Origin of the sequence: Mycobacterium hackensackense, assembly GCF_025822555.1 — a bacterium.
Taxonomy (GTDB): Bacteria; Actinomycetota; Actinomycetes; order Mycobacteriales; family Mycobacteriaceae; genus Mycobacterium; species Mycobacterium fluoranthenivorans.
The window spans coordinates 1,028,052-1,141,342 of record NZ_JACKUC010000029.1; the positions used below are offsets into that span (position 1 = coordinate 1,028,052).

Annotated in this window: 108 protein-coding genes and 2 pseudogenes (1 of these 110 only partly in view); 56 read left to right on the forward strand and 54 right to left on the reverse strand. The window is 67.8% G+C overall.

The window, feature by feature from the left end; genetic code table 11:
* Positions 1-125: 125 nt before the first annotated feature.
* The 6 genes from H7J86_RS08010 to H7J86_RS08035 are packed head-to-tail and all read right to left on the reverse strand — an operon-like array spanning position 126 to position 7,442.
* Positions 126-1,358 carry a lipase family protein gene (locus H7J86_RS08010; protein WP_235683581.1) on the reverse strand — a complete coding sequence of 411 codons (1,233 nt, stop codon included), beginning with the start codon at positions 1,356-1,358 and terminating at the stop codon, positions 126-128.
* Positions 1,355-2,656 carry an acyltransferase family protein gene (locus tag H7J86_RS08015; protein WP_267290290.1) on the reverse strand — a complete coding sequence of 434 codons (1,302 nt, stop codon included), beginning with the start codon at positions 2,654-2,656 and terminating at the stop codon, positions 1,355-1,357. The genes H7J86_RS08010 and H7J86_RS08015 overlap by 4 nt, the downstream gene beginning before the upstream one ends.
* A 13-nt stretch (positions 2,657-2,669) precedes the next feature.
* Positions 2,670-3,950 (reverse strand): lipase family protein, encoded by a 1,281-nt coding sequence (locus tag H7J86_RS08020; RefSeq protein ID WP_235683580.1) that lies wholly within the window; start codon positions 3,948-3,950, stop codon positions 2,670-2,672.
* A 7-nt stretch (positions 3,951-3,957) separates the two neighbouring features.
* The gene (locus tag H7J86_RS08025; protein WP_090355874.1) at positions 3,958-4,686 is read right to left on the reverse strand and encodes a YveK family protein; all 729 of its coding nucleotides are present in this window, start codon (positions 4,684-4,686) and stop codon (positions 3,958-3,960) included.
* Positions 4,683-5,978 (reverse strand): lipase family protein, encoded by a 1,296-nt coding sequence (locus H7J86_RS08030; RefSeq protein WP_090355877.1) that lies wholly within the window; start codon positions 5,976-5,978, stop codon positions 4,683-4,685. Before H7J86_RS08030 ends, H7J86_RS08025 begins: the two co-directional genes overlap by 4 nt.
* 3 nt (positions 5,979-5,981) lie before the next feature.
* On the reverse strand, positions 5,982-7,442 hold the full coding sequence (locus H7J86_RS08035) for a tyrosine-protein kinase domain-containing protein (protein WP_267290292.1): 1,461 nt from the start codon (positions 7,440-7,442) through the stop codon (positions 5,982-5,984).
* Between the two features lie 249 nt (positions 7,443-7,691).
* Between H7J86_RS08035 and H7J86_RS08040 the strand changes: the two genes are divergently transcribed.
* Positions 7,692-9,119, forward strand: coding sequence for an O-antigen ligase family protein (locus tag H7J86_RS08040; protein WP_267290295.1), 1,428 nt, complete (start codon positions 7,692-7,694; stop codon positions 9,117-9,119).
* Here H7J86_RS08040 and H7J86_RS08045 read toward each other — a convergent pair.
* The 5 genes from H7J86_RS08045 to H7J86_RS08065 all read right to left on the reverse strand — a co-directional run bounded on the left by H7J86_RS08045 (position 9,096) and on the right by H7J86_RS08065 (position 14,551).
* Positions 9,096-10,277, reverse strand: coding sequence for a glycosyltransferase (locus H7J86_RS08045; protein WP_267290297.1), 1,182 nt, complete (start codon positions 10,275-10,277; stop codon positions 9,096-9,098). The genes H7J86_RS08040 and H7J86_RS08045 overlap by 24 nt on opposite strands.
* Positions 10,274-11,443 carry a polysaccharide biosynthesis protein gene (locus tag H7J86_RS08050; RefSeq protein WP_187098590.1) on the reverse strand — a complete coding sequence of 390 codons (1,170 nt, stop codon included), beginning with the start codon at positions 11,441-11,443 and terminating at the stop codon, positions 10,274-10,276. Before H7J86_RS08050 ends, H7J86_RS08045 begins: the two co-directional genes overlap by 4 nt.
* Positions 11,436-12,560 carry a glycosyltransferase family 4 protein gene (locus H7J86_RS08055; protein WP_267290299.1) on the reverse strand — a complete coding sequence of 375 codons (1,125 nt, stop codon included), beginning with the start codon at positions 12,558-12,560 and terminating at the stop codon, positions 11,436-11,438. The genes H7J86_RS08050 and H7J86_RS08055 overlap by 8 nt, the downstream gene beginning before the upstream one ends.
* Positions 12,560-13,240, reverse strand: coding sequence for an acyltransferase (locus H7J86_RS08060; protein ID WP_090355889.1), 681 nt, complete (start codon positions 13,238-13,240; stop codon positions 12,560-12,562). The genes H7J86_RS08055 and H7J86_RS08060 overlap by 1 nt, the downstream gene beginning before the upstream one ends.
* A 126-nt stretch (positions 13,241-13,366) precedes the next feature.
* Positions 13,367-14,551, reverse strand: coding sequence for a glycosyltransferase (locus H7J86_RS08065; protein WP_267290301.1), 1,185 nt, complete (start codon positions 14,549-14,551; stop codon positions 13,367-13,369).
* 102 nt (positions 14,552-14,653) lie between these two features.
* Between H7J86_RS08065 and H7J86_RS08070 the strand changes: the two genes are divergently transcribed.
* Genes H7J86_RS08070 through H7J86_RS08080 form a run of 3 tightly spaced genes read left to right on the forward strand, consistent with a single transcriptional unit; the run spans position 14,654 to position 17,196 of the window.
* On the forward strand, positions 14,654-16,291 hold the full coding sequence (locus tag H7J86_RS08070) for an acyl-CoA carboxylase subunit beta (protein ID WP_090355893.1): 1,638 nt from the start codon (positions 14,654-14,656) through the stop codon (positions 16,289-16,291).
* Positions 16,292-16,305: 14 nt separating this feature from the next.
* Positions 16,306-16,548, forward strand: a complete 243-nt coding sequence (locus tag H7J86_RS08075; protein WP_235632778.1) for an acyl-CoA carboxylase subunit epsilon — start codon at positions 16,306-16,308, stop codon at positions 16,546-16,548.
* Positions 16,549-17,196 (forward strand): Maf family protein, encoded by a 648-nt coding sequence (locus tag H7J86_RS08080; protein WP_267290303.1) that lies wholly within the window; start codon positions 16,549-16,551, stop codon positions 17,194-17,196.
* A 3-nt stretch (positions 17,197-17,199) separates the two neighbouring features.
* Here the strand turns inward: H7J86_RS08080 and H7J86_RS08085 are convergent, their stop codons facing one another.
* Complete coding sequence (locus H7J86_RS08085) at positions 17,200-18,099, reverse strand: DUF4333 domain-containing protein (protein WP_267290305.1); 900 nt, start codon at positions 18,097-18,099, stop codon at positions 17,200-17,202.
* Here H7J86_RS08085 and H7J86_RS08090 point away from each other — a divergent pair.
* The 7 genes and pseudogenes from H7J86_RS08090 to H7J86_RS08120 all read left to right on the forward strand — a co-directional run bounded on the left by H7J86_RS08090 (position 18,098) and on the right by H7J86_RS08120 (position 24,630).
* On the forward strand, positions 18,098-18,253 hold the full coding sequence (locus H7J86_RS08090; RefSeq protein ID WP_267290307.1) for a hypothetical protein: 156 nt from the start codon (positions 18,098-18,100) through the stop codon (positions 18,251-18,253). The genes H7J86_RS08085 and H7J86_RS08090 overlap by 2 nt on opposite strands.
* 13 nt (positions 18,254-18,266) lie before the next feature.
* Complete coding sequence (locus tag H7J86_RS08095) at positions 18,267-19,151, forward strand: sulfurtransferase (protein ID WP_187098582.1); 885 nt, start codon at positions 18,267-18,269, stop codon at positions 19,149-19,151.
* Positions 19,148-19,567, forward strand: coding sequence for a SufE family protein (locus H7J86_RS08100; protein ID WP_267290309.1), 420 nt, complete (start codon positions 19,148-19,150; stop codon positions 19,565-19,567). Before H7J86_RS08095 ends, H7J86_RS08100 begins: the two co-directional genes overlap by 4 nt.
* Before the next feature lie 204 nt (positions 19,568-19,771).
* Positions 19,772-21,208, forward strand: a complete 1,437-nt coding sequence (locus H7J86_RS08105) for a hypothetical protein (RefSeq protein ID WP_267290311.1) — start codon at positions 19,772-19,774, stop codon at positions 21,206-21,208.
* Positions 21,209-21,443: 235 nt separating this feature from the next.
* Positions 21,444-23,237, forward strand: a complete 1,794-nt coding sequence (locus tag H7J86_RS08110) for an acetyl/propionyl/methylcrotonyl-CoA carboxylase subunit alpha (RefSeq protein WP_090355910.1) — start codon at positions 21,444-21,446, stop codon at positions 23,235-23,237.
* Positions 23,238-23,322: 85 nt separating this feature from the next.
* A complete protein-coding gene (locus H7J86_RS08115; protein ID WP_090355912.1) occupies positions 23,323-23,655 on the forward strand; it encodes a hypothetical protein in 333 nt (110 codons plus the stop codon).
* A pseudogene (locus tag H7J86_RS08120) lies at positions 23,652-24,630 on the forward strand (malate dehydrogenase). The gene H7J86_RS08115 and the pseudogene H7J86_RS08120 overlap by 4 nt, the downstream one beginning before the upstream one ends.
* Here the strand turns inward: H7J86_RS08120 and H7J86_RS08125 are convergent.
* Entirely contained in the window at positions 24,627-25,163 is a 537-nt protein-coding gene (locus tag H7J86_RS08125; RefSeq protein ID WP_187098580.1) for a nucleotidyltransferase family protein, read from the reverse strand. The pseudogene H7J86_RS08120 and the gene H7J86_RS08125 overlap by 4 nt on opposite strands.
* Positions 25,164-25,196: 33 nt before the next feature.
* Here H7J86_RS08125 and H7J86_RS08130 point away from each other — a divergent pair, with 33 nt between their 5' ends.
* The 5 genes from H7J86_RS08130 to H7J86_RS08150 all read left to right on the forward strand — a co-directional run bounded on the left by H7J86_RS08130 (position 25,197) and on the right by H7J86_RS08150 (position 29,827).
* Positions 25,197-27,101 (forward strand): solute carrier family 23 protein, encoded by a 1,905-nt coding sequence (locus H7J86_RS08130; RefSeq protein ID WP_090355920.1) that lies wholly within the window; start codon positions 25,197-25,199, stop codon positions 27,099-27,101.
* A gap of 26 nt (positions 27,102-27,127) precedes the next feature.
* On the forward strand, positions 27,128-27,595 hold the full coding sequence (uraD, locus tag H7J86_RS08135) for a 2-oxo-4-hydroxy-4-carboxy-5-ureidoimidazoline decarboxylase (RefSeq protein ID WP_267290640.1): 468 nt from the start codon (positions 27,128-27,130) through the stop codon (positions 27,593-27,595).
* A 19-nt stretch (positions 27,596-27,614) separates the two neighbouring features.
* The gene (gene uraH, locus H7J86_RS08140) at positions 27,615-27,932 is read left to right on the forward strand and encodes a hydroxyisourate hydrolase (RefSeq protein WP_090355925.1); all 318 of its coding nucleotides are present in this window, start codon (positions 27,615-27,617) and stop codon (positions 27,930-27,932) included.
* Between the two features lie 2 nt (positions 27,933-27,934).
* The gene (gene pucL, locus H7J86_RS08145) at positions 27,935-28,834 is read left to right on the forward strand and encodes a factor-independent urate hydroxylase (RefSeq protein ID WP_267290313.1); all 900 of its coding nucleotides are present in this window, start codon (positions 27,935-27,937) and stop codon (positions 28,832-28,834) included.
* A 552-nt stretch (positions 28,835-29,386) separates the two neighbouring features.
* Entirely contained in the window at positions 29,387-29,827 is a 441-nt protein-coding gene (locus H7J86_RS08150; protein WP_235632779.1) for an STAS domain-containing protein, read from the forward strand.
* Here the strand turns inward: H7J86_RS08150 and H7J86_RS08155 are convergent.
* Positions 29,798-30,520 carry a SigB/SigF/SigG family RNA polymerase sigma factor gene (locus H7J86_RS08155; RefSeq protein ID WP_267290315.1) on the reverse strand — a complete coding sequence of 241 codons (723 nt, stop codon included), beginning with the start codon at positions 30,518-30,520 and terminating at the stop codon, positions 29,798-29,800. The genes H7J86_RS08150 and H7J86_RS08155 overlap by 30 nt on opposite strands.
* 26 nt (positions 30,521-30,546) lie before the next feature.
* Positions 30,547-30,984 carry an ATP-binding protein gene (locus H7J86_RS08160; protein ID WP_090356303.1) on the reverse strand — a complete coding sequence of 146 codons (438 nt, stop codon included), beginning with the start codon at positions 30,982-30,984 and terminating at the stop codon, positions 30,547-30,549.
* 248 nt (positions 30,985-31,232) lie between these two features.
* Between H7J86_RS08160 and H7J86_RS08165 the strand changes: the two genes are divergently transcribed.
* A complete protein-coding gene (locus tag H7J86_RS08165) occupies positions 31,233-32,039 on the forward strand; it encodes a DoxX family protein (RefSeq protein WP_090355932.1) in 807 nt (268 codons plus the stop codon).
* 2 nt (positions 32,040-32,041) lie between these two features.
* A complete protein-coding gene (locus H7J86_RS08170) occupies positions 32,042-33,040 on the forward strand; it encodes an iron-containing redox enzyme family protein (RefSeq protein ID WP_267290317.1) in 999 nt (332 codons plus the stop codon).
* Here the strand turns inward: H7J86_RS08170 and H7J86_RS08175 are convergent.
* The 9 genes from H7J86_RS08175 to H7J86_RS08215 form a co-directional block, all read right to left on the reverse strand.
* A complete protein-coding gene (locus H7J86_RS08175) occupies positions 33,026-33,232 on the reverse strand; it encodes a CDGSH iron-sulfur domain-containing protein (RefSeq protein WP_090355937.1) in 207 nt (68 codons plus the stop codon). The two genes, H7J86_RS08170 and H7J86_RS08175, sit on opposite strands and share 15 nt — an antisense overlap.
* Entirely contained in the window at positions 33,229-34,212 is a 984-nt protein-coding gene (locus H7J86_RS08180) for an LLM class F420-dependent oxidoreductase (RefSeq protein WP_267290320.1), read from the reverse strand. The genes H7J86_RS08175 and H7J86_RS08180 overlap by 4 nt, the downstream gene beginning before the upstream one ends.
* 28 nt (positions 34,213-34,240) lie before the next feature.
* Positions 34,241-34,759 (reverse strand): DUF6328 family protein, encoded by a 519-nt coding sequence (locus tag H7J86_RS08185; protein WP_267290322.1) that lies wholly within the window; start codon positions 34,757-34,759, stop codon positions 34,241-34,243.
* A 14-nt stretch (positions 34,760-34,773) separates the two neighbouring features.
* The gene (locus H7J86_RS08190; protein ID WP_090355945.1) at positions 34,774-34,929 is read right to left on the reverse strand and encodes a DUF6131 family protein; all 156 of its coding nucleotides are present in this window, start codon (positions 34,927-34,929) and stop codon (positions 34,774-34,776) included.
* A 21-nt stretch (positions 34,930-34,950) separates the two neighbouring features.
* Positions 34,951-35,178, reverse strand: a complete 228-nt coding sequence (locus H7J86_RS08195; protein ID WP_090355948.1) for a hypothetical protein — start codon at positions 35,176-35,178, stop codon at positions 34,951-34,953.
* A gap of 274 nt (positions 35,179-35,452) precedes the next feature.
* Positions 35,453-35,761, reverse strand: a complete 309-nt coding sequence (gene usfY, locus H7J86_RS08200; protein ID WP_267290324.1) for a protein UsfY — start codon at positions 35,759-35,761, stop codon at positions 35,453-35,455.
* 117 nt (positions 35,762-35,878) lie between these two features.
* On the reverse strand, positions 35,879-36,226 hold the full coding sequence (locus H7J86_RS08205; RefSeq protein WP_267290326.1) for a hypothetical protein: 348 nt from the start codon (positions 36,224-36,226) through the stop codon (positions 35,879-35,881).
* A 52-nt stretch (positions 36,227-36,278) separates the two neighbouring features.
* Entirely contained in the window at positions 36,279-36,599 is a 321-nt protein-coding gene (locus H7J86_RS08210) for an ArsR/SmtB family transcription factor (RefSeq protein WP_090355952.1), read from the reverse strand.
* Complete coding sequence (locus H7J86_RS08215; RefSeq protein ID WP_187098572.1) at positions 36,596-37,024, reverse strand: SRPBCC domain-containing protein; 429 nt, start codon at positions 37,022-37,024, stop codon at positions 36,596-36,598. The genes H7J86_RS08210 and H7J86_RS08215 overlap by 4 nt, the downstream gene beginning before the upstream one ends.
* A 126-nt stretch (positions 37,025-37,150) precedes the next feature.
* Here H7J86_RS08215 and H7J86_RS08220 point away from each other — a divergent pair, with 126 nt between their 5' ends.
* From H7J86_RS08220 to H7J86_RS08230, 3 genes are all read left to right on the forward strand, one after another.
* Positions 37,151-37,954: an FAD binding domain-containing protein gene (locus tag H7J86_RS08220; RefSeq protein ID WP_267290328.1), complete on the forward strand. Its 804-nt coding sequence runs from the start codon at positions 37,151-37,153 to the stop codon at positions 37,952-37,954.
* The gene (locus H7J86_RS08225) at positions 37,951-40,554 is read left to right on the forward strand and encodes a molybdopterin-dependent oxidoreductase (RefSeq protein WP_267290330.1); all 2,604 of its coding nucleotides are present in this window, start codon (positions 37,951-37,953) and stop codon (positions 40,552-40,554) included. The genes H7J86_RS08220 and H7J86_RS08225 overlap by 4 nt, the downstream gene beginning before the upstream one ends.
* A gap of 65 nt (positions 40,555-40,619) precedes the next feature.
* The gene (locus tag H7J86_RS08230) at positions 40,620-41,153 is read left to right on the forward strand and encodes a restriction endonuclease (RefSeq protein WP_412973525.1); all 534 of its coding nucleotides are present in this window, start codon (positions 40,620-40,622) and stop codon (positions 41,151-41,153) included.
* On the opposite strand, the gene H7J86_RS08235 is transcribed toward H7J86_RS08230, so the two are convergent.
* Positions 41,136-42,281: a citrate/2-methylcitrate synthase gene (locus H7J86_RS08235; protein ID WP_267290332.1), complete on the reverse strand. Its 1,146-nt coding sequence runs from the start codon at positions 42,279-42,281 to the stop codon at positions 41,136-41,138. The two genes, H7J86_RS08230 and H7J86_RS08235, sit on opposite strands and share 18 nt — an antisense overlap.
* A gap of 96 nt (positions 42,282-42,377) precedes the next feature.
* On the opposite strand from H7J86_RS08235, the gene H7J86_RS08240 reads away from it, so the two are divergent.
* Positions 42,378-43,595 carry a citrate synthase gene (locus tag H7J86_RS08240; protein WP_267290334.1) on the forward strand — a complete coding sequence of 406 codons (1,218 nt, stop codon included), beginning with the start codon at positions 42,378-42,380 and terminating at the stop codon, positions 43,593-43,595.
* On the opposite strand, the gene H7J86_RS08245 is transcribed toward H7J86_RS08240, so the two are convergent.
* Positions 43,571-44,086 (reverse strand): MarR family winged helix-turn-helix transcriptional regulator, encoded by a 516-nt coding sequence (locus tag H7J86_RS08245; protein ID WP_267290336.1) that lies wholly within the window; start codon positions 44,084-44,086, stop codon positions 43,571-43,573. The two genes, H7J86_RS08240 and H7J86_RS08245, sit on opposite strands and share 25 nt — an antisense overlap.
* A gap of 133 nt (positions 44,087-44,219) precedes the next feature.
* Here H7J86_RS08245 and H7J86_RS08250 point away from each other — a divergent pair, with 133 nt between their 5' ends.
* Positions 44,220-45,164, forward strand: coding sequence for an NADP-dependent oxidoreductase (locus H7J86_RS08250; protein WP_267290338.1), 945 nt, complete (start codon positions 44,220-44,222; stop codon positions 45,162-45,164).
* A 58-nt stretch (positions 45,165-45,222) separates the two neighbouring features.
* Here H7J86_RS08250 and lat read toward each other — a convergent pair whose 3' ends face one another.
* On the reverse strand, positions 45,223-46,569 hold the full coding sequence (gene lat, locus H7J86_RS08255) for an L-lysine 6-transaminase (RefSeq protein WP_267290340.1): 1,347 nt from the start codon (positions 46,567-46,569) through the stop codon (positions 45,223-45,225).
* A gap of 52 nt (positions 46,570-46,621) precedes the next feature.
* A complete protein-coding gene (locus H7J86_RS08260) occupies positions 46,622-47,080 on the reverse strand; it encodes an Lrp/AsnC family transcriptional regulator (protein WP_167157357.1) in 459 nt (152 codons plus the stop codon).
* An 18-nt stretch (positions 47,081-47,098) separates the two neighbouring features.
* Between H7J86_RS08260 and hglS the strand changes: the two genes are divergently transcribed.
* Genes hglS through htpG form a run of 3 tightly spaced genes read left to right on the forward strand, consistent with a single transcriptional unit; the run spans position 47,099 to position 51,777 of the window.
* Positions 47,099-48,313: a 2-oxoadipate dioxygenase/decarboxylase gene (gene hglS, locus H7J86_RS08265; protein WP_267290342.1), complete on the forward strand. Its 1,215-nt coding sequence runs from the start codon at positions 47,099-47,101 to the stop codon at positions 48,311-48,313.
* A complete protein-coding gene (gene amaB / locus H7J86_RS08270) occupies positions 48,310-49,839 on the forward strand; it encodes an L-piperidine-6-carboxylate dehydrogenase (protein WP_267290344.1) in 1,530 nt (509 codons plus the stop codon). Before hglS ends, amaB begins: the two co-directional genes overlap by 4 nt.
* A 24-nt stretch (positions 49,840-49,863) precedes the next feature.
* Positions 49,864-51,777 carry a molecular chaperone HtpG gene (gene htpG / locus H7J86_RS08275; protein ID WP_267290346.1) on the forward strand — a complete coding sequence of 638 codons (1,914 nt, stop codon included), beginning with the start codon at positions 49,864-49,866 and terminating at the stop codon, positions 51,775-51,777.
* A 110-nt stretch (positions 51,778-51,887) separates the two neighbouring features.
* Here htpG and H7J86_RS08280 read toward each other — a convergent pair whose 3' ends face one another.
* From H7J86_RS08280 to H7J86_RS08310, 7 genes are all read right to left on the reverse strand, one after another.
* The gene (locus H7J86_RS08280; protein WP_267290348.1) at positions 51,888-53,222 is read right to left on the reverse strand and encodes an HNH endonuclease signature motif containing protein; all 1,335 of its coding nucleotides are present in this window, start codon (positions 53,220-53,222) and stop codon (positions 51,888-51,890) included.
* Positions 53,223-53,442: 220 nt separating this feature from the next.
* A complete protein-coding gene (locus H7J86_RS08285; protein WP_090355986.1) occupies positions 53,443-54,591 on the reverse strand; it encodes a CaiB/BaiF CoA transferase family protein in 1,149 nt (382 codons plus the stop codon).
* Positions 54,584-55,498, reverse strand: a complete 915-nt coding sequence (locus H7J86_RS08290) for an SDR family NAD(P)-dependent oxidoreductase (RefSeq protein WP_267290350.1) — start codon at positions 55,496-55,498, stop codon at positions 54,584-54,586. The genes H7J86_RS08285 and H7J86_RS08290 overlap by 8 nt, the downstream gene beginning before the upstream one ends.
* Positions 55,495-57,342 (reverse strand): flavin-containing monooxygenase, encoded by a 1,848-nt coding sequence (locus H7J86_RS08295; RefSeq protein ID WP_267290352.1) that lies wholly within the window; start codon positions 57,340-57,342, stop codon positions 55,495-55,497. Before H7J86_RS08295 ends, H7J86_RS08290 begins: the two co-directional genes overlap by 4 nt.
* Positions 57,339-58,520, reverse strand: a complete 1,182-nt coding sequence (locus tag H7J86_RS08300; protein WP_267290354.1) for an LLM class flavin-dependent oxidoreductase — start codon at positions 58,518-58,520, stop codon at positions 57,339-57,341. Before H7J86_RS08300 ends, H7J86_RS08295 begins: the two co-directional genes overlap by 4 nt.
* 70 nt (positions 58,521-58,590) lie before the next feature.
* Positions 58,591-60,003: an aromatic ring-hydroxylating oxygenase subunit alpha gene (locus H7J86_RS08305; protein ID WP_090355998.1), complete on the reverse strand. Its 1,413-nt coding sequence runs from the start codon at positions 60,001-60,003 to the stop codon at positions 58,591-58,593.
* On the reverse strand, positions 60,000-60,848 hold the full coding sequence (locus H7J86_RS08310; RefSeq protein WP_267290356.1) for an SDR family NAD(P)-dependent oxidoreductase: 849 nt from the start codon (positions 60,846-60,848) through the stop codon (positions 60,000-60,002). The genes H7J86_RS08305 and H7J86_RS08310 overlap by 4 nt, the downstream gene beginning before the upstream one ends.
* 140 nt (positions 60,849-60,988) lie before the next feature.
* Here H7J86_RS08310 and H7J86_RS08315 point away from each other — a divergent pair, with 140 nt between their 5' ends.
* From H7J86_RS08315 to H7J86_RS08340, 6 genes are read left to right on the forward strand one after another with little or no spacing between them, the layout of a single operon-like run.
* Positions 60,989-62,578, forward strand: coding sequence for an SMP-30/gluconolactonase/LRE family protein (locus H7J86_RS08315; RefSeq protein ID WP_267290358.1), 1,590 nt, complete (start codon positions 60,989-60,991; stop codon positions 62,576-62,578).
* Entirely contained in the window at positions 62,575-63,309 is a 735-nt protein-coding gene (locus H7J86_RS08320; protein ID WP_090356005.1) for a GntR family transcriptional regulator, read from the forward strand. Before H7J86_RS08315 ends, H7J86_RS08320 begins: the two co-directional genes overlap by 4 nt.
* A complete protein-coding gene (locus H7J86_RS08325) occupies positions 63,306-64,829 on the forward strand; it encodes an AMP-binding protein (protein WP_267290360.1) in 1,524 nt (507 codons plus the stop codon). Before H7J86_RS08320 ends, H7J86_RS08325 begins: the two co-directional genes overlap by 4 nt.
* A 1-nt stretch (position 64,830) precedes the next feature.
* Entirely contained in the window at positions 64,831-65,598 is a 768-nt protein-coding gene (locus H7J86_RS08330) for an SDR family NAD(P)-dependent oxidoreductase (protein WP_187098555.1), read from the forward strand.
* Positions 65,595-67,055, forward strand: a complete 1,461-nt coding sequence (locus H7J86_RS08335; RefSeq protein ID WP_267290362.1) for an AMP-binding protein — start codon at positions 65,595-65,597, stop codon at positions 67,053-67,055. The genes H7J86_RS08330 and H7J86_RS08335 overlap by 4 nt, the downstream gene beginning before the upstream one ends.
* A 19-nt stretch (positions 67,056-67,074) precedes the next feature.
* Complete coding sequence (locus H7J86_RS08340; protein WP_267290364.1) at positions 67,075-67,893, forward strand: SDR family oxidoreductase; 819 nt, start codon at positions 67,075-67,077, stop codon at positions 67,891-67,893.
* Between the two features lie 43 nt (positions 67,894-67,936).
* Here the strand turns inward: H7J86_RS08340 and H7J86_RS08345 are convergent, their stop codons facing one another.
* Positions 67,937-69,163 (reverse strand): alpha/beta hydrolase family protein, encoded by a 1,227-nt coding sequence (locus H7J86_RS08345; RefSeq protein WP_267290366.1) that lies wholly within the window; start codon positions 69,161-69,163, stop codon positions 67,937-67,939.
* A gap of 90 nt (positions 69,164-69,253) precedes the next feature.
* Between H7J86_RS08345 and H7J86_RS08350 the strand changes: the two genes are divergently transcribed.
* The 5 genes from H7J86_RS08350 (at position 69,254) to nei2 (ending at position 76,501) form a co-directional block, all read left to right on the forward strand.
* Positions 69,254-69,826 (forward strand): TetR/AcrR family transcriptional regulator, encoded by a 573-nt coding sequence (locus tag H7J86_RS08350; RefSeq protein WP_222622224.1) that lies wholly within the window; start codon positions 69,254-69,256, stop codon positions 69,824-69,826.
* A gap of 105 nt (positions 69,827-69,931) precedes the next feature.
* On the forward strand, positions 69,932-70,582 hold the full coding sequence (locus H7J86_RS08355) for a TetR/AcrR family transcriptional regulator (protein ID WP_090356021.1): 651 nt from the start codon (positions 69,932-69,934) through the stop codon (positions 70,580-70,582).
* An 89-nt stretch (positions 70,583-70,671) separates the two neighbouring features.
* On the forward strand, positions 70,672-75,183 hold the full coding sequence (locus tag H7J86_RS08360) for an ATP-dependent helicase (RefSeq protein WP_267290368.1): 4,512 nt from the start codon (positions 70,672-70,674) through the stop codon (positions 75,181-75,183).
* A 60-nt stretch (positions 75,184-75,243) separates the two neighbouring features.
* Positions 75,244-75,729 carry a DUF2834 domain-containing protein gene (locus tag H7J86_RS08365; protein WP_187098550.1) on the forward strand — a complete coding sequence of 162 codons (486 nt, stop codon included), beginning with the start codon at positions 75,244-75,246 and terminating at the stop codon, positions 75,727-75,729.
* A gap of 4 nt (positions 75,730-75,733) precedes the next feature.
* On the forward strand, positions 75,734-76,501 hold the full coding sequence (nei2, locus tag H7J86_RS08370) for an endonuclease VIII Nei2 (protein ID WP_187098549.1): 768 nt from the start codon (positions 75,734-75,736) through the stop codon (positions 76,499-76,501).
* Between the two features lies 1 nt (position 76,502).
* On the opposite strand, the gene H7J86_RS08375 is transcribed toward nei2, so the two are convergent.
* Positions 76,503-77,597 (reverse strand): fatty acid desaturase family protein, encoded by a 1,095-nt coding sequence (locus tag H7J86_RS08375; protein WP_090356030.1) that lies wholly within the window; start codon positions 77,595-77,597, stop codon positions 76,503-76,505.
* 37 nt (positions 77,598-77,634) lie between these two features.
* On the reverse strand, positions 77,635-78,702 hold the full coding sequence (locus H7J86_RS08380; RefSeq protein WP_267290370.1) for a ferredoxin reductase: 1,068 nt from the start codon (positions 78,700-78,702) through the stop codon (positions 77,635-77,637).
* Between the two features lie 156 nt (positions 78,703-78,858).
* Between H7J86_RS08380 and H7J86_RS08385 the strand changes: the two genes are divergently transcribed.
* The gene (locus H7J86_RS08385; protein ID WP_187098547.1) at positions 78,859-79,548 is read left to right on the forward strand and encodes a TetR family transcriptional regulator; all 690 of its coding nucleotides are present in this window, start codon (positions 78,859-78,861) and stop codon (positions 79,546-79,548) included.
* On the opposite strand, the gene H7J86_RS08390 is transcribed toward H7J86_RS08385, so the two are convergent.
* Positions 79,549-80,319, reverse strand: a complete 771-nt coding sequence (locus H7J86_RS08390; protein WP_187098546.1) for an SDR family NAD(P)-dependent oxidoreductase — start codon at positions 80,317-80,319, stop codon at positions 79,549-79,551.
* A 137-nt stretch (positions 80,320-80,456) separates the two neighbouring features.
* Here H7J86_RS08390 and H7J86_RS08395 point away from each other — a divergent pair, with 137 nt between their 5' ends.
* On the forward strand, positions 80,457-81,224 hold the full coding sequence (locus H7J86_RS08395; protein ID WP_090356039.1) for an FkbM family methyltransferase: 768 nt from the start codon (positions 80,457-80,459) through the stop codon (positions 81,222-81,224).
* Here H7J86_RS08395 and H7J86_RS08400 read toward each other — a convergent pair.
* The 3 genes from H7J86_RS08400 to H7J86_RS08410 all read right to left on the reverse strand — a co-directional run bounded on the left by H7J86_RS08400 (position 81,221) and on the right by H7J86_RS08410 (position 85,333).
* Positions 81,221-82,072: a pseudouridine synthase gene (locus H7J86_RS08400; RefSeq protein ID WP_267290372.1), complete on the reverse strand. Its 852-nt coding sequence runs from the start codon at positions 82,070-82,072 to the stop codon at positions 81,221-81,223. The genes H7J86_RS08395 and H7J86_RS08400 overlap by 4 nt on opposite strands.
* A gap of 7 nt (positions 82,073-82,079) precedes the next feature.
* The gene (locus H7J86_RS08405; protein WP_090356044.1) at positions 82,080-83,819 is read right to left on the reverse strand and encodes a glycerol-3-phosphate dehydrogenase/oxidase; all 1,740 of its coding nucleotides are present in this window, start codon (positions 83,817-83,819) and stop codon (positions 82,080-82,082) included.
* A gap of 98 nt (positions 83,820-83,917) precedes the next feature.
* Positions 83,918-85,333, reverse strand: coding sequence for an NAD(P)H-quinone dehydrogenase (locus H7J86_RS08410; RefSeq protein ID WP_187098543.1), 1,416 nt, complete (start codon positions 85,331-85,333; stop codon positions 83,918-83,920).
* Between the two features lie 94 nt (positions 85,334-85,427).
* Between H7J86_RS08410 and H7J86_RS08415 the strand changes: the two genes are divergently transcribed.
* Positions 85,428-85,901 carry a gamma-glutamylcyclotransferase family protein gene (locus H7J86_RS08415; protein WP_090356048.1) on the forward strand — a complete coding sequence of 158 codons (474 nt, stop codon included), beginning with the start codon at positions 85,428-85,430 and terminating at the stop codon, positions 85,899-85,901.
* Between the two features lie 70 nt (positions 85,902-85,971).
* Here H7J86_RS08415 and H7J86_RS08420 read toward each other — a convergent pair whose 3' ends face one another.
* The 3 genes from H7J86_RS08420 to H7J86_RS08430 all read right to left on the reverse strand — a co-directional run bounded on the left by H7J86_RS08420 (position 85,972) and on the right by H7J86_RS08430 (position 89,369).
* On the reverse strand, positions 85,972-86,859 hold the full coding sequence (locus tag H7J86_RS08420) for a type IV toxin-antitoxin system AbiEi family antitoxin (RefSeq protein ID WP_267290374.1): 888 nt from the start codon (positions 86,857-86,859) through the stop codon (positions 85,972-85,974).
* A 165-nt stretch (positions 86,860-87,024) separates the two neighbouring features.
* Positions 87,025-88,188, reverse strand: coding sequence for an amidohydrolase (locus H7J86_RS08425; protein ID WP_267290376.1), 1,164 nt, complete (start codon positions 88,186-88,188; stop codon positions 87,025-87,027).
* A complete protein-coding gene (locus H7J86_RS08430) occupies positions 88,185-89,369 on the reverse strand; it encodes a M20 family metallopeptidase (RefSeq protein ID WP_267290378.1) in 1,185 nt (394 codons plus the stop codon). Before H7J86_RS08430 ends, H7J86_RS08425 begins: the two co-directional genes overlap by 4 nt.
* A 9-nt stretch (positions 89,370-89,378) precedes the next feature.
* Between H7J86_RS08430 and H7J86_RS08435 the strand changes: the two genes are divergently transcribed.
* On the forward strand, positions 89,379-90,182 hold the full coding sequence (locus H7J86_RS08435; RefSeq protein ID WP_372517245.1) for a purine-nucleoside phosphorylase: 804 nt from the start codon (positions 89,379-89,381) through the stop codon (positions 90,180-90,182).
* Here H7J86_RS08435 and H7J86_RS08440 read toward each other — a convergent pair.
* Complete coding sequence (locus H7J86_RS08440) at positions 90,179-91,279, reverse strand: AbrB family transcriptional regulator (RefSeq protein ID WP_267290382.1); 1,101 nt, start codon at positions 91,277-91,279, stop codon at positions 90,179-90,181. The genes H7J86_RS08435 and H7J86_RS08440 overlap by 4 nt on opposite strands.
* An 80-nt stretch (positions 91,280-91,359) precedes the next feature.
* Here H7J86_RS08440 and H7J86_RS08445 point away from each other — a divergent pair, with 80 nt between their 5' ends.
* Entirely contained in the window at positions 91,360-91,818 is a 459-nt protein-coding gene (locus tag H7J86_RS08445; RefSeq protein WP_267290384.1) for a MarR family winged helix-turn-helix transcriptional regulator, read from the forward strand.
* A complete protein-coding gene (locus tag H7J86_RS08450) occupies positions 91,815-93,323 on the forward strand; it encodes a phospho-sugar mutase (RefSeq protein ID WP_267290386.1) in 1,509 nt (502 codons plus the stop codon). The genes H7J86_RS08445 and H7J86_RS08450 overlap by 4 nt, the downstream gene beginning before the upstream one ends.
* Positions 93,324-93,333: 10 nt before the next feature.
* Here the strand turns inward: H7J86_RS08450 and upp are convergent, their stop codons facing one another.
* Positions 93,334-93,957 carry a uracil phosphoribosyltransferase gene (gene upp, locus H7J86_RS08455; protein ID WP_187098535.1) on the reverse strand — a complete coding sequence of 208 codons (624 nt, stop codon included), beginning with the start codon at positions 93,955-93,957 and terminating at the stop codon, positions 93,334-93,336.
* 50 nt (positions 93,958-94,007) lie between these two features.
* Here upp and H7J86_RS08460 point away from each other — a divergent pair, with 50 nt between their 5' ends.
* Genes H7J86_RS08460 through H7J86_RS08475 form a run of 4 tightly spaced genes read left to right on the forward strand, consistent with a single transcriptional unit; the run spans position 94,008 to position 97,618 of the window.
* Entirely contained in the window at positions 94,008-94,307 is a 300-nt protein-coding gene (locus tag H7J86_RS08460; protein ID WP_267290388.1) for a hypothetical protein, read from the forward strand.
* 2 nt (positions 94,308-94,309) lie between these two features.
* Positions 94,310-95,398 (forward strand): C40 family peptidase, encoded by a 1,089-nt coding sequence (locus tag H7J86_RS08465; RefSeq protein ID WP_267290390.1) that lies wholly within the window; start codon positions 94,310-94,312, stop codon positions 95,396-95,398.
* Between the two features lie 51 nt (positions 95,399-95,449).
* On the forward strand, positions 95,450-96,724 hold the full coding sequence (gene satS / locus H7J86_RS08470; protein WP_090356077.1) for a protein export chaperone SatS: 1,275 nt from the start codon (positions 95,450-95,452) through the stop codon (positions 96,722-96,724).
* A 39-nt stretch (positions 96,725-96,763) separates the two neighbouring features.
* Complete coding sequence (locus tag H7J86_RS08475) at positions 96,764-97,618, forward strand: alpha/beta fold hydrolase (protein ID WP_267290392.1); 855 nt, start codon at positions 96,764-96,766, stop codon at positions 97,616-97,618.
* On the opposite strand, the gene H7J86_RS08480 is transcribed toward H7J86_RS08475, so the two are convergent.
* Positions 97,587-98,675, reverse strand: coding sequence for an adenosine deaminase (locus tag H7J86_RS08480; protein ID WP_090356082.1), 1,089 nt, complete (start codon positions 98,673-98,675; stop codon positions 97,587-97,589). The two genes, H7J86_RS08475 and H7J86_RS08480, sit on opposite strands and share 32 nt — an antisense overlap.
* 86 nt (positions 98,676-98,761) lie before the next feature.
* Positions 98,762-99,520 carry an extracellular solute-binding protein gene (locus H7J86_RS08485; RefSeq protein ID WP_267290394.1) on the reverse strand — a complete coding sequence of 253 codons (759 nt, stop codon included), beginning with the start codon at positions 99,518-99,520 and terminating at the stop codon, positions 98,762-98,764.
* Positions 99,521-99,659: 139 nt separating this feature from the next.
* Here H7J86_RS08485 and H7J86_RS08490 point away from each other — a divergent pair, with 139 nt between their 5' ends.
* Complete coding sequence (locus tag H7J86_RS08490; protein WP_170847183.1) at positions 99,660-100,142, forward strand: hypothetical protein; 483 nt, start codon at positions 99,660-99,662, stop codon at positions 100,140-100,142.
* Here the strand turns inward: H7J86_RS08490 and H7J86_RS08495 are convergent.
* Both H7J86_RS08495 and H7J86_RS08500 read right to left on the reverse strand, forming a co-directional pair.
* On the reverse strand, positions 100,123-101,448 hold the full coding sequence (locus H7J86_RS08495; protein ID WP_267290396.1) for a thymidine phosphorylase: 1,326 nt from the start codon (positions 101,446-101,448) through the stop codon (positions 100,123-100,125). The two genes, H7J86_RS08490 and H7J86_RS08495, sit on opposite strands and share 20 nt — an antisense overlap.
* A complete protein-coding gene (locus H7J86_RS08500) occupies positions 101,441-101,842 on the reverse strand; it encodes a cytidine deaminase (protein WP_372517230.1) in 402 nt (133 codons plus the stop codon). Before H7J86_RS08500 ends, H7J86_RS08495 begins: the two co-directional genes overlap by 8 nt.
* A 232-nt stretch (positions 101,843-102,074) precedes the next feature.
* Here H7J86_RS08500 and sdhC point away from each other — a divergent pair, with 232 nt between their 5' ends.
* Genes sdhC through H7J86_RS08520 form a run of 4 tightly spaced genes read left to right on the forward strand, consistent with a single transcriptional unit; the run spans position 102,075 to position 105,528 of the window.
* Positions 102,075-102,500 (forward strand): succinate dehydrogenase, cytochrome b556 subunit, encoded by a 426-nt coding sequence (gene sdhC, locus H7J86_RS08505; protein ID WP_090356090.1) that lies wholly within the window; start codon positions 102,075-102,077, stop codon positions 102,498-102,500.
* A complete protein-coding gene (locus H7J86_RS08510) occupies positions 102,497-102,973 on the forward strand; it encodes a succinate dehydrogenase hydrophobic membrane anchor subunit (RefSeq protein ID WP_090356093.1) in 477 nt (158 codons plus the stop codon). Before sdhC ends, H7J86_RS08510 begins: the two co-directional genes overlap by 4 nt.
* A 16-nt stretch (positions 102,974-102,989) precedes the next feature.
* Positions 102,990-104,744, forward strand: a complete 1,755-nt coding sequence (gene sdhA, locus H7J86_RS08515; RefSeq protein WP_090356095.1) for a succinate dehydrogenase flavoprotein subunit — start codon at positions 102,990-102,992, stop codon at positions 104,742-104,744.
* A 1-nt stretch (position 104,745) separates the two neighbouring features.
* Positions 104,746-105,528: a succinate dehydrogenase iron-sulfur subunit gene (locus tag H7J86_RS08520; RefSeq protein ID WP_187098524.1), complete on the forward strand. Its 783-nt coding sequence runs from the start codon at positions 104,746-104,748 to the stop codon at positions 105,526-105,528.
* A gap of 93 nt (positions 105,529-105,621) precedes the next feature.
* Here H7J86_RS08520 and H7J86_RS08525 read toward each other — a convergent pair whose 3' ends face one another.
* Together H7J86_RS08525 and H7J86_RS08530 are read right to left on the reverse strand one after the other, a co-directional pair.
* Positions 105,622-107,037 (reverse strand): APC family permease, encoded by a 1,416-nt coding sequence (locus H7J86_RS08525; RefSeq protein WP_267290398.1) that lies wholly within the window; start codon positions 107,035-107,037, stop codon positions 105,622-105,624.
* Complete coding sequence (locus H7J86_RS08530) at positions 107,034-108,182, reverse strand: Zn-dependent alcohol dehydrogenase (protein ID WP_267290400.1); 1,149 nt, start codon at positions 108,180-108,182, stop codon at positions 107,034-107,036. The genes H7J86_RS08525 and H7J86_RS08530 overlap by 4 nt, the downstream gene beginning before the upstream one ends.
* Before the next feature lie 98 nt (positions 108,183-108,280).
* Between H7J86_RS08530 and H7J86_RS08535 the strand changes: the two genes are divergently transcribed.
* The gene (locus tag H7J86_RS08535) at positions 108,281-108,892 is read left to right on the forward strand and encodes a helix-turn-helix domain-containing protein (protein WP_267290402.1); all 612 of its coding nucleotides are present in this window, start codon (positions 108,281-108,283) and stop codon (positions 108,890-108,892) included.
* 26 nt (positions 108,893-108,918) lie between these two features.
* Positions 108,919-109,518 (forward strand): annotated as a pseudogene (locus H7J86_RS08540) (carboxymuconolactone decarboxylase family protein); the annotation flags it as partial.
* On the opposite strand, the gene H7J86_RS08545 reads toward H7J86_RS08540, so the two are convergent.
* Entirely contained in the window at positions 109,463-110,389 is a 927-nt protein-coding gene (locus H7J86_RS08545; protein WP_267290404.1) for a sigma-70 family RNA polymerase sigma factor, read from the reverse strand. The pseudogene H7J86_RS08540 and the gene H7J86_RS08545 overlap by 56 nt on opposite strands.
* A gap of 130 nt (positions 110,390-110,519) precedes the next feature.
* Between H7J86_RS08545 and H7J86_RS08550 the strand changes: the two genes are divergently transcribed.
* Both H7J86_RS08550 and H7J86_RS08555 read left to right on the forward strand, forming a co-directional pair.
* Entirely contained in the window at positions 110,520-112,250 is a 1,731-nt protein-coding gene (locus H7J86_RS08550; RefSeq protein WP_267290406.1) for an APC family permease, read from the forward strand.
* An 89-nt stretch (positions 112,251-112,339) separates the two neighbouring features.
* On the forward strand, positions 112,340-113,291 hold the 5' portion of the coding sequence (locus H7J86_RS08555) for an NAD-dependent succinate-semialdehyde dehydrogenase (protein WP_090356104.1). The gene runs 389 nt beyond the window's last position; only the first 952 of its 1,341 coding nucleotides appear in the window; it begins with the start codon at positions 112,340-112,342; the stop codon falls past the right edge of the window.

Consider the following 113,291-nt stretch of genomic DNA (forward strand, 5'->3'; position numbering starts at 1 on the left):
CACTTGAGAACGATTCAGTCGGGCCGGTGTCGGCGGCCTACTTTTTGGCAAACGTCACGCCCGAAAAAGCACTCCACGGCCAGGCATTTCCGGCAGCGATGGAGCACTGCGGGGGCAGCCCAGGATCAGGGCTGCGCGACGCACCCGTCGGTGACCGGGGCGCCGGCGAAACGCTCGCCCAGCCAGTCGACCTGGGAAGCGAAGTCGAGATCACCGTGCCCCTTGTCGGCCTGGAAGTCCGCTGTCACCACGCCCCCGAGGTCGCACGCCCGCCGCATCGCGTCCTCGGTCCAGGCCGGGGCGATGTACTCGTCCTTGCCCCCGTAGACCACCGACATCGGCGCCGACAGCCGCCGTTGCGGCAGCGCCCAGGCCTTGAGGTAACCGCGCAACCGGTCGGCCGCCTCCGGTGAATGCGGTGCGATGTCCGCCGGCTGCAGGCGATTGATCACCGATTCCCGCTCGTGGACCTTGTCGCCACTGCAGGCGACCAGCACATCCCACTTCTCGGCGGCGATCCCGCTGCGATAGTCGTCCCGGTTGATGTCGGGATGCAGCCGTGCCAGCGATTCCACGATCACCGCCAGCGTCGGCATCTGCTCGCGGGTCAGCTTCTGCTGAACCGCCAGATCGACCAGGCCCGCGACGTCCGCCGCCGGCGCCAGCGCCACCACCCCGACGGGCAGCATCTCCGGCGCATAGGTCGCCGCCTGCTCCCCCGCGGCCCAGACCGCGCCGCCGCCCTGGGAGCCGCCCAGCGCGGCCCAGCGCTCCGAGACACCGTCGAAGGTGCGCCTCAGCGCCCGCACCGAGTCGATCACATTCAGCCCGGCGGTGCGGGCATCGAGATACGGATGCACCCCGGGGTTACCCAGGCCCTGGTAGTCGGCCACGGCCACCGCATAGCCGGCGGCCACCAGATTGGTCACCCAGTTGACAGCGCCCAACAAGGTGGGTGACAGCGACGGCCCGCACGGCTCGTCGATGCCCAATGTGCCGTGCCCGTAGGCGATCACGGGCCAGCCACCGGGCGGCGGGGGGCCGCTGGGTGTGAACACCGAACCGGACACCACCGTGGGGGCGCCGGTATCACCTTCGGTGGAGCGGTAGACCACCCGGGCCGCGTGAATCGGCGCGCCGGTGAGGCGGCGGTTGAACGCGGGCATGGTGACGGCGCTGACGAGTGTCCCGGGCCCCGTGCCACTGAGGTCGGCGGTCGCGATCGGCTGCGAATCCTCCGGACCGGGTTGCAATCCGACGAACTGCCGTACCGACGGGGACACCGCCAACAGCAGTCCTGCGGTCAGCACGACGACAACGGCGATCACCGCTGCCCACAACAGCTTTCGGCGTTTCACCGTTTACGGAATCGTTTCGCCAGATCCAGCCCGGGCTTCTCGACGAGGTAGTAGGTGACGGTCGCGACCGCCAGCGTGACGACGGTGACGACGGCCATGTTGCGCAACATGCCGCCCCAGGTGTCACCGGCCACCAGGTTGAACCGGCCCAGCAGCAACAGCAGCGGGTAGTGCCACAGGTACACCGACATGGAGATCAGCCCGACGAAATAGAACGGCCGGGCATCGATCCACCGCGCCAATCTGGATGGGGCGCCCCAGGCCAGCGGCAGGATGACCATCATGATGAACAGCGCGGAGACGATGCCGAGAACGCCGTAGCCGAACGGGCTCAGGTCCTTGACCAGCTTGAGCGTCAAGACACCGAACACCGGAATGCCCAGGATCGCCGCCCGGTGAATCCACTTGGCCGCCCGTTCCCCGATGACGGCCTGCTCGATCGCCACGAACAGGATCGCCGCGAGCATGCCGTAGGCGAAGAGGTCGGCGTTGGTCAGGATGCTGCGGCTGAACACCGCGGCCAGGTTCGGGCCCCAGTTCTGCAGCCAGATGTCGGGCATGTACGTCCCGCCGTCCGGGGTGAAGTTGTGCACGTTGACGTGCTCGTACACCCACGGGGTCAGGGCCCGGCCGATATAGGCCACCACCAGCAGGATGGCCGGGGCCACCAACGCCAGTTTCAGCGGTGCGACGTTCAACCGCCGGCGCAACGCGAACATCAACAGGCCCAGCAGCGGGAGGGACAGGTAGAACGCGATCTCCAGGGTCAGCGACCAGGACGGGTTGATGCCGGTCTGGACGTAGTCCGGGATATAGGTCTGCACCAGGGTCAGGTTGGCCAGCAGCTTACCGGGATCGGTGATCATGCCGGTGCCGTGCTGGGTGCCCGGCAGCTGGGTCGTCGGATTGTCGACGTACACCGCACGGAACACGAAGTTGCAGATCAGGAAGATGACCACATACCCCGGGAAGACCCGGAACACCCGGTGCAGAAAGTAGGTGCGGGTATCGGGCATGTCCGCACCCGGCTTGGTCAGCCTGCGCACGTACGGCAGGAACAGCAGGAAGCCGCTGAGCACGAAGAACAGGATCAACGCCAGCCCCAGGACATCCAGCAGCGCCTTGTGATGCGTGACCGGGGTGTAGAACTCGCCGACGTGGCCGACGACGACCGCCAGACAGCCCAGTCCGCGGATGCCGTCCAGCCCGACGACCCGTCGGTGTGTCGGCGAACTCGCGATCACCTGGGATTCGATGGGCAGCTCAGCGGGCCGCTCAGCCTCGGCTCTCTCACTCATCATTCAGGCTCAATCATTCGGGCAACGTCAGCTGAGGAACCTTACGGATGGACGGGCCGCCCTCGATCGTGCAGGTGCTGACCGGCGGATCGCCCCTGAACCGCTGTTGGATCCAGTCCAGCGCCTCGGTCGGATCGAAGTCCCCGTGGCCACGGCCGACCGCCACGAACGACGCGATGACACTGCCCATATCGCAGGCTCGCTGCACCGCTGCGTCGGTCCAGGCCACCGGGATCAGCTGATCTTGGTCACCCTGCAGCACCAAGGACGGCACGCCGGCCGGTGACCGGGGCAGCCCGCTCATCTGGATCAGGTACGTGCGCAGCTGGTCGGTGGCCGCCTCACTGGCCGGACGCAGGTCATCGGGCGACAGCGAGCTGGCGACATCGATGCGCTTCTCGGTCGAATCGGCCGAACACCCGGCGAGCAGAGTCCAGTTCGCCTGCGCACCGCCGCGACGGTAATCGTCCAGGTTGAACTCGGGATGTTCGGTCTTGAGCGTCGTGAGGATCAGCACCATCGCGATCGACTGCTGAGGCGTCAGCGCCCCGGCCATCGCGAGGTCGGCCAGCCCGGAGAAATCGGCCGCCGGTGACACACTGACCGAACCGACCAGGTTGAGGTCCGGGCTGGAGTACGCGGCGTTCAGCTCGTTGGCCGCCCAGGACGCCTGACCGCCCTGCGACACCCCGAAAGCCACCCACTTGTCCGAGGCGGCCGGGAGGAGTTTCCGGGCGGCCCGTGCGGCGTCGATCATGTTGTAGCCCTCGGTGGTGGCATCGAGGTACGGGTGGTAACCGGTAGTGGAGCCCAGTCCCTGATAGTCGGGCACCACCAGCACATAACCGAGCAACAACAAGGCCCGGATCGCATCGGCCGCACCGGACAACGACGGCGACAACGACGGCGCACAGTCGGAATGGATCCCGACGGTGCCGTGGCCGAAGACGATGACCTGCCAGCCGCCCTCGGGCGGGCGGCCGAGCGGCTCGAACACACTGCCGGTGACGGTCTGAAGGCTGCCGTCGATGCCCGAGGTGGAGACGTAACTGATCCTGGCCGCGACCTCGGAGGCCCGGATGATCCGGCGGTCGACGGTGGGCAGCGTGATCGCACTGCGCAGCGTTCCCGGACCCTCACCGGAATAGTCCGCCGGCAGGTGGAGTTCGTGATCGCCGCCGGACGACTGCGGGGCCGGCTCACCGGTCTTGGCGGCGCTGCAGCCGGTCAACACCACCATCGCGGCCAGCGCACTCGCCGTCAACGCACGCGCAGCGGTCCTCGCAGATTTCACAAAGCTCCTACGTCTTCCGGTGCGTCGCAAGTTTGACAATGTAATTTAGCTGCCCGCGCGTGCCCACGGTGCCACGGCCGATCTCGACCGCCAGCATGATCAGCACGCTGACCGCCAGGCCGACCCCCGCGCCGATCGACATCGGCCCCAGGATCGGGGTCGGCACCAATTGTGCCGTCTTCGCCACACCGACCGGCAACAATTCCGCAAGCGGGCCCTTGTACTGAATATCGTCGTTGAACTTGGACTCGAACCATTCGAGTTCTTTCGACAACGTCACCAGGTTGCTCCCGATGGCGTTGGCCTCCTTGACCGCGGTCTCCGGGTTCGAGTTGGTGACGGTGACACGCATGAACACCGAATTCGCCCGGCCTCGCGCGTCCGCCCCACCGGGCACCCATTCCGCCGACACCCGCGAGGCGAGCTCCTCGGGCGGGGTCGTCGACTGCAGTTCCTGCACGGCACGCTGCGCGACCAATCTGGACTTCGCCAGCTCCACGTAGCTCGGTATGCGCAGTTTCGCGCCCATGCCGCCGTAGTAGAGAGCGAACGTACTCGGGTCGCCCGCGACGGTGGCGAACACTTCGACGGAGGCCGTGTAGCTGGCCGGTCGCGCTTTGACCGCGGCGACGGCCGCGCCCGCCGACAGCAAGGTGGCCACCAGGATGATCAGCCACACCCGCGCCAGCATCGAGGCGTAGTCGCGCAGCCGCGGTACCTCGACCGGGGCCCTCACTTGGGGAGTTCCGTCTTCTGCCAGTCCGCGCAGTTGCTCGGCGGAGCCGGGACCCCCGACAGCCGATCGTTGAGCCAACCCATCACGAAGGCCTGGTCCAGGTCGGCGTGCCCCTTGCCGGGGTCTTTCTTGATCTCCAGGTTGCTGCCCGCCGCACAGGCCCGGCTGATGGCCGTCTCGAACCAGGCCTGGTTGACCAGGCCGTCCTGCGTGCCGTAGGCGACCACCAACGGGGTGTCGATGCGCTGGCTGCTCGGCACCGCGCGGGCCGCGAGTTGCTCACGCAGCCACACCACGTCCTCGTAGGTCTTGGGCTTCAGGTCGGCGTTGGTCATCGTCTCCCAGACCCGCCCCACCTGGTCGAAGTCGGTCGGGATGCAGTTGAGAATCAGATCCCAGTTCGCCGCCGTGACCCCCGAGCGGAAGTCGTCCAGGTTCATCTCCGGGTGGAACCATTTGATCGACTGCAGGGCGTAGACCATGGTGACCCGCTGCTCGTTGGTCAGGGTGCCGTTCCATGCCGCATCGGCCAGACCGGACATATCCGCCGCCGGCGCCATCGAGATGGTGCCCAGCAGATTCAGACCCTTGCCGTACTCCTGCGCTTCCTCCGCGGCCGCCCACACGGCCAGGCCGCCGGCCGAGTGTCCGTAGGTCATCCACTTGTCGCTGATCTCGGCGCCGACACGACGCGCCGCGCGCACCGAGTCGATGATGTTGTAGCCGTAAGTCTTCGCATCCAGGAACGGGTGGGCGTACCCCTTCACCCCAGAACCCTGGAAGTCGCTGGCGGTGACGGCATACCCGGCCTTGATGAACTGGTCCATGGACCAGGCCTGTTTCGGCAGGTTCGGGAACAAGCTGGATGCGCACTTGTAGAGCACACCCTTGGTGCCCTGCCCAAAGCCGATGACGGGCCAGCCACCCTTGGGCGGAACGCCCGCCGGGATGGCGATCGCCGCAGACACCTCCGTCGGCGTCCCGTCGATCCCCGAGGTGGACCGGTACACCACGCGCATGTACGTGGCGCCGTCCTCGTCGAGCAGTTCAGCCCCACCCTTGATCGGCTCGACCGAGACCAACGATCCCGGTCCGTCGTCGGTCATGTCCGGCGGGGCAAGCTGCGGCTTGCCCTCGTACTGCGGGGCGAAGGTCTTGATTGCGGGAGCGTCCTGCCGCTCGGCCTGGCGGGGCGCCCCGGTCGAACAGGCGCTGACCGAGGAGGCCACCACGAGCACGGTGAGAGAACCGGCCAGCAGCGCGGTCAGCCGCCCCAGGCGCAGCGACTGCATGGATTACTCCGGTTGTCCCAGTTGAGCCCGATGGCGTGGCTGACCCGATTCCTGGTCCGCCGCGACAACCGGCAACTGCCCGATCACCTCGGTGGGCTGTCCGCTGTCGCGCCCACTGTCGGCTGCCGGCGCCTCGGCCTTGCGCTCGGCACGATCCTTGCGGTTCGCGGGCTCACCGGTGGCCACGACGCCGATGAGCTCGGCATGGGCGGTCGCCAAGACGGTCAACGCCTTGCGTAAGGCGGCCGCCTTGGTGTGACCGATCCGCGCAAGCAGCAGGGCACCATCGCCCAGCGCCGCGGGCACGGTGCCGTCGGAGTACTTGACCAACGGCGGCGTGTCGATGAGCACGTAGTCGAAGTGCACGCGCAGCTCTTCGATCACCTGGGCGGCTGCGTCATCGCCCCACAACTGGCGACGCGCGGCGGGCAGCGGACCGGCCGGCAGCAACCGGAAATCGCCGACCCGGATGGTCGACTCAGCCAGGGTGGACTGCCTGTCGAGCAGGGTGGTGAGCCCCTTCTCGGCCGCCTGAGCGTGCTCGGCCTCGGACACACCCAGCAGCTGCGGCAGCGACGGATCGACCAGGTCGCCGTCGACCAGCAGTACCGAGTGACCCGATTCCGCGAGCACCGCGGCCAGGTCGGCGGCGGTGGTCGAACGGCCGTCCCCCTCCGACGGGCTGGTGATGGCGATGACGTGCGGGTGTGCACCGTCCCCGGTGCGGGCGAACTGGATGTTGGTGCGCAGTTCGCGCAGCCGCTCCACGGCCACACCACCCGCGGCGAGGTCGATGACGCCCGGGCCGCCGTTGTTCTCCACCAGGGTGCCGATCAGCGCGCTGTCGGTGACGTCTTCGATGCGTTCCCGGCGGCGCACCCGGGTGTCCGCGACGCCGATGATCGCGGCCAGGACAATCCCGATGGCCAGTCCGGCGAGGGCACCCAGAAGGATGCGGGTGACCAGGCCGGTGGACTTGACCGGGCTACCGTAACTCGCGTCATCGACCACAATGGCGCCGGCGGCAGACTCACCGCCGCGGCGCGATGTCTCCAATTCACCGGTGACCTTGACGAGTTGATCGGCAATGGCATTGGCATAAAGCTGAGCGGTGGCTGGATCCGGATCTGTTGCCGTGATGTCGAGCAACACCGTTTGCGGCAGCGGAACCGCGGTGATCTTCGCCCGCAATTCTTCGACGGTGATAGGCGCTTTCACCTGGTCGATTGCCCGCGCCGCAACCTGTTCACTGGTGGCGAGCCCCGCATAAGAAAACACCCGTTCCTGCGAGAACAAGTTGTTCTGATAAGCGTCGCCGACCCCGGTACCACTCTGCGTACTGACGAAAAGCCTTGCTGTGGAGGTGTACTCCTGTTTGGAGAATTGGTGCAACACAGCGCCGACACCGGCACCGATCACCGCCGCAAGCAGGACAACCCACCAGAGCCGGCGAAAAATCCGCACATAATCACCGACAGCCAACTGGGCACTCCGTTCGCTCTTTGGTCACCATGACGCCCTCACGATAGCGCCCTCGCCTAGCAAAACACACCGGAGACACCTCCCAGGCACACAGTCCCTGTGGCGAATCCAGCGAAGACAATGCGAGGATAGTTCGGTGCGAGGGGGACCGCAGATCTGGCAGGAGATGAATCGACATTGAAGCTGCCCGCATATTCACGAACTGAAATTGGTGCGGGGGTTGCCGCCTGTGTGCTGGGACCGCTGGCCGCGATTGCCGTCGCATTGGGCGGCAAACCTGCGGTCATCGCGATCGCCGGCCTGTTGGCCCTGATAGTGGCGGTCTATATCGGGATGCGTCATCCGCTGTGGCTGTATTACGGCACGGTGATCTTCGTCACCGCGTTTCCCTTCGGGTACTTCCCCGGCGTTCACCTGCCGATCTATCTGGTGCTCGGGTGCGGGTCCGTGCTGGCCTTCCTGCTGTATCCGCGGGCGGTGCGGCGGCGATCGCCGCTGATGACGGCCGTTCTCGTGTTGATCCTGATGTCCGCCCTGTCGATGATCGTGACGTTCTCCGCGCCCGTGAACATCATGGACTTCGCCAAGTGGGGTATCGCCACAGGCTTCATGTTCGTCCTGCTGGCGCTCCCGAACGACCAGCTGAGAGGGATCGGCAAGGCTGTCGTCTATTCCTGCACGTTCAGCGGCGTGATGGGCGCCATCGCGGTGGCGCAGGGCACGACGAAGTGGGTCTACGCGCCGTTCTCGATCATCGGTTACTACGCCGCCGACCGGTTCTACATCACCGGCGGTACCCACACGCTGCCCAAGAGCGGCCGGTTCGACGTCGGCGAGGGTAGCGAGACCTTCCAACGCCTGGGTGGAATGTGGGCGGACCCCAACGCCGCCGGCATCGGCCTGGTGATCGGTATCGCGCTCGCCGCCATCTTGTTCACCGGATGGCAGCGGGTGACTCTGATGAGCCTGCTGTCGGTGTGCATCGTGCTGACGCTGAGCCGCGCGGCACTGTCCAGCGTCCTGGTCGGCGTTGCTCTGGTCTTCATCTTCCACAAGATGCGGTCCCGTGACCGGCAGCTCATGATCGCCACCCTGTTCGTCGGATTCGCGGCCGCGATGTCGATCCCCGCGGTCCGAAAACGGCTGACGGGCTCACTGGGCGAGAACGACGCCGGCGCATCGGACCGCATCGCCGCGATCCGCGAATTCCCCATGCGCCTGGGGGATCACTGGATCTTCGGGCGCGGTTGGTCACTGCGTGAATTCAAAGACGGACCGTACGCATTCACCGAGAACTTCGTGTCCAACGCACCGCTGATCGCGGTACACCGCGGTGGACTCGTCGCCGGTCTGTCCTTTGTGGCGGTCATCATCATCGGGTGCGTCGTGGCCGCCAAACTGATCCGCAGCGACTCGCTGCCGCACGCGTTCTTCGGCGGCGTGTTCATGGCGTTCTCGATCATCGCCCTGAACCTGGACCACCCGGTCGTGGTGATCGCACAGATGGCCTTCATGTACACGTTCTTCTTGACGTTCCTGCAATACGCCGACGAGCAACGTAAAGAGGGTGCACTCGACTCACCAAAGGTGGCAGCTGCGCCTATGTCGAAACCTGTTGCGGCACAACAGCCCAAACTACCCGCTACGACCGCCCAATAGCTCGGCGACCGCCCGGTGCGGCCGGTGGTCGGTCCAGTATCGCTGGTTGAGGCGGTACAGCTGGTCACCCGCCTCGGCGGCTTCGGCGTTGTCCAGCAAGTACTTTCGGCACTGCTCGATGAATGCCGCGTCCCCGTCGAACACACCGAGCCCCAACAGCTCCCCCAGGGAGCCGACGGCGGCGGTGGTCCCCACCACGGGTAGCCCCATGCGCGCCGCATCCAGGATCTTCACCCGCACTCCCCCGCCGGTGCGGATCGGCGCGATCATCGCCCGGCAGGTCCCGAGGAAGCCGGCAAGGTCGTCGACGAAGCCCAGATCCCGTACACCGGGCGGATATTGGGGCTCGGGGGCGTTGGCAGCCTTGGCGCCGATCACGCACAACTCGGCACCGTCGATCCCTTCGGCGATCCGCGGCCACAGCCGCAGTGCCTCTTCGAAGGCCTCCTGGTTGGGCGGCCAGTCCCGGGTGCCCATCAAGACCAGCCGACGCGGTGTCGAGGCCACGGCGACCTGTTTGCCCGGCGGCAGCGTGATATCCATCCAACGCGCATCGCGCACCCCGTGGGAGCGATAGAACTGCGCTTCCTCGGCGTCGAAGGTACCGACCGCATCGGCGGCCCGAGCCACCCTCAGTTCGTCGTGGAGCAACCTCCCGACCTGCAGCCGGCCGAGCACCCCTCGGGTCGCCCGCCACACCAGCGATTCACTCACGTGGGTATTGACCACGAACCGTGACTTTCCCATCCGCGAGCTGCGCAGGAAGGATTCAGCCATATAGCTGTGCTCGGCGACGTAGATGTCCGCACCGGCGGCGTCTATCGCCGCGACCAGGTCGTCATTGTCGAACCGGGCGTGCACCAGACTCCGCCGGGTCCGCACGACATCGAGGAGCAGACGCAGGGGCTGCACACCCGATTTGGCCACCCGCACCAGCGGCACCCCATCGAAGGCCAGCGTCCCCGCCGGCTCGTGGGACAGGCAGATCGCCGACACCTCGAAGGTCTGGGCGGCCAGTTCCATGACCAGACGGGACAATTCGACGTCGCCGCCGTGGTCGGCCACCGGGTCCTTGGACAGCAGGAAACAGGCGGTCGCTCTGTCGGGGTTCGTCTTATCTGGGTTCGTCTTGTCTGGGTTCGTCTTGTCTGGGGTCATGCCACCGGTTTCCGGTACAGCACGCGAACATAGATGGCCAACAGCAGGGCGTCGGTGATGACGGCGGCGATGGCCGCGCCGACCGCTCCGGCCCCCACCAGCAGTGCCACCAGGCCCAGCCTGATCGGGACGATACTGAAATTGGCGATCAGCCGGACGCCGTCCCGATGCTGGTTGTAGAGCACCGCCTGGAACACCGTGCTGATCGTCCGCATGGCGCAGAACAGGGACATGATGGTCATCGCGACCGCCAGTTCCTCCGGCACCGCGGGGACCACCATCATGACCAGACCGGTGATGAGCACCAGCACTCCGGCCGCCACCCCGAGCAACACCGTGCCCTTCAGTGGTGGGCCGGCCGACACATGACCGTCGCCGTCGCGCAGCGCCTGGTTGTAGGACATGCCGAAGGTCTGGCCGACCGCGACGATCGCGAGGGTGACCGTGGTGCAGATGCCGTAATAGCCGGCGGTGGTGCTGTTGGTGAGCCACCCGAGCAGCAGCAGATCACCCTGCACACCGGCCATGATCGCGAACGTCTCGCCGACCAGGATGGCGATCAACCGCGGTGAGCCCGGGATGCCCGGACGGTGCCGCAACGCGATGGGCCCCACCCACAGGGCGGTCAGCACGTACGGCGCGACCAGGATGGACGTCGCGACCTGCAGGGTGGGGTGCGGTACCGCGAACAGGTAGATGCAGGCCGGTACCACGCTCGCGAACTGCCGCCCGGTGTCGATCTGCGCCGCCTTGTGCGGGTGACCGTCGCGCAGTGAGCGACTCTCCCAGGCTTTCAAGGTCAACTCGCCGCCGGAGACGAACAACCCGAAGGCGGCGACGTAGTTCACCTCGAGCAGCGCCAGACCGACAGCCATGAAGCCGACGCCGAGCAGGTACCGGGTGGCACGGTCGGACAGGAAATGTTCCTCCGACTCCCGCACCGACCGGACCACGAACAGGTTGTCGATCGGCGACCCGATCAGTGAGTACACCGCGTAGGCCATGGCGTACTTGCCGTAGTCCGCGATACCCAGCTGACCGACCAGCGCCAGCGTCCACACCATCCCGCCGGCGCGGCCGCCGTACATCCAGAACGCCGCCCACAAGGCGTGGGTCAGATGCTGCGAGCCCGGCTTGTCCACGACGGGTTCGCCCGTCTCAGACACCGGCCGACCTGCTGTCGAGGAGCTGTTGCCAGACCGCCACGAACGCCTCGGCGGTGCGCGCGGGCGAACGCTCCTGCCGGGTCCGGTCGGCGTTCACACCCAACTCGGTCAGCCGGGTTTCGTCATTCAGGAGCGTCCTGATCTCGGTCGCCAAGCGGCCGGGATCCGCTCCCGGCGGAACGGCCACCACGCCGTGTTCGGGATCCAGTTCGGCCAGTGAGCCGTAACCGGTGCAGACGACCGGGGTGCGGTAGGCCATCGCGTGTGCCACCACCCCGGAGGCGGGATAGGTCTCGGCATAGAAATGGCGTTTGCCGTACGGCAGCGCGATGGCCCGGACCGAGGCGAAGAACGCGTCCTCGGCGGCACCGTCGACCCCGCCGAGAATCTCGATACCGTCGGCCCGGGGCAGGTCCTCGGTGCCGCGGCCGGCAACCCGGATCAGGATATCGTCGGGCAGTTGGGCCCGGATCTCGGCGATCTGCTCGAAACCCTTGCCGCGATAGACGAATCCGAAGAATCCGACTGCCTTGGGACGATCCTGGGCGGGCGCGATGACGGGCCGCTCCCGCACCAGGTGCGGGATGTAAGCGGTGCGGGTACGCGGGTAGGTGCGTTCGATCGACTGTCGCCCCGTCTCCGTCAGCGCGATCAGGGTCCGCTCCCCGTACACCCGGCCCTCGATGGCCCGCGACAACGGGCGCAAGGGGTAGTGGATGCCGTGGGTGAGCAACCGTGAGTTGGCGATGAATCGCGGCCGGGCCAGGAACCACAAACCCTGGGGCGGATCGTGGATGGTGGCGGTCACCGGTACCCCGGACAGGCCCGCAACCGCCCAGAAGGTGGGCATCACCCCGGTCGACAGCTCGGCATGCACCAGGGTCCGGCCGGGGGGCCCGTCGGCCACCAGGGTGCGTACCCGGGCCCGATGCCGACGCACGTCGGCCAAGGTGTCGATGCCCGGGCCGGCGGTGCGTTCCTCGACGACCTCGCCGAAATGCGGGCGCAGCGCCTCCACCAGGTCCTGGGCGTAGTCACCTACTGCGGTCTGCCCTTCGTCGGGGGCGACGAAGACCAGGCGGTGGTCCTGCAGTGGACCACCGAGCAGACGCCCCATCAGTAGAACGGCGGGGGTCGGCGAGTGTTGGTGTACAGCAACACGTCTGGATCCCGTTTGCCGATCACCTTGGCCGGTACCCCACCGACGATGTTCAACTCGTCGACGTCCTTGGTCACCAACGCCTGCGCGGCCACCACCGCGCCGCGGCCGATCAGCGACGGGAGGACCATCGCCCGACTGGCGATCCACACGTAGTCACAGACGACCGTCGGAATCGGCACCGGCAGGAAGTCCGGGTGATTGACGTCGTGGCCACCACCGATGATCTGCACATCGCTGGCGATCGTGACCTGGTTGCCGATATAGATGCCGGCGCGTGCGTCCAGCATGCAGCGGAAGCCGATGGCCACCCCGTCACCGATGGTCAGATAGGCCGGATCGAGGACGGTGGTACCCCGCAGGATCGAGGTGTGCTTGCCGATCTTGGCCCCGCACAACCGCAGGAATCCGAGCCGGATGGTGTGCGACGGGATGTAGGTGACGAAGAGGTTGAACACCAACTCGCCGATGCGGTTCTTCGCCTTCGGAACGAAACCGATGCCCTGCATCTTGTACTGGATCACTCGGTTGTTCTCGTCGAGAACCCATTCCGACTCCGGCGCCATCCTCAGCGCCGGGGCGGCGGCCTTCTTCCGGGCTATATCAGCCGGATCTGCTGAAGCCGGTTCACGAAACATGAATCACTGCTCCTTGTCGACGAATCGCGTCAACCATAGCGACCGGTGCGCCGATCCGTCGGCCGCATGCCCGGGGTCGTCGCTGCGAGTCGGCGATCGCGCCGGAACCCGGCGGCCGGGTGTTCCTCACCGCGCGACGAGCGCGTCGACCGCCTCGTGCAGACGCTCGGCGTAGCGCTGCTCGGTGAACTGGTCGGCGTGCTTGCGGATGACCTGCGGATCGAAGCTCTGGGCGTCGAATCGGTCCAACGCCGCGGCGATCGAATCGGCCTGCGGCTCATCGAAGAACGTCCCGGTGACACCGTCGACCACGGTGTCCAGGAATCCACCCCACCGCAGCACCACGGCGGGTTTGCCCCAGACCGCGGCCTCGATCGGCGTCAGACCGTAGTCCTCGTAGCTGGCCGCGATCAGCGCCCGGCACGACTGGTACAGCCAGGCCATCTGCGCATCGGTCAGGTCTGACAGCAGCGCCACGTTCGGTGTGCGGATCTGCTCTATATGGCGCGCCTCGGGGCCTCGGCCCACCACCACCAGCCGACGGTCGCTGCCGGCAAAAGCCCGCACCACCTTGTCGACGTTCTTGTACGGCAACAGCCGGGACACACACAGATAGAACGGCTGGTCACCGCTGCCCCACTGCTCAACCTCCGAGACCGGTTCCACCTCGACATCGGTGCGCATCGCGACCGGCGAGGGCAGGACGTCGGCGTCGATGCCATAGACGTCGTGGATCCGGTCTTTGATCATCGACGAGACCGCCAGATACCGGTCGACCGTCCCCGCTGCGCGGCGATCCCACGCCTTCAGCGGCGGCCCGGCGACCTTCAACAGCGCGCGTTTGAGCCCGTCGCCCTCGTCGTTGAGGTACATGTCCGTCGTGTACAGCCAGTGCGCCGGCGTGTGACAGTGCACCAGCTTGGCGCCGTTGGTGCGGAACCCGTGGGCCCAGCCGCTGCTGCTGGTGACCACGACGTCGGCGTCGACGAACATCGACGACGCCGCCGCGGGCAGGAGCGGCAGTGCCGCGCGGTGGTGCTTGCGCAGCACCGGGATCCGGTTCAGCGGCGAGACCCGCACATCGCGATCGGCGAATTCGGGGTAGGTACCGGCCGGGTGGTAGAGCAACGTGTAGATCGGCGCATCGGGAAAGGCCCGACTCATCGACAACACGACCTTCTCGGCCCCACCACGTTGCGTCAGGTAGTCGTGAGCGATGACCACGCGGGGTCCATCCACTCCGTCGTAGCGGCGCTGAGCCTTCACGTGGGCGTTCCTCTCCAGGTGAACGGGCCAGTTGGCGCCCACCATGGCAGCCACCCTACAAAACCGGGGCTCTGGGGCAAGCCGGCGTGAAACGCCCAAACCGCACCCAACTATCCGCGTTCTTAGGGAACCGTTAATATCGGGACCATGACGAGCGTTACCGATCCTCCCGCACCGGCCGCCCCGCACGTAATCGATATCCACACCACCGCCGGCAAATTGGCTGACCTGCGCAAGCGCGCCGAGGAGGCAAAGCACCCCGTCGGCGAGGCAGCCGTCGAGAAGGTGCACGCGAAGGGCAAGCTGACCGCTCGCGAACGCGTGCTGGCACTGCTCGACGAGGGGTCGTTCGTCGAACTCGACGCGCTGGCCAAACACCGCAGCACCAACTTCGGGCTGGAGTCCAACCGTCCCGTCGGCGACGGCGTGGTCACCGGTTACGGCACCATCGACGGCCGCGACGTGTGCATCTTCAGCCAGGACGCCACGGTCTTCGGCGGCAGCCTCGGCGAGGTGTACGGCGAGAAGATCGTCAAGGTCCAGGAGCTGGCCATCAAGACCGGCCGCCCGCTGATCGGCATCAACGACGGCGCCGGCGCCCGCATCCAGGAGGGTGTGGTCTCGCTCGGCCTGTACAGCAAGATCTTCCGCAACAACATCCTGGCCTCCGGCGTCATCCCGCAGATCTCGCTGATCATGGGTGCCGCGGCCGGCGGGCACGTCTACTCCCCCGCCCTGACCGACTTCATCGTCATGGTCGACCAGACCAGCCAGATGTTCATCACCGGCCCGGACGTCATCAAGACCGTCACCGGCGAGAACGTCACCATGGAGGAGCTCGGCGGCGCGCACACCCATATGGCCAAGTCGGGCACCGCGCACTATGTCGCCTCCGGCGAGCAGGACGCCTTCGACTACGTCCGCGATCTGCTGAGCTACCTGCCGTCGAACAACTACGCCGATCCGCCGCGCTTCCCGGCGCCGCCGCACCCGGGCGCCATCGAGGACAACCTCACCGCCGAGGATCTCGAACTCGACACGCTGATCCCGGATTCACCCAACCAGCCCTATGACATGCACGAGGTCATCTCGCGCATCCTCGACGACGACGAGTTCCTCGAGGTGCAGGCCGGGTACGCGGGCAACATCGTCATCGGCTACGGCCGGGTGGACGGCCGCACCGTCGGCATCGTCGCCAACCAGCCCACCCAGTTCGCCGGCTGCCTGGACATCAACGCCTCCGAGAAGGCGGCCCGGTTCATCCGGACGTGTGACTGCTTCAACATCCCGATCGTGCTGCTGGTCGACGTGCCGGGCTTCCTGCCGGGTACCGACCAGGAGTACAACGGCATCATCCGCCGCGGCGCCAAGCTGCTGTACGCCTACGGCGAGGCGACGGTCGCCAAGGTCACCGTGATCACCCGCAAGTCCTACGGCGGCGCGTACTGCGTGATGGGATCCAAGGACATGGGCGCCGACGTGGTGGTGGCATGGCCGACCGCGCAGATCGCCGTGATGGGCGCCTCGGGTGCGGTGGGCTTCGTGTACCGCAGCCAACTCAAGGACGCCGCCGCCAAGGGCGAGGACGTCGACGCGCTGCGCCTGGAGCTGCAGCAGGACTACGAGGACACCCTGGTGAACCCGTACGTCGCGGCCGAGCGCGGCTATGTCGACGCGGTCATCCCGCCGTCGCACACCCGCGGCTATGTGGCCACCGCGCTGCGGCTGCTGGAGCGCAAGATCAGCACGATCCCGCCGAAGAAGCACGGGAACATTCCACTGTGAGCGGGGAGAGCTCGGTGCCCGAACCCGAAACTGCAGAGACCGCCACGCACGAGCCCCACATCAAGGTGCTCAAGGGCAACCCGACCCCGGAGGAGCTCGCCGCCCTGATCGGCGTGCTGTCCGCGGCCGGTGGGGGTCCCGTCGACACCACACCGCCGTCTCTGGACATGTGGGGTCACCCGGTGGACAAGCTGCGCTACCAGATCCACAGCTGGCAGCGGGTGACTCTGCTGGAGCGCACGCACATTCGGCGCTAGATGACGCGGGTCGTCCTCGGCTCCGCGTCCTCGGGCCGGCTCGGCGTGCTGCGCCAGGCCGGTATCGAACCGGTGGTGCTGGTCTCCGATGTGGACGAGGACGCCATCCTGGCGTCCCTGCCGGGCGCGCCCGCCGCGGAGGTGGTGCTGGCCCTGTCCAGCGCCAAAGCCGACCGGGTGGCCGGATCGCTGAATGCCGACACGGCCGCGGATTGCGTGGTGATCGGCTGCGATTCGATGCTCGAAGTCGACGGCCGGCTGCGCGGCAAACCGGGCAGCATCGAGGCGGCCCGGGCGCAGTGGCAGTCCTGCGCGGGCCGTCCCGCAATCCTGCACACCGGACATTCCGTCCTGCATATGCGCGACGGCCAGGTCGTCGGCCGGGGTGCCCAGACGGCCTCCACCACAGTGCATTTCGCTGACCCCGAACCCTCCGACCTGGAGGCCTACCTGGCCAGCGGCGAGCCACTCTGGGTGGCGGGCGGGTTCACCCTCGATGGGCTCGGCGGTTGGTTCGTGGACCGCATCGAGGGTGATCCGTCGAACGTGATCGGGCTCAGCCTCCCCTTGCTGCGCACCTTGCTGGCGCGGCTGGGGCTGAGCGTGGCGCACCTGTGGACTGCCAATCCGACGCCACAGCACAGCTGAAAATTACTGTGCTGGAAGCACTTTGAAGGTGGCGCTGCCGTTCACCACGGAAGCCACCACCAGCAGGTAGTTCTGGCCCCGGCCCGCGGTCACCGCGGTGCACGGCAACGTGGCGCCGACGGAGATGGGCATATCACCGGCGCAGCTGGCCGAATCCGGGGCCTGGCCGGTTTGCCGCAACTGGGCAAGCAACGCGCCTTCGGCGACAGCCTTGGGCAGCATCGCGCCCAGGCCACCGTTGGGCGCCAGCACCGGGCCGCCACCGGGCCCCGGCGGCGGGGTGCCCGTCGGCGGCTGCGCCGGATCACTGCCCTGGGCCGCCGCCAGTCCGTAGTCCATCGCCAGGCCCTGCACCTTGGTGACCACCACCGCCTGTCGGGTGGCCGCCCCCGCGACGGTGACATTGCAGTACGCCGTCGCCCCCACCCTGCCGTCCAGGTCCGATTCGCAAGTCACCGCGTCCGGGGCGGTCTGGGTCGAACGATTGACCATGTCGGCGACCGACACCGCGAGCTGGCTCTGGCTCACCGACGGTGTCATCGCGTAGTTCACCTCGCTGCCTTTGACGCCCGTCACCGCGATGGCGATCTGAAAACTGTTCACCGCGCTGACGGTGACATCGCAACGGACCGACTGCCCCACCTGTCCGATCAGATCTTGCGGGCAGGCCACCGACTGTGGGGTCACCCCGGAGCGGGCGAGTTGATCGACGACCACCTTCTGCAGCGCCTCTTTGGCCACCCGCGGGCCGCTCGCGGGCTGACCGGGCGCGCCGCTGGTCGTCGTCTGCGTGCCACTGGCGGCGGGTTGCCCGGGCACCGTGCTGGTGCAGGCGGCGATCGCCGCGCAGGTCGCCACCGCCGCGATCCCGGCACCTGTTACTCGGATCACTCTCACGCCCATGGCCGCCCATTGTGCCCTGACCGTCGGCCGCGACGGTGAGCCGACCGCCCACCGGTGCGCGCCGCGAGAAATCGGTGACTTCGGGCAGTCCCCCGGCTCGCTGTCGGCGGCCCGCCTGGATCAGGCCTGTCCTCCCGCGCGCCACGCTGCGTGAGTAGGCTCGGAGCGTGCCATTAGCCGCAGATCCCGATCCTGCCCTCGCCGCCTATGCCCACCCGGAACGCCTGGTCACCGCTGACTGGCTGTCGGCCAACCTGGGCCGCCCCGGGCTCGCCATCGTCGAGTCCGACGAGGACGTGCTGCTCTACGACACCGGCCACATCCCGGGTGCGGTGAAGATCGACTGGCATGTCGACCTCAACGATCCGACCGTCCGCGATTACATCGACGGCGCCCAATTCGCCGACCTGATGAACCGCAAGGGCATCTCGCGCGAGGACACCGTCGTGATCTACGGCGACAAGAGCAATTGGTGGGCCGCGTACGCACTCTGGGTGTTCACCCTCTTCGGGCATCCCGACGTGCGCCTGCTCGACGGTGGCCGCGACCTGTGGGTCTCGCACGGCCGGGACACCTCGCTGGAGGTACCTACCAAGCAGACCACCGGATATCCGACGGTCGAACGCAATGACAGCCCCATCCGGGCGTACCGCGACGATGTCCTCGCCGCGCTGGGCACCCAACCGCTCATCGATGTCCGGTCCCCGCAGGAGTACACCGGCGAGCGCACCCACATGCCCGACTACCCGGAGGAAGGCGCCCTGCGCGGCGGCCACATCCCGACGGCGGTGTCGATCCCCTGGGCCAAGGCCGCCGACGAGAGCGGCCGGTTCCGCAGCCGCGCCGAACTGGAGAAGCTCTACGGTCACCTCGGCGCCGACGACAAGACGATCGTGTACTGCCGCATCGGCGAGCGGTCCAGCCACACCTGGTTCGTGCTGACCCACCTCCTGGGGCTGCCCGGGGTACGCAACTACGACGGTTCGTGGACCGAATGGGGTAACGCCGTGCGGGTGCCGGTGGCGGTGGGAGAAGAGCCCGGTTCGGTATGAGCGCGATGCCCTCCGCACTCGCCGAGGTGGTCGCCGAGTTCCAGGAGATGGCGGGCCAGGACAAGCTTGCGCTGCTGCTGGAGTTCGCCAATGAGCTGCCACCCCTGCCCGCCCACCTCGAAGAGGCGGCGATGGAGCCGGTTCCCGAATGCCAGTCACCGTTGTTCCTCGATGTGGACGCGGCCGACCGGGACGCCGTGCGCCTGTACTTCAGCGCACCGGCCGAGGCCCCGACCACCCGGGGCTTCGCCGCCATCCTCGCGGCGGGGCTGGACGGCCAGTCGGCATCCGACATCCTGGCCGTGCCCGACGACTTCTACGCCGATCTGGGGCTGGCCGCGTTGATCAGCCCGCTACGCCTGCGCGGGATGTCTGCCATGCTCGCCCGGATCAAACGGCGCCTACAGACGGCGTGAGTCCGCTTCGCTGAGCCCTCATCCCGCGGCCGGCGCGCTGAGCCCGTACTGTGCGGCTACTCATGAAATACACAGCGAGTGGCAATATTGACGCCTCCGTCATGCCAGAATGCTCCATGAGCGCAGGTTTGGCAAAGATGCCGCCCGCTTACGGCAGCCGCCGGACACAAGACGAGGAAGCAATCACGAAAGGTCCCCGCCTTCATGGACCGGCAACACAGAGACGTCATCCTGTACGAACTCAACGAGGTCCCGTGGGATGTCGTGGAGATCTACGTCAACAGGCGCCCGGAGTCACATATCGCCACGCTCCTGCGGGAGGGGCAATCGCTGACGACCGTACACGAGGACCGCGAAGAGCATCAGGGCCTGCAACCGTGGCGCACCTGGCCGACGCTGCACATGTCGACCTACGACCACAATTCCTTTGACCTGGGGCAGGACCCGACGACGTTCCGCGGCGAACCGATCTGGGACGTCGCCGAGAAGGCCGGCCTGTCGGTCGGCGTGTTCGGCCCCATGCAGAGCTGGCCGGCCCGCCAGTTCCGGCACGGCGGCTTCTATATCCCGGACACGTTCAGCCGGGATGCCAAGACGTTTCCGCCCACCCTGGAGAGCTTCCAGAGCTTCAACCTGGCGATGACGGGCGAGAACGGGTTCTCCCCGGACGCCGCCATGCACCCCAAGGCGCTGGCAGCAACCGCGGCCGCCCTGGTGCGGCAGGGTCTGACCCCGCGCTCCATGGCCACCCTGGGCACCCATCTGGTCAAAGAGCGCGTCGACCCCCGCTACAAGGCGTTCCGTTCGGCGATGCAGGCGCCGCTGAGCTTCGACCTGTTCTGGAAACTGCACCGCACGCACCAGCCGCGCCTGAGCGTGTTCTTCACCAACCACGTGGCCGGCATGATGCACCGCTTCTGGGGTGACAGCATGCCCGGGTACACCGAGCGGTTCGAGTACACCTCCGATGAGGTGTACGGCAGCTTCATCATCGCGGCGATGGATATCGCAGACCGGCAGATCGGACGCATTCGCAAGTACCTGGCCAAGAATCCGAACTCGATGCTCGTCGTCTCGGCGAGCATGGGCCAGGGACCGGTCGCGGTACCCGAACTCAGCGACCACATGCACGTCGTCGAGGACTACACCTTGCTCGCCGAGTCGCTGGGACTAAGCCCCCTCGGCCCGGGGCTGGCGATGTATCCGATGGTGTCGCTGGTGTTCGACACCGAGGACGATGCCCGCGCGGCTGGGCCGCCGCTGGAATCGGTGTCCGTCGAAGGCAAGGGCCCGCTCTTCGCGCGTATCCGGGTCGAGGGCAAGACGGTGACCTTCGGCATCGATTACATGCTGGGCTGCGACGACTCCGCCATGTTGCGCTTCCGCCCCGGCAACGGCGAGTCGGGCGAGGTCGTCGCCCCACCGGAGAAGCTGGGCCTCGCCCGGCAACCCCGGATCGGCGGCATCAACACCGGCTACCACATCCCGGAGGGAATCCTCATCGCGGCGGGCGCCGGCATCGCACCCGACCCGTCGCGCAAAGAGGTGGATGTGCTCGACGTGGCACCGTCACTGCTCGCCAATGCCCTGGGTGTGGAGCCCGCCGCATCGATGCAGGGCATCCCGTCGTTGTTCGCCTGATTGACGTCACCCCGTGCCGGCGGTGCCCGACCGGGCGCCGCCGGCGTCGTATCGGGGCCGACCTGCGCAGCAGGTCAACGTACTCGCCAGTAACTACATGTGTTTACCGAAATGGCAACGGTGGCTTGACAATTTTTCGGGGTGCCGACTCGCCACCCCCGGAATTGGACGCATACACTTCGCCCGATAGATTCTTAAAGACGTTTCTTAGAGATACCTGCCATCAGGAGGCGCAGTGCCCAGTCACGCCAGCTCGAAAATCTCCAAGGTGCTTGTCGCCAACCGCGGGGAGATCGCTGTCCGTGTGATCCGTGCCGCCAAGGACGCCGGGCTGACCAGCGTCGCCGTCTACGCCGAGCCCGACGCCGACGCGCCGCACGTGCGGCTCGCCGATGAGGCGTTCGCCCTGGGCGGCCAGACCTCGGCCGAGTCCTATCTGGTGTTCGAGAAGCTCCTCGACGCCGCCGCCAAGTCCGGCGCCAACGCGATCCACCCCGGTTACGGCTTCCTTTCGGAGAACGCCGACTTCGCCCAGGCCGTCCTCGACGCCGGCCTGATCTGGATCGGCCCGAGCCCGCAGTCCATCCGCGATCTCGGCGACAAGGTCACCGCACGGCACATCGCCGCGCGCGCCCAGGCCCCGCTGGTGCCCGGCACCCCGGACCCGGTCAAGGACGCCGACGAGATCCTCGCCTTCGCCGAGGAGTACGGCCTTCCCATCGCCATCAAGGCCGCCTTCGGTGGTGGCGGCCGCGGTATGAAGGTGGCCCGCACGCTCGAAGAGATCCCCGAACTGTTCGAGTCGGCCACCCGTGAGGCCGTCGCCGCCTTCGGCCGCGGCGAGTGCTTCGTCGAGCGCTACCTGGACAAGCCGCGCCACGTCGAGGCCCAGGTCATCGCCGACACCCACGGCAACGTCGTCGTCGCCGGTACCCGCGACTGCTCGCTGCAGCGCCGCTTCCAGAAGCTGGTCGAAGAGGCCCCCGCGCCGTTCCTGACCGACGCGCAGCGCAAGGAGATCCACGAGTCGGCCAAGCGCATCTGCAAGGAGGCCGGTTACTACGGTGCGGGCACCGTCGAGTACCTGGTCGGCCAGGACGGCCTGATCTCCTTCCTCGAGGTCAACACCCGCCTGCAGGTGGAACACCCGGTCACCGAGGAGACCTCGGGTATCGACCTGGTGCTCCAGCAGTTCAAGATCGCCAACGGCGAAGCCCTCGACATCACCGAGGATCCGACCCCGCGCGGGCACTCCTTCGAATTCCGGATCAACGGTGAGGACGCCGGCCGCGGCTTCCTGCCCGCCCCCGGGCCGGTGTCGAAGTTCGAGCCGCCGACCGGCCCCGGCGTGCGCATGGATTCCGGTGTGGAGACCGGCTCCGTCATCGGCGGGCAGTTCGACTCGATGCTGGCCAAGCTGATCGTCTCGGGTGCCACCCGCGAGGAGGCCCTGGCCCGCTCGCGCCGCGCGCTGGCCGAATTCAACGTCGAAGGCCTCGCGACCGTCATCCCGTTCCACCGTGCCGTCGTCAGCGACCCGGCGTTCATCGGTGACGGCGAGAAGTTCGACGTGCACACCCGCTGGATCGAGACCGAGTGGGACAACACCGTCGAGCCGTTCACCGCCGGCGAACCGCTGGATGAGGAAGACAACCTGCCCCGCCAGAAGGTGGTCGTCGAGGTCGGCGGACGCCGCCTCGAGGTCTCGCTGCCGGGTGATCTCGCCCTGGGCGGCGGCGGTGGCGCCGCGGCCGGGGTGATCCGCAAGAAGCCCAAGCCGCGCAAGCGGGGTGCCTCCGGCGCGGCCGCCGCGTCCGGCGACTCGGTCACCGCGCCGATGCAGGGCACCGTGGTGAAGGTGGCCGTCGAAGAGGGCCAGACCGTCGCCGCCGGCGACCTGGTCGTGGTCCTGGAAGCCATGAAGATGGAGAACCCGGTGACCGCGCACAAGGACGGCACCATCACCGGGCTGGCCGTCGAGGCCGGTGCCGCCATCACCCAGGGCACCGTGATCGCCGAAATCAAGTAATTCGCATCCGCCGAGTGGCCACCTGTGGCACGGATTCCGGTGAATCCTGTGCCGCACGTGGCCATTCGGCATTCTGGGGAGTCATATGGAGCCGGTAGAGATCAACAACGGCCAGTGGTACCTGCGCGGTCTGCGCTGCGATGACCGGGTCGACGACCGGCCGGCGCTGGCCGACCTCGGTGAGGTCGACCTGGACTACGTGCACGACGCCGAGGACGGCTGGGCCGACGACACGCGCTACACCTGGGCGGTGTGCGAGCCGACCACCGGCGAGTTGCTCGCCGAAGTCGTCCTCGACCCCGTCACCGGATACCTGCACAGCCGCGGCCGCCCCGGCTTCGAGGACGCCGCCGTGATGTCGGAGGACACCGTCCGGCGGTACGCGGAGATGGTGCTCGGCCTGGAAGTGCACACGTGAGCAAGATCGTCACGGTGACCGGCGCGGCCGGCCAGATCGGCTATGCCGCCCTGTTCCGCATCGGCGCCGGCGCGCTGCTCGGCCGTGATGTGCCCGTCACCCTGCGGCTGCTGGAACTGCCCGGCGCGATCCGGGCCGCCGAGGGTGTGGTGATGGAACTCGTGGACAGCGCCTTCGAGCTGCTGGTCGATATCGAGATCCACGACGATCCCGTGCGGGCTTTCGACGGTGTCGACGTCGCCCTGCTGGTGGGTGCGCGGCCGCGCAGCAAGGGAATGGAGCGAGCCGACCTGCTGGCCGCCAATGCCGCGATCTTCGCCGAGGCGGGCAAGGCGCTGAACTCCGGCGCGGGCAGCGATGTGCGCATCGTGGTGGTCGGCAATCCCGCCAACACCAACGCCCTGGTCGCCGCCGCGCACGCACCCGACATCCCGGCGAGCAGGTTCACCGCGCTGACCCGACTCGACCACAACCGGGCGGTGGCCGCGCTGGCCGACCACGCCGGGGTGCACGTCACCGAGGTCTCCCGGGTGACGGTATGGGGTAACCACTCCCCGACCATGTACCCGGACATCTTCCACGCCGAGGTGGGCGGCCGTCCCGGTGCCGAGTTCGCCGCCGACACCGATTGGCTGGCAAAGGATTTCATCCCGACGGTGGCCACCCGCGGCACCGCCATCATCGAGGCCCGCGGCACCTCCTCGGCGGCGTCGGCCGCCAACGCCGCCATCGACCACGTCCGCGACTGGGTGGACGGCACCGACCCGGCGGACTGGACGTCGGTCGCGCTGCCGTCACCCGGCGTCTACGGCATCCCCGAGGGTGTGGTGGCTTCACTGCCGGTCCGCGCGATCGACGGCGCGTGGCAGATCGTCGAGGGCCTGGACATCAACGAGTTCTCCCGCGCGCATCGACGCCTCGGTGGCCGAGCTGCTCGACGAGCGGTCTGCGGTGGAACGACTGGGCCTGCTCTAAGGCTCGTCGACATCGGCGCCGGTGCCGAGGTCGGCGCACTCGACATCGACCACATCGGCGCGTCCCCGCAGGAACGGGCCCGCCCCGGTGTCCCCGTGCGCGGCGGCCAGCATCTGCGGCCAGAACCGGCGCGCGATCACCACCGGGTGACCGGGCCGGCCCGCGTACACCGCCCGGGCCAGCCCCGTCTCGGCGGCCGCGGCCAGCACCCGACGCACCGCGCCCGCACCGATATCGGGGGTGTCCACCAGCGTGATGACCGCCAGCTCGGCGTCCACTGCCCCGATCCCCGCACGCAGCGATGCCGAGAGCCCGTCTGCCCAGTCGTCGGCCACCACCGCGCGCGCCGGCGCGGGCACCGGCACCACCGCCGCGCCCAGAACGACGACGATGTCCCGGCAGCCGCCGTCGCGCAGCGCCGTCACGGCCGCGCTCAGCCAACTCCCCTGTTCGGCAAGTACTTTCGGCATTCCATACCGAGTTCCCGCGCCGGCGGCCAGCAGTACGCCGGCGGCGACATGAGAACTCGACATGCGAACAGTGTGAACGTGAACGATTCTTGAACGATGACGGCCCCGACAAAAAAGCCGCAAGCCAAGCGCACGCACCCCGTCGACGAGGTGCTGCCGGTCCCCAAGCTTGCGTTGTACGGCTTCCAGCACGTGGTGGCGTTCTACGCCGGCGCGGTGCTGGTCCCGATCATCATCGCCGGTGCGATCAACCTGCCGGCCGAAGACCTGGTCAAACTGATCACCGCCGATCTCTTCACCTGCGGGATCGCCTCGATCATCCAGGCGGTCGGGTTCTGGAAGGTCGGGGTCCGGCTACCGCTGCTGCAAGGCGTCACGTTCGCCGGGGTGTCCCCCATCATCGCGATCGGGCTGGCCCATGGCGGCGGCGCGGCCAGCCTGCTGTACGTGTACGGGGCGGTGATCGTCGCCGGTGTCTTCACGTTCCTCATCGCGCCGATCTTCATCAAACTGCTGAAATTCTTCCCGCCGGTGGTGACGGGAACGTTGATCACCATCATCGGGCTCTGTCTGGTCCCGGTCGGCGCCATGGACGCCGTCACCAATCCGCACACGCACAAGACCGACCCGACGAACATCCGGTGGTTCCTCTACGCGCTGGGCACCATCGCGATCATCGTCGCCATCCAGCGCCTGTTCCGCGGGTTCGTGGCCACCATCGCGGTGCTGCTCGGACTGGTGATCGGCTGCACGGTCGCCTTCCTGCTCGGCGATATGAGCTTCGACAAGGTGGGCCAGGCGGCCGCGTTCGGCTTCACACCGCCGTTCCTGTTCGGCATGCCCAAGTTCGACTTCGTCGCGTGCCTGACCATGATCATCGTGCTGCTGATCACCGCCGTGGAGTCGACCGGTTCGACGATCGCGACCGGCGAGATCGTCGGCAAGCGCATCAAGGCCTCCGATATCGGCAACGTGCTGCGCGCCGACGGGGTGGCCACCGCCATCGGCGGCATCTTCAACTCGTTCCCCTACACCGCGTTCTCCGAGAACGTCGGCCTGGTGCGACTGACCGGCGTCAAGAGCCGCTGGGTGGTGGCGGCCGCCGGTGTCATCATGATCATCCTGGGCTTCCTGCCCAAGGTCGCCGCCGTCGTCGCGTCGATCCCCAACCCGGTGCTCGGCGGCGCGGCGCTGACGCTGTTCGCCACCGTCGCCGTCGTGGGCATCCAGACACTGGGCAAGGTCGACTTCACCGACCACCGCAACCTGATCATCGTCACCACCAGCCTGGCGCTGGCACTGTGGGTCACCTCGTACCCCGATATCGCCAAGGCGATGCCCACCGGCCTGGATCTCATCTTCGGCAGCGGGATCAGCATCGGCGCGGTGGCGGCCATCGTGCTCAACATCGTTTTCTTCCATACCGGTTCGCGCGGGCCGCGGGTGGCCGGTGGCGGGTCCATCACCTTGACCGAGGTGAACGCCATGACCGCGGAGCGGTTCACCGAGGTGTTCGGCCATGTGGTGCAGGACGTGCCGTGGGCGGTTGAGCGGGCCTACCAGCAGCGCCCCTTCGCCGATACCTTGGCGCTGCGGGAAGCCTTCCAGGATGCCGTGCTCACCGGCTCGTCCGAGCAGCAGATCGAACTGCTCAACGCGTTCAACGATCTGGGCGCCGAGGACGAGACCGGACACGCCCTGGCCGTCGACCACGTGGCGCTGTCCAATCTCGACGAGTCCGACCACAATGACGTCGTGGAATTGGCGACCGCGTACCGCGAGCACTTCGGCTTCCCGTTGATCATCTGCGCCAAGGAGACCGAGCATTTCGACCGGGTGCTGCGCAACGGCTGGTCCCGGATGGACAACTCCGATTCCGCCGAGAAGGCGTTTGCGCTGATCGAGGTCGCCAAGATCGCCAACTACCGGTTCACCGATCTGGTGGCCGATGCCAACCCGATCGCCGCGGCGCGTTTCAGCCGCTTCAACGAACTGTCGTGAAGGCGATCGGCCTGGACGGCTTCAACATGCTGACCGACCGACAACGCATGCATGCCCTGTTCGAGGTGTGCAGCTCGACCATCTGGGCCCGCCGGGTGCTCGCGGGGGCACCGTTCCCGGACACCCAGGCGCTGCTCGATCGCGCCGACCGGGTGCTCGCCGAGCTGCCCGACGCCGAGATCGACGCGGCCCTGGACGGACATCCGCGGATCGGCGGCAAGGTGGACAATGCCGCGTCCGCGCGCGAGCAGGCCGGGGTGGCCGCCGCCGGGGACGACGTGAAAGCCGCTCTGGCCGAGGGCAACCGGGCCTATGAGGACAAGTTCGGCTATGTCTACCTGGTGTGTGCCAGTGGACGAACGGCCCACGAACTGCTCGGCATTCTCACCGAGCGCCTGGACAACGATCCCGATACCGAACGCCGGGTGATGCGCAATGAGCTGGGCAAGATCAACCGGCTCCGGCTGGAGCGGCTCTTGAGCGAGCCGGCCTGATGGCGTCAGGATCGTCGGCATGACACACCTGAGCACCCATGTCCTCGACGCCGTGGCCGGGCGGCCCGCCGCCGGTATCGCCGTCACGCTCACCGACACCGCCGGTGCCGTGCTGGCCACCGCGCGCACCGACGCCGACGGCCGGGTGGCGGAGCTGGCCGCCGGGTTGGCGCCCGGCGTGTACCGGCTGACCTTCGACACCGCCGACTACTTCGCCGGCGCACCCAGCTTCTACCCGGAGGTCGTCATCGCCTTCGAGGTCACCGACGGTGTTCCCAAATATCATGTACCACTGCTGCTTTCACCGTTCGCGTACTCCACCTACCGAGGAAGTTGACGATGTCGGAAATCATCCTGGGCAAGAATCAGTACGGTAAGGCCGAGAACCGGGTGGTCCGGATCTACCGGGACACCCCCCGCCACGAGATCCACGACATCAACGTATCCACCTGCCTGCGTGGCGATTTCACCGCGGCGCACCTGGTCGGCGACCAGTCCGAGGTGTTGCCCACCGACACGCAGAAGCAGACTGCCTACGCCTACGCCAAGGAGAAAGGCCTGCTGTCCATCGAGGACTACGGTTTGACCCTGGCCCGGCACTTCGTGCACGATGTCGCGCCGGTGCAGGCCGCTCGGATCGAGATCGACGAATACGCTTGGGAGCGCGCCATTGTGGACGGCACCGAACACAACCACACCTGGATCCGCAAAGGCCAGGAGGTGCGCACCGCCGCCATCACGGTGGATGCCGACGGCGAGTACGTCGTCGGCGGCCTCAAGGATCTTATCGTCCTGAAATCGACGGGATCGGAGTTCGCGGGCTTCCTCAGCGATCCCTACACCGTCCTGGAACCGACCCACGACCGGGTGATGGCCACCTCGCTGGTCGCCCAGTGGCGGTTCACCAGTACCGAGGTCGACTGGGAGACGGTGTACGGCCAGATCAAGACGGCCCTGATCACGCAGTTCGCGGTGGTCCAGTCCCTGGCACTACAGCAGACGCTGTTCCACATGGGGCGCGCCGTGCTGGAGGAGCACCCGCAGATCGCCGAGGTGCGGTTGTCGGCACCCAACAAACACCACTTCGTCTACGACCTGTCCCCGTTCGGGCTGGAGAACAACAACGAGGTGTTCAACGCCGACGACCGGCCCTACGGGCTGATCCAGGCGACCGTGACCCGCGACGATGCCCCACCGGCCGGCCCGGCCTGGGACCTGCAGCAGGGCTGGCTGGCCTGACCCGGGGCGGCGCGCCGCCCGGCGTTTGCTGTGCCGGTTGCCTCGCGGTCGGCCACTGTGCGTCCTGGCAGAACGTCCCGCCGCAACCGTGTCGCCACCGCGGCAGCACCCTTTGCCGCGCGCCCCACCGGGCACGGCCGACACCCGAATCCGCACCCCGATCGACCCGCCCCGCCGGCCCGGGTCGCAGTTGCCCGGCGGTGACGAAATAGGCGCTGCAGCAACCAGATTCGATTCCCACACTAAGGCCGACGAGGCCGGTCCCGATACCGCGGCGGCGTCCATGCGCCCCACACCCCGGAACACGCGCCGAGGTGACCACGGAATCCGCAGGTCGGGCCGGTGAAGCGAATCGGACTCGGGCAGATCGATTGTCCGGTTCGGCCAAGTGGCGTAGTGTCAGGACGAGGTTGAGTTCACAGCCTGAAGCGAACGTCATTGACGTGGAGGACAACTAACAAGGTCCTGCACCCTGGGGTCTGGTCCCCACGGGTCTTGAACTATTTGGCGTGACCACAGTACGAATCACGTATTCCGACTGATGGAGTCACCATGCACAACCTGACTTTGCCTACCGCGAGGCGGAACTCCGCCTCCAACATCACCGAATCCGATATGGCGGCCTACTGCACCAAGTGGCTGGCCCCGTCGAGCGCCGTGCTCTCGGTATTCGGGGAGATCGACGCGGCCAACTGCCGAGAGTTCGCCGACTACGTCTTCCTGCACCTCCCCCATGTCCGCGAACTGGTGCTCGACCTGACCGGCGTGGAGTTCTTCGGTACGGCGGCCTTCTCCGCCGTGCACACGCTGGGCGTACGAGCGGCGGGCGAAGGGATCGACTGGACGGTCGTGCCCAGCCACGCGGTGACACGGCTGCTGCGGATCTGCGATCCCGAGAACGCGCTGCCGATGGAAGAGTCCGTCGCGACGGCACTGCTGCGACTGCGCCGAGACCCCTCGGATCTAGTTGAGGTCGTCGCGAAGTCGCGCTAGCGATTTCGCCAGCAGGCGCGACACGTGCATCTGCGAGACGCCGATGCGTTCGGCGATCTGCGTCTGCGTCATGTTCTCGAAGAAGCGGAGCACCAGAACCGTTCGTTCGCGATCAGGCAGGGAATCCAGCAGGGGGCGTAAGGACTCGCGATTGTCCACCTGTTCCAGGGCAAGGTCCTCGGTGCCCAGCGTGTCGCCGATGGACGGCGCGTCGTCGTCACCGCCACTGCCGCTGTCGATCGACAGGGTGTTGTACGAGCTCCCCGCCACCAAGGCCTCGACCACCTCTTGACGGTCGATATCGAGTTCGGCGGCGAGTTCGGTGGCGTTGGGGGCCCGGCCCAGACGCTGCGCCATCTCCGCGGTGACCCCGCCGATCCTGACATGCAATTCCTTGAGCCGGCGGGGCACCTTGACCGACCAGCCGTTGTCCCGGAAATGGCGACGCACCTCGCCCATCACGGTCGGCACCGCGAACGACGCGAAGTCCGATCCCGCGGTGACATCGAAGCGGTTGACCGCATTCACCAGCCCCATCCGCGCGACCTGAACGAGGTCCTCATGGGATTCGCCGCGACCGCCGAAGCGGCGCGCGATGTGATCGGCCAGGGGGAGACAACGCTCGACGATCCGTTCACGTTGCCGGGCGAACTGAGGGGAGCCCTCAGGAAGCGCCCGGAGTTCACGGAACATGTCGAGGACGTCCGTGTATTCCGAGCTCACTGCAGCAGGCCCACTCGCCTTGCGGTCAAAGAGATCCCGACCACGTGCCCACCGCTCACGTGCTGGCCGTCCACGAACGTCCGGACATCGGATACCAACGAACGCAGCACGTGCCAGCTGAAGCTGTCGGGGGCGACGACGGCGTCGTCACCCTCGCACGTGGTCGATGCGTGGACCGTCACGGCCTCGTCGCCGGGATCTATCTGCACGGCCAAGACGGAATCCGGCGCGGCAGAACGTATCAGCCGGGTGCAGGCCTCATCGACAGCCAAGCGCAGGTCGGCGACGGAGTCGATATCGAGGTCCTCGAACGTCGCGGCGGCGGCCACGAGCGTACGCAGCACCGCAAGATTCTCCAGCCTCGCGGCTACCCGGAGTTCCACCGACCGGTCGCCGGAAACCGGCACGCCGTCGTCGCCGCTGTTCCCAGTCATCTGACCTCCCGGGGTATCTGCACGGAGGCTACCCCACATCGTTATACCGTCGATCAATTGCCCCACACCGCCTGGCGGGTGTGACCCGATGGCCCGGCGGGTACTCGATCCTCGTCAACCTCGGCCCGACAGCCTGACCATGCCATGGCGGTGTCATACCCGGCTCGCCAGGATTCAAACGCCGGAGCGAGATTTGACCGGCCGGCGCGAGATGTTTCGGCGCCGACCGTGCCGGGAATCCCGGTGCCATGTTGCTGCGTAGAGTCGCCCGTCCGTTACTGTCCGTCGCCTTCATCGGCCAGGGCGTCGAGACCCTGCTGGACACCAAGTCCGCCTCCGATATCGTCCGCCCGACCCTGGAAGGGCTGCAGGCCCTGCCCGACGCGGTGGCACAGAAGGTCCCGTCGGACGCCGCCACCGTGGCGCGGGTCAATGCCGGTGTACAGATCGGCGCGGGGCTGCTGCTGGCCACCGGCCGCATTCCCCGGGTCGCCTCGGGACTGCTGGCCCTGACGGTCGTCCCGGGCAATCTGGGCGACCATATGTTCTGGAAGGAGACCGATCCGGAACGCAAGGCCGTCAAGCGCCGTGGATTTCTCACCGATCTCAGCCTGATCGGCGGGTTGGTGCTCGCCTCCGCCGACACCGCGGGCAAGCCGTCGCTGGGATGGCGCGGCCGGCGAGCCGCACGGCGGGTCTCGGAGGCCGTCACCGCCGCACTGCCCGCCGCCGACAGCGGCCTTGAGTCCGAACTCGCCGACAAGGTGGGCCACGGTCTGCAGATCGGCGCCGAGCGCCTACAGGTCGGGGCCGAGCGTGGCCGCGACCTCGCCGCCACGGCGTTGGAGAAGAGCGCGCCGGTGGCGAAGAAGGCCCGCCGCCGCGGCACCGAGTTGGCCGAGATCGCCATCGACCGTGCCGCCCCGCTCGCCGAGAAGGCCCGCCGCAAGGGCAGCGAACTTGCCGAAACGGCCTACGAGCAGGCCGAATCCGCTTTCGAGCAGGGTGGCGATCAACTCGCGTCCGGATGGCACCGACTTCGCCAGCAGATCTGACGATGGGCACCATCACGCGTGGACTGCCCAAGGCGGTAGGGCCGCTGTCCCAAGCTGTGCTCGACCACCTGACCGGTGAGCGGCCGCTGTCCGGCGTCGCCGATATCACGCTGTCCGACTCCGATCCGGCCGGGATGGACCTGCACTACGCGTTGCACCTCTGCTACGAACTGTTCTATCGCGGGTTCGACGGTGTGAGCGACGACTTCGAGTGGGATCTGACTCTGCTGGAATTGCGCGGTCGGCTGGAGGACATCTTCCTGACCGATATCCGGCGCGGGGTCGGCGATCTCACCGGCGTGACAGCCGCCGCCGAGATGGACCGGCTGTCGCTGGAACCCGTTGAGGGAAGCGGTCCCTCGCACTTCCTTCTGACCCGGGGCAGTTGGGACCAGATGCGCGAGTACTTCGCACATCGGTCCATCTACCACCTCAAAGAGGCGGATCCGCATGCCTGGGTGATTCCCCGGCTGGTCGGACAGGCCAAAGCGTCGTTCGTCGCCGTCGAATTCGACGAGTACGGGGGCGGCCGCGGTTCACAGGTGCATCAACGGCTCTTCGCCGACCTGATGACGGACGCCGGTCTGGACGCCGGCTATCTGGCCTACCTGGAGGCCGTGCCGGCCGAAACCCTCGCCGTCGTGAACCTCATGTCGATGTTCGGCTTACACCGTGCGCTTCGGGGCGCCACCGTCGGGCATTTCGCGGCCACCGAGATCACCTCGCCGCCCGGTGCGCAGCGGATCGCCGATGCGCTGGACCGGATGAGCGCCCCCGAGGCGTGCACCCGGTTCTACCTCGAACACGTCGAGGCGGATGCCGTGCACGAGCAGGTGGTGCGCAACGATGTCGTCGCCGACCTGCTGCGCCGGGAACCGCAGCTGGAATCCGATGTGGTCCTCGGCATCAGGGCCTTCGAACTGGTGGAGGACCGGTTGGCCGATCATCTGATGAAGTGCTGGAACGACAAACGAACCTCACTGCTGTCACCGCTGCGCTGATTTCCGGATCCGTTTGCGGTGACTGGTATCGCACAGCGGATAGGTGCGCGATCTGCGGCACGCACAGATCGCCACCTTGAAGCGTTCCGATTCGACCACCTGACCGTCGGGCAGCTCGATGGACACCGGTCCGTCCACGATCACCGGGCCCCCGGGAATCACCTGCACGATATTGCGGTCGGGCGCGCTCATCCCAACTCCGCGCGCAAGGCGGCCAGCAGCGGCTCGGCGGCCTCGGACAGGAACTGATCCTGCGTCTCGCCGCCGACCTGGACGAGCGCCACGTCGGTGAATCCCGCGTCGCGGTAGGGCCTGACCGCGTCCACGATCGCATCCAGGTCGGGTCCGCACGGGATGTTGTCGGCGACGTCCTCGGGCCGGACGAACTTGCTCGCCGCGGCGAAACCGGCCGTCGTCGGGAGGTCGGCATTGACCGACCAGCCGCCGCCGAACCACCGGAACTGTTCGTGCGCGCGCTGTATCGCCTTCTCCCGGTCGGGATCCCAGCACACCGGCAGCTGGCCCACGGCCCGCCCCTCGGGCATTCCGATCGCCCGGCGGCGACGACGCCACGTCTCGACGACGTCGCCGTCGGGCGCGGTATCGATGAGATGGTCGGCGAAGTCGGCCAGTTTCTCGACCGACTTCTCTCCGGTCATCGACACCGCCAGACCGACCGGCACGTCGGGGATGTCCCACAGCCGTGCCGAATCCACCTCGAAGTAGTCGCCGCGGAAGTCGACCAGCTCACCGCTCATCAGCTCCCGGATGATCTTGATGGCTTCGGCCAGCATGTCGATTCGCCGGCCCACGGTGGGCCAGTCCTTGCCCACGACATGCTCGTTGAGATTCTCGCCACTGCCCAGGCCGAGGGTGAACCTGCCATCGGCGAGGATCTGCAGGGTGGCGGCCTGCTGAGCGACCACGGCGGGGTGATACCGGATGGTCGGGCAGGTCACGTAGGAGTACAGGCCGACCTGGTGCGTCACATGGGCGACCGCACCCAGCACGGTCCACGCGTGCGGTGCGTGGCCCTGGGCCGCCAGCCACGGTGAGAAATGGTCACTGCAGACCTCGAAGTCGAACCCGGCCTCCTCGGCGGACACCGCGTGGCGCACCAGGTCTTTCGGCCCGGCCTGTTCCGTCATGAGGGTGTACCCGAAGCTGGTCATGCCCTCCCAGATACCCGGGGCAGCACTGTCACAAACTCGGCGGCGGCGGCCCGCGGCGCAGCAGAAGCGGCAACACCAGCCACAGACCGACCAAGGCCACAGCCGTGATGCCACCGGCCACCAGCCCGGCTCGGGTTCCCGCGACCACGTCGAAGATCAACACAGCGACTCCGGCGAGGGCGAGGGCCAGCAGGATGAGGCCGCAGCAGGCCAGTCGATGCGCACCGGACACGATGACATCGAGTCGGTGCCGGCGGAACATCAAGCGGTGCATCCCTATCGGCGCCACCAAGAGAATCGTGGCACCGACGGAGCAGGCCACGGTCACCAGGTAGACGGTCCGCATCTGGTCGTCGAGGCGGTCGAACCGATTCTGGAACGGCAGTGTCAGCAGCAGACCGGTGAGCAGTTGGACGCCGGTCTGCACCACCCGCAATTCCTGCAGCAGACTGGACCAATTGCGGTCCAGCCGTTGGGTTGCCGTCTCATCGCGGGCCTGTGTGTCCCACCGTTGATCGCGCTCGGGATGGTCGACATCGGCGCCCATGGCAGGGCCGGGTTCTAGTACCAGGAGCGTCGGCCGGCAACCGGGCGGCCGATCGAACCCAGCAGCCAGAACACCGCACCCACCACGAGGAGGATCACACCGACGACCCACAGGACGTAGACGTTGAGGACAAGCCCGAGAATGAGCAGGATCGCGCCCAGGACAATCATCAGTACCTCATTTCAGCAGTGTCACACGTGCGCCACGGACGACATGGCGCTCGGCTCGGGCAGGCGGCAGTTGACCACCTTGGGGTTGACGCCCGCGTAGTTCAGCGGTCCGGCGAGCACGGTGAGCCCGATCTGCCCCGCTGTCGCGCAATTGGTTTGGCCGGTGTGGAAGTAGTCGCGCTGCCAGGCTGCCAGTACTCCGATCAGCAGCCAGACCAACACGATCGTGCCGACTAGTCCCCGGAACATGGAAGCCCTCCATCAGTCGAAATCAGTGAGAGGCGAGTACCCGATCGGCCGCTCGGCGAAACCACGCCCGAGCGCGGGATACCGGACGGCTGGAAGGTTTGTGTCCGTCCGCCGCCGGGAAACCCGGGTCTGTGCGCGGCGAACGCCGCCGAGGAACGCCAGCGGGCAGAGCAACGTCGCTGACCCCACTGGTACGAGGGGAACGACCCAGCCCAGCACTCACCCGCGAGGGGACTGCTGGGCTGGGTCTTCTCGGGTCCGGACAGCCGCGCGGTCAGCTGGTGGGATGCTGGCGTTTCGCCTCGGGATGTGCTGCATACCAACGCTCTTCGATCCGTCGCACTCGGCCGTGTTCCAGCGCGAGCCACAGCGCACCGATGAGCAGACCCGCACCCGACAACACGGCCACCGTCAGCCCGACGTCGAAATGCTGGGTGGCGAACGCGGCGAGGCTCGCGACGAACAGCACCAACGCCACCCCGATCAGGATCAGCGCGGGCATGATGACGTTGTCTTTCATGGATTCACCGGCGTGCGTGCGGGTGGTACGGGTGTGATCGACAGGATCTTTGGGGCCTTTCATGGCAACCCTCCTCCTCCCCCTCTACCATCCACAACTGCGCGGACGGTACAACGGGCTTCTCTCAGGGTAGATCCGCGGCACCGAAGAGGGAAGGCGCACGTGCGGCGCCACGGCGCGTCATGATCCCAGCACCGGCCCGGCCATCGCCGGCAGCCCCATGGTCAGGGTCAGCAGCATCAACAACATGAGGAACCAACCCGCCCCCTGCCACGCCCACCAGGTCTGATGCTGTTTCCAGGTCTGGTAGGTGCGCAGGAACGCGCGCAGCCCACCCACCATCAGGATCACCGGCGCACCGAGCGCCAAGGCGAGGCGCTGGGGCGGGCCACAGGCCGCCGAATCGGCGGTGGCGCCGTGACACGCCCCCACCAGCACGGCAGCCACGACCAGGAAGCCCACCCCCGCCACCGCGACGGTGAGGGCGAAGCGCGCCGCCGCGCGGACCTCGGCATCATCGGTATGCATGTCAGCGGCCATATCAGCCTGACTTCCTGATCTGAGCGGGCTGGTATCGACGTTACTCCCAGCCCTCTCCTTCGGCGATCCGCTTGATCGCGGCCAGCCTGCGGTCCCATTGCCGCCCGATGCGGTCCAATTCGGCGGCCAGCGCACTGAGCCTGGCGCCCAACGCGCGATAGCGGATCTCACGGCCGACGCGCACCGGTTCGACCAGCCCGGAGTCGGCCAGTACCCCGAGATGTTTGGCGATCGCCTGACGGCTGACCGGCATCCGCGTTGCCAGCGCGCTGGCCGACAGGTCCTGCGCGCCCAGTTCGGTGAGGATCTGCCAGCGGGTTTCGTCAGCCAGCACACCCAGTACCACCGGCAGTGCGGTCATGGCCTGGCCTGCACGAACTCCACCAGTTCGGCGAGTTCGGCGGTCCAGCCGCCGGTGTTGTCGGCATGAGCGGACTGGGGGTCCTGCAATTCCTCGAAGCCCGTCTCCACCAGATCCAGCCGGGTGCCGCCGTCGATCTCGGTCAGCTCGAAACGCACCACCGTGGAATTGCCCGGGGCGGGCTCCACATCGGCGCTGTGCGCCCAGCGGTACACCAAAACCCTTGGGGCCTCGATATGTTCGACCACCACTCGATGCTTGCCGTGGTGTTCCCAGCCGAAGAACCCGGTGCCGCCGGGCACGGCGTCGAATTCGCAGGTATCGCCGAACCACTGGGCGATCAGGTCGGCATCGGTCAGTGCCGACCACACCCGCCCGATGGGGGCGCTGATATCGATGCTGCGGGTGATGACGAGTGCGTCCATGACTTCTCCTGAGAGGGTTCCCGAATGATATGCAACTTCAGAGTTGCACAAATGTGTATCGAGTGCAATCCCCGGGTTGCATATGTTGCGGGTGCGCTCCGGGCTCCGCTTGATTACCGTCAACAGGTGGACCTCAACACCGTCGAGGTGATCGACTCCCCGCGGCACCGCGCCGAGCTGTGGCCGCTCCGGCACGGCGACGCCGTGTTGGCCGGTGGCACGTGGCTGTTCTCCGAGCCGCAACCCCACCTGACCCGACTGGTCGACCTCGGCGGCCTCGGCTGGCCCGCGGTGACCCGTACCGACGACGGCGTCGAGCTGGCCGCCACCTGCACGATCGCCGAGGTGTCCCGCCTGTCCCGGGAACTCGGCGTTCCCCTGCTGCACCAGTGCTGCACCGCGCTGCTGGCGTCGTTCAAGATCTGGCACACGGCCACCGTCGGCGGCAATCTGTGCCTGTCGTTCCCGGCCGGAGCGATGATCTCGATGATCTCGGCGCTGTCCGGAACGGTGACGGTCTGGCGGCCCGACGGCACCGAGTATCGCTGCCCGGTCGATGAATTCGTCACCGGCGAGGCCACGAACGTACTGGCCCCCGGCGAGATCGTGCGCGCGGTCGGGCTGCCCGCACACGCGCTGCACGCCCGCCACGCGTTCCGCAAGCTGGCCCCGTCGCCGTTGGGCCGGTCCGGGGTGGTGGTCATCGGGCGCCACGCCGCAGACGACAGATTCGTGCTCTCGGTGTCCGCGGCGACGGTGCGCCCGTACACATTCGAGTTCACCGGGGTCCCCGGACCCGGCGAGATACGGGGCGCGCACGCACAGATCCCCGACGGCGCCTGGACCGACGATGTCCATGGCGACCCGGACTGGCGGCGCGCCATGACGCTGGTGCTCGCGACGCAGGTCGCCGCGGAGCTCGCACCGTGATCGTCAACGGTCACGCAGCCGAGGACGATTTCCGCCCCGGCCAGTGCCTGCGGACCTTCCTGCGCGACCGCGGCCACTTCGAGGTGAAGAAGGGTTGCGACGCCGGCGACTGCGGCGCCTGCTCCGTCCTGGTCGACGGCACCGCGGTGCACTCCTGCGTGTACCCGGCGTTTCGGGCTGCCGGGCGTTCGGTCACCACGGTGGCCGGGCTGGGCACCCCGGAGGACCTCCACCCTCTGCAACGGGCCTTCGTCGACGCCGCGGGGTTCCAGTGCGGCTTCTGCACGGCCGGGATGATCACCACGGCGTCGACCCTCACCGAAGAGCAATTCGCCGACCTGCCCCAGCACCTCAAGGGAAACCTGTGCCGCTGTACGGGATACCGCGCGATCACCGACGCGCTCAGCGGCACGGTCAACACCGGTGACCACTCCCCCGGCGCTCCTGCGGGCTGCCGGGTGGTCACCGGCACCGAGCAGTACACCATGGATCACGCGCCCGCGGGGCTGCTGCATCTCGCCGTGCTGCGCAGTCCCGTCGCCCACGCCCGGATCGTGTCCATCGACACCTCGGCCGCGCAACGGATTCCGGGGGTGGTGTTGATCCTCACCCACGCCGACAGTCCGGCCGTGGCGTTCTCGACCGCCCGGCATGAGGACCGCACGGATGATCCCGACGACACGGTGGTCCTCGACGATACGGTGCGCTTCATCGGTCAGCGTGTCGCGGCCGTGGTGGCCGACAGCGTCGCGGCCGCCGAAAAGGCCTGCCGGGCCATCGCTGTCGAGTACGCCGAGCTGCCCGCGGTGTTCGACCCCGACGTGGCCCGCCGGCCCGGCGCGCCGGCGGTGCACGGCGACAAGGACCGATCGGCCCGCATCGCCGACCCAGAACGCAACATCGTCTCCGAATTGCACGGCGAGGTGGGCGATGTCGGCGCCGGGATCGCCGCCGCCGAGCACGCCGGCGGCGCGGTGGTGCGCGGACGCTGGTTCACCCAGCGCATCCAGCACAGCCACCTGGAGACCCACGGCAGCACCGGCTGGATCGACGACGACGGCCGTCTGGTCATCCGCACCAGCTCCCAAGTGCCGTTCCTGGTCCGCGAGGAACTGTGTCACGTCTTCGGTCTCGAGCGGTCGAAGGTGCGGGTGTTCACCCGCCGGGTGGGCGGCGGCTTCGGCGGGAAGCAGGAGATGCTGACCGAGGACATCGTGGCGCTGGCCGTGCTGCGACTGGGGCGCCCGGTGCGCTACGAGTTCAGCCGCACCGACGAATTCATCGCCGCCCCCTGCCGACATCCCTACCGGGTGGACGCCACCGTGGCCGCCGGAGCCGACGGCATCCTCACCGCCATGTCGATCGACGTGCTGATGGATGCCGGCGCCTATGGCAACCACAGCCCGGGCGTCATGTTCCACGGCTGCGGTGAGTCGATGGCGGTATACCGCTGCGCCAACAAGCATGTCGACGCGCAGGCGGTCTACACCAACAACCTGCCGTCGGGCGCCTTCCGGGGCTACGGCCTGGGACAGGTGATCTTCGCCGTCGAATCCGCGCTCGACGAGCTGGCGGCACGACTGGGCATCGATCCGTTCGACCTGCGCCGCCGGAATGTGATCATGCCCGGCGACGCGTTCGTCGATTCACATGTGGCCGAAGACGATCTGACCTTCGGCAGTTACGGTCTCGACCAATGCCTCGACCTCACCCAGGCCGCGCTGGTCCGCGGCAACGGGGCCACCGCGCCGGCCGGCCCGCAGTGGCGGGTCGGCGAGGGGATGGCCGTGGCGATGATCGCGACGATCCCCCCGCGGGGCCACTTCTCGGACGCGTCGGTGTCGTTGGACGCCGACGGGATCTACACCTTGTCGGTCGGCACCGCCGAGTTCGGCAACGGCACCTCGACGGTGCACGTGCGGCTCGCGGCCGAGGCACTCGGGGTATCAGCCGACCGGATCCGGCTACGCCAATCCGACACCGATGTCACCGCGTACGACACGGGGGCGTTCGGATCGGCGGGCACCGTGGTCGCCGGGCTGGCGGTGCAGTCGGCCTGCCGCGAAATCCGTCAAGCTTTGGAATCGGAAGCCGCGTCCGGTTCGATGACGCGCCCGCTGGTGGGCCACGGTCGGCACGAGGGCACCCCGCGTTCGGTGGCGTTCAATGTGCACGGCTTCCGCGTCGCGGTGAACACCGAGACCGGCGAGGTGCGCATCCTGCAATCCGTCCAGGCCGCCGATGCCGGCGTGGTGATGAATCCGGAACAGTGCCGGGGCCAGGTGGAGGGCGGTGTGGCCCAGGCCATCGGCACGGCGCTCTACGAGGAGATGCGCGTCGACGGACAGGGCCAGGTGACCACCAAAGACCTGCGCAACTACCACATTCCGCAACTGGCCGACCTCCCCGTGACGGAGGTGTACTTCGCCGACACCTACGACAAGCTGGGCCCGCTCGGGGCCAAGTCGATGAGTGAATCGCCGTACAACCCGGTGGCGCCGGCCCTGGCCAACGCGATCGCCCGGGCCTGTGGGGCGCGGATGTACCGGCTGCCGATGACGCCGGCGCGGGTATGGCGGGAACTGGGCAGCCCGTCCTAGTCGATGGGGGCAGTCGACCGCCCCGGTCGACCGGGGTTGTCGGTTCCCGCCGCTAGGCTGCCGGCGTGACGGTGCGGGTGTATGTGGTGCTGGGACTGGCCGCCGGGCTGACGGCGTACCTGCTCGGCGCGGGTATGCCGTGGAGTCTGGTCGCCGCTGTCGTCGCCGTCGCGGCGCCGCATTTCCTGATAGGTGCCCTTCGCGGGCTGCGCACGCCGTCCGAGCACGAGGATCCGGTCGCCGGTATGTCGGGTACCGAGTTCGAGGACCACATCGCCCGTATCGCCCGCTCGTGTGGTGTCCCGGTGATCATGACCTCCCTGACCGGCGACTGGGGCGTCGACCTCATCGTCGGAAAGCGACCGAATCGCCTTGCCGTCCAATGCAAACGACAGGCCCGCCCGGTGGGTACCGGCGCCATCCAGGAGGTGGTGGCCGGCGCCCCCATGCAGGACTGCACCCACACCATGGTGGTGACGAATCACGAATTCACGCCGGCCGCACGCAAACTCGCCGAACTGCACGACTGCACACTGGTCGGGGGCGCGGAGTTACCCAGGTTGAGGTCCACCATCCGCCGGCTACTGGAGCAGCCCTGAGTGGGGTTCGGGCCCGATATAGCGGGCCCGGGGCCGGATGATCTTGCGCGACTGCGCCTGTTCCAGGATGTGCGCGGACCAGCCGACCACCCGGCTCACGGCGAAGGTGGGGGTGAACATCGCCCGCGGTATGCCGCACAGTTCCATCACCACCCCGGCGTAGAACTCGACGTTAGCCCGCAGCGGACGGCCCTGCCGCCGCTGCGCCAGCACGGATGTCACCGCGTCCTCGACCCGCACGGCGCGCTCGACCAGATCCCCACCCAGCCCGAGCGCGATCGATTTCAGCAGTTCCGCACGCGGATCCGCGGTGCGGTAGACGGCGTGCCCGAAACCCATGATGCGTTCACCTCGGTCCAGAGCGGCCTGGGCCCACGCAGCGGCGTTCGTCGGGTCCCCGATGGCATCGAGGGCGTCCAGCGCCCGGTCCGGGGCCCCGCCGTGCAGCGGACCGGAGAACGAGCCCAGCGCGGCGCAGAGGGCGGAGGCGACGTCCGCACCCGTCGAGGCCACCACCCTGGCAGTGAAGGTCGAGGCGTTGAAACCGTGGTCCACCGTCGCGATGAGGTACTGCTCGACGGCGCGGGCATGTTCGGGCGCCGGTCGCCGTCCGGTGAGCAGATAGAGCCAGTGGGCTGCGACCGGCAGGGCGGGGTCCGGGTCGACGGGCTCCAAGCCCTGCCGGATGCGGTGCAGCGCTGCCAGCACCGTGGGCGTGATCGCCGACAGCAGCACGGCGTGGTCGCGGCGGGCGTCCTCGTCGATATCCCAGATCGGTGGCAGGTCGTACGCCGTCGCGACCGCGGACAACACCGTGCGCAGGCCTGCCAGCGGATGCTCCTCGGCACCACCGAGTGCCACCATCCGCAGCATCGCGGTGACGTCGGACGGGATGGCGCGCAAGGTGCAGGTGCGCGCGGCGAAGTCGGCGGACTCGCCGGTTGACGGCAGTCGGCCGTACACGAAGAGGAACCACACATCCTCGAAGCTGCGCGTCATCGCCAGTTCGACGGCCGGGTACGGGCCGTAATGGTAGAAACCCTCGTCACCACGGACGTCGCCGATCGCGGTGTCGGCGACCACGACATTCGCCAATCCCGGCGCGGCCTCGATGAGGGCGTCAGACATGGGTGCAACCTCCTGGCTGTTCAAGCAGTACAACCACATTCGGCTTACTCTTGATCACAGTCAATGTTGATCTGATCAATGTGAAGCGAGGACGCGATGGCACCACCCCGGCGTCACACCCGCCGTTGGCCCGCCGCGATCGACCACGACGGACACGACTACCTGACCACCGCCCAAGTCGCCAAGGTGCTCGGGATCAAACCCGAGTCGGTGTACGCCTACGTCAGCCGCGGCCGGCTCCACAGCGTGCGCATCGAAGGGGTGCGCGGCAGCGTGTTCGCGGTCGACGAGGTGGAATCCCTCACCCGGGAGGGTGCCCGGCCTCGGCCGCCGGCCGGTGCGGTCGAGCGGATCCGCACCCAGATCACCTCACTGTCCGGGGACGAGTTGTGCTACCGCGGCCGGCCCGCGCGCGAGCTGGTGACCGCGGACTTCCTGGATGTCGCCCGGTTGTTGTGGGAGCACGAGGTGCCACCACAACACCCCCCGCTGGACCAGGACGCGACAGCCCATCTGCGAGCGGCATTGCCGAGCACCGCCACCCGGCTGGATGCCGTGCGGATCGCGGTGGATCTGGCGGGCGCCGCGGATCCGATGCGGTATCAACGCACTCCCGAGGCGGTCACCACCAAGGCGATGCAGATCCTGGAGGCCGTGGCCACGGCGCTGCCACCGGGGTCGAGTTCCGTCGGCACGGGTTCGTACGCAAAACGGCTGTGGCCCAAGCTCTCCCCGCTGTCTCCCACACCGCGCCGGGTGGCGGTGCTCAACGCGGCCCTGGTGTTGCTGGCCGACCACGATCTCGCGGCCAGCACCGTCGCGGCCCGGGTCGCCGCGAGCGCGCGGGCCGGAGTCTATTCGGTGGTCGCGGCGGGGCTGGCGACTCTGGACGGTCCCATGCACGGCGGGGCTGCCACCGCCGCCTATCGTTATCTGATTGGCGCCGTGGATGATCCGGTGGGTGCGGTGGCTGCCAGTCTGCGTGCCGGCGAGCGCATCCCCGGTACCGGCCACCGCATCTACCGCGATCACGATCCACGGGCCGGGGCGCTGCTCGGCCTCCTGGAGCGCGCCGGCGGCGGGGAGCGGGTCCGCGCCGCCGTCGACACCATCGCGGCGTCCACAGATTTCGTGAACTCCGACCTGGCGCTGGCGGCGATGGCAGTGCAGTTCCGGATGCCCGCCGATGCCCCGGAGACCGTCTTCGGTATCGCGCGGATCGTGGGCTGGGTGGCGCATGCCCTCGAAGAGTACGAAGAACCGATGCTGCGATTCAGGCCCGAGGGGGTCTACGTCGGGAAGCGGTCGGGCTGATCCGTACCGTCGCGGTGCTTGCGGGATACCGCCGAACGCGGCGGCAGGGCGCGCATGTGATCGCGGATGCGGCTCATGAGCTCACCCAGGGTGTGCACATCCGCGTCCGAAAGCGATCCGTACAGCAGATCGCGCACCACCTCGATGTGGCCGGGCAACACCTTTTTCACTCGTGCACGGCCCGACCTGGTGATCTCGACGATGGTGGCGCGCTGGTCCGAGGGGCTGGGCTTGCGGATGATGAGACCGGCCTCTTCTAGGAGCCTGGCTTGGTGTGTGAGGCCGGACCGGCTGTACACCACGCCGTCGGCCAGATCGGTCATGGTGAGCGGATGCTCCGCGTCGACGAGTTTGGCCAGGATCTCGAACTGCACGTAACTGAGGCCGCCCTCAGCCTGAAGCTGTTGCCGCACTGCATATTCGAGGAGACCCGCTGCTTCAGTGAGTGCGAAGTAGGTACGCATCTGCGCGGGCTTGAGGGAATCCGCCATCACGCGATGGTACTGCTTCGAAGTCGAAGCAGTGCGACGGAGGTCACATCCTCGCGGGAATGCTTCGATATCGAAGTAAGTTGAAGCTCACGTAACTGCTTCGAATTCGAAGCAACTGTGAAGAGGAGACAACATGAAGGCTGTGACCTACCACCGTTACGGCGACAGCGACGTCCTGCGGTACGAGGAGGTGCTGCAACCGACTCCGGCCCCCGGCCAGGTCCTGGTACGGGTCGCTGCGACATCGTTCAACCCGGTCGACGCGGGCATCCGCGGAGGCTATCTCTCGGACGTGTACGACATCACGTTTCCGCACACGCCCGGCATTGATGTGGCGGGCACGATCGCCGAGGTCGGCGCGGGTGTCTCCGGATGGCACATCGGAGACACCGTGGTGGGACTGCTGCCGCTGGACGGCGACGGCGCGGCCGCGGAGTACGTGCGAGCACCGGCCGAGGTGCTGACCGCGGCACCCCGGACCGTCGCGCTGGCCGACTCCGCTGCGCTGCCCACCGTCGGTTTGACGGCATGGCAGGCGTTGTTCGAGATCGCCGAACTGACAGCCGGGCAGACAATCCTGATCAACGGCGCAGGCGGAGCGGTCGGCGGTTACGCGGTGCAGCTGGCCAAGCGAGCCGGCGCGATCGTCACCGCGACCGCCTCCGCACGTAGCGCAAGCCGTCTGCGCCGTTACGGGGCGGACCGGATCATCGACCGCATCGATTACGCGAGCACACCGCCGGCCGTCACTGGGGCGCCGTTCGATGTGGTGCTCAACCTGGTGAGCACCACGGCGGCGGACACCGAGGCTCTGATCGGGCTCGTCGTCGACGGCGGGGTCCATGTCGGCACCATGGCCTCCGGCCCCGAGCATCCCGCGCGGGGTGTGCGCACGCAGCGGGTGTTCGTCCGCAGCGACGCGGCGCAGCTGGCCGGCCTGGTCCATCGCGTCGACACCGGCACGCTGGCGATCGAGGTGGCCGACCGCCGGCCGTTGACCGATGTCGCAGCCGTACACGACGACTCCGACGCCGATCGCCTGCCCGGCAAGACGATCCTCGTCCCGCCCGGGTCGTGACGTTGCCGATCAACCAGTTTCCCAAGCTGTCCCGCCGGACTTCGGCGGGACAGCGTCGTCACCGCAATGCGTCCCCGACCGCGTCCACCGCGGCGTCGAGCTCGTCTCGGGACACCGTGAGCGCCGGCCGGAAGCGCACCGAATCCACGCCACTGGGCAACATGATCACGTGCCGGTCCCACAACCGGCTCACCAACGCGTCGCGCGCGGCAGTCGACGGCATACTGAACGCGCACATCAGCCCACGACCGCGCGGATCGCGCACCAGAGCGGGGAACTCGGATGCGAGGTCGCGCAAGCGGTCCAGCAGGTGGTCGCCGAGCACCCTTGCGTTGCGCATCAGGTGGTCGGCTTCAATGACCTCCAGGATGCGCCGGGAACGGACCATATCGGTGAGATTGCCACCCCAGGTGGAGTTGATCCGCGAACTCACCGCGAACACGTTGTCGGGCACGTCGTCGACGCGGCCACCGGCCATCAGGCCGCACACCTGCGTTTTCTTACCGAACGCCACCACATCCGGGCGCACACCCAATTGCTGGTAGGCCCAGGCGGTTCCGGTCATCCCGCAACCCGTCTGCACCTCATCGAAGATGAGCAGCGCGTCGAACTCGTCGCATAGTGCCCGCATGGCGGCGAAGAACTCGGGGCGGATATGCCGATCACCGCCCTCGCCCTGGATGGGCTCGGCGATGAAACAGGCGATATCGTCCGGGTACGCCTCGAACGCGGCGCGCGCCTGCCGCAGCGATTCCGCCTCCAGCGCAACGGGATCTGCTCCCGGGCGCAGGTACGGCGCATCGATGCGCGGCCAGTCGAACTTCGGGAACCGCGCGACCTTGTTCGGATCGGTGTTGGTCAGCGACATCGTGTAGCCGCTGCGGCCGTGGAAGGCGCCGCGCAGGTGCAGTACGCGGGAACCCGGCGCGGCCAGTCCCCGTGACTCGTTGCGCCGGCTCTTCCAATCGAAGGCCACCTTCAGCGCGTTCTCCACCGCCAGGGCTCCCCCGTCGATGAAGAACAGGTGCGGCAGTGCCGGGTCGCCGAGCACCCTGGTGAACGTATCGACGAACCGGGCCATGGTGACGGTGTAGATATCGGAGTTGCTCGGCTTGTTGACCGCGATGGCGCCCAGTTCGGCACGCGACTCCGGGGTGGTCAGCGCCGGATGGTTCATCCCCAGCGCCGAGGACGCGAAGAACGTGAACATGTCCAGGTAGCGGTCGCCGGTGCGGGCATCGACCAGGTAGGAGCCGCGCGATTGTTCGGTGTCGAGCACGAAATCGAAGCCGTCGGCCAGGATGCTGCGGCTCAGGACGGCAGGTACCTCGTGGGCGGACACCTCAGCGGCGGGCACCTCAGAGGCGGGCACGGTCACGTCACGGTCGGGCAGGACAGCAGTCATGCCCGCATCCTAACGCGATATTTACGGTCTACGCCATCGACAACAGGAATATCTACGGTAGATACTCGCGTCCTTCGTAAAATGTCTGTAGGATGATCGTGCTGCGGGTGCGCACGTTGGCCGCTGTCCGGATCTGTTGCAGCAGGTCTTCCAGCCCTCGCGGCGAACCCACCCGCACGAGCAGGATGTAGCTCTCCTCGCCCGCGACCGAGTGACACGACGCGATCTCGGGTATGTGTTCCAGGCGGGCGGGCGCATCATCGGGTTGAGAAGGATCGAGAGGGGTGATGGCCACGAACGCCGACAGCATGTTGCCGACTGTTTCGGGATCGATGCGCGCCGCGTACCCGGTGATCACGCCGCGTGACTCCAGCCGCCGCACTCGGGCCTGCACCGCAGACACCGACAATCCCGCCGTCGCCGCGAGATGCGCCAGCGTCGCTCGTCCGTCCGTGATCAACTCCCGCACCAGCGCGCGGTCAATATCGTCGAGGTGGTCGGCATCGGCCATGGCCGGACCCTACCGCGCATGATCGAGACATCGCAGCTACGCGCCGCATTCGCCGCAGCCCTGTCACAGATGTACGGCACCGAGGTCCCGGCCTACACCACCCTGGTGCAGGTCAGCACCGAGGTGAACCGGGAGCACGCGGACGATGGACGGTGGGGATCGCTGGACCGGGTGACCGCGGAACGCCACGGCGCCATCCGAGTGGGCAATGCTGCCGAGATGGCGGATGTCGCCGACCTTTTCGCCGTATTCGGGATGTACCCCGTCGGGTACTACGATCTGCGCGAGGCCGCCTCACCGGTGCCGGTGGTCTCGACCGCCTTCCGGCCCATCGAGGCAGACCAGCTGGAGCGCAATCCCTTCCGGGTGTTCACCTCGATGCTCGCCACCGCCGACGCCAGGTTCTTCGACTCCAGCCTGCGGGCCAGGGTGGACCGATTCATCGAGCGGCGACAGCTGTTCGCACCCGACCTGATCGCCGACGCCCGTCGCATCGCCGACGCCGGTGGTGCGCGCGACGACGAGGAGGCCCGCGACTTCGTGCGCCGCGCCACCGCCGCGTTCGCCCTGTCCCGCTCCCCCATCGACAAGGGCTGGTACGACGAGCTCGCCGAGGTCTCCGCCGTGGCCGCCGATATCGCCGGTGTCACCACCACCCACATCAACCACCTCACACCCCGCGTCCTCGATATCGACGAGTTGTACCGGCGGATGACCGCCCGCGGCATCACCATGATCGACGCCATCCAAGGACCGCCACGCACCGAGGGCCCCGCGGTTCTGCTGCGGCAGACGTCATTCCGGGCGCTGGCCGAACCGCGCCGGTTCCGCGGCGCCGACGGTGTGGAGTTCGACGGCGCGCTGCGGGTGCGCTTCGGTGAGGTCGAGGCGCGCGGGGTGGCCCTCACCCCGCTCGGGCGGGAGCGCTACGACGCCGCCATCACCGATCCGGCACGCTGGACCGATTACTTCCCCGGCACCGACGCGGAGATGGCTGCGGCCGGACTGGCCTACTACGTCGGCGGCGACCCGGCCAAACCCGTTGTCTACGAGGACTTCCTACCTGCATCGGCCGCGGGCATCTTCCGCTCCAACGTCGATGAGGACGTCCGGGTCTGCGACGCGGTCTCCGATTCCGCGGCGACCGGCCCATACAGCCTCGACTGGATGGCGGGGGCGATCGGCCACCACATCCACGACCCGTACGACCTCTACCAGAAGGCGGCATCATGACCACCATGCAATCGACCCTGCCCACCGCCGGTGAGCTACGTGACCGGGCACGCCTGGCGCTACAGGCCATCGGCGCCGATCTCGTCGAGGCCGAAACCGGCGTGGCGGCCGGCACCCCGATCACCGGTGATGTGCTGTTCACCGTTGCCGACACTCCGGTGGCCGAGGCCCACGCCGCGATCGCCGCCGCTGCCGAGGCCTTCGCCACCTGGCGCACCACCCCGGCTCCGGTACGCGGCCAGGTGGTGGCCCGCCTCGGTGAGCTGCTCGTCGAGCACAAAGCCGATCTCGCCACCCTGGTGACCGTCGAGGCCGGCAAGATCACCTCCGAAGCGCTCGGCGAGGTGCAGGAGATGATCGATATCTGCCAGTTCGCGGTCGGTCTGTCCCGACAGCTGTACGGCAAGACCATCGCCTCCGAACGGCCCGGACACCGGCTGATGGAAACCTGGCATCCGCTCGGGGTGGTCGGGGTGATCACGGCCTTCAACTTCCCGGTGGCGGTCTGGGCGTGGAACACCGCCGTCGCGCTGGTCTGCGGTGACACCGTGGTCTGGAAGCCCTCAGAGCTGACACCGCTGACCGCGGTGGCGTGTCAGGCGTTGATCGAGCGGGCCGCGCGCGATGTCGGCGCGCCGACCGAGATCTCCCGGCTGATCCAGGGCGGCAAGGAGATCGGCGAGCTGCTGGTCGACGATCCGAGGGTCGCGCTGGTCAGCGCCACCGGCTCGGTGCGGATGGGCCGCGAGGTCGGCCCCCGGGTCGCGCAGCGGTTCGGCAAGGTCCTGCTGGAACTGGGTGGCAACAACGCCGCCGTCGTCACCCCGTCGGCCGATCTGGATCTGGCCCTGCGCGGCATCGTGTTCTCCGCGGCCGGCACGGCCGGTCAGCGCTGCACCACCATGCGCCGGGTCATCGCGCACCGCTCGGTGGCCGATGAGCTGATCACCCGCATCACCGCCGCCTACCGCACCCTGCCGGTCGGGAATCCGGCGGCCGACGGCACGCTGGTCGGCCCGCTGGTGCACGAGCGCGCCTACCGCGACATGGTGGGTGCGCTGGAACAGGCCCGCGCCGACGGCGGCGAGGTGGTCGGAGGCGAGCGCGTGGACCTGGGTGAGGGTTCGTACTATGTGCGCCCGGCCGTGGTCCGGATGCCCGCCCAGACCGCGGTGGTGCACGACGAGACCTTCGCCCCCATCCTGTACGTGTTGACCTACGACACCCTCGACGAGGCGATCGAGCTCAACAATGCCGTCCCGCAGGGTCTTTCCTCGGCGATCTTCACCACCGACATCCGGGAGGCGGAACGGTTCATGGCCGCCGACGGCTCGGACTGCGGTATCGCCAACGTCAACATCGGCACTTCGGGTGCCGAGATCGGCGGCGCGTTCGGCGGGGAGAAGCAGACCGGCGGTGGCCGCGAGTCCGGCTCAGATTCGTGGAAGGCCTATATGCGCAGGGCCACCAACACCGTCAACTACTCATCCGATCTGCCGCTCGCCCAGGGGGTGCAGTTCGGCTAGCTCGGCCGGTTTTACTATGGCTGCGTGAGCGATCAGGTCGAACAGCGGGAATTTCAGGCAGAGGCCCGTCAGCTGTTGCAGCTGATGGTGCACTCCATCTATTCCAACAAGGACTCGTTTCTGCGGGAACTGGTGTCGAACGCCTCCGACGCCCTGGACAAGCTGCGGCTCGCGGCGTACCAGGACAAGGACCTCGAGGTCGACACGACCGATCTGCACATCGACCTGGACCTCGACTCGACGGCGCGCACGCTGACCGTCCGGGACAACGGCATAGGCATGTCCCGCGACGAGGTCGTCGACCTGATCGGCACCCTGGCCAAATCCGGCACCGCCGAGATGCGGCGAAAGCTGCAGGAGTCCAACGAGAGCACCGAAGAGCTGATCGGCCAGTTCGGCGTCGGGTTCTACTCGACGTTCATGGTGGCCGACAAGGTCGACCTGCTCACCCGCAAGGCGGGCGAAAACACCGCCACCCGGTGGGAATCCAGCGGTGACGGCACCTACACCATCGCCACCGTCGACGACGCCCCGCAGGGCACGTCGGTCACGTTGCACCTCAAGCCCGAGGACGCCGACGACGAGCTGCACGACTACACCGCACCGTGGAAGATCCGGCAGCTGGTCAAGAAGTACTCCGACTTCATCTCCTGGCCGATCCGGATGGAGGTCGAGAAGACCGTCCCGGCATCGACGGAGGAGGGCGCGGAGAACACCGAGCCGACCGTCACCGTCGAAACCGAGACGATCAACTCGCGCACCGCGCTGTGGGCCAAGCCCAAGAGCGAGGTCTCCGACGAGGAATACAAGGAGTTCTACCGGCACATCGCGCATGCCTGGGATGAGCCGCTCGATGTCATCGCGATGAAGGCCGAGGGAACCTTCGAGTATCAGGCGCTGTTGTTCATCCCTTCGCAGGCGCCGTTCGATCTGTTCAACCGGGACGGGCACACCGGCGTGCAGTTGTACGTCAAGCGCGTCTTCATCATGGGTGACTGCGATGAGCTGATGCCCGAGTATCTGCGGTTCATCAAGGGTGTCGTCGACGCGCAGGACTTGTCTCTCAACGTGTCTCGCGAGATCCTGCAGCAGGACCGCCAGATCAAGGTGATCCGGCGCAGCCTCACCAAGAAGGTGCTGTCGGCGATCAAAGACCTTCAGGCCAACCGACCCGACGACTACGCGACCTTCTGGACCCAGTTCGGGCGCGCGTTCAAGGAGGGCCTGCTCTCCGACCCCGACAACCGCGAGACCGTCCTGGGACTGTCGTCGTTCGCGTCAACCTTCAGTCCGGACACCCCGACGACGCTGGCCGACTACGTGAGCCGGATGCGAGACGGCCAGGAGCAGATCTTCTACGCGACGGGCGAATCGCGCCGGTTGCTGGAGAGCTCGCCGCACCTGGAGGCGTTCAAGGCCAAAGGCTACGAAGTGCTGTTGCTCACCGACCCCGTCGACGAGGTGTGGGTGGAGTCGGTGCCGGACTTCCAGGGCAAGGCGCTGCAGTCGGTGGCCAAGGGTGAAGTCGACCTCGGCTCCGGAGATGCCGAGTCCGACGCCGACCGCAGCGAGTTCGCCGATCTGCTGACCTGGCTGCAGCAGACGCTCGACGACCATGTCAAGGAGGTGCGGCTGTCCACTCGGCTGACCTCGTCGCCGGCCTGCCTGATCACCGACACCTTCGGTATCACCCCGCAGTTGGCGCGCATGTACCGCGCCTCCGGCCAGGAGGTGCCCGTCGGCAAGCGCATTCTGGAGATCAACCCCGATCACGCCCTCGTCACAGGTCTGCGGGACGCCTTGGCCTCGTCACAGGACGGGCTCAGCGATACGGCCGAGTTGCTCTACGGCACAGCCCTTCTCGCCGAGGGCGGCTCCCTCGACGATCCGGCGCGGTTCGCTGCCATTCTCGCCGACCGGTTGGCCAAGACCTTCTAGCCGGACGTGCACGACGGTGCGTCGTCGTGGCGGGTCCGACGGCGTCATCTCCGCCGGCTCCCGCCGCTCGTGCGATTCCCTGTGTAGTTGTCAAGGTGCGCCCCACTCGGTTATGCGGCGGCGGGCAGATCGGTCATGGTCCGTCGTGCGTGCGATCGCATGTGCGGCGGTTCGGGACCGGCCGGATCGTGGGGTGGGATGAACCAGGGGTGGCGGTCAGGGCCCAGGTAGACCTGCCACTCGCTGTGGTGGATCAGGGTGTGGTGGCATCGGCAGAACAGCACGCCGTTGTCGAGGCAGGTGATGCCCCCAGTGCCCCACGGCTCGATATGGTGGGCGTCGCACCACGACACCGGCCTCCCGCAGCCGGGGAACGCGCAGCCACGGTCGCGTGCTGCCAACGCTTTACGAATCCTGGGCGGGAACAGCCGCTCGCTGCGCCCCACGTCCAGCGGCGCGCCGACGTCGTCCACGATCACCGATCCGACAGAGCTGTCACAGGAGATCAGGTCGGCCGTGGTGGCACTGACCGGCCCGGTGAAACCGAGGGTGTCCACGCACCCGTCATCGGGCACCCCCGCCCGCGCTGCCCCGGCCGGCCGGATCAGGGTGACGTGCGGGAGCACACCACCTGAGGTCGGACGCTGCGAGCTCGACAGGTAGTCACGCACCAGCTGACCGAACGCGTCCGCGCGCCGCCTGCCGGTCGACCGCGGGTCCGGTGATCCATCGGGCAGCGGCACGGGCCGACACAACGGGTCCAGCGCCGCGAACAGCTCCTCACCGGTCAGCACATCGAGATCGAGGGTGGCACTGACCCGTCCATCGTCGTTCTGCACCAGCGTCATCTCATTGAGGTCACTGTTCTCCGCGATCGGCACCGTCCCCTCTCCTTGCGGTTGCCTCGAGGCTTTGTCGATGGCGATCCCGCGGGCTTTCTTACTCACCTCCGCGGGCGTGGTCTGGATCATCAGCAATGTGGCGACCTTCGCCCTGTCCTCATCGGACAACGCGACCCTGGCACTGATGTGTGCGACTCCTTTGCCGACCGCGTCGGCGAACTCGATACCGAGCCCACCCAGACGCTGCACCCGGGTGAGGGCCGGCAAAGCCTGCGCTGCCCGCCCCACCCGCACAGCCCTGTACGCGGCGCAGGGGGCCACCCCCAGGCTGGTGAGCAGATCGGCTCCCGAGCGCAGGTGCCGGCGCGCCGGGATCCCGAGACGCTCAGCGGCCGCGGCCGCTTGCGCGATCACATGGTCGAACAGGTTCCGGGCGATGACCGCGGCGGCCAGCACGGCGAGCACCGGCTGTTCATCGACCACTCGCCGGGGACGGTCGAGCAGATCGAACAGCGTACGCTCGGCGCCCTCCTCAGGCGGCGGTGCCGCAGTGAGGTCATCGATGAGCGCATCGACGAAGGCATCGAGATGGGTGGCGTCCATGCCGGATACCCCAACCTTTCGCAAAGGTGCACGCGGGCAGACGATTCAGGCTCGACAAGGCAATTCGGCTCGGACAGTCCCGCGGGGACCAGCGAACCTCTCAGCGACACAGTCGCGGGCAAAGCTCACCGGGTATCGGGAGCAACAATCAACTCGAACGTATGTTCGATGCTACGCCTTGCGCGGATGCCGCGCAAGCGTCATCTCCGGCGGACACGTTCTAGTGCCGAGGCAGCGCCTGCAGTTCGGCCAGTACCGCCTCGGTGTCGGCACCGAGTTCGGGCGCCGGTCCCTGAACGCGCCCGGGCGTCCGGGAGAACCAGGTGGGCACGCCGGGAAAGCGCACCGGCCCGTGTGGGGTATCGACCGTCTCGAACAGGCCGACCGCGTTGAGGTGCGGGTCGTCGAACAGCGCGTCCAGGGTGTTGATCGGAGCAGCCGGGATCTCCAGGTCCCGGAACAGCCCGAGCCATTCCTCGGTGGTGCGTTCCTTCAGCGTCTGCGCCACCAATCCGTACACGGTGTCGATCTGGCGTGCCCGCTGCTCCAACGTATCGAACTCCCCTGTGTTCCAATCTGGTTGGACACGGTCGACGAATCCGCGCCAGTGCTTGTCGTTGTAGATCAGCGCGGCGATCTGACCGTCTTTGGTCTCATAGGGCCGCCGGTTGGGCGCCACGGCCCGCGGGTACACGGCCGGCCCGAGCGGAGGTGAGAACATCGCGCCGTTGGCGTGTTCGACGAGCATGAAGGAGGCCATCGTCTCGAACATGCTGACCTCCACCTCCTGGCCCTCACCGGTGCGTTCCCGGTGGAACAGCGCCATCGTGGTGGCGTAGAGCGCCGTCAGGCCGGCCACTTTGTCGGCCATGATGGTCCCGACGTAGCCGGCTTCCCCGGTCAACTGTTGTTGTACCGCAGGCAATCCGCACTCGGCCTGGATCGTGTCATCGTAGGCGGGCCGGTCCGCATTCGGGCCGCGCCGGCCGTAGCCGTAACAGTTGGTGTAGACGATCGACGGGTTGAGCTCGACGACGTCGGCGTAGCCGAATCCCAGCGCGGTGATCGCCTTGGCCCGCATCGAGTGGATGAAGACGTCGGCAGTCCCGATCAGTCCGCGGAGCGCCGCTTTGCCGTCGTCGCTCTGCAGGTCCAGCACGATCGCCCGTTTACCGCGGTTGACGTTGACGAACACCCCGCTCATCCCCGGGGACGGCCCCACCGAGATGAACCGGGTGTTATCCCCCTGCGGCGGTTCCACTTTGATCACGTCGGCGCCCATGTCGGCCATGATCTGGGTGCAATACGGCCCCATCACCATGGCGGTGAGGTCGATGACCCGCACCCCGGCCAGCGGTCCGTCAACCATGGGTCGCTTTCGCAAAGCTGTAGCGGATGTGGTCGGTATGCCCATCCGGCGCAGGCGGGAAGATCACCGGCTCAGACATATCGCGGATTCCGTCGATATTGTCGGCGACATCCTCGATGGTCCACGACGGGCGGTACACCCCGGGACTCTCGGCGATGAAGGCGCGGGCCACCCGGCCGCCGATCGCGACCAGCATCTCGCCGGTCACCGAGCAGGATTCGTGGGCCAGCCAGCCGACGGTCGGGGCCACCAGCTCGGGCCCCATCGGCGGGTACGCCGAGGTGTCGATGCCTTCGGCCATCCGGGTGACCGCACTGGGGATGATCACGTTGCACCGGACACCGTCTGCGGCCCCTTCCAGGGCCGCCACATTCGACAGTCCGATCAGTCCGGCCTTGGCCACCCCGTAGTTGGCCACATTGTGGTTGCCATAGAGCCCGCCGATGGACGAGGTGAGCACGATGCGGCCGTAACCGGCGGCACACATGATCGGAAACGCCGGCCGGACAACGTGAAACGCACCGCGCAGGTGCACGTCCAGCACGGCGTCGAAGTCCTGGTGGCTCAACTCCTTCAGCGATCCGCGGCGCACGGTGCCGGCGTTGTGGATGAGGATATCGATGCGGCCGAAGTGCCGGATGGCGCTGTCGATGATGGCCTTTCCGCCGTCGATGGTGACCACCGAATCGGTGTTGGCAACGGCCTGCCCGCCGGCGGCGACGATCTCATCGGCCACCTGCTGTGCGGGAGTGCCGTCGGAACCGTCGCCGGTGAGGCTGCTGCCCGGATCGTTGACGATGACCTTCGCACCTCGTGATGCCAGCAGCAGGGCGTACTCCCGGCCCAGACCCCGGCCGCCGCCGGTGATGACGGCGACACGATCGTCGAATCTCAGGGCAGCGCTCACGTGAGTTCCAGCCCGTCGAGGTCACCCTTGGCCCGCCACTGGGCGATCAGATCATCGAAGGCATAGAAGCCGGGCGAGTAGAAGTCCCCGAGGAACGATCCGTTGCGTTCCGCACCCCCGCGTCCCTCGTTGTTGTAATAACCAGGGGTGCAGGAAAGTTCGAACGCCGAATTGTCGATCGCCAGTTCGCGGACCGTCGACACCCAGGCGTCCTGCCCTTCCCGGCTCGGCTCGACCATGGTGGCGCCACGGTGCTGGGCCTGGGCGATGATGTAGGCGATGTGCTCGGCCTGCTGTTCGAACATGGCGGTGGTGTTGGCCGACACCCCACCCTGGATGAAGCCCATGAAGAACTGGTTGGGGAAGCCACGGCTGGTCATCCCGTGCAGTGTCTGGTAATCGTCGGCCCAGTGGTCGAACAGCGACAGCCCGTCGCGGCCCACGATCCGGTCGATCGCGAACCGCCGGCTGATCTCGGTGGAGATCTCGAAACCGCTCGCGAAGATCACGCAGTCGACCTCGTATTCGACACCGCCGGCAACGATCCCCTTCTCGGTGAGCCGTTCCACACCTTTGGATGCCGACACATCGACCAGGGTCACGTTGGGCCGGTTGAACGAAGCCAGATAGTGCTCGCTGGAGGTCGGCCGCTTGCACATGAAGCGGTAGTAGGGCTTCAAAGCCTCGGCGGTATCGGGATCCTCGACGATCGCGGCGACGCGGCGACGCAGCCGCTCCATGATCTTGTAGTCCTCTTCCTCGCGGAAAGCCATGATCTGTTCGATGGTCACCGCTGCCGGGTCATCGCTGGCCGCGATCCGGGCGGTCAGGTTGCGACCGAGCTCGGTCCAGAAGTCGCACACCAGATCTGGTTCGCCGAACACCACGCCGACGAACGGCGACCAGTTGTGGAAGTTGCGCTTGCGTTCCTCCTGCCAGCCCGGCTGCAGGGACGCGGCCCAGGCCGGATCGGTGGGCGGGTTGGAGCGGGCGTCCACCGATGACGGCGTCCGCTGGAAGACGAAGAGCTGCTTGGCATCACGGCCCAGGTGCGGGACCAGCTGGATGCCGGTGGCACCGGTGCCGACGAGGGCGACGCGCTTGTCCGCGAGTTTGTGCAGACCGCCGTCGGCGTCACCTCCGGTGTACGCGTAATCCCAGCGCGCGGAATGGAAGACGTGCCCGGCGAAGTCTTTGATCCCGGGGATCCCCGGCAGCTTGGGGCGGTTGTAGGAACCCTGCGCCATGACCACGAAGCGGGCCCGGATGTCATCACCGCGGTCGGTACTGATCTGCCAGCGCCGCGTTGCGTCATCCCAACGCAGTTCACGCACCTGGGTGGAGAACAGCGCGCCGTCGTAGAGACCGAAATGCTTACCGATGTTGCGGCAGTGCTGGAATATCTCGGCGCCGTCGGCGAACTTCTTACTCGGCATGAAGTCGAGTTCTTCCAGCAGCGGGACATAACAGTACGCGTCGTTGTCGCACTGGATTCCGGGGAAACGATTCCAGTACCACACCCCACCGAAGTCACCGGCCATCTCGATGACGCGGATGCCCTCGACCCCGGCCTTCTTCAGATAGGCCCCCGCCAGCAGTCCGGCGAAGCCCCCGCCGAGGATCACGACGTCGGCGTCTTCGGTGATCGGATCCCGTTCGGCCACCGTCGTGTACGGATCCACCTCGTAGAATTCGGCGAAATCGCCCTCCAGCTCAAGGTATTGATCGGCCCCCTCGGACCGCAGCCGCTTGGCCCGCTCGGCGGCGTACTTCTCGCGGATCGCCGGGATGTCGATATCGGCGGGCGTGTCGGTGGGCCCGCAGGTGTTTTCGATCGTCGTCATACGGTGGCGCCCTCCGGCAAGGCGGCGGCGTGCAGCGGTGCCGCCAACTCGTGCACGGCGGGCAGCACCTCCTTGGCGAACAGCCTGGTGCTCGCAAAAGCGTCCTCGTACGGCATGGTGCCGAACTGCGGAACGATGGTCACCTCGGAGAACGAGCACGCCTCCTGCGCGGCCTTGAGTTTCTCGAACACCACGTCGGGCGTACCGATCAGCAGATTGGAGGCGTGGTATCCGGGCGGGCCGCCCTTCTTCTGGTCACCGGTCACCGCGGAGGCCAGCACCGCGGTGGCGGTGGCCTCCCGCGCCGCGTAGGCCTCATACCCCTTGACACCCTTGAAGTTCGATGCATCGGCGAAGCCATAGTGGACGTTGACGTCCCGGTTGGCCGTCCAGATCCACTGCTCGGTCAGGGCGGCGAGCTTGTCGTCCTCCTTTTCGGTGACGTACATGAACATCACGTTCTTGGGCTGACACGGCTCGAAACCCTCTTCGGCGCGGAAGGTGTTGACCTTGCGGACCTCCTCCCCGGCATCCCAGATCGGCTTGTTGCCGACGAACAGCGGCACCATGCCGCGCCGCGACAGGATCTCCAGCGACTCGGCGGTCGAGGACGAGCTGTAGATGCGGGAGAACAGATCCTTGCTGATCGGCTCGGGGCGCAGCGACATCTCCGGGAACGAGAAGATCTCGCCCTCATAGGAGAACCGCTCACCGGAGAACGCCAACTCCAGGATGTCCAGGGTCTCGTTGAACCGCTGCCGGCTCTCCTCGCGAGGAACCCCGACGGCATCGAACTCGGCCTTGGACACACCGCGCCCGATACCGATCGTGTTGTACCGGCCGTTGGAGACGATGTCGAGGTAGGCGATCTGATGCGCCAGCCGCACCGGATTCCACCACGGTGCGACCGCCACGAAGGTGCCCAGGCTGACTCGCTCGGTACGCCCGGCGAAGTAGGTGAGCGCCTGAATCGGGTTGGGCGTCATACCGTATGGCGTGCCCTGGTGCTCGGGGAACCAGATGCCGTCGAACCCCAGCGGCTCGGCCAGATCACCCAGCGCCAGCGCGGCCTGGACGCATTGGTAGTCCGGTGTGACGGGCGGGGTATTGAAATCGCCCGCCATCACCCGGTCCCAGTCCTGCGAGTTCTGCGCACCGGTGCCGAGGTTGACCTTCATAATCATCTCTCCTTACTCATGATTTCGGCGCGCTCGCGATCGCTGAGCGAGCGTCAGCGCGCCGAAATCGCTAGATGTCTTGGGGTTCGCCGGTCCCCATGTATTTCGACAGCTGGTGGTGCAGGTTGACCGTGCTGCGCTCGCGGTACGGATTGGGCAGCGTGCCGGGAAAACCCGCCGATTTCATGCCCTGCTGTACGGCCGCCATATTGGAGAAGTCCTGCGGCAGCACCGACAGCCAGTTCGGGGACTCCTTCGGGGTGTAGACCCATTCCGTCTCAGGCTCTGCACCTTTCGGATACAGCTCGAAGACCGCGACCTCGAAGATGCACTTGTCCGGGTTGTAACTCGGATCGGGGCGCGCCGAGTAGCACAGCGCACTGGTCAGGCCCTGACCCACCTGGAAGTTCGGGAAGAGCTGCCACGCCGTGCCACTCTGGCCGAGGATGTCGGGTGGGATGGTCGGCCAGATCACGCCGCGGGCCTCGTCGTCGCGGCGGGCCGAGGCCAGCCAGTGCGCGAGCACCTCGTCGGCCGGGGTGCCCTCGGGCAGTTCGTCGACGAGGCGCCTGGCAGCGTCGACCAACGTCTTCGTCGTCGTCGCGTTGGTCTCCTCCATGGTGTAGACCTGCATTTCTGCGGTGGAGATGCGCGGGTCTCCGGTGCCCAGGCGGATCTTGGATTTGGTCTCGTCCATGCCCTTCGGCGCGTCATAGCCGATATTGCTGTGTTTGCCCTGCGCCTTGGCCCAGCCTTTGAACTCGCCGAACTTGTTGAACTCCGGATGGGTGGTGAACACGTGGTAGGTCTCGTTGAAGGCCTCCATCGCGACTTTCCAATTGCAGTCGAAGTACAGCCATTTGCGCCACTTGTAGCGCATGTTCTCCAGCCCGAACGGATCGAGGATCTTGGCGGCCGGGAAGAGGTAGTCGGCCAGCGTTTCGCAGTGCGGGTCCATGTTGATGAACAGCCAGCCACCCCAGGTGTCGACCCGAACGGGTGCCAGGTGCGTATTGCCCGGGGTGAGTGCGCCCTGCCAGTCGTCCTGCTCACGGATGTGGGTACAGGTCCCGTCGAGCCCGTAGGTCCAGCCGTGGAAACCGCAGACGAACGACTTGCGTGCCCGGCCGGTCGCGTTCTTGGCGCCCTCGGGGTTGTCGATCAGCTTGCGCCCGCGGTGCATGCAGACGTTGTGGTGTGCGGTGAATTCCGCCGGACCCGTTCGCACCACGATGATCGAGTCGTCGAGGATGTCGTAGGTCAGGTAACTGCCGATCTCCGGGATCTCCTCGACCCGGCCGACCTGCTGCCACACCTTGCGCCACAGCCGGTCCCGTTCGTGGCGGGCGTACACCGGTGAGATGTAGGCGTCCACCGGGATGGTCATCGGCGTGGACAGGTCCTCGGCGATCTCGCCCGTGGAATCGTCGGGTGCGGCGTCGATCTCGATGGCGGCGTCGAGATCGGATTCGGTGTGGGTCACTGGATCCTCCTGATGGCGTCGCGGAAGTTCTCGTCTTTCAGGAAGAGCGACGTGTTGTCCGCTCCCAGATGCGTCCAGCGCAGGTTCAGGCCACCGTCGACCAGCAGTGTCTGCCCGGTGACGTAGCTCGACAGATCCGACAGCAGGAACAGGATCGCGCCGGCCTGCTCCTCGGGTGTCCCCCGGCGCCCCATCGCGATGGCCCGCTGATCACGGTCGGGATCGGCGTCGACATACGTCGCCGAGGCGGCGGTCTCGGTGACGCCGGGGGCCACCGCGTTGACCCGGATGCCTTCCGGGGCAAGCTCCGCGGCGAGTGTTCTGGTGGCGGCCACGATCGCCGCTTTGGCGGTGCCGTAGGCCACGTGGAAGGGCGCGGAGTTCATCCCGGAAATCGACGACACCGACACGATCGAGCCGGGATTGCCCTGTGCCCTGATCTCCGCAGCCACGGCCTGGCTCATGAAGAACATGGTCTCCAGGTTGGCGGCGAACAGGTCCCGCCAGTCCTGACGCGTCACCCTGGTCGACGGCATCCAGGTCGACGGAGCCGCTCCACCGGCGACATTCACCAGTCCGTAGAGCGCACCCTCGGCATGGCGCACGACATCCATCACCGTGGCGATGCCCTCATCGGTCGAGGCGTCCGCAGCCACCGGCAGTACTGCCAAGCCCTTGTCGGCCAGGGGCGCGACGTGGGTGTCGAGATTGTCCTGCGACCGGCTCACCGCGACGACCGTCGCACCGGCCTCGGCGGTCAGTCGCGTGACCGTCGTGCCGATACCGCCGCCACCGGCGCCCGACACCACCACGATGCGGCCGGCGAGATTCAGCAGCTCGTCCACGGTCTCAATTGTCCGTACAAGAATTCACGTTCTTCATATTGCAGAACACTATTCCGCAGGGCATTTACGGCGTCAAGACCGCTAACAGACTCTCTTGTCGCTATTGTCTGGACTAGTCCGACCTTGGTAGCGTCCTGCCCATGACCACCCTGCAGGCCGGCCGATATACCGCCGGCACGGCACCGGAGGCGGCGGCCGGATGGACCGTGACGCGATTGACCGAGCCCAGCCGGCTGTTCGGCGCGAACGGTGTGCGTACCGGCCCGGACGGGCGGCTCTACATCGCACAGGTCACCGGCAGCCAGATCAGTGCCGTCGACGTGAACACGGGCACGATCGAGACGATCAGCGCCAAAGGCGGTGACATCATCGCTCCCGATGACCTCGCCTTCGGGCCGGACGGAACGCTGTACGCCACCGAGGTGATGGACGGCCGGGTCAGCGCACGCGAGAACACCGGCCGGACGCGCGTGCTGCGCGACGACCTGCCGTCGGCCAACGGCATCACCGTTCACCAGGGACGGCTGTTCGTGAACGAATGCCGCGAAGGCGGCCGGCTGTTCGAGCTGGACCCATGCGGTGGCGAGCCCCGGCTGATCCTGGCGGATCTGCCGTCCCCCAATGCGATGGAGGTCGGACCGGACGGGTTGTTGTACTTCCCGGTGATGAACGCCAACCAGATCTGGCGGGTCGACCCCGACGGCGGCGAACCCGAGGTGGTGACCGGCGATCTCGGGGTGCCCGATTCCGTGAAGTTCGATGCCAACGGTGACATCGTCTCCACCCAGGTGGCCAGCGGGCAGGTGCTCCGGATCGACCCGCGCAGCGGCAGACACACCGTACTGGCGACCCTCACCCCCGGTTTGGACAACTGTGCCTTCGCCGACGGAAGGCTTTTCGTCTCCACCTTCACCGGTCTGATCACCGAGGTGTCACCCGACGGGCAGACCGCGACGCTGCTGCCGGGCGGGCTGAACTGGCCGCTGGATGTCACCGTCGACGCCGGCGGCAACCTGTACGTCGCCGACGGCACCTACTTCTATCTGGTCACCCCCGAGGGCGCCCTACAGACCGTGGGCATGCTGTTCAGCCCCGGCTACCCCGGCTTCCTCCGGGGGCTGGCGCCGTCGGGTCCGGGCGAATTCGTGGTCACCACCTCAGGCGGCCAGGTGGCACGCTATCGGCCCGCGGCCCACGAAACCGATTATCTGGCAGACGGTTTGGACCAGCTCTACGGTGTGGCACTGGCGGGCGATACACCGATCGTGGTGGAGCAGGGCACCGGTCGACTGCTGGCGGTCGGCGCCACCGGCACCGAGACGCTGGCCACCGGCCTGGACACCCCGGTGGGCGTCGCGATCGATCCGGACGGTCATCCGCTGGTATCGGTGGCCGGCGCGGTCCTACGCGTGACCGGATCCGGCACCGAAACGGCCGTGGACGATCTGGTGACACCGCAGGGAATCCTGGTGCGCGGCAACGTGCTCTATATCGTCGACGCCGGATCCAAGGCCGTGCTGTCGGTCGACCTGATCACCGGGGCCCGTGACACCCTGGCCGCCGGCCTCCCCGTCGGGGCCCCTCCCGGGGTGACACCCAAACCACTGCGCGGTATGCCGCCGTTCTCCGGGCCGCAGGGACCGTTCGCCGGGATCACCGCGGGCCCCGACGGGACGCTGTACGTGTCGGCCGACGGGGAGGGCAGCGTGCTCGCGCTGCGGAAGACATGACGGCCGAGGCCACCGAACATCGCTACCTTCAGGTGGCCCGCACGCTGCGCAAGGAGATCGTGGACGGGATATACCCCGTCGGATCCCAGCTGCCGACCGAACATGAGCTCTGCGAAAGGTTCGCGGTGAGCCGCTACACCGTGCGGGAGGCGTTGCGCCGCCTGCGCGATGACAATCTGGTGTCCTCCCGTCCTCGAACCGGCACCCAGGTCATCCCCCGCACGTCGTCGAGTTCCTATGCGCAGGACGTGATGTCGATCGACGACCTGCTGGCCTTCGCCGCAGGCGCGCAGTTCGACATCGAGTCGAACGCGATGATCACCATCGACGCCGAGACTGCCGAGCGCACCGGACTCGATATCGGCGAGCAGTGGTTGGCCGTGTCCGGATACCGTCGCGCCACCGACGGCAACCCGATCTGCCGCACCGAGTACTACATCAACCGGGCCTTCGCCGCGGTCGGCCGTCTGCTACAACGCCATTCGGGCCCGATCTTCCCGCTCATCGAAGACCTGTTCGGCATCAGCATCGTCGACGTACACCAAGAGATCGCCGCTGTGCTGGTGCCCGACCACCTGGCCGAAGCACTGCGCATCACCGCGGGCGCGCCGGCGCTGCAGATGCAGCGCACCTACACGACCTCCGACGGTGAGATCGCCCAGGTCACCGTGAACACCCACCCGGCAACGCAATACCGGCACTCGATGACGATGCGGCGCGTCACACCGTGACCACCATTCCCCCGTCGCTTCGCTCGCCCCTGACACTCGCCGACACCCTGCGCGAGACGGCGCGGCACGATCCGGGGCGGGTGCTCATCGTGGACGGCGACACCCGGGTGGACGCCGCGACGATGCGGGACCTGGCTGCGACACTCGCCCGGTCCATGTCCGAGCGGATGCCGCCCGGCAGTGTGGTGTCGTTCATGCTGCCGAACTGGCACGAGGCGGCGGTGGTGTACCTGGCCGCGACGTGGGCGGGCATGGTGGTCAATCCGATATTGCCATCCCTGCGCGATCGTGAACTGCAGTTCATTCTCGCCGATGCGGATGTCCGAATGATCTTCGTACCGGGCGTGTTCCGCGGGTACGACTATCCCACGATGTTGGCGCGGGTGGCGGCAAAGCTGACCACACCGCCGGAGGTGGTGGTGGTCCGCGGCCACGCTCAAGGACACGGACTCACCGACTACGCGTCACTTCTCTCCGGTGAGCCCCTGGTCCCCCAGACCCACGATCCCGCGTCGGTGCGCATGCTGATGTACACCTCGGGCACCACCGGGCGCCCGAAAGGCGTTCTGCACAGTCATCGTTCGATCGGTGCACTGATAGCGCAGATAGGTGCGCATTGGCGGGTCGACGCCGGCGACACCTTCCTGGTGCCCTCGCCGATCGCCCATATCGGCGGCTCGATCTACGCTTTCGAGTGCCCGCTGCTGTTGAGGTCCACCGCGGTGCTCATGGAGAGCTGGGATCCGGACGCGGCGGTGGCGCTGATGACCACCCACCGATGCACCCATATGGCCGGGGCGACCCCGTTCCTGGAGGGCCTGCTCGGCGCGGCCGAGCGGGCCGGCACCCGGCTTCCCGATCTGAAGGTCTTCGTCTGCGGCGGGGCGTCGGTACCGCCGTCGTTGATCCGGCGCGCCACCCAGAGCTTCGAAAACGCCTTGGTGACAAGGGTGTACGGGTCCACCGAGGTGCCGGTGAGCACCGTGGGGTCCCCCGAGGACCGCGACTGCGCCGCCGACACCGACGGCAGACCCGGTAGCGCCGATATCGCGGTGGTCGACGGTGAGATCCGGGTGCGTGGCCCCCAGATGCTGGTGGGTTACCTGCACGCGCAGGACAACGACCTCGATGCCGACGGATACTTCCGCACCGGGGACCTCGGCCGGCTCACGCCGGACGGCTACCTGGTGGTGACGGGCCGCGCCAAGGACCTCATCATCCGCAACGGCGAGAACATCTCCGCCAAGGAGATCGAGGACATCCTCCTCGGGCATCCGGGCATCGACGAGATCGCGATCGTGGGGATTCCCGACGAGCGCACCGGGGAACGCGCGTGTGCGGTCATCGTCAGCACCGAGAACCCCCCACCCGATGTGGCCGCGCTGCGCAGCCTGCTCGACGAGCACGGGGTCGCCAGATTCAAGGCACCCGAGCAGGTCGTCATATGGGAGGCACTACCGCGCAACGACGCGGGAAAGGTGCTGAAGCACAAGATACGAGCAACCCTGGTGAGAGGCTGACATGCAGGTAGCGATCGTGACGGGCGCCAGCAGCGGCATCGGATTCCGCTGCGCCACCTTGCTCGCCGAAACCGGGATGACCGTGTTGGGTGTGGGCCGTGACGAGCACCGGCTCGCCGAACTACGTGCCGCCGGCGGCGGATCCGTGCACACCCTGGTCGCCGATCTGGTCGACGATGACGCGCCGCGGCGCATCGTGGACACCGCCGTGTCGACATGGGGTCACGTCGACTATCTGATCAACAACGCCGGCGTCGGCAGTCCCAAGCCACTGCACGAGACCGATGACGAATCACTGGACCATTTCCTGGGCCTGATGTTGCGGGCCCCGTTTCGGCTGTCCCGGGACACCTTGCCGCACATGCCCTCCGGCTCGGCCATCATCAACGTCACCTCCACGTTCGCGGTGGTGGGCGGGCTGCGCGGCGGGGCGTACTCCGCGGCGAAGGGCGGACTGACCGCGCTGACCACGCATATCGCCTGCCAGTACGGTGCCCAGGGCATCCGGTGCAACGCGGTGGCACCGGGTGTGACGCTGACCCCGATGGTCGCCACCCGCCTGGAAGATGACCGGTTCCGCAAGATCAACACCGAGATGACACCGCATACCCGCCTGGGCACCGTCGACGACATCGCCGGCACGGTGGCGTTCCTGTGTTCTCCCGCGGGGAGTTTCATCAACGGCCAGACCATCGTCGTCGACGGCGGCTGGAGCTCGACGAAGTACCTGTCAGATTTCGCGCTCGACTCGCGGTGGGTCCAGCAGTGAACCTGTTCGGCGTGCTCGACCAGGCCGCCGCCCGGTTCGGCGACCGCGGGGCGGTTTACCTGGGCACCCGGCAGCTGCACACGTGGGCACAGTTGCGCGACAGGGCCCTGCGCCTGGCGGGTTCCCTCAGCGCAACGCATGACACCGGCGCCCGGATCGCCATCGCCAGCGAGAACCGGCCGGAGATCATCGAAGTGATGTTCGCGGTGTGGGCTTCCGGATGTGTCGTGGTACCGATCAACTTCAAGCTGCATCCGCGCGAGATGGCGCAGATCCTCGACGATGCCGGTGTGTCACTGGTATTCGCCTCCCCCAAGATCGCGGCGGGGCTCGACGGTGCGCCGGTGGAGGTCCTCGGCGGCGCGGGTTACGACGTCCGCCTGGCCCACGCTCCGGCGGTGCGCGCGAACACCGATCCGGGCGCCCTGGCCTGGCTGTTCTACACCAGCGGCACCACCGGAAAATCCAAGGGCGCCATGCTGTCACATCGCAATCTGATGGCGATGACGGTGGCACATCTCGCCGACTTCGACGCGCCGGACGAGAATCACAGCCTGATTCACGGTGCACCGATGTCGCACGGTTCCGGCCTGTACATCGCGCCGTACGTGTTGCGGGCGGCGCGGCAGGTCATCCCCGAATCGGCGGGGTTCGAGCCGGCGGAATTCCTCGACCTGTGCGATCACCACCCGCACGTGAGCTGTTTCCTGGCACCGACGATGGTGCAGCGTCTGGTGGCGACCGGCCGGCCACGGCCACAGAACCTGACGACGGTGGTCTACGGCGGCGGACCGATGTACGTGGACAGTCTCAAGAAGGCGATGGCCGCCTTCGGCCCGATCTTCGTGCAGCTATACGGCCAGGGCGAGGCGCCGATGACGATCACCGGGTTGCGCCGCAACGATCATCTCGACGCGAGCGACGCGGTGCTCGGTTCGGTCGGCTATGCGCGGTCCGGGGTGGAGGTCGCCGTGCTCGATGATGACGGCACCCCGGCCGGTATCGACGAGGTCGGCGAAATCGTCTGTCGCGGTGACGTCGTCATGTCCGGGTACTGGAACAACGCAGCGGCGACAGCGGCCACCCTGGTCGACGGGTGGTTGCGCACCGGTGACATGGGGTCCTTCGACGGGCGCGGATTCCTCACCCTGCGGGATCGCAGCAAGGACGTGGTGATCAGCGGTGGCAGCAACATCTATCCGCGTGAGGTCGAGGAGGTCCTGATCGAGCACCCCGACGTCGTGGAGGCATGCGTCGTGGGCACCCCCGACGACGAATGGGGTGAGGTGGTCGTCGCTTTCATCGTCGGGACCGCCACCGAGGACGCACTCGACACGCATCTGCTGGAGCGCATCGCCCGCTTCAAGCGACCCAAGCGGTATGTCTACGTCGACGAGCTGCCCAAGAACAGCTACGGCAAGGTACTCAAGCGGGAGCTGCGTGAGCTCGTGCGCTGAGCACTGGTAGACACGTCTCATGCAGATCGAGGGCCGGGTGGCCGTCATCACCGGGGCGGGTTCGGGTATCGGACGGGCGTTGGCCCATGCGTTCGCGGCGGCCGGCGCGTCGGTGGTGGCCGGAGACCTCAACGGAGTCGCGGCCGCCCAGACGGCCGAGTCCATCGGGGATCACGCCGTCGGCGTGTCAGCAGATGCCGGTTCGGCCGGGGGTATCGCCACGCTGATCGAGACCGCGCGGGCGCAGTTCGGGCCGGTCGACATCTACGTCGCCAATGCCGGCGTCATCGGCGCACCCGGGCTCGGCACCGAAGCCGAATGGGACCGGGTGCTGAAGGTGAACCTGCGCGCCCACATCCGGGCGGCGGACGCCCTGGTGCCCGAGTGGCTGCAGCGCGGCGGGTATTTCGTCAGCGTCGCCTCGGCGGCCGGCTTGCTCACCCAGGTGGGCGCGGCCGGTTACGCCGTCACCAAACACGCCGCGGTGGGGTTCGCCGAGTGGTTGTCGATCACGTACGGGGACAGCGGAATCGGCGTCACCTGCGTCTGCCCGATGGGGGTGGACACGCCGCTGCTCACCGATATCCGCGATGCCACGGATCCGGTCACCCGGCTGGCCGCCGATTCGGTCACCACCGCGGGTCAGGTGCTCACTGCCGAGGAGGTGGCTGCCGCGACGCTGGCGGGTGTGCGCGACGAACGGTTCCTGGTGCTGCCGCATGAAGCGGTGCTGGACATGTACCGGGGCAAGGGTGCCGACTACGACCGCTGGATCGCGGGGATGCGGCGGTATCAGCGCGCGCTGGGCACCGCTCCCGGCTCGACGAGCGCCCGGTAGCCGGCCGGGGCGCGCTTCTGCGCCGGCACTTCGAGTTCCGAGATCACCGGACGGCCATGATGTCGTCGAGCCAGTCATAGATGCGGGCGAACGCCAGGCGCCCCGCGCCGACCTGGCAGTGCGCTCCGGCGCCCTCAGCCTCGGTGAATTCGAGCAGCTGCTTCGGGCAGGTGAGGTGGTCGAACAGCAGCTGCGGCTGCCCCTCGAAGAAGATGTCGGCAGCGGCCTCGCAGACCAGTGTCGGACAGGTGATCTGCTCGGCGATCCCGTCGGCGAGCGTGTAGTCGAGCATGGATGCGAAGAAGGCACGGGGACTGTGGACACCCATGGCGTACTGGCCATGGGTCGCGGCCCACCGGATGTTCGGGTTGGCCGCCATGAGTTGCTCGATCATCGCGTCGACCTCCGGCGCGGACTCGGCCCGCAGGACCGCTTGGATGTCGGCCCTGCTGCCGGGAATCCACGTGACGGCGGTCAGGCCCATGTCGTAGACACCGTCGAAGGCGATACATGCGGCCAGGCGCTGTTCGAAGGCGGCGGCCCGCGGCGCCAGCAGTCCACCCATGGAGGCGCCGAACAGCGCGACCTTGCCCGGGTCGACGCCGGGCTGGTCGCGCACCCAGTCCAGCACAGGGGTGACGACATGCTCCCAGTCCGGCCGGAACACCAGCCCGTCGAAATGCAATGCGGCCGGCTGACCGGGTCCGTCGAACGTGAACACGTGGTACCCGCGTTCTTGGGCGGCCGCCGCACCCAGGAAGTGCATCTCTTCGCAGGTCCCGTCGAATCCGCTGTGCATGACGATCGTCGGCCTCGGCTCGGTATCCCCTCCGCGGCCGATCGCCGGGTAGAAGTAGCCGCGCAACACCGTGCCCTCGTAGGGAATCTCGACCGGCGTCACCGGCGGGTCGAACAGCGCGGCCGCGGACACAAAGCAGTCCCGGGCCCGGCCGTAGGCATGGCCGATACGCGGGTCGTCGGGGTTGCCGTGCAGGTAGAAGTCGGCCGACCGGTAGTAGTTGCTCGCCCGCAGCAGGCCGTCCCGCGCGCTGACGAGATGCCCTGCAGCTTGGGCCTTCTCCGCTTCGGCGGCGATCCGGTCGGCGGTGGCCAGCCACTGGTCGTACCAGCTGTCGTAGTCGCCGGCGGTGATGGCTTGGGCGGTGACCAGCACCTCGCCGATATCGGCTCCGCCGTAGGCGGCCGCGCCGAGCACCCGCAGCGTCTCGAACCAGAACGAGGTGTCGTCGGGGAAGAGGACCGGTTCCATGAGGTGCTCCTTAAGTCAGTTGCCGTTGCTTTAAGCGAAGATACGGCGAGGTGTAGCTAAAAGCAAGAGTCAATGCTTTAAGGTATTGGCGTGATCGAGGACCGAGAAGTGCGACGCCGACCGGGTGGGCGCAGTGCCCGCGTGGCGGCGGCCGTACACGAGGCGGTGGACGCGCTGCTGGTCGAGGCGGGCCCCGGTGGCTTCACGGTGGCCGATGTCGCCCGGCGCGCCGGGGTGAACCCGACCAGCATCTACCGGCGCTGGGGCAGCGTGGAAGCGGTCATCCTGGACGTCGAAGCGGCCCGACTGACCGAGAGCTCACCGCTGCCCGACACCGGGACGTTGCGCGGCGATCTGCTCGCGTACGCCCGGACCGCCGCAGCCGATATCGCACAACCGGGCCGGCTGGCGTTCCTTCAAGCCTTGATCGGCGCCCGTGAGCTGAGCGACGAACAGCGGTCCGCTCCCCTGCTGCAGCGAGCCGCGCAGTTCCAGGCGATGCTGGACCGCGCCCGTGATCGGGGTGAGCCCGCACTCGACTTCACCGCCATCGTGGACTGCATCCTGGCCCCGATCTACCTGCGTCATCTGCTCGGCCTCGGTACCGACGCGGCAGACTTCGACGTGTTCGTCGAACGGACACTCGCCTCCACATTGCGCTGAGCCGCAAGGGAATAGCGCCTGCCGGCGTGAGGTGGCGCCGACGGCAACGCACACCCCGCACGGGGCGACGCCCACTGTTGCACACGTGCGCATTACGATTCCGGCATGGGGGAATCGCGGCGACGCCTGTCCCCGGACGACCGGCGCACCGAACTGCTGAACCTCGGCGCCGAGGTGTTCGGGCAACGCCCTTATGACGAGGTCCGCATCGACGAGATTGCCGAACGGGCCGGCATCTCCCGCGCGCTGATGTATCACTACTTCCCGGACAAGCGCGCGTTCTTCGCCGCGGTGGTCCGCGCCGAGGGCGAGCGCCTGTTCCAGGCCACCAACCACGCATCTGAGCCGGGGCAGACACTGTTCGGTCAGGTGCGCGCGGGAGTACTGGCCTACCTGCGGTACGACGAGGAACACCCGCACGGCGCCTGGGCGGCGTATATGGGCATGGGCCGCGTCGACCCGGTGCTGCGCGGGATCGATGAACTGGACAACGACCGCCAGGCCGACCGGATCATCGGCGCGATCACCGCGGTCGCGGGCGATACCGCCACGCCGGAGCTGGCCCGCGATCTGCGGGTCACGGTGTACGGCTGGCTGGCCTTCACCTTCGAGTTCTGCCGGCAACGGGTGCTCGACGCGTCGCTGGACCGCGATTTCGTCGCCGACACCTGTGCCCACGCCCTGCTCGACGCGGTCGGCCGAGTCCCCGGCATCCCCGCCTCATTGGCCACTGCAGTCGCGCCCGACGCCCGCTGACCAGCGATTTGTGCACGTTCACCGGCGCCGATCGCCGGTGAACGTGCACAAATCGCGGAGTTGTCGGTGGTGGGCGGCAGTATGGACTGATGGCCCCACCCGATCCGCTGGGCCGGTTCAGCGAGCTGACCCGGCAGTGGTTCGCGGGCACCTTCCCGGCCCCCACCCTGGCCCAGTCCGAGGCCTGGTCCGCGATCGCCGACGGGCGGCACACCCTGGTCATCGCGCCCACCGGTTCCGGCAAGACATTGGCGGCCTTCCTCTGGGCCATCGATCAGCTCGCCCGCACCGAACCGAGCCGGGGCACCAAGGTGCTCTACGTGTCGCCGCTGAAAGCCCTCGCCGTCGACGTCGAACGCAACCTGCGCACCCCGCTCACCGGTATCGCCCGGGTGGCCGAACGGCTCGGCGAGCAGGCCCCGGCCATCACCGTGGGCGTGCGATCCGGGGATACCCCACCCAAGCAGCGCCGTGAGCTGATCGCGCGGCCGCCGGACATCCTGATCACCACCCCCGAGTCGCTGTTCCTCATGCTCACCTCGTCCGCCCGGGACACGCTGACCTCGGTGCACACCGTCATCGTCGACGAGGTACACGCCGTCGCGGGCACCAAACGCGGTGCGCACCTGGCCCTTTCGCTGGAGCGCCTCGACGCCCTGCTCGACACTCCGGCCCAGCGCATCGGACTGTCGGCGACCGTACGCCCGCCCGAGGAGGTGGCGCGCTTCCTGGCCGGATCCACCCCGGCGCATATCGTCGCCCCACCCGCCGACAAGACCTTCGACCTCAAGGTCCAGGTACCCGTGCCGGATATGGCGAATCTGGCCGACAACTCGATCTGGCCGGATGTCGAGGAGCGCATCGTCGACCTGATCGAAGCGCATCAGTCCTCGATCGTCTTCGCCAATTCCCGGCGCCTGGCCGAGCGACTCACGTCCCGGCTCAACGAGATCCACGCCGAGCGCACCGGTATCGAGCTGCCCGAGGGGCACAACCCGAAGGTGGGGGGCGGCGCCCCCGCCCACGTCATGGCCAGCGGCCAGAGCTTCGGCGCACCCACCCTGCTGGCCCGCGCCCATCACGGCTCGGTGAGCAAGGAGCAGCGCGCCGCCGTCGAGGACGACCTGAAAAGTGGGCGGCTCAAAGCCGTCGTCGCCACCTCCAGCCTGGAACTGGGTATCGACATGGGTGCGGTGGACCTCGTCATCCAGGTCTCGGCGCCCCCCTCGGTGGCCAGCGGCCTGCAGCGCATCGGCCGCGCCGGTCACCAGGTCGGCGAGATCTCCCAGGGTGTGCTGTTCCCCAACCATCGCACCGACCTGATCGACTGCGCGGTCACGGTGCAACGGATGCAGGCCGGTGAGATCGAGTCGATGGCGGTGCCGGCCAATCCGCTCGACATCCTCGCCCAGCACACCGTGGCCGCGGCCGCGCTGGAACCGCTGGACGTCGAGACCTGGTTCGACATGGTGCGCCGCAGCGCCCCCTTCGCGACTTTGCCGCGCAGCGCATTCGAGGCGACGTTGGATCTGTTGTCCGGGAAGTACCCGTCCACCGAGTTCGCCGAACTGCGCCCGCGGCTGGTCTATGACCGCGACCACGCCACCCTGACCGCGCGGCCCGGGGCGCAGCGACTGGCGGTCACCTCCGGCGGCGCGATTCCCGACCGCGGCATGTTCACCGTCTACCTCGCCACCGAAAAACCCTCCCGGGTCGGGGAACTCGATGAGGAAATGGTCTACGAGTCGCGTCCGGGCGATGTCATCTCGCTCGGCGCCACCAGCTGGCGGATCACCGAGATCACCCACGACCGCGTGATGGTGCTGCCCGCACCCGGCCAGCCGGCACGGCTGCCGTTCTGGCGCGGTGACAGCGTGGGCCGGCCTGCCGAGTTGGGCGCCGCGGTCGGTCGGTTCACCGGCGAGCTGGCCGCGCTGGGCCGCGCGGACTTCGATGTGCGTTGCGCAGAAATCGGTTTCGATGATTTCGCCACCGACAATCTGTGGCAACTGCTCGACGAACAACGCCAGTCCACCGGCGTGGTGCCCACCGATACCACGCTGGTGGTGGAACGGTTCCACGACGAGCTGGGTGACTGGCGACTGATCTTGCACTCCCCGTACGGGCTGCGGGTGCACGGCCCGCTGGCACTGGCCGTGTCGCGGCGGCTGCACGAGCGCTACGGCATCGACGAGAAGCCGACGGCCTCCGATGACGGCATCATCGTCCGGCTGCCCGATACGGATGAAAAGCCGCCCGGGGCAGATATTTTCGTGTTCGAGGCCGACGAGATCGAGCCACTTGTCACCACCGAGGTGGGCGGGTCGGCACTGTTCGCCTCCCGGTTCCGCGAATGCGCGGCCCGGGCGCTGCTGCTGCCGCGCAGGAATCCGGGCAAACGATCACCGCTGTGGCATCAACGCCAGCGGGCCTCACAGCTGCTCGACGTGGCCCGCAAGTACCCCGACTTCCCGATTGTGCTGGAGACCGTCCGCGAATGCCTGCAGGATGTCTACGACGTGCCGGCGCTGACCGACCTGATGAGCCGGATCGCCCAACGCCGGGTGCGGTTGATCGACGTCGAAACCACCACGCCCTCACCCTTCGCGGCGTCCGTGTTGTTCGGCTACGTCGGCGCGTTCATGTACGAGGGCGACAGCCCGCTGGCCGAACGCCGGGCCGCCGCACTGTCCTTGGACAGTGTGCTGCTCGCCGAACTTCTCGGCCGGGTCGAGCTGCGGGATCTGCTCGACCCTGAGGTGCTCGCCGCGACCGCCCGTCAGTTACAGCATCTCGATCCCGACCGGGCCGCCCGTGACGCGGAGGGTATCGCCGACCTGCTGCGGCTGCTCGGCCCGCTCACCGCGGACGAACTGGCCGACCGCTGCACCACGACGGAGATCGGTGGCTGGCTCGAAGGCCTGCGCACCGCACGCCGGGCGCTGACGGTGACGTTCGCCGGGTCGACATGGTGGGTGTCGATCGAGGACATCGGGTTGTTGCGCGACGGTGTCGGGGTAGCCGTACCGGTCGGAGTTCCGCTGACGTTCCTGGAGTCCGTCACCGATCCGCTGGGCGAACTGCTGGGTCGTTACGCCCGTACCCACGGCCCGTTCAGCACCGCCGAGGCGGCCGCGCGGTTCGGGCTGGGGCTGCGGGTGACCGCCGATGTGCTGGGCCGGATGGCCGCGGACGGCAAACTCGTGCGCGGTGAGTTCAGCGATGCCGCAGCCGGCCCGGCGGCGGCATCGGGCCCGCGTGGCGAACAGTGGTGTGACGCAACGGTTCTGAAGATACTGCGGCGACGGTCCTTGGCGGCGCTGCGCGCAGCGGTGGAACCGGTCAGCCCCGCCGCCTATGGCCGGTTCCTGCCGGCCTGGCAGCACGTCGGATCCACGAACAACCGCGGCGTCGACGGGCTGGCTGCGGTGATCGATCAGCTGGCCGGGGTGGCGCTGCCGGCCTCGGCGGTCGAATCTCTGGTGCTGCCACAACGGGTCGCCGACTATCAACCCGCCATGCTCGACGAATTGCTGGCCTCCGGCGAGGTGACCTGGTCCGGTGCCGGACAGATCGGGGCCGCCGACGGCTGGGTGGTCTTCCATCTGGCCGACTCGGCACCGCTGACCCTGCCCGCGCCCGCCGCGATCGAACTGACCGACACCCACCGTGCCCTGCTGGACACCTTGTCCGCCGGCGGCGCGTACTTCTTCCGGCAACTCACCGAGGACGGCAAGGAAAGCACGTTCAGCGCCGCGCTGTGGGAGTTGATCTGGGCCGGCATGGTCACCGGCGACACGTTCGCCCCGGTGCGGGCGGTACTGCACGGGTCTCGCCGGGCACCCGCACACCGGCAGCGCCAGCGCCCGCCGAAGCTGAGCCGCTACCGGATCGCACATCCCGCGCCACGCACCGACCCGAAGGTCTCCGGGCGCTGGTCGGCACTGCCCACACCGGAACCGGACTCGACCGTGCGCGCCCACTTCCAGGCCGAGCTGCTGCTGAATCGGCACGGCGTCCTGACTCGCGGCGCCACCGAGGGGCTACCCGGCGGGTTCGCGATGCTCTACAAGGTGCTCACCGCCTTCGAGGACGCGGGGCGTTGTCAACGCGGCTATTTCATCGAATCACTGGGCGGCGCCCAGTTCGCCGCGGCGTCGACGGTGGACCGGCTGCGCAGTTATCTGGACGGGGTCGACCCGGAGCGCCCCGAATGGCATGCGGTGGTACTCGCGGCGACCGACCCGGCCAACCCGTACGGAGCCGCACTGCCCTGGCCCGGCGAAGGTGACTTCCGGCCGGGTCGCAAGGCCGGCGCACTGGTGGTGCTGGTCGACGGCCGGCTGGTGTGGTTCCTGGAACGGGGCGGCCGCTCACTGCTCAACTTCGGAGCCGAATCCGGGGCCCAGCAGGCCGCCGCCACCGCGCTGGCCGATCTGGTCCGGGACCAGCGGTTGTCGTCACTGCTGGTCGAACGGGTCAACGGAGTGTCCGTGCTGGACCCGGCCTCCGACGAGGGACGCGAGGCGCGCGCGGCCGCGCAGTCCGCCCTCACCGAGGCCGGTTTCGCACGGACGCCGCGCGGACTGCGGCTGCGCTGACTCGGCACACGAAATGGCAAAATTGACGAAACTTGCCCCGGTGCGGGCCATACTGGCGATATGGTCTCGCTCGCCGTTCACCTGATTCTCGGACTCGCCGTCATCGCCTGGATCGTCAACGCCAACCGCGATATCTTCACCCGCCCGGCGACCGGTCCGAACATCTCCGCCCTGGAGGCGACGTTCTACCTCGTCGGCATCGCCGGCACCGTCATCGGCTACTACTTCAACTACCGCTATGTCGCCGAGTACGCGACCCCGTCGAGCAATCCGATCTGGGGCCCGGGCAGTTGGCAGGAATTCATCACGCTCGGGTACACCAACCCGGCGGCGAGTTCGGCCAGCCAGGACTACACCATCATCAACGTCATCCTGCTGCCCCTGTTCACCATCGTCGACGGCTACCGGCGCGGGATCAAGCGGCCGTGGCTGTACTTCGTGTCGAGCCTGTTCACCAGTTGCGCATTCGCCTACGCGTTCTACTTCGCCACCCTGGACCGTCAGCACCGGCACCAGAAGGCTCTCACCGGGGTCGGTGTTCAATGATGGTATGCCCGAAGGTGACACCGTCTTCCACACCGCCGCCAAACTGAGGCAGGCACTCGTCGGAAAGACGTTGACCCGCTGCGATATCCGGGTGCCGCGCTATGCGACGGTGGATCTGACCGGCCACGTGGTCGACGAAGTGCTCAGCCGGGGTAAACACCTGTTCATCCGGGTGGGCTCCGAGGATGGTGGAGCCAGCATCCATTCCCACCTCAAGATGGACGGCAGCTGGCGGATCGGTCCGGGCCGGGTGGAGCCGCACCGGATCCGCATCGTGCTCGGCACGCAGGACGGTGTGGCCACCGGTATCGATCTGGGCGTACTGGAAGTCCTGGAGCGGGCCCACGACCAGGACGTGGTCGCCCACCTGGGCCCGGATCTGCTCGGCCAGGATTGGGATCCGCGACGGGCGGCGGCCAACCTGAGCGCCGATCCCGATCGCGCCCTGGCCGAGGCCCTACTGGATCAGCGGGTGATGGCCGGGGTGGGCAATGTGTACGCCAACGAGCTGTGCTTTGTCTTCGGGCGCAGGCCCACGGCCCGGGTCGGGACCGTCTCCGATCCCCTACGGCTGGTCCAGCGCGCCCGGGACATGTTGTGGCTCAACAGGTCACGAACGAACAGATGCACCACCGGCGATACCCGGCGCGGGCAGCAGGTGTGGGTGTACGGACGGTCCGCAGAGCCGTGTCGCCGCTGCGGGACCACCATCGAGATGGACCGCAGCGGCGACCGGATCAGCTTCTGGTGCCCGAATTGTCAGGCACCGTAGGTCACTTCGGGTTCGGCAGCGCCAGCCGGCAGATCTTCTTGACGACCGAGAAGAACTGCTTGGGCAGCGGCCCACTGTTGTAGGGCAGACCGTATCGCCGGCAGATCTCCTTCACCTCACCCGAGATCTCGGCATAACGGTGCGCCGGAATGTCGGGGAACAGATGGTGCTCGATCTGGAAGGACAGGTTGCCGCTGAAGATGTGGAACCACTTTCCGCCGGTGAGGTTCGCCGAACCCAGCAGCTGCCGGTAGTACCACTGCCCGCGTGTCTCGGCCTTGGTCTCTTCGACGGTGAACTCGTGCGTGCCCTCCGGGAAATGGCCGCAGAAGATGATCATGTACGACCACACATTGCGCATCAGGTTGGCGGTCATGTTGCCCGTGAAGACGAACGGCGCGAACGGTCCGGCCAGCAGCGGGAAGGCCACGTAGTCCTTCACGGTCTGCTTGCTGACCTTCGCCCACATCTCGGTGAGCATGTCCTTCTTGTCCCGCAGCTTGATCTCACCGGAGCGGATGCGCTCGGTCTCCAGCTCGTGCAGGGCCACGCCGTACTGGAAGAACACCATCAGCAGGAACGCGTAGACCGGGTTGCCCAGGTAGTACGGATGCCACTTCTGGTCCTCACTCATCCGGAGCACGCCGTAACCGATGTCGCGATCCAGGTCGACGATGTTGGTGTAGGTGTGGTGCATGTAGTTGTGCGAGTGCCGCCACTGGTTGGACGGGCAGGCCGAATCCCATTCGAAGTTCTGGCCGCGCAGCGCCGGATCGCCCATCCAGTCGTACTGGCCGTGCATGATGTTGTGGCCGATCTCCATGTTGTCGAGGATCTTCGACAGCCCGAGCATCACGGTGCCGATCGGCCATGCCGGCGGCAGGAACAGCAGGGCGCGGCCACCGACCTCGAGGCTGCGCTGCATCTTGATGATCTTGCGGATGTAGGCGGCGTCACGCTCCCCCAGGTCGGCCAGCGCACGTTCACGGATGGCGTCGAGTTCTTTGCCGAACGCGTCGGCCTGCTCGGGGGTGAGCGCGTATTTCGCCGAGGTGGCGGAAACGGTGGAGCTACGGGGCAATTCGAGTGTGGTCATTGCTTGTCCTTTCGCGTCACAGGGTGTTCAGGGTTCTCTACAGGTCGATCTCGACATCGCCGACGGGGGCGGTGACGCAGATTCGGATGTCTTCGCAATCGTCGGTGGACACCGTGCCGTTGAGCACATTGCGCACGGCGCCACGGGTTTTGGTTCGGGTGCAGCTGAAGCAGATGCCCATCCGGCATCCGCTTTCCGGGTTCAGCCCGGCGGCTTCGGCCTGTTGGAGCAGCGTCTGACCGCTGTCGGCCACCTGCACGGCACTGCCGGCGAAGGTGACGGTGCCACCGGTGGCTTCGGCCGGCACGGTGAACACCGGCGGGACGAAGCTCTCCGATCGTGCGTCCGGACGCAGCTCCCGCACCGCGTCGACGAGTGCGGGCGGACCGCACACGAAGATCGCGTCCGGTTCGGCCATCGCCGCGGCCAGGTGATGCGGGGCGAAATATCCGTCCAGATCGGCGCCGGCGTCGTCGCGGGTATAGCCGTGCAGCACCCGAACGCCGGGCATGGTGTCAAGTTCGTCGCGATAACAGGCCTCTTCGGCGGAGCGCGCATAGTGGATGAACGCGGCGTCGCCGGTGAAGCCTTCGGCTTTGAGCGTGCGCAGCATCGACAGCACCGGGGTGATACCGCTGCCGCCGGAGACGAACAGGATGCGCCTGGGGCGCTGTGCGGGCATGAAGAAGTCGCCGCCGACGGAGTCGAGGCCGACGGTCATCCCGGGCTTGGCGTTCTCGTAGAGGTGGGTCGACACCAGGCCGCCGTCGTGCAGCCCGACGGTCAGTTCGAGGAGGCGGCCACCCTCCGCGCTGGCCGGGGAGTACGGGCGGGTGCGGCGGCGTCCGTTGATCTCCACCGACAGGTTGATGTGCTGACCAGCCATGAAGCCGGTGAAGGCCCGGTTGGGTTCCAGCGTCAAGGTGACGCTGCGGGCCGTCTGGCGACGGACGGCCACCACCTTTGCGCGCGCATTGCCCTTGATCCACACCGGATCGACGATCTCGGTGTACCGGTCGACGCCGTGCGGTCCGGTGAGCAGATCCAGCAGCGGTGACCGGAGCACCCGGTCCCTCAGCTTGTGCGTCAATGTTTCGGTGAACATATGTACACTGTGGGCGCGATGAACTCGCATGGTCAAGGAAAACCCGCAGGTTGTGATGGGCATAACACAGTGAACGTTCGTACTCTGAATTCACAAACGATTGACAACGCAGCGCCGAGCGAATCGGAGGGGCATCCGGTTGTACGCTCGTTGATTGTGGATAGTGACGTTCCGAAGTCGCGCTCCGCGCGGCCCAGTCGCTCAGGACGGCCTCGCTCGCGTGACACCCTGTCGCGCGAAGAGCGCAAAGAGGTCACCCGACGCGCGATCGTGGCCGCCGCACTGCACCTGCTCGCCGAGGGCAGCTTCACCGGCCTGAGCCTGCGGGAGGTCACCCGCGAAGCCGGCATCGTGCCCGCGGCCTTCTACCGCCACTTCGATTCGATGGAAGCTCTCGGCCTGGTGCTGATCGACGAATCGTTCCGATCCCTGCGTGACATGCTGCGCGGTGCCCGCGCCGGGAAACTCGATCCCAACCACGTCATCGACTCGTCGGCGGAGATCCTCATCGCCAGTATCAGCGACCGCCGCGAGCACTGGCGCTTCATCACCCGGGAGCGTGCCAGTGGCGTGGCCATGTTGCGCTACGCCATTCGCACCGAGATCCGGTTGATCACCTCGGAGCTCGCCATCGACCTGGCCCGTTTCCCCGGGATCAAGGACTGGAGCAGCGAGGACCTCAACATTCTGGCCAACCTGTTCGTCAACGCCATGATCTCGATCGCCGAGACCGCCGAGGACGTCTCGGACCCGTCGGCGCTGGCGGAGATCAAGCGCACCGCCGTCAAGCAGATGCGGATGATCGCGGTCGGCGTCAGGGGCTGGCGCAGCGTCGAGCGGGACTGACTAGCGCGGGGTCCCCCCACCGTCGACGATGACCACCTGACCGGTGATGTAGCTGCCGGCCCGCGAGCACAGCAGCAGCGCGGTACCGATCATTTCGTCCGGCGATGCGAGCCGGCGCATCAGAGTGTTCGCCGCCATCGCGTCGACGGCCTCCTGCGGGTTATTGCGCATCATGTCGGTGTCCACGGGCCCGGGTGCCAGGGCGTTGACCCGGATGCCCAGCGGGGCGAACTCGGCCGCCATCGAGCGGGTCACCGACATCAGCGCGGCCTTACCCGAGGCGTAGATGGACAACGAGGGCGCGAAGTTGAAGGCGCCCACCGAGACCATGTTCAGCACCGCTGCCGCCGGACTCTGCGTCAGATACGGCAACGCATGCTGAACCAGGAACACCGGGCCCTGCAGATTCACGGCGTAGGACTTGTTCCACGCGTCGACCGTCATCGAACCGAACGGCTGCGCCAGCGCATTGGCCGCGTTGTTGACCACCACGTCGATACCACCGAATTCCGACACGGTGCGGTCCACCAGCGCCGCCAGATCATCGACCTCACCGAGATGGGCCGGCACGCCGATCGCCTCGCCGCCCAGGCTCCGCAGATGCGCGGCGGCCGCGGCGCACGCGTCGGGCTTGCGGCTGGCCACCACCACCCGGGCTCCGCTGAGGGCGAACCCCTCGCCCAACGCCAGCCCGATGCCGCGGGTGCCGCCGGTGACGATGACGGTGCGGTCGGACATGTCGAACAACTGGTCATACGCGGCACGATCCATGGCGGTCAGTAGATCAGACCTGGTCAGGCAGTCTGGTCACTTGCGTCATCAAGTAGCTACGTGACGGTAGTGTGGGCGGTCATTGCTGTGTGCCGACTTGGTGTCCGGCAAGAGCGGACCATACGACGGAGGTAGATATGCAGGTCGCGGGCCGCAATCTCGGCTTGATTGCGAAATCTGCGCTGGAGCGCAGGCACTACGTCGCAGCCGCCAACATGGTCCGGCTCTACGAACACCCGACAGAGATGTTCAAGCGCTATCTGGTCGGCAAGGGGACCTACCCGTACACGGTGCGCGTCCGCACTCCGCAATCATGGCTCGACCTGCGCCTGCACTCCGGCCATGACGTGCTCACCGTCAACGAGATCTTCTGCCGCAATGACTACCTGGCCGACACCTCGGACACGGTGATCGTCGACTTCGGCTCCAATATCGGCATCTCCGCCGCCTACTTCCTGACCCGCAACGCGGCCGCATACACGTATCTGTTCGAACCACTGCCCTCCAATGTCGCGAAACTCAAGGACAACCTGCGTCAGTTCGAAGGTCGCTTCGAAGTGCACCAGGCCGCGGTCGGCACCAGCGACGGCGAGGTGGAGTTCGCATGGGAGGAGTCCGGCCGGTACGGCGGTGTCGGGGCCGGGCACGGCAACACCCTGACCGTCCCGTTGGTGAACTCCCGCAACGTGCTCGAAGAGGCGATCGAAAAGCACGGCAAGATCGACATCCTCAAGATCGACATCGAGGGACTGGAAGCGGCCGTCATCGAGAACATTCCGGTCGAGCAGGCGCGAAAGATCAAGAAGCTCTACGTCGAGTACACCTTCGACCGGAATCCCCTGGCCGAGACACACGACTACCAGGACTACGGTCCGATCGCCCAGTTCACCCTGAGAACGGTCTAGAGAGCCCGACCGCTGACGAAATCGCGGTGCACACCACTGAGTGGGTCGTCGAACGCGAGCCGCTGGGCCAGCAGCTGCAACGGAGCGCAAAAGTCACCGGGTGCCACGTCGACGACGTCTGGATAGAGCGGGTCGTTGTCGATCGGCACACCGAGGGACGCCATGTGCACCCGCAGTTGATGGGTGCGTCCGGTGTGCGGGGTCAGGCGGTAGAGCCCGTCTTCGAGAAGTTCGACGTAGGTCTGCGCGTTCGGCTCACCGGGTTCCTCGAAGGCCTGTAACCGGCTGCGCTGCTTGATGATCCGGCTGGTCAGCAGTGCCGGCAGGGCGACGGTGGGTGTCCCGGCGGCCCGGGCCAGGTACGTCTTGCGCGCCCGCCCTTCGGCGAACATCGTCTGGTAGGCACCCCGGACCTCGCGGCGCACCGTGAACAGCAGCACCCCGGCCGTGAGCCGGTCCAGCCGGTGCGCGGGACTGAGTTCGGGCAGTTCCAGTTCACGCCGCAGCCGCACCAAGGCCGTCTGCACGACGTGACCGCCGCGCGGCGTGGTGGCCAGGAAATGCGGTTTGTCCACGACGAGGATGTCGCGGTCGCGGTACAGGATCGGCATCTCGAAGGGCACCGGGATCTCGTCGGGCAGATCGCGGTACAGGTAGACATAGGAGTTCGGCGGCAGCACCGTATCGGCGGCCACCACGCCGCCGTTGGGTAGATACACCTCTCCGGCAAGCACTTTCGTGGCCGCCGGCTCGCCGAACCGATCGGCGAGCTCGACCAACACCGAGCCGCCGCGCAACCGGACGCGCGCCGGCCCGACACCGTCGCGGTCCGGCAGGGGCCGTTTCACCGGCGTATCAATTCAGCGGCACCGGTTCCAGGATCTCGGCGCGCGCCTCCGGCGCCGCGGCCCGCAGCGCATCGGCGCTTTCGTCATCCGGCTGAGTCTGCGATTGCACCTCGGCCTCCACCCGCGCCAGGTATGTCGACACCTCGCGGTCGATATCCTCGGGACCCCAACCAAGAACGGGCGCAACGACTTCGGCAACCTCACGCGCACAGTTCACACCGCGGTGCGGGTACTCGATGGAGATCCGCATCCGCCGGGCGAGGATGTCCTCCAGATGCAGGGCCCCCTCGGCGGCCACCGCGTACACCGCCTCCACCTTCAGGTACACCGGGGCATCGGTGATCGGTTCCAGCAGTTGCGGATTGCCGTCAGCCATGGCCAGTACCTCGCCGATCAGCGAGCCGTAACGGTCCAGCAGGTGGCGTACCCGGTACGGGTGCAGGCCGTAATGGGCACCGACATGCTCGGTCTGGTTGACCAGGGCGAAGTAACCGTCGGCCCCCATCAGCGGCACCTTCTCGGTGATCGACGGCGCCACCCGGGTCGGCACGAATTCGGCCGCGGCGTCGATCGCGTCCTGACCCATCACCCGATAGGTGGTGTACTTGCCGCCGGCGATGGCCACCAACCCCGGCGACGGCACCGCCACGGCATGTTCGCGGGACAGCTTCGACGTGGACTCGCTCTCCCCCGCCAGCAGCGGCCGCAGCCCCGCATAGACACCGTCGATATCGTCATGGGTCAGCGGGGTCGCCAGCACCGTGTTGACGTGGCCGAGGATGTAGTCGATATCGGCCTTGGTGGCGGCCGGGTGCGCCAGGTCGAGATTCCAGTCGGTGTCGGTGGTGCCGATGATCCAGTGCGTGCCCCACGGGATGACGAAGAGCACCGACTTCTCGGTGCGCAGAATGATCGCGACCTCACTGACGACGCGGTCCCGGGGCACCACGATGTGCACCCCCTTGGAGGCCCGCACCCGGAACCGGCCGCGCTCCTTCGACAGCGCCTGGATCTCGTCGGTCCACACACCCGTCGCGTTGACGACCACGTGCCCGCGCACCTCGGTGACGGCGCCGTTCTCCGAGTCGCGCACCTTGACCCCGGTGACCCGGTCGCCCTCGCGCAGCAGCGCCACCACCTGAGTGGAGGTCCGCACCACGGCGCCGTAGTGCGCGGCGGTGCGGGCCACCGTCATGGTGTGGCGGGCATCGTCGACGACGGTGTCGTAGTAGCGGATACCGCCGATGAGCGAGCTGCGCTTGAGCCCCGGCGCCAGCCGCAGCGCCCCGGCCTTGAGTAGATGCTTCTGCGCCGGAACGGATTTCGCGCCGCCCAGCTGGTCGTAGAGGAAGATGCCCGCGGCCACATAGGGCCGTTCCCACCACCGTTTGGTCAGCGGGAACAGGAACGGCAGCGGTTTCACCAGATGCGGGGCCAGTGTCGTCAGCGACAGTTCGCGTTCGTGCAGCGCCTCGCGGACCAGGCCGAACTCCAGTTGTTCGAGGTAGCGCAGGCCGCCGTGGAACATCTTGCTGCTCCGGCTCGACGTGCCGGACGCGAAGTCCCGGGCCTCGACCAGCGCCACCCGCAGCCCGCGGGTCGCCGCGTCCAGGGCCGCACCCGCGCCGACCACCCCGCCGCCGATGACCACGACATCGAACTGTTCGCTGCCGAGGCGCTGCCAGGCCGCCGCACGGTGCTCGGGTCCGAGCTGAGCTTGTCCCTTGCCTGAGATCGGGTCAGTCACGCCGGAGGCTCCTCGTGGTTACTCGTGGGTAGGCGTTGCCGTTCCGAGCCTACGTCGCGCAGGCGACCCTTTGTGGGTCCAGCGCGTCGAACTGACCTTTAGTCCAGGTCATCATGTGCCATCAGACGTCGCGCCGCCTCGACGATCGAGCCGGACAGCGACGGGTACACCGACAGCGTCTGGGCCAGGTCACCCACCGAGATCCGGTTCTGCACCGCCAGGGCGATGGGCAGGATCAGCTCGGAGGCGATCGGCGCGACCACCACACCGCCGATCACCACCCCGGTGGCCGGCCGGCAGAAGATCTTGACGAAGCCGAACCGCAGCAGCGACATCTTGGCCCTGGCGTTCGTCGTCAGCGGCAGCATCAGGGTTCGGGCGGGCACGGTGCCGTCATCGATCTTGGTCTGCGGGACGCCGACCGCGGCGATCTCGGGCCGGGTGAACGTGGCCGACGCGACGGTGCGCAGGCGGATGGGATTCACCCCTTCACCCAGCGCGTGATACATCGCGATGCGGCCCTGCATGGCGGCGACCGAGGCCAGCGGCAACAGTCCGGTGCAGTCCCCCGCCGCGTAGATGCCGGGCGCTTTCGTGCGCGATACCCGGTCCACGGTCAGGTAGTTACCCGGGCCGAGTTCGATCCCGGCCCGGTCCAGACCGAGGCCGCTGGTGTTGGGCACCGAACCGACGGTCATCAGGGCGTGGCTGCCCTCGACCACGCGACCGTCGGCCAGTGTGACCTTGATCCCGTTGTCGGTACGCACCACCGAGTCGGCCCTGGCGTTCTTCACCAGCGACACGCCGCGCTCGGAGAAGGCCTCCTCCAGCACGGCGGCGGCGTCGGAGTCCTCGTGCGGCAGGATCTGGTCGCGACTGGCCACCACGGTGACCTTCACACCGAGCTCGGTGTACGCGCTGCAGAACTCCGCACCGGTCACACCCGAGCCGACGATCACCAGATGCTCGGGCAGCTCGGTGAGGTCGTAGAGCTGGCGCCAGTTCAGCACGCGTTCGCCGTCCGGGACCGCGTTGGGCAGCACCCGTGGAGTGGCCCCGGTGGCGATCAGCACCACATCGGCCTTGAGCACCCCGACCTTGCCGTCCGGGGTGGAGACCTTGACTCGGTGATGGGCCATCCCCGGCACGCTGTCGACCAGCTCACCGCGGCCCTTGACCACGTTGACCCCCGCGTTGAGCAGGGTGGCACCGATATCGGCGGACTGCGATCTGGCCAGCGTCTTGACCCGGTTGTGGATCTGTTCGAGGGAGATCTTGGCGTCGTCGATGGCGATGTCGAAGCCCAGACCGTTGGCGCGACGCAGCTCGGTGCGCACCCCCGTCGAAGCGATGAAGGTCTTGGACGGCACACAGTCGAACAGCACGCAGGCGCCACCGATACCGTCGCTGTCGACGACGGTGACCTGAACGGCGTCCGGGCCGCGGGACGCGGCGACCAATGCTGCCTCGTAGCCGGCGGGACCGCCGCCGATGATCACGATGCGAGTGGGCACGGTGATAAACGTAGTGGGTCGCTTCGCTCCCGCCCACACGGCCGATCCCCCGGGTCGCTTCGCTCCCGCCCGCCGGAGCGCCTAAAGTTGGCCCGTGCCGCTCTACGCCGCTTACGGATCGAACATGCATCCGGAGCAGATGCTCCAGCGCGCCCCGCATTCTCCGGTGGCCGGCACCGGTTGGTTGCACGGATGGCGCCTGACGTTCGGTGGCGAGGACTTCGGCTGGGAGGGCGCCCTGGCCACCCTGGTCGAGGATCCCGACGAGAAGGTCTTCGTGGTGCTCTACGACATGACCAAAGAGGACGAGGGCAACCTGGATCGCTGGGAGGGCTCCGAGCTCGGCTTCCACAAGAAGATCCGGTGCCGGGTGGACCGGCTGTCCTCGGACACCACCACCGATCCGGTGTTGGCCTGGCTGTACGTGGTCGACGCGTGGGAAGGCGGCCTGCCGTCGGCGCGCTACCTCGGCGTGATGGCCGACGCCGCCGAGATCGCCGGCGCACCCGCCTCCTATGTGCACGATCTGCGCACCCGGCCGGCCGCGAACGTCGGCCCCGGTACCTAGCCCCCTCCCGGCCCGCGAGTGTGCGTGTCTGCACACCGACACGCCGCAATTCCTGGCAGTCAGCGCACGCTCACGCCGCCTGGGCGCGACGCAACTGCCGATCGATCCGCGCCACCAATTCCACTTGTCGATACCGCACATCGGCGAAGAGGATCGGCACCACGGTCCAGCCGGCGTCCTGGACGGCAGCCAACCTCCGGCGGTCGCGTCGCATATCCTCGGGGCCGCTGTGCCAGTCGACACCTTCGTACTCGGCGGCCACCCGCATCTGCGGCCAGCCGAAGTCGAACCGGCGCAGCTCGCCGTTCCCGTCGATGATCTCGTACTGCAACTGCGGTATCGGCAGGCCGCCGTCGATCATCACCAGCCGCGCCTCGCTCTCCATGGGTGATTCCGCCCGCCCGTCGGCCAGCGGGAGCAGATGCCGGACCGCGACGATGCCGCGCCGCCCCGCCTGTGCCTGCGCCGCCCGCCACATATCGGTGCGGTTGCACGTCCCGCTGCGCAGTGCGGCGTCCAGCGTCGCCAACGCACGCGGACGGCGCAGCGACCGGGCCACCTCCACCGCCGTCCAGTGCGCAGCGGTGGCGAGCCGACCGGCGGCGTAGGCCAGCGGTGCGCCGTCGCGCCGGTGCACCACCAAGCCGTCGGTCGATCTGAGTTGGCCCCGTGGTGGATTGAGCACGTGCAGGTCCGATGTGTCCTCCGTGTCGAAGCCGTAGCGCGCGGCCGCCGTACCGAGACACACCGGCACCGAAGCACCGGTCGCCAGATCCAGCCCACGCAAGCGGATATCCTCGGTGGCTTCGCCCTTTCCGTAGATGCCCTGCCACAGCCGGTCGAATTCACCGGTGCGGACGGCCGCTTCGAAGGCGCGCCTGGGCATATGGGCGAGCATCTGCGCGCTGGTGGCGACCCCACCTTGGCGCTCCAGCAGGCTGGTCAACTCCGGATCCATGCCCACGATCGTCGACGCCGGACGCACCCCTGGGCCAGACCCAGATCGCAGTCTGTGGATAACCGTGCGACCGCGCCCCTTCACCGCCGACGAGCGTGCGCTGACTGCCAGGAGTTGCGGCGCGTCGGTGCGCAGACACGCACGCTCGCGCAGAAGGAGTGGGCGCTAGGCCGAGTACTGCACCAGGTTCACCATGACCCGCACCCCGACTGCCAGCGCCCGCTCGTCGAGGTCGAACGTGGGCTGGTGCAGATCCAGCTGCGGCCCGCGGCCCGACCAGACCCCGAGGCGGGCCATCGCACCGGGCACCTCTTCCAGATACCAGGAGAAGTCCTCGCCGCCGCCGGACTGGTGGGTGTCGGCCAGCGCGTCCGGGCCCAGCGCCTCGATGGCATGGGTGAGGATGCGGGTGGAGGTCTCCTCGTTGACCACCGGCGGCACGCCGCGCCGGTAGTTCACCGCATGCTCGACCTTCAGCGGTCCCAGAATGGACGAAACTGCCTCCTGGACAAGAGATTCCAGTGTCAGCCAGGTCTCCCGGCTGGCGGTGCGGATGGTGCCCGCCAATGTCCCGGTCTGTGGGATGGCGTTGGCCGCCACCCCCGCGTTGACCGCGCCCCACACCATGACGGTGCTCAGCCGCGGATCGATGCGTCGCGACAGCACACCCGGCACCCCGGTGATCAGCATGCCCAGCGCGTACACCAGATCACCGGTCAGATGCGGTCGCGAGGTGTGTCCGCCCGGCGAGTGCAGGGTGATCTCGATCGAATCGGCGGCCGAGGTGATCGGTCCGGGGCGGGTGGCCACCTTGCCGACCTCCAGTCGCGGGTCGCAGTGCAGCGCGAAGATCCGCGAAACCCCGGACACCGCACCGGCGGCCACGGCATCGATCGCGCCGCCGGGCATCAGCTCCTCGGCCGGCTGGAAGATCAACCGCACGCCGGTCGGAAGCTCGGGCGCCGACGCCAGCGCCAGCGCCGCGCCGAGCAGTACCGCGGTGTGCGCGTCGTGCCCACACGCGTGCGCCACCCCGGGGACCGCCGAGGAGAACGGCAGACCCGTGCGTTCGGCCATCGGCAGCGCGTCCATATCCGCGCGCAACGCCACCCGGGGTCCGTCGTCGGGACCGAAATCACACGTCAGTCCGGTGCCGCCGGGGAGCACCTTGGGGTTGAGCCCGGCATCGGCCAACAGGTTGGCGACGAACTCGGTGGTGGCAAATTCCTGCCGGCCGAGTTCGGGGTGGGTATGGATGTGGCGGCGCCAGGCCACCAGGTCCGCACCGTGGGCGGCCAGCCACGCTTCGGTGTGCTCGCGCAGGGTCATGACGCCCTCCGCCGGGCCTGGGCGGCCAGCACCCGGTCACGTTCGCCGGCATCCTGCGCCAGCGCAACCACGGTGCGGGCCAACATGATTGCGCCTTCGGTGACGGCCTTGTCGGCAGATGGGCCCGCCGCGGCCACCGTGAACTCGGGTTGGTGGATCGACGCACCGCCGGCGTCCACCCCCACCACCGGATGGATGCCCGGCATCACCTGGGTGACGTTGCCCATATCGGTACTGCCCAGCGGCAGCGCCACCTCCAGCTCCTTGGTCACCGGGGTGCGCCCGAACCGCAGCATCTCGGCGCGGAACACCTCGGACAGGAACGCATCCGGCGCCAGCGCGTCATAGGGCGGGGCGGTCTCGGCGACGGTGTGCCCACAGCCGGTGGCCACCGCGCCGGCGGCGAAACACCCGGCCATCCGTTCCTCCAGTTCGTGCAGCGATTGCATGGTGGTCGCGCGCATGGTGTACCGCAGTTCGGTGTGCGCGGGAATGATGTTGCTGGCCTGGCCGCCCTCGGTGACCAGGCCGTGCACCATCTGACCGGGGGCCAACTGCTGGCGCAACAGCCCGATCGCCACCTGCGCGACGGTGAGCGCGTCGGCGGCGTTGATCCCCAGGTACGGCGCAACCGCGGCATGCGATTCGCGGCCGGTGTACTCGACGGCCACCTCCGACAGCGCCAGCGAGCGGGCGGCGGCGATATCGACCGGACCGGGATGCAACATCACCGTCGCCGCGATGTCGTCGAAGGTTCCGGCCTTGAGCAGCAGGGCTTTTCCGCCACCGGTCTCCTCGGCGGGGGTGCCCAGCAGCACGACGGTCAGCCCGAGCTCGTCGGCCACCTCGGCCAGCGCCAGAGCGGTGCCGACGGCGGAGGCGGCGATGATGTTGTGGCCGCACGCGTGCCCGATCCCCGGCAGTGCGTCGTATTCGGCGCAGATCCCGATGACCAGCGGCCCGCTGCCGTACTCGGCGCGAAACGCGGTCGGCAATCCTGCGGGCGCCGCCGTCACCGTGAACCCGCGTTCCGCGGCCAGCGCCTGGGTCTTGGCGCAGCTGCGATGTTCTTCGAACGCCAGCTCGGGCTCGGAGTGGATCGCATGGGACAGCTCGATCAGATCCCCGCGACGCCGGTTGACGACATCCTCGACACTCGACAACGCGGCGACCGTGGGCATCCTGGCAGTATCTCATTCGTGACCGATCCGCAGCGCTCAGCCGATGCCGCCGCCGAAGTGATCCGGGACCGCACCGGTGTCGACGCGTACGACGTCGCCGTGGTGCTGGGGTCCGGCTGGGCGCCGGCCGTCGGGCAACTCGGGACGCCGGACGCCACCATCGCGATGGCCGACCTGCCCGGCTTCACCCCGCCGACCGCGGCCGGACACGGCGGCCAGGTGTTGTCGCTACGCGTCGGCACGCAGCACGTCCTGGTGCTGGTGGGCCGCATCCACGCGTACGAGGGCCACGACCTGCAGCACGTCGTGCACCCGGTGCGCACCGCGTGTGCGGCCGGGGTGCGCACCGTCGTGCTCACCAATGCCGCGGGCGGTTTGCGTGCCGACCACCACGTCGGGGAACCGGTCCTGATCAGCGATCACCTGAACCTGACGGCACGGTCACCGCTGATCGGGGCGCAGTTCGTCGATCTGGTGGATGCCTATGCGCCGCGGCTGCGGGCCATCGCCCGGGAGATCGACCCGACCCTGACCGAGGGCGTCTACGCCGGGCTGCCCGGCCCGCATTACGAGACGCCGGCGGAGATCCGGATGCTGCGCACCCTCGGTGCCGACCTGGTCGGGATGTCCACGGTGCACGAGACGATCGCGGCGCGCGCGGCGGGCGCGCAGGTGCTGGGCGTATCGCTGGTGACGAACCTGGCCGCGGGGATGACGGGCCAGCCGTTGTCCCACGCGGAGGTGCTCGAAGCCGGTCGTCAGTCGGCGACGCGGATGGGCGCGCTGCTGGCCGCGGTGATCGCGCGTCTCTAGCCGGCTGTCGCGGCTTCCAGCGGCTGCGGCCGCAGCCCCCGCCGCTTGGTGGTGAACCGGGCCAGTAGCCGGGCCAGCAGGGGTGCGGCGAACAGCATCAGCAGGATGCGCACCACTTGCGCGGCGACGATGAACGTGACGTTGGAGCCGGTCTCGACGGCCGTGGCGAGGACGGCGTACACCCCGCCCGGGCTGGTGGCCAGGTAACCCTCCAGCGGGGTCAGCCCGGCGAGATGAGCCAGCGCGACACCGAGACCGGCGGTGGCGACGCCGAGCGCCACGATCAGCGCCAGCGCCCACGGCAGGATGCGGGCGACCGCGCGCAGGGATTCCCGCGTGAACGCCAGACCCGCCTGCCAGCCGATCACCAGATACGCGACCTGGACCAGCAGATCGGGCACGGTGAGGCCGAACGACAGACCACTGAGCTGCCATGCCACCGTGAGTGCCAGCGGCCCGAGCAATCCCGCGCCGGGCAAGCGCACCAGCTTGCCCGCGGTGGCACCGACGACGATCAGCACGATGAGCAGTCCGACGCTGAGATACCAAGGTGCCGATGGCGATCCGCCGACCGCACCGGAGCCGGGGTGGGACTTGTCGGCGTGGTAGACGAGCGTGACCACCACCGGCATCGACGCCGTCACCAACGCCACCCGCAGGTACTGCACCACCGACACCACCCGATCGTCACCGCCGAGTTCGCGTGCGATGGCCACCAGACCGGAGGCGCCGCCGGCGACCAACGCCAGCGATCCGGTCAGCGGGCTGACGTCACGGTGCACACCGAGCAAGGCACCGGCGAGCACCGAGAGCATCAGCGTGGCCACCGCGACCCCCAGCACCGGCAACCAGTGCGGCCCGAGCGTGCCCACGGCATCCTCGGACACCATGGTGCCGATGTAGACGCCGAGCACACCTTGGGCCGCCATACCGGCGCGGCGGGGTACGCCTGCCGGCGCGAACGAACACAGGGCCAGGGCGATGCCGACCACCAGTGCGGCGAACAGGGCCGCCGACGGCACTCCGGCCAGGGTGAGCGGGACCGTGACGGCCACACTGGCCGCCAGCAACAACACCCACTTACCGAATCTCTTCATCTCTATATCAAGTATGAACTTGCCTTTCCTGACATTCAACTTGAGTGACAGTGTTCATATACCAAGGTTAAACTTGCCATATGGGTTCGAATGACACGTCCGCGGCGACCGAGCTGCGGGAATCGATGATGGCGGTGACCCGGCAGATGCGCCGACACCGGCCCGATCACGGCCTCACCCGCAGCCAGCTGGAACTACTCGGCGAGGTCAGCCGCGCCGGTTCCACCACTCCCGCCGAGTTGGGCGCCCGGCTGCACGTGCGGGTGCAATCGCTGACCGACGGCATCAACGACCTGGTGAGCCGCGGACTGGCGTCCCGTCGTGCCGACGACCACGACCGACGGCGGCAGCTGATCGAGCTCACGCCGGCCGGCTCGGCGCTGCTGGACGCCGACCGAGCCGAACGCGACGCCTGGCTGCAGGCCACCATGCGCGACACCCTCAGCGAGCTCGAGTTCGATCTGCTGATGCTGGTGGCCCCGGTACTGCGCAAGCTCGCCGACGCCGACGCTCGCGCGACGGGCACAATCAGCGCATGACCGAGAAGCGCCCGGCCGAAAAGACACTGACCTTCGGCACGGCCGGCCTGCGCGGCCCGATGCGCGACGGCGCCGATGCGATGAATGTCGGCACCGTCACCCGCGCGACGTGGGCGCTGGCGCAGGTCCTCAAGGACCGTTGCCTGGGCGGATCCACCGTGGTGGTCGGCCGCGACGCCCGGCACCACTCCGACGAATTCGCCACGGCAACGGCGGAAGTGCTTGCCGCCCAGGGGTTCACGGTGGTCGCCCTGACAGTGCCCGCCCCCACCCCGGTGGTGGCGTTCGCGGTGCGGCACCTGGGTGCCGCGGCCGGGGTGCAGATCACCGCATCGCACAATCCGGCCGGCGACAACGGCTACAAGGTGTACCTCGACGGCGGCCTGCAGATCATCTCGCCAACCGATCGCGAGATCGAGGCGGCGATCGCCCGCGCCCCGGACGCCGCCGAGATCCCTCGCCTGCCGGTGGAACCGTCCGGCCGGGAACTGTTCCGCGCGTACCTGGAACGGGCCGCGTCGGTGCGGCGCGCATCGGGCACGGCGCGGGTGGCGCTGACGCCCATGCACGGCGTGGGTGGTGAATTCGCCCTGGACGCCTTGGCTTTGGCCGGATTCGACGATGTCCACGTGGTCGACGCTCAATTCGCTCCTGATCCCGACTTCCCCACCGTGGCCTTTCCCAACCCGGAGGAACCGGGCGCCACCGACCTGCTGTTGACCCTGGCCGCCGATATCGGCGCCGAGGTGGCCATCGCCCTGGACCCCGACGCCGACCGGTGCGCGGTCGGCATACCGGATGAAGGCGGCTGGCGCATGCTCACCGGCGACGAAACCGGTTGGCTGCTGGGCGATTACCTGTTGTCCAGGCACGCCCACCCCGCATGCGCCCTGGTCGCCAGCACCGTGGTGTCCTCACGCATGCTGGCGGCCATCGCGGCGTCCCGCGGCGCCCGGCACGCCGAGACGCTCACCGGTTTCAAATGGCTGGCCCGCGCTTCGGCACCCGGCGCAGCACTGATATACGCGTACGAGGAGGCCATCGGGCATTGTGTCGACCCGGAGGCGGTGCGGGACAAGGACGGTATCAGCGCGGCGGTGCTGGCGTGCGATCTGGTCGCCGCCTTGCGTGCGCAGGGTCGCACGGTGCGCGACGCCCTCGACGATCTGGCCCGCCGCCACGGTGTGCACGTGACCACAGCGGTGACCCGCCGTGTCGACGACTCGGGTGCGGCGATGGCCACCCTACGGGCGAATCCGCCGGCCACCCTTGCCGGTATCCCGGTGACCGTCGAGGACCTGTCCGACCGCCGGGGCCAGCAGCGCACCGACGCCCTGGTGTTGACCGGAGCGGGCATCCGGGTGGTGGTGCGTCCGTCGGGTACCGAGCCGAAACTCAAGTCCTACATCGAGGTTCACCGCGCCCCGACCGACGACCTGAGCGCGTCGAGAAGTCACGCTCGGGCCCTGGTCGGCGAACTGGTCAGCGCCGCGCAGCAGTGGTGACCGGGACGGGTCAGCGCGGACCGAACTGCCGATCACCGGCATCGCCGAGCCCGGGCACGATATAGGCGATCTCGTTGAGTCCGTCGTCGATGGCGGCGGTCACCAGCCGGATACCCGGGGTGGCCTTTTCCAGGGCGGCGATCCCTTCGGGGGCGCAGACCACACAGATCGCGGTGATGTCGGTGGCACCGCGATCCTGCAGCAGGGCCAGTGTGTGCACCATCGAGCCACCGGTGGCCAGCATCGGGTCGAGAACGAACACCGAACGGGTGCTCAGATCCTCGGGCAGCGACGCCAGGTAGGGCGTGGGCTGATGCGTCTCTTCGTCCCGCGCCACCCCGACGAAGCCGACCTGGGCCTCCGGGATCAGTGCGTGCGCCTGATCCACCATGCCCAGCCCGGCCCGCAGCACCGGCACCAACAGCGGCGGGTTGGCCAGGCGGGATCCGGTGGTTTCGGCCATCGGAGTACGGACCCGGATCTGTTCGGCGCTCGCATCCCGGGTCGCCTCGTAGACCAGCATCAGGGTGAGATCCCGCAATGCGGACCGGAAGCCGGCATTCTCGGTGCGCTCGTCGCGCAGCGTGGTCAACCGGCTGGCGGCCAAGGGGTGGTCAACGACGCGGACATCCATGCGGCGAACATTAGTGGAACCGAACCGCTGCGGCCTGCGTCATAACCCATATGCACGCCGACACCGCAGCGATCGCACACGCCGGCAGGACGCTGGCCGACACTGCCGACGAACTCACCGGCCTGGCCGCCGCACTCCCTGCCGTGGCCGACTCGGCGCCCGCCTTGTTCGGACCCATCGCCGACGCTCTGGTCACCGCGCTCCGTGAAGCGGTGGCCGATACCACGCACGCGGTTGCTCAACTCGGCGATCATCTCGCGGTCGCCGGCGCCACGGCCGGTCACGTCGCGGTGGCCTATCGCGACTCCGAACATCATGTCGGGCAATCGCTGTCCTCTTTCGGCGGTTGACGATGCCGAGTGCACTGGTCACCGCGCTGGCCGAGCCGCTGCACGAACTGGCGGCACAGGTCGGGCCGGGCTGGTCGGCGGCGGCGCATCCGTCGACGATGCTCGCCGAGATGCGCGATCAGTTGATCGCCTTGGCCGGCGCCACCACGCGGGTGTGGGACGGTGACATCTGGGCGGGCGACGGTGGCGCGGCCGCGGCGCGGTACACCGCGGAGGCCGCCGGCACCGTGCGCGCCCTGGCCGACCGGGTCGGCGCGCTGTCCGACGACATCGGCATGGTCGCCGATGCCGTCGCGCGGGCCCGCGCCCGACTGCGGGACATCATCGCCGAGTTCGAGGCTCGTGCGTCCGCACTGGAGCCGCACCTCGATGCTCCCGGGGTCGCGGGCGAACTGAGCGCCGAGACGGGGCAAGCAGTGCAGGAGGCCACCGCGGTGGTCGACGCCCTGCGTGCGGAGCTGGACACCCACACCTCGACGATCAACGGCATTCCCCGTCCCGCGGTGGCAGCACCGCCGGACGGGGTCGCCGGGCCGATACCGGCAGGCTCGGGCTTGCCTGCCGCGATCCCGACCGGCGGTGGGGTGGCACCGGTGGGCGCCGGGCTGGGGACGGCGCTGACCGGCGCGCTGTCCGCAGCCCGACCGGTGGCCCGGCACCGCAGCGCAGCTGTCGGCAATCCGGCCGATTTCGGTTCCGGCGTGGCGGTCCGGCTCCCCGACGGCAGCACCGCGACCGCGCCGAATCCGGTCGCGGCCAGTGCCGTCCGGCATGCACTGACACAGCTGGGCGTGCCGTACCAGTGGGGCGGTACCACTCCCGGCGCCGGACTGGACTGCAGTGGGCTGACCCAATGGGCCTACCGCGAAGCGGGCCTGGACATCCCTCGGCTCGCACAGGAACAAGACATCGGCCGGCCCGTCGACGCCGGCTCGCTTCGGCCCGGTGACCTCGCGGTATGGGATGGTCACGTCGCGATGATCGTGTCCGGTGACCAGATGATCGAGGCGGGAGATCCGGTCCAGTTGTCCGCGATCCGGACCACCAACGCCGGGCAGGGATTCCAGGGATTCTGGCGGCCCACCGGGTGAGCAGCGGGTGTGCCACCGGGCTCCCCAGCCGGCATCGTTACGCTGTGCGCCATGGCGGCTGACATCGTGCCGGTCCGGCTCGGACTGACCAATGGCGACCTGTACACCCTGTGGGCACCGCGCTGGCGCGATGCCGGTGACGAATGGGAGGCGCTCCTCGGCAAGGACGAGGACCTCTTCGCGTTCGAATCGGTGGCAGATCTGGTCGCCTTCGTGCGCACCAACTCGGACAACGATCTCACCGACCATCCGGCCTGGGAGAAGCTCACCAAGGCCAACGCGCACCGGCTGAGCCCGGATGAGGATCACCTCTACGACCTCATCGAGGTGCCCGGCCTGGTCGCCGAGAAGCCCGACGAGGACTCCGTCGAGTCCGTGCACCGGGCCTTGGCGATCGTGTCCGCCATCGGATCGGTGTGCGACCTGCCGGTCATCACCAAGATGTTCAACGGCAACCCCGTGCTCGGCACCATCGGCGGCGGCATGGACGCCTTCGCCGGGCGTGCCGGCCGCAAGCGCTGGACCGAGATCGAGGCCGCCATCGGACGGTCCTGGCAGTCGGTCATCGACACCATCGACGAACTGGTCACCACACCGGACGTCGACGAGGCGGCCGCCGCGAAGGCACAGCAAGAGCTCGACGAACCCGCCCCCGAACTGGACGAGGACGCCCTCACCGTCGACGACGAGGACGACCTCGTCATCGAAGGCGACGTCGACACCGACGAGGAGAGCGACGCCCTGGAGGCCGAGGCCCAGCGCCAGGTGCTCGGCAGCGACGAGGACTTCTGGACCGAGGTCGGCATCGATCCGGTGCGCATCATGACCAGCAGCGGCACTCTGTACACGCTGCGCTGCTATGTCGGCGACGAGCCGAAGTTCCTCGGTCGCAACGGCCGGATCAGTGTCTTCAACTCAGAACGCGCGCTGGCCCGTTACCTGGCCGACGAGCACGAGAGCGACCTGTCCAGCTACAGCTCCTACGAGATCATCCGGACCGCGGCCACCGACGGCTCGCTGCGCGTCGAGGTCACCGACGACAACATCTACGTCCTGTCCGGGCTGGCCGACGACATCGCCGACGGCCCCGACGCGGTGGACCGCGACCAGCTCGACCTCGCCGTCGAATTCCTCAGGGACGTCGGCGATTACGCCGAGGAATCCATTGTCAGCAAGCGGCTGGACAGCAAGGAGCCGCTCGGCGCCCTGGTCTCCTACCTGATCGAACCGGGCAGTGTGCCCAAGCCCGCGGGACCGTACGCCAAGGCCGTCGAACAGTGGGAAGAGCTGGAGAGCTTCGTCGAATCGCGACTGCGTCAGGAATGACGACGATGAGTTTCGCGGCGGCGGCCGGTCCATACCGGCATGACCGCTGAGGAACTAGTCTGCCGCTCGCTCGATGTCCCCGGCGCCCGCCTGCACTACGAGGTGCGCGGGACCGGACCGCTGCTCCTGGTCCTCGGTTCCCCGATGGGCGCTGCCGATTTCCTGCCACTGGCGCACGCCATGGCCGGCGACCAAACCGTGGTCACCTATGACCCGCGCGGCTATGGCCGGAGCCGGCTGGAAGATCCCGACCAGGACGCGACGCCGGACCTGCGCGCCGACGACGTGATCGCCATCCTCGACGCGCTGGGCGCCGAGTCCGCGGACGTCTTCGGTTCCAGCGGCGGCGCCGTCACCGGGCTCGCCCTGCTCACCCGGCACCCCGGGCGGGTGCGCACGCTGGTCGCGCATGAGCCGCCGCTGCTGGAACTGCTGCCCGACGCCGACGAGCAGCGCGCCGCCACCGACGAGATCATCGCGACCTTCCATCGTGACGGGGTGCAGGCGGCGTGGATGGCATTCCTGGCCAACGCCGGTTTCGATGTCAGCGACCCGAACGCCGGCCCACCGCCCGGCCCGGAGCCCACACCCGAGGAGCTCGCCACCCAGCTGGCCGAGTCGGCCCGGTTCTTCGACCACGAGCTGCGTCACACGACGCGCTATGTCCCCGATATCGCGGCCCTGACCGCCGGGCCGACGCGGATCGTCGTCGGACTCGGCGCGGAGTCGGGCCACCTGCTCACCGACGCCACCACCCGCAGACTCGCCGAGCTGCTCCGGACACAGCCGGTCATGTTCCCGGGTGATCACGGCGGGTTCATCGGCGTACCAGGCGAATTCGCCACCACGCTACGGGCAGCGCTCAGCCGATCAGCACCGCGTACCGCGGTTTGATCACCCCGTCGATCAGCGCCAGCCGCTCGTCGAACGGCAGGAACGAGGACTTCATCGCGTTGATGGTGAACCGCTCCAGGTCGCTCCAGCCGTAACCGAACGCCTCGACCAGCCTCAGCATCTCCTGGCTCATGGTGGTATCGCTCATCAGGCGATTGTCGGTGTTCACCGTGACCCGGAAGCGTAATCGGGCCAGCAGGTCGAACGGGTGCTCGGCGATGCTGTCCACCGCACCGGTCTGCACATTGGAGCTGGGACACAGCTCCAGCGGAATTCGCTTGTCCCGCAGGAGCGCCGCCAACCGGCCCAGCCTCGCGGTGTCGTCCGGCCCCACCGTGATGTCGTCGACGATGCGCACCCCGTGGCCCAGCCGGTCGGCCCCGCAGAATGCGAGGGCCTCGTGGATGGACGGCAGCCCGAAGGCCTCGCCGGCGTGAATGGTGAACCGCGCGTTGTTGCTTCGCATGTACTCGAAGGCGTCGAGGTGGCGGCTGGGCGGGTACCCGGCCTCGGCACCGGCGATGTCGAAGCCGACGACACCGCGATCGCGGAACCGGATGGCGAGTTCGGCGATCTCGCGGGACCGGGCGGCATGTCGCATCGCGGTCACCAGGCAGCGCACCACGATGGTCCGGCCCGCGCTGGCGGCGGCCTTCTCGCCGTCGGCGAACCCGTCGAGCACCGCCTCGACGACGGCGTCCAGGGACAGCCCACGGTCGATGTGCAGTTCGGGGGCGAAGCGGACCTCGGCGTACACGACGTTGTCCTCGGCGAGATCCTCGACAGCCTCGTAGGCGACCCTGTGCAACGCCTCCGGGGTCTGCATGACGCCGACGGTGTGGGCGAACGGTTCCAGGTAGCGGACGAGCGAGCCGCTGTGCGCCGCGGTACGGAAGAACGTGGCGAGCTCGTCGACGTCGGTGGCGGGCAGGTCGTCGTAGCCGAACTGGCCGGCGAGCTCCACCACCGTTCCCGGTCGCAGACCGCCGTCGAGGTGGTCGTGCAACAACGCCTTGGGAGCCTGCTTGATCAGATCGAGGGTCAGCGGCGTATTCATCTGTCCATTTTGCTCGCCGATGGCGGCCCAGGCGCGCTGATCGCCCGTGCCGTCCCCAAATGTTCGGTTGACGGCAAGCTGTCCGCTCAGCCCGCAGCGCGCGTGACCGGCGGTACGAAACCGTTCGCGGCCAGGATCTTCCTGCCGCCCCCACCCGTGAGCGCCGCGACGAACTGCGCCGCCTCATGTGCGCGCTCGGTGCCCTTGATCACGGTGACCCACGATGTGACGGCGGCGCCGGGCAACGCGAACCACGACACGTTGTCCCCGGCGCCCAGCGCGTTCGTCCGCAAGACGACGCCCGCGTCCACCTGTCCGCTCGCGATGGCTTTGAGGATATTTCCGGGTGTGTCGTCGGCGCTGCGCGGCTGCAGCCGGACCTTGTCACGAGCTTCCGCGGCGCCGAGCGCAGTCCCGCACGCGCTGCGTTCGGCACACACCGCCACCCGCAGGCCGGGCCGGGCGAGATCGGCCAGGGTGGTGATGTTCCTGGGGTTGCCGGCCGCGGTGGCGATGACCAGATCGTTGGCGGCGAAGGGCACCGGCGCAGTTCCCGCCTCCGCCAGCGCGGTGATGTCGGCCCGGTCGCCGGAGGCGAAGACATCGGCGGTGGCGCCGTCGGTGAGCGCGCCGACGAGGTCCGCCGAGCCCGCGAAGATGAACTCCACCGAGTATCCGGGGTTCTGCGCCTCGAACTCCTTGCCGATCGCGGTGAAGCTCCCGATCAGCGACGATGCCGCGTACACCGTGATCGGCGTGGTGGGGGGCGGCGGCGCATCGCAACCGGTCGCCAGCAATACCGTCGCGGTGCCCACCGCGAACACGTGCCGCACTCGCCGGTTCATCAGCAGTGAGACTACCGCCGTGCAGTGCCGCACCGGCGGCATCTCGTTCCAGTGAATTCGCTGTGAGCCATAACCGGATCGTCTGCCAATCAGCTTGCGCGCCAACCGTGGTGGGGCTCCCGGCGGCAGACTGTTCGGTGTGCTCGAGCAGAGGAACGCCATCCGCCACTCGGTGGTCCCCGCGCCCGACCATGCGATCACCCGCTTCAAGGTCGCGCATGTGGCGCTGGTGTGCCAGGGGCTGGCCATCGGCGTGCTGGGCGGGGTCGGGCTGGCCTGGTCGAAGGACAGCCTGAGGTTGGGCCCGGAGGGCACCCCACTGGCCGGGCTGCTGGTCACCCCCTTGCACGGTGGCCTGCTGCTGACCGTGGGGGCGCTCGCCGTTCTCGCCTGTCTCGGGCGCCGGTCCACGATCGCCTTCACCGTGATCGCGACCGCGGGCTGGACGGTGCTCACCGTGATCTGCGCGGTCGAAGTGACCCGGCACGTCCCCGGGGTCCTCGGGTTCGATCCGCGCGACACCGCGCTGTACGGGGGTCTGGCGCTGTACAACCTCGTGCTGTGCCTGTGGCTGGCCCGACCTTCGGTGGCGCTGTGGCGAGCTACCCGAGGTGATCGATGATCAGTGGGCCGATGTCGGGCGCCGCCGCGCCGACCGACCATCCGCCGTCGAGTTCACCCAGCGCCGCGGGCATCCGCTCCGGGGTGTCGGTGTAGAGCGTGAACAACGTCTCGCCGGCAGCGACGGGCTCGCCGGGCCGGCGGTGAAGACGCACCCCGGCGCCCAGTTGCACCGGGTGCCCGGGCGCGGCACGGCCGGCCCCGAGCCGCCACGCCGCCATCGCCACCGCCATCGCGTCGATGTCACCCATCACCCCGCCGGTGGCAGCGGTGACGGTCTCGTTGTGCGCCCCGAGGGGCAGCGGCTTGCTGAGGTCACCGCCTTGGGCCGCGATCAGGCGGCGGAACCGATCCATCGCCGTGCCGTCACGCAGCGTCTGCGCGGGGTCCACGCCATCGACCCCGGCGGCGTCGAGCATCTCGGCGGCCAGGGCGAGCGTCAGCTCCACCACGTCGGCCGGCCCGCCGCCGGCGAGTATCTCCAGCGACTCGGCGACCTCCACCGAATTGCCCACCGTGTAGCCCAGCGGACGGTTCATATCGGTGAGCAGCGCCCGGGTCGGCACCCCGTAGGAATTGCCCAGCGCCACCATCGTCGCGGCGAGTTCTCGCGACTCGGCCTCGGTCTTGAGGAACGCGCCGCGGCCGGATTTGACGTCGAGCACCAGCGATTGCGCACCTTCGGCCAGTTTCTTGCTCATCACCGAACTGGCGATCAGCGGCAACGATTCGGTGGTGGCGGTGATATCGCGCAGCGCGTAGATCTTGCGATCGGCCGGGGCGAGATCCCCGGCGGCGAAGATGGCCGCGCCGATATCGGAAAGCTGCTGGCGGATCTGGGTTTTGGACAGCTCGGGGGTGAATCCGGCGATGGACTCCAGTTTGTCGAGTGTGCCGCCGGTATGACCGAGGCCGCGGCCGGCGGCCTGCGGAACCGCTGCGCCACAAGCCAGTACCACCGGTACCAGTGGGATGGTGATCTTGTCGCCCACCCCACCGGTCGAATGCTTGTCCACCAGCGGCAGGCCCAGGTCGGTGAAGTCGAAGCGCTCTCCCGAGGAGACCATGGCAGCCGTCCAACGGGTGATCTCACCCGGTGTCATGCCGCGCAGGAAGATCGCCATCAGTAGAGCCGACATCTGCTCGTCGGCGACCAGACCGCGGGTATACCCGTCGATCACCCAGTCGATGGCCGCGTCGGTGAGGATTCCGCCATCGCGTTTCGTCCGGATGACGGACGGAGCATCGAGATGCGACCCGTGATGAAGCGCATCGAGATGCGACCCCTGATGGCGCGCGTCAGGCATGACGCTCCAAATCGGCAGGTCCGAAAGCGTCGGGTAACAGCTCGGCAAGCCGGCGCGGACCGTCGGGGTGGTCGATCAGCAGGTCGGGTCCGCCGTGTTCGAAGAGCACCTGGCGACACCGCCCGCACGGCATCAGCGGGGCCCCGTCTGCGGCCACGCAGCTGAGCGCGACCAGCCGTCCGCCGCCACCGGAAAACAGGACGCAGACCACAGCGCACTCCGCACAGAGACCTAGGCCATATGAGACATTCTCCACATTGCATCCGCGGATGACTCTGCCGTCGTCGACCAGAGCAGCAGCCCCGACCGGGAAACCCGAATAGGGCGCATATGCAACCTTGGATGCCTCGATTGCGTTGTCCCGCAATAATTTCCAGTCAATTCTGATACTCACCACACGCTCCGCTGAACATTATCTGAATGCATTCCGAAGACTCCACTCCCGAAGGCGGCAACCAATGTAGGTAACCCTAACTTTGTGGTAGAACGGCCTCTTTGGGCTCCACGCTAGTTCTAAGTGGGCTCCATTTGGGTTTAGAGTCGCCCCGAGGTTTGGGGACGAATTACAGCCTTGTCCCCGAACGTCCACCGATGGCGTTGGAGATGTCCGAAATGAGACCGCGAATATGACCCAGACGGCTGCGGATTCCGAAACACCGGCACCGCGTTCCAAACCGGCACGTCGCCGCACCCTGTATCGCGGCGACCCAGGCATGTGGTCCTGGGTACTGCACCGCATCACGGGTGCCACGATTTTCTTCTTCTTGTTCGTCCACGTGCTCGACACCGCGCTGGTGCGGGTCAGCCCGCAGGCCTACAACGAAGTGATCGAGACCTACAAGACCCCGATTGTCGGCCTCATGGAGGTGGGGCTGGTCGCGGCGGTGCTCTACCACGCCCTCAACGGCATCCGCGTCATCCTCATCGACTTCTGGCAGCACGGTCCGCGCTACCAGCGGCTGATGCTGTGGGTCATTGCCGGAATCTGGTTGGCCGTGATGATTCCCTCCCTGGGCGTCCTCGGCATGCACATGGCGGAGCGTTTTCTATGAGCGGCGAGAATCCTTACGACCACCTGAGCGAGCGCGGCGGGCCGGCCCCGGTCATGCAGCGCAGCTACGACCGGCCCGCAGGTCTGGACAATCCGCGATCCCCGCGCCGCCCCGGCGGTATGCCCAACTTCGAGAAGTACGCCTGGCTGTTCATGCGCTTCTCCGGCATCGTTCTGGTCTTCCTGGCGCTGGGCCATCTGTTCATCATGTTGATGTGGCAGAACGGCGTGTACCGGATCGACTTCAACTACGTCGCACAGCGCTGGGCCTCGCCGTTCTGGCAGACCTGGGATCTGCTGCTGCTGTGGCTGGCTCAGCTGCACGGCGGCAACGGGATGCGCACCATCATCGCCGACTACGCCCGCAAGGATTCCACGAAGTTCTGGCTGAACACCCTGCTCGCACTGTCGATCCTGTTCACGTTGGTGCTGGGCACCTACGTGCTGCTGACGTTCGACGCGAACATCTCTTGATCGGGAGCTGCGAAAAATGATTGTTGAACACCGCTACGACGTCGTCATCGTCGGCGCAGGCGGCGCCGGGATGCGCGCCGCCGTCGAAGCCGGCCCGCGCGCCCGCACCGCCGTGCTGACCAAGCTGTACCCGACCCGCAGCCACACCGGCGCCGCCCAGGGCGGTATGTGCGCCGCGCTGGCCAACGTCGAAGAGGACAACTGGGAGTGGCACACCTTCGACACCGTCAAGGGTGGCGACTACCTCGCCGACCAGGACGCCGTCGAGATCATGTGCAAAGAGGCCATCGACGCGGTCTATGACCTGGAGAACATGGGGATGCCGTTCAACCGCACCCCCGAGGGCCGTATCGACCAGCGCCGCTTCGGCGGGCACACCCGCGATCACGGCAAGGCGCCCGTGCGCCGGGCCTGCTACGCGGCCGACCGCACCGGACACATGATCCTGCAGACGCTGTACCAAAACTGCGTCAAGCACGATGTCGAGTTCTTCAACGAGTTCTACGCACTGGACATCTCGCTCACCGAGACCCCCGGCGGCCCGGTCGCCACCGGTGTCATCGCCTACGAGCTGGCCACCGGTGACATCCACGTCTTCCACGCCAAGGCGATCGTCTTCGCCACCGGCGGGTCGGGCCGGATGTACAAGACCACCTCCAATGCGCACACCCTGACCGGTGACGGTCTGGGCATCATCTTCCGCAAGGGACTTCCCTTGGAGGACATGGAGTTCCACCAGTTCCACCCGACCGGCCTGGCCGGGCTGGGCATCCTGATCTCCGAAGCCGTGCGTGGTGAGGGCGGGCGCCTGCTCAACGGCGAGGGCGAGCGCTTCATGGAGCGCTACGCGCCCACGATCGTCGACCTGGCCCCGCGTGACATCGTGGCCCGCTCGATGGTGCTCGAGGTGCTCGAAGGCCGCGGCGCCGGACCGAACAAGGACTACGTCTACATCGACGTGCGCCACCTCGGCGCGGACGTCCTGGAAGCCAAGCTGCCCGATATCACCGAGTTCGCCCGGACCTACCTGGGGGTGGACCCGGTCACCGAACTGGTTCCGGTGTACCCGACGTGTCACTACGTGATGGGCGGTATCCCCACCAACGTGCACGGCCAGGTGCTGCGCGACAACAACACCGTGGTGCCGGGCCTGTACGCCGCCGGCGAGTGCGCGTGCGTGTCGGTGCACGGTTCCAACCGGCTGGGCACCAACTCGCTGCTGGACATCAACGTGTTCGGTCGCCGCGCCGGTATCGCCGCCGCGGAATACGCCAACAACCACAACCATGTCGACCTGCCGGAGAAGCCGGCCGAGATGGTGGTCGGCTGGGTGGGTGACATCCTCTCCGAGCACGGCAACGAGCGCGTCGCCGATATCCGCACCGCCCTGCAGCAGTCGATGGACAACAACGCCGCGGTGTTCCGCACCGAGGAGACGCTGAAGCAGGCGCTCACCGACATCCACGCCCTGAAGGAGCGCTACGCGCGAATCACGGTGCAGGACAAGGGCAAGCGTTACAACAGCGACCTGTTGGAGGCCATCGAGCTGGGCTTCCTGCTGGAGCTGGCCGAGGTGACCGTCGTCGGTGCGCTGAACCGCAAGGAATCCCGCGGCGGGCATGCCCGCGAGGACTACCCCAACCGCGACGACACCAACTACATGCGCCACACCATGGCCTACAAAGAGGGCACCGATCTGCTGAGCGATATCCGGTTGGACTACAAGCCCGTGGTCCAGACCCGGTACGAGCCGATGGAACGGAAGTACTGATATGACCAGCGTTCTCGAAAAGCCCGCCACCGACGGCCCCGACCTGCCGCCCGTGCCCGACGGCGCGGTGATGGTCACGCTGAAGATCGCCCGGTTCAACCCGGAGGACCCGGACGCGGCCGGCTTCCAGAGCTTCCGCGTGCCGTGCCTGCCCAGCGACCGGCTGCTGAACCTGCTGCACTACGTGAAGTGGTACCTGGACGGCACGTTGACGTTCCGCCGGTCCTGCGCCCACGGGGTGTGCGGGTCCGACGCCATGCGCATCAACGGCGTGAACCGGCTGGCGTGCAAGGTGCTGATGCGCGACCTGCTGCCCAAGAAGGCGTCCAAGCAGCTCACGATCACCATCGAGCCCATCCGCGGCCTGCCCGTGGAGAAGGACCTGGTCGTCGACATGGAGCCGTTCTTCGACGCGTTCCGCGCGGTCAAGCCGTTCCTGATGACCTCGGGCAATGCGCCGACGCGCGAGCGTATCCAGAGCCAGACCGACCGCGCGCGCTATGACGACACCACCAAGTGCATCCTGTGTGCCTGCTGCACCACCAGCTGCCCGGTGTTCTGGAACGAAGGCTCGTACTTCGGCCCGGCCGCGATCGTCAACGCGCATCGGTTCATCTTCGACAGCCGTGACGAGGGTGCCGCCGAGCGTCTGGACATCCTCAACGACGTCGACGGGGTGTGGCGCTGCCGCACCACCTTCAACTGCACCGACGCCTGCCCCCGTGGCATCCAGGTGACCCAGGCGATCCAAGAGGTCAAGCGCGCCCTGATGTTCGCGCGGTAGTTCCTTCGGTCTGCAGCCCGAAAAACACGCGAATGTGAAGCCTCTGCGGGGAATCGGCATCGATCCCGCAGAGGCTTCACACTCGGTACATCGTCAGGCGTCTTCGGCGTATGTCCCCGCGCGCTGCGCCGCCTCCGGATCGCGGAATCGCAGGGCCGCGAATCCGGCGATACCCAGCACCAGCACGGCCACGAAGACATACGGCAACAGGTTCATCGGGGCGGCCGGAACCGGGAAGATGTTGCGGTAGAACACATACGCCATCACCACCGTGCCGACCACGCCGCACAGCACGGTCACCGCCAGCTTGGCGGCCCCGAGCCGGCGGATGAACAGCGGTGCGCCCACGCAGATCAGGATGTAGCTGAGCATGTAGCCGAAGGTGCCGACGGTGTCGATGTAGGTGGTTGCCAGCAGCGGCTCGGTGCCGGCCCCGACCACGGCGCAGGTCGCCACCGCCACCACGGGTGTCACCGTCGCGATGCCTGACGTCGGAGTGCGGTGCCGGGGGTGGGTGCGGGCCAGCCAGGCCGGCAGCACGCCTTCCTTGCCCATGCCGAACAGCAGGCGCGCGGCCACGGTGATGCAGGCCATCACCACCGCCAGAAACGATGCGGCAAAACCGATATCCAGGAACGGGCCCAGGAAGTCCAGGCCGCTGCCGCGGGCCAGGTCCTCCATCGGGTCCGCACTGGCGGCCAGCGCTTCGGGGCCGCCCGCGCCGACCACCTGTGCGTAGGTGGCGAAGATGTAGAGCACCCCGGCCAGCACCGCGCTGCCCATCACCGCACGCGGGATCGCGCGATACGGTTCGGCCGCTTCGGCACCGAGTGAGGCCGCGCCCTCGAAGCCGACGAAGCCCAGGACCGCCAGCACCACGGCGAAGACGATGCCGTCGGCGTCGAAGCCCTTCAGGGTGATCTGGTCGAGGTCGAAGACCTCACCGTGTGTGAGCAACACGGCGATCAGCACCAGCACAATGAGCACGATCGAGAGCACCTCCAGGGCGGAGGACACCCTGGCCGCCAGTCGCACGCCGACAATGGTCAGCCACGCCGCGATCAGCACCAACACGATGTCGAGGAAAACCTGGCCGGCGGGCCCGGCAAAGGTCTGCACCCCAACCGTTTCCAGTACCCGGCTGGTGTAGTAGCCGGCGCCGGCCAGCGAGCCGGCGGCAATGCACACCGCACCGATGAGCAGCGCCCAGCCGGTGACGAACGCCCCGCCCGGGCCCAGCGACAACCGGGAGAACGCGTACAGCGACGTGGCGCCGGCCCGTCTGCGGGCGAACACACAGACGCAGTAGCCGATGGCCATCACCCCGACCAACGCGATGGCGAAGGACAGCCAGGCGCCGTTGCCGGCGGAGGCGGCCATCGCGGCCGGGGCGAACGCGATGACCGCGCTCGGTGCGACATTGGCGACGCTCTGCGCGCCGACCTCGAAGGTGCTCACACTGCGCCGGGCCAGCCCGTCTCCGGCGATGACCGTCTCGCTGGCGCTCATGCCTGCGCACCCATCGACGGCACCAGCAGGGTGCGCAGCGCGCCGCCGCCGGCCAGGTCGTCCAGCGCGTGCTGCGCGTCCTCCAGCGGACGACGGCCCGACACCATGGAATCGAGATCCAGTTCGCCGTCCATGTACAGGTCGACCAGGCCGGGGATGTCGCGCTGCGGGTCGACCGAACCATAGTTGGAGCCGAGGATGCGCTGGTTGGCCTCGGCCAGCACCAGCGGGTCGAAGCGCGCCGTCGAGCCGGTCGGTGGCAGGCCGACGATGACGGCGGCACCGCCGAGACCGAGCGCGGCGATGGCCTGTTCGGTGGTGACGATCTTGCCGATGGCGTCGAAGATGTAGTCCAGCCCTTCCGGCACAAGCTCTTTGAGCGCGACAACGGCATCGGTCGCCGCGGAGTCGATGGTGTCGGTGGCACCGAGGCGGCGGGCGTGCTCCAGCTTGCCGGCGTCGATGTCGACGGCGATGATGCGTCCGGCCTTGGCCAGCCGCGCGCCCTGGATACAGCACAGCCCGACACCGCCACAGCCGATCACCGCGACGGTGGCGCCCGCTTCGACCCCGGCGGTGTTGCGCACCGCCCCGACACCGGTGGCCACCGCGCAGCCGACCAGTGCGACGACGTCCAGCGGGGCGTCCTTGCGGATCCGCACCGCACCGGCGGCAGGGACCACGACCCGTTCGGCGAACGACGACACGCCGAGGTAGTGGTGCAGGGTCGCGCCGTCCCGGCTCCATCGGCTGGTGCCGTCGAACAGCACGCCACCGGCCGCGACGACGTTGGCCGCGACCTCGCACTGCCACGGCCGCGCAAGCTCGCACTGCCGGCACGAGCCGCAGCCCGGGACCCAGGACAGCACGACATGGTCGCCGACCTCCAGGCTGGTCACGCCGTCGCCCAGGGCGGTCACGACGCCGGAACCTTCGTGGCCCAACACCACCGGAGCCGGGACATCCCACTCCCCCTTGGTGACGTGCAGGTCCGAATGGCACACGCCGGCACCGGCGATGGCCACCTCGACCTCACCCGGACCGGGCGCAGCCAGCTCGACGTCCACGGTCTGCACCGCCGTCCCGGGCTCGGTGAACACCGCTGCGCGCACGGTCCGTGCGCCGTGCTGGTGGGTCTGACTCACAGACAGCTCCTCGGTTGTTTAATGTCACAAAACTTTTTCGAAGTTATATACCGCTAAACTCCGAACGGCAAGAGCCGTCACAGCCGGGAGGGAAGCCGATGCCACGAAGTCGATCCGCGGGCGCGGCGCGCACCGCCGACGTCGACTCGATGATGAATCGGCTCGGGCCGAAGCTGCGGGCCTTGCGTACCGAGCGGGGACTGACCCTCGACGCGGTGGCCACCGAAGCCGACCTGACCAAGGGCTTCCTCAGCCTCGTCGAGCGGGGCCAGACCGCGATCTCGGTACCCAATCTGCTGCGGATCTGCGACATCCTCGGCGCGTCGGTGGGCTCGCTGTTCGACTTCCCCGATTCGGCGATGGTGCGCAATGGGCGGGGCGCGCCACTGGAGATGGGCGGCAGTGGTATTCGCGAGTATCTGCTCACTCCGGCCACCGAACAGAACGTCCAGGTGATGCGCACCGTCCTCCAACCCGGCGGCGGATCCGGCGGCGCCTACACGCTGGATTCCAAGACGATCGTCGTCGTCGTCATCCGCGGCAAGCTGCGCCTGGTGGTCGACGGTCAGGAACAGCTGCTCGACACCGGAGACTGCTACACCTTCTCCGCGCAGTCACCGCACGCCTGGGACAACGCCGACACCGGCGAGAGCGAAGTCATGTGGTCGATCGCCCCGCCGCTGCCGACCGGTTCGCCGGCGCGCGGATAGGGCTGTCACACATCGCAGCGCTGTCTCGTCTACCCGATATGACGACGAGAATCGCCCCCCTACCCCCGAAACAAGCCGGCCTGTTCACCCGGTTGATGTACCGGTACGCCAAGCGACAATTCGGCGAGGTGCCCGAACCGTTCACCGTGGCCGCACACCATCCCCGCCTGCTGGTCGCCAACGCCGTGCACGAGATGCTGCTGCAGAGCGGGTCGAAGAAACTGCCGGCCAGTGTCCGTGAGCTCGCGGTGCTCTGGACCGCGCGCACCGTCGGCTGCTCCTGGTGCGTGGACTTCGGCTCCATGCTGATGCGGCTGGACAACCTGGACGTGGACCGCCTCACATCCATCGACGACTACGCCACCTCGCCGGCATTCAACGACGACGAACGCGCCGCGATCGCCTACGCCGACGCCATGACCACCGACCCGCACACGGTCACCGACGAGCAGGTGGCCGACCTGCGCGCCCGGTTCGGCGATGCGGGAGTGATCGAGCTGACCTACCAGATCGGCGTCGAGAACATGCGCGCACGGATGTACTCGGCGCTGGGTATCACCGAGCAGGGCTTCAATTCCGGTGATGCGTGCCGGATTCCGTGGGCCGATGGAGCGGGGACGCGGTGAACTTGTCCGGATTCGCGATATCCCATACCGCGCAGACCAATCCGTCACGGACCGTCATCACCGTGATGCGCGGTGACAGCTCCGGATAACCGTCGGACGCGGGACGGCCCGGCGTGTAACTGCCCAGGTCCCCGTTGACCAACGCCAGCTCGGTGGCCGAGAGCCAGTTCGGCCCATAGCGTTTGGCCAGCCCGAAGAGGAACCGCGCGACCTTGTCGGGACCGACGATGACCCGGGCCGCGGTGGGCGCGCGCCGGTTGGCATCGCCGGTGAAGGTGACGTCGGGATGCAGCAGTGCGACGACGGCGGCCATATCGCCGGCGGCCATGGCCGTCATCAGGTTGCCGACGATCTCCGAGTGCGCCGGGTCGGGCGGCGGCGCCGACGCGACCGCACGGCGCGCGCGGGAGGCCAGCTGCCGGGCGGCCGCAGCGCCGATCCCCAGGATGTCGGCGACCTCGTCGAACGGTACGGCGAATCCGTCGTGCAGGACGAAGGCGACCCGCTGATCCGGGGTCAGCCGCTCCAGGACCACCATGGCCGCAAACCGCGCGTCCTCGGCCGCCACCACGGCGGCCAGCGGATCGGCGGCATCGCCGAAACCCGTCACCACGGGCTCGGGCAGCCATTCGCCGACATAGGTCTCCCGCCGGTGCGCGGCCGAGCGCAGGCGGTCCAACCCGAGGCGACTCACCACGGTGGTCAGCCAGGCCCGCAGATCGGCGATCTCGGCGCCGGAACCGTGCCAGCGCAGCCAGCAATCCTGCACGATGTCCTCGGCGTCGGCATAAGTGCCGGTCAGCCGGTAAGCCACGGCCAGCAGGTGCGGCCGCAGCGCTTCGAATTCGTCCGCCCGCTGCGCGGTGGTCACGCCACGACCATAGCGCGCGGGGCCGCCGCCGACGGACACCAGAAAAACTAATTTCGTTGTTGACGCGCGCTCTGACAACTGAAACCGTATTCTACGTTCTCGATATGTCAGTAATCAGCAGGGAGATGCGATGAGTAAAGGCGAACTCACCCTCGAGCCCAGCGGTTCCGGGGTCGAGAGCAAAGGACTCAAGGGCGGCGCCCTGGGCCTGGTATCGAGCATCGTCGTCGGGATGGCCTCCACGGCGCCCGCCTACAGCCTCGCGGCGACCCTGGGGCTCATCGTCGCCAGCAGCACCGGGCTGCTCTCGGGCACCAAAGCACCTGCCATCGTGCTCATCTCGTTCATCCCGATGTATCTGATCGCGGTGGCCTACCAGGAGCTGAACAAGGCCGAGCCGGACTGCGGCACCACCTTCACGTGGGCGTCGCGCTCCTTCGGCCCGGTGGTGGGCTGGCTGGGCGGCTGGGGCATCATCGCCGCCGACGTCATCGTGATGGCCAACCTGGCCCAGATCGCCGGGGCCTACTCGTTCACCTTCGCCGGCGACCTGGGCTGGCATTCGGCGGCCACGCTGGCCAGCAGCACCCTGTGGTCCACGGTGGCCGGCGTCATCTGGATCGCGGTGATGACCTACATCTGTTACCGCGGTATCGAGGTGTCCGCCCGACTGCAGTACGGACTGCTGGCCATCGAGGTCGTGGTGCTGATCGTGCTGTCGGTGGTGGCCCTGTTCAAGGTGTACACCCACACCGCCGAGGACTACTCGCTGATACCGTCGCTGTCCTGGTTCTGGCCCGGCGGACTGGATTTCGGCACTGTCATCGCGCCGGCGATTCTGACCACCATCTTCATCTACTGGGGCTGGGACACCGCGGTGGCGTGCAACGAGGAGTCCGATGACCCGGGCCGCACCCCCGGCCGGGCCGCGGTGATCTCGACCTTCCTGCTGTTGGCCACCTACGCCCTGGTGAGCGTCGCGGCGGTCGCGTTCGCCGGCGTCGGCACCGACGGTATCGGGCTGGGCAATCCGGAGAACTCCGCCGACGTGTTCGCCGCGATCGGCCCGGACCTGTTCGGCGACAGCACACTTGGTCACATCGGCATGCTGTTGCTGTCGGCGTCCATCCTGACCTCGGCCTCGGCCTCCACCCAGACCACCATCCTGCCGACGGCCCGCACCACCCTGTCCATGGGCGTGTACAAGGCCCTGCCGGATTCCTTCGCCAAGATCCACCGCACCTACCTGACCCCCACCACATCGACCATCGCGATGGGCATCGTCAGTGCCGTCTTCTACGTGCTGTTCACCGTCATCAGCACCAATCTGCTGACCGCGCTGATCGGCTCGGTGGGCCTGATGATCGCGTTCTACTACGGACTCACCGGCTTCGCCTGCGTGTGGTTCTACCGCAAGACGCTCACCGGCAACCTCCGCGACTTCGTGATGCGCGGCGTGGTGCCGCTGCTCGGCGGCGTCATCCTGCTGGTGATGTTCGGCTACGGCCTCGTGCAATACGCCAAGCCGGACTGGCTGACCGACGACGACGGCAACAACGTCACCATCTTCGGGTTCGGCGCGGTCGCCGTCGTCGGGATCGGCGCCCTGGTGCTCGGCCTGATCCTCATGCTGGTGTGGCGCATCATGGCGCCCGGTTTCTTCAAGGGGCTCACCCTGCCCCGGCGCAGCCACGACCTCGTCCTGGAGACCGCCGCCGACCAGGCCGCCGTCGAAGCGCGGTTCGGCCTGCCGGACTCCGGCGACATGCCGACCCTCATCGCACCCGACCTGTCGAACCTTCCGCCCGGGGAAACCGCGATCAACCCCGAGACGGGCGAGGAGTTCACCCGGGAGCGATGAGTTCCCCAACCCGCACTTGTCCTCTCGTGCAGTATTGATAGCGAACCACTGAACCGGGCAGAGCTGCCCGTTGGAAGGAGCCACCAGCAATGAGCACGACGCTGTACGCGGTCGTCGACCCCTCGACCGGCGAGTTGGTGAAGGAATACCCGACCGCCACCGATGCCCAGATCGAGGCGGCCGTGGCAGCCGCGGCCAAAGCCCACCGCGAATGGTCACGCACCAGCACCGTCGCCGACCGCGCCGCGCTGATCCGCCGGGTGGCCGAACTGCACGTCGAGCGAAAAGACGAGCTGGCGCGCATCATTCAGCGCGAGATGGGCAAGCCCCTGGACCAGTCCGTGGGCGAGGTCGAGTTCAGCGCATCGATCTACGAGTACTACGCGGACAACGCCGAGAAGTTCCTCGCCGACGAGCCGATCACGCTGCTCGACGGCGACGGGTCGGCGCTGATCCGCCGTAGCTCGGTGGGCGTGCTGCTGGGCATCATGCCCTGGAACTATCCGTACTACCAGGTGGCCCGGTTCGCCGGACCGAACCTGACGCTGGGCAACACGATCGTGCTCAAGCACGCCCCGCAGTGCCCCGAGTCCGCCGCGGCGTTGCAGCAGATCTTCACCGACGCCGGTTATCCCGAAGGCGCCTACGTCAACATCTACGCCACCAACGAACAGATCGCCGGGATCATCGCCGACCCGCGCATCCAAGGGGTGTCGCTGACCGGCTCCGAGCGGGCCGGCGCGGCGGTGGCCGAGATCGCCGGACGCAACCTCAAGAAGGTGGTGCTCGAACTCGGCGGCTCGGATCCGTTCATCGTGCTGAGCTCGGACGACCTCGACGCCACGGTGGAGGCCGCGGTCGACGGCCGCTTCGAGAACACCGGCCAGGCCTGCAACGCCGCCAAGCGCATCATCGTCGCCGAATCGGTGTACGACGCCTTCCTCGACAAGTTCACCGCGAAGGTGCTCGCGAAATCCGAAGGGCTGGCCCCACTTTCGTCGGTGGCCGCGGCCGAGCGGCTGGAGGAGCAGGTGAACCGGG

What these genes read in the sequence shown, in the direction of transcription:
- H7J86_RS08115 (WP_090355912.1), top strand. Translation starts at nt 23,323, where the DNA reads ATGGAGCCGGTAGAGATCAACAACGGCCAGTGGTACCTGCGCGGTCTG.
- H7J86_RS08195 (WP_090355948.1), bottom strand. Translation starts at nt 35,178, where the DNA reads ATGTTCCGGGGACTAGTCGGCACGATCGTGTTGGTCTGGCTGCTGATC.
- H7J86_RS08055 (WP_267290299.1), bottom strand. Translation starts at nt 12,560, where the DNA reads ATGGGGCGTCTGCTCGGTGGTCCACTGCAGGACCACCGCCTGGTCTTC.
- H7J86_RS08280 (WP_267290348.1), bottom strand. Translation starts at nt 53,222, where the DNA reads ATGGACGCCACCCATCTCGATGCCTTCGTCGATGCGCTCATCGATGAC.
- H7J86_RS08085 (WP_267290305.1), bottom strand. Translation starts at nt 18,099, where the DNA reads ATGGGCGTGAGAGTGATCCGAGTAACAGGTGCCGGGATCGCGGCGGTG.
- H7J86_RS08045 (WP_267290297.1), bottom strand. Translation starts at nt 10,277, where the DNA reads ATGACCCCAGACAAGACGAACCCAGACAAGACGAACCCAGATAAGACG.
- H7J86_RS08495 (WP_267290396.1), bottom strand. Translation starts at nt 101,448, where the DNA reads ATGCCTGACGCGCGCCATCAGGGGTCGCATCTCGATGCGCTTCATCAC.
- H7J86_RS08015 (WP_267290290.1), bottom strand. Translation starts at nt 2,656, where the DNA reads ATGAGTGAGAGAGCCGAGGCTGAGCGGCCCGCTGAGCTGCCCATCGAA.
- H7J86_RS08420 (WP_267290374.1), bottom strand. Translation starts at nt 86,859, where the DNA reads ATGGATCCGGAGTTGACCAGCCTGCTGGAGCGCCAAGGTGGGGTCGCC.
- H7J86_RS08430 (WP_267290378.1), bottom strand. Translation starts at nt 89,369, where the DNA reads ATGCCCACGGTCGCCGCGTTGTCGAGTGTCGAGGATGTCGTCAACCGG.
- H7J86_RS08525 (WP_267290398.1), bottom strand. Translation starts at nt 107,037, where the DNA reads ATGAGCGCCAGCGAGACGGTCATCGCCGGAGACGGGCTGGCCCGGCGC.
- H7J86_RS08105 (WP_267290311.1), top strand. Translation starts at nt 19,772, where the DNA reads ATGGACCGGCAACACAGAGACGTCATCCTGTACGAACTCAACGAGGTC.
- H7J86_RS08180 (WP_267290320.1), bottom strand. Translation starts at nt 34,212, where the DNA reads ATGACCAGCTTCGGGTACACCCTCATGACGGAACAGGCCGGGCCGAAA.
- H7J86_RS08340 (WP_267290364.1), top strand. Translation starts at nt 67,075, where the DNA reads ATGCAGATCGAGGGCCGGGTGGCCGTCATCACCGGGGCGGGTTCGGGT.
- H7J86_RS08380 (WP_267290370.1), bottom strand. Translation starts at nt 78,702, where the DNA reads ATGTTCACCGAAACATTGACGCACAAGCTGAGGGACCGGGTGCTCCGG.
- H7J86_RS08250 (WP_267290338.1), top strand. Translation starts at nt 44,220, where the DNA reads ATGAAGGCTGTGACCTACCACCGTTACGGCGACAGCGACGTCCTGCGG.
- H7J86_RS08365 (WP_187098550.1), top strand. Translation starts at nt 75,244, where the DNA reads ATGGTCTCGCTCGCCGTTCACCTGATTCTCGGACTCGCCGTCATCGCC.
- H7J86_RS08485 (WP_267290394.1), bottom strand. Translation starts at nt 99,520, where the DNA reads ATGAACCGGCGAGTGCGGCACGTGTTCGCGGTGGGCACCGCGACGGTA.
- pucL (WP_267290313.1), top strand. Translation starts at nt 27,935, where the DNA reads ATGTCGGAAATCATCCTGGGCAAGAATCAGTACGGTAAGGCCGAGAAC.
- H7J86_RS08300 (WP_267290354.1), bottom strand. Translation starts at nt 58,520, where the DNA reads ATGAAGGTCAACCTCGGCACCGGTGCGCAGAACTCGCAGGACTGGGAC.
- satS (WP_090356077.1), top strand. Translation starts at nt 95,450, where the DNA reads ATGGCGGCTGACATCGTGCCGGTCCGGCTCGGACTGACCAATGGCGAC.
- upp (WP_187098535.1), bottom strand. Translation starts at nt 93,957, where the DNA reads ATGGATGTCCGCGTCGTTGACCACCCCTTGGCCGCCAGCCGGTTGACC.
- lat (WP_267290340.1), bottom strand. Translation starts at nt 46,569, where the DNA reads ATGACTGCTGTCCTGCCCGACCGTGACGTGACCGTGCCCGCCTCTGAG.
- H7J86_RS08390 (WP_187098546.1), bottom strand. Translation starts at nt 80,319, where the DNA reads ATGGATCGTGCCGCGTATGACCAGTTGTTCGACATGTCCGACCGCACC.
- H7J86_RS08165 (WP_090355932.1), top strand. Translation starts at nt 31,233, where the DNA reads ATGTTGCTGCGTAGAGTCGCCCGTCCGTTACTGTCCGTCGCCTTCATC.
- H7J86_RS08480 (WP_090356082.1), bottom strand. Translation starts at nt 98,675, where the DNA reads ATGAATACGCCGCTGACCCTCGATCTGATCAAGCAGGCTCCCAAGGCG.
- H7J86_RS08395 (WP_090356039.1), top strand. Translation starts at nt 80,457, where the DNA reads ATGCAGGTCGCGGGCCGCAATCTCGGCTTGATTGCGAAATCTGCGCTG.
- H7J86_RS08445 (WP_267290384.1), top strand. Translation starts at nt 91,360, where the DNA reads ATGGGTTCGAATGACACGTCCGCGGCGACCGAGCTGCGGGAATCGATG.
- H7J86_RS08460 (WP_267290388.1), top strand. Translation starts at nt 94,008, where the DNA reads ATGCACGCCGACACCGCAGCGATCGCACACGCCGGCAGGACGCTGGCC.
- H7J86_RS08070 (WP_090355893.1), top strand. Translation starts at nt 14,654, where the DNA reads ATGACGAGCGTTACCGATCCTCCCGCACCGGCCGCCCCGCACGTAATC.
- H7J86_RS08190 (WP_090355945.1), bottom strand. Translation starts at nt 34,929, where the DNA reads ATGATTGTCCTGGGCGCGATCCTGCTCATTCTCGGGCTTGTCCTCAAC.
- H7J86_RS08090 (WP_267290307.1), top strand. Translation starts at nt 18,098, where the DNA reads ATGGCCGCCCATTGTGCCCTGACCGTCGGCCGCGACGGTGAGCCGACC.
- H7J86_RS08550 (WP_267290406.1), top strand. Translation starts at nt 110,520, where the DNA reads ATGAGTAAAGGCGAACTCACCCTCGAGCCCAGCGGTTCCGGGGTCGAG.
- H7J86_RS08360 (WP_267290368.1), top strand. Translation starts at nt 70,672, where the DNA reads ATGGCCCCACCCGATCCGCTGGGCCGGTTCAGCGAGCTGACCCGGCAG.
- H7J86_RS08150 (WP_235632779.1), top strand. Translation starts at nt 29,387, where the DNA reads ATGCACAACCTGACTTTGCCTACCGCGAGGCGGAACTCCGCCTCCAAC.
- H7J86_RS08330 (WP_187098555.1), top strand. Translation starts at nt 64,831, where the DNA reads ATGCAGGTAGCGATCGTGACGGGCGCCAGCAGCGGCATCGGATTCCGC.
- H7J86_RS08535 (WP_267290402.1), top strand. Translation starts at nt 108,281, where the DNA reads ATGCCACGAAGTCGATCCGCGGGCGCGGCGCGCACCGCCGACGTCGAC.
- H7J86_RS08475 (WP_267290392.1), top strand. Translation starts at nt 96,764, where the DNA reads ATGACCGCTGAGGAACTAGTCTGCCGCTCGCTCGATGTCCCCGGCGCC.
- H7J86_RS08235 (WP_267290332.1), bottom strand. Translation starts at nt 42,281, where the DNA reads ATGTCTGACGCCCTCATCGAGGCCGCGCCGGGATTGGCGAATGTCGTG.
- H7J86_RS08155 (WP_267290315.1), bottom strand. Translation starts at nt 30,520, where the DNA reads ATGTTCCGTGAACTCCGGGCGCTTCCTGAGGGCTCCCCTCAGTTCGCC.
- usfY (WP_267290324.1), bottom strand. Translation starts at nt 35,761, where the DNA reads ATGAAAGGCCCCAAAGATCCTGTCGATCACACCCGTACCACCCGCACG.
- H7J86_RS08205 (WP_267290326.1), bottom strand. Translation starts at nt 36,226, where the DNA reads ATGCATACCGATGATGCCGAGGTCCGCGCGGCGGCGCGCTTCGCCCTC.
- H7J86_RS08465 (WP_267290390.1), top strand. Translation starts at nt 94,310, where the DNA reads ATGCCGAGTGCACTGGTCACCGCGCTGGCCGAGCCGCTGCACGAACTG.
- sdhC (WP_090356090.1), top strand. Translation starts at nt 102,075, where the DNA reads ATGACCCAGACGGCTGCGGATTCCGAAACACCGGCACCGCGTTCCAAA.
- H7J86_RS08240 (WP_267290334.1), top strand. Translation starts at nt 42,378, where the DNA reads ATGGCACCACCCCGGCGTCACACCCGCCGTTGGCCCGCCGCGATCGAC.
- uraH (WP_090355925.1), top strand. Translation starts at nt 27,615, where the DNA reads ATGACACACCTGAGCACCCATGTCCTCGACGCCGTGGCCGGGCGGCCC.
- H7J86_RS08215 (WP_187098572.1), bottom strand. Translation starts at nt 37,024, where the DNA reads ATGGACGCACTCGTCATCACCCGCAGCATCGATATCAGCGCCCCCATC.
- H7J86_RS08510 (WP_090356093.1), top strand. Translation starts at nt 102,497, where the DNA reads ATGAGCGGCGAGAATCCTTACGACCACCTGAGCGAGCGCGGCGGGCCG.
- H7J86_RS08285 (WP_090355986.1), bottom strand. Translation starts at nt 54,591, where the DNA reads ATGGTTGACGGACCGCTGGCCGGGGTGCGGGTCATCGACCTCACCGCC.
- H7J86_RS08245 (WP_267290336.1), bottom strand. Translation starts at nt 44,086, where the DNA reads ATGGCGGATTCCCTCAAGCCCGCGCAGATGCGTACCTACTTCGCACTC.
- H7J86_RS08355 (WP_090356021.1), top strand. Translation starts at nt 69,932, where the DNA reads ATGGGGGAATCGCGGCGACGCCTGTCCCCGGACGACCGGCGCACCGAA.
- H7J86_RS08065 (WP_267290301.1), bottom strand. Translation starts at nt 14,551, where the DNA reads ATGGTGGGCGCCAACTGGCCCGTTCACCTGGAGAGGAACGCCCACGTG.
- H7J86_RS08210 (WP_090355952.1), bottom strand. Translation starts at nt 36,599, where the DNA reads ATGACCGCACTGCCGGTGGTACTGGGTGTGCTGGCTGACGAAACCCGC.
- H7J86_RS08060 (WP_090355889.1), bottom strand. Translation starts at nt 13,240, where the DNA reads ATGTTTCGTGAACCGGCTTCAGCAGATCCGGCTGATATAGCCCGGAAG.
- H7J86_RS08320 (WP_090356005.1), top strand. Translation starts at nt 62,575, where the DNA reads ATGACGGCCGAGGCCACCGAACATCGCTACCTTCAGGTGGCCCGCACG.
- H7J86_RS08260 (WP_167157357.1), bottom strand. Translation starts at nt 47,080, where the DNA reads ATGGCCGATGCCGACCACCTCGACGATATTGACCGCGCGCTGGTGCGG.
- nei2 (WP_187098549.1), top strand. Translation starts at nt 75,734, where the DNA reads ATGCCCGAAGGTGACACCGTCTTCCACACCGCCGCCAAACTGAGGCAG.
- H7J86_RS08175 (WP_090355937.1), bottom strand. Translation starts at nt 33,232, where the DNA reads ATGAGCGCGCCCGACCGCAATATCGTGCAGGTGATTCCCGGGGGCCCG.
- H7J86_RS08425 (WP_267290376.1), bottom strand. Translation starts at nt 88,188, where the DNA reads ATGACCCTGCGCGAGCACACCGAAGCGTGGCTGGCCGCCCACGGTGCG.
- H7J86_RS08345 (WP_267290366.1), bottom strand. Translation starts at nt 69,163, where the DNA reads ATGGAACCGGTCCTCTTCCCCGACGACACCTCGTTCTGGTTCGAGACG.
- H7J86_RS08375 (WP_090356030.1), bottom strand. Translation starts at nt 77,597, where the DNA reads ATGACCACACTCGAATTGCCCCGTAGCTCCACCGTTTCCGCCACCTCG.
- H7J86_RS08520 (WP_187098524.1), top strand. Translation starts at nt 104,746, where the DNA reads ATGACCAGCGTTCTCGAAAAGCCCGCCACCGACGGCCCCGACCTGCCG.
- H7J86_RS08315 (WP_267290358.1), top strand. Translation starts at nt 60,989, where the DNA reads ATGACCACCCTGCAGGCCGGCCGATATACCGCCGGCACGGCACCGGAG.
- H7J86_RS08295 (WP_267290352.1), bottom strand. Translation starts at nt 57,342, where the DNA reads ATGACGACGATCGAAAACACCTGCGGGCCCACCGACACGCCCGCCGAT.
- H7J86_RS08130 (WP_090355920.1), top strand. Translation starts at nt 25,197, where the DNA reads ATGACGGCCCCGACAAAAAAGCCGCAAGCCAAGCGCACGCACCCCGTC.
- H7J86_RS08160 (WP_090356303.1), bottom strand. Translation starts at nt 30,984, where the DNA reads ATGACTGGGAACAGCGGCGACGACGGCGTGCCGGTTTCCGGCGACCGG.
- H7J86_RS08440 (WP_267290382.1), bottom strand. Translation starts at nt 91,279, where the DNA reads ATGAAGAGATTCGGTAAGTGGGTGTTGTTGCTGGCGGCCAGTGTGGCC.
- H7J86_RS08030 (WP_090355877.1), bottom strand. Translation starts at nt 5,978, where the DNA reads ATGCAGTCGCTGCGCCTGGGGCGGCTGACCGCGCTGCTGGCCGGTTCT.
- hglS (WP_267290342.1), top strand. Translation starts at nt 47,099, where the DNA reads ATGATCGAGACATCGCAGCTACGCGCCGCATTCGCCGCAGCCCTGTCA.
- uraD (WP_267290640.1), top strand. Translation starts at nt 27,128, where the DNA reads ATGCTGACCGACCGACAACGCATGCATGCCCTGTTCGAGGTGTGCAGC.
- H7J86_RS08080 (WP_267290303.1), top strand. Translation starts at nt 16,549, where the DNA reads ATGACGCGGGTCGTCCTCGGCTCCGCGTCCTCGGGCCGGCTCGGCGTG.
- amaB (WP_267290344.1), top strand. Translation starts at nt 48,310, where the DNA reads ATGACCACCATGCAATCGACCCTGCCCACCGCCGGTGAGCTACGTGAC.
- H7J86_RS08100 (WP_267290309.1), top strand. Translation starts at nt 19,148, where the DNA reads ATGAGCGCGATGCCCTCCGCACTCGCCGAGGTGGTCGCCGAGTTCCAG.
- H7J86_RS08170 (WP_267290317.1), top strand. Translation starts at nt 32,042, where the DNA reads ATGGGCACCATCACGCGTGGACTGCCCAAGGCGGTAGGGCCGCTGTCC.
- sdhA (WP_090356095.1), top strand. Translation starts at nt 102,990, where the DNA reads ATGATTGTTGAACACCGCTACGACGTCGTCATCGTCGGCGCAGGCGGC.
- H7J86_RS08125 (WP_187098580.1), bottom strand. Translation starts at nt 25,163, where the DNA reads ATGTCGAGTTCTCATGTCGCCGCCGGCGTACTGCTGGCCGCCGGCGCG.
- H7J86_RS08185 (WP_267290322.1), bottom strand. Translation starts at nt 34,759, where the DNA reads ATGGGCGCCGATGTCGACCATCCCGAGCGCGATCAACGGTGGGACACA.
- H7J86_RS08450 (WP_267290386.1), top strand. Translation starts at nt 91,815, where the DNA reads ATGACCGAGAAGCGCCCGGCCGAAAAGACACTGACCTTCGGCACGGCC.